This is a genomic window from Paenibacillus piscarius, assembly GCF_022234545.1.
GTDB lineage: Bacteria > Bacillota > Bacilli > Paenibacillales > Paenibacillaceae > Paenibacillus_AQ > Paenibacillus_AQ piscarius.
This window is the reverse complement of sequence record NZ_JAIEUI010000010.1, coordinates 1-115,343: the sequence shown is the minus strand read 5'-3', so window position 1 is coordinate 115,343 and position 115,343 is coordinate 1. Positions and strand designations below refer to the sequence as shown.

Below are 115,343 nucleotides of genomic sequence, written 5' to 3'. Positions count from 1 at the left end.
GTGTACAGCAGGCCCCAGAGCAGATACGATACGGTAGCGATCACCAGCGTCACGGCAGGCGTGCCGCTAAAGTCCCAGAAGCAGACTACTGTCGCCAGCGCAATCAGGAAAGGGGCGAACAGCAGATAAGGCCGGAACTTGCCCCACCTGGAGCGGGTCTTGTCGGCAATCATGCCCATCACCGGATCAAGACAGGCATCGAAGATGCTGGCGACCACCAGTATGACACTGGCTGCAGCAGCCGGAATCCCCAGCAGATCCGTATAGAAGAACAGAATGTACATTGAGATGAAGCTATACAGCATGTTCTGGCCCAGGAGACCGCCGGAGAAAATCACTTTTTCGGCCACGGGTACTTTGGTTGTCATGGAAGGCCTCTTTTCGCGCAGGATGGGGGAGGGGGGGGGGGGCCCCCTTTGCTCCAAATATAAGAATTTATATGTTGCACATGATAACTTATCCTTATATTTCTCGCTGAAACGGGTGCCGTCCTTATAAGGACGGCAAAGCCGTTTCTACTTGCTATGTTTAGTGATAAGCGGCTATTCTGTCAAGCGGATTTTTTACAAATTTTTCATTGCGAAATTCATTAATAGTTATAAAGGATTAAAGCGTGAACGTAAAAGTGAAAATAAAGTGAAAATTATTAAAAAGATATATAAATTATTTAACGAATTATGTCGAAATATAGCTGAAGATGTCCCGACGGCTGATAGGGGAGTGCATGATTACCGCCGCATACAGGACGCTAAGTTGTAACCACAGGGGGAAGCCACATGAAATGGTTCGGTAACATGAAAACAGCAACAAAGATTATCACCACTTTTTTGATTGTCTCTTTAATTATGGCGGGTCTCGGAATCTATTCGGTCTTATCCCTGCGCAGCAGCAACCAGAACATGAAAGAGATGTACAGCAATAACCTGATCTCCGTCAGAGACCTGTCGGCAGCCCAAATCAGTTACCAGATTAACCGGGTGTATATACGGGATATGAGCACTTCAACCGATGATACACAGATGGCTTCCTTTCGCGACAGCATTAACGCAGGCCGCCAGGAGATCAAGGAGAAGGTGGATAACTACCGTCCGCTGGCGACTACTCCGAAGGAGCAGGAATTGCTGGCAGGCTTAGACAGGGATTATGAGACGTATGGCAAGTTATTTGATGAAGCACTGGTGCTGGCCGGGGAGGATAATCCTGCTGCCTTCAACGCTTTTCTTGCTACCAAGCTGAATCCGCAGGGCCAGATCGTGCTTAGCAACCTGAATGGTCTGATCAAGGTCAATGTGGAGCTGGCGGAGGAAGCGAACAATCACTCGCAGTCTGCCTATTCTTCGGCCTTCACGCTTACACTTTCCGTTGTCATCGTTGGGGTGATTCTAAGCATTATGATCGGTTATCTGATCGCCAGATCTATCTCCAGACCGCTGATGCAGATGGTGCATGTGGCCTCGGAGGTTGCGAACGGCAATCTGACGCAGCAGGCGGATATTTCCACTAAGGATGAAGTGGGGCAGCTCGCCACCGCATTGAACCAGATGGTTCTTAATCTCAAGGAATTGATCAACGGCATTGTGATGAACTCGCAGAGCGTTGCTGCCTCCTCCGAACAGATCTCAGCCAGCACTCAGGAGATTGCCGGAACCAGCACCAACCAGTCGGCAGCGGCTAATAATATTACCGAGCTGTTCAAAGAGCTGTCGCTGGCCATTGATTCGGTCGCCTCAAGCGCGGAGGAAGCGGCGGAGCTGTCTAATGAGACGGTGCGCACGGCCCGGGAAGGCGGATACGTGGTTGAAACCTCGCTGCAGGGAATGCAGACAGTCAATCATCAGATGAAGCAACTGGAAGACGACTCCAGCAAAATCGGGGATATCATCGAAGTGATCGACGACATTGCCGAGCAGACCAATCTTCTGGCGCTGAATGCGGCTATTGAAGCAGCACGTGCCGGAGAGCAGGGCCGCGGATTCGCGGTGGTGGCCGACGAGGTCCGCAAGCTGGCGGAGCGCAGCAGTGATGCCACAAAGGAGATTACGAAGATCATCAAGGCGATGCAGGAGAATACGAAGCAGAGCGTGCGGGCTGTAGCCGAGAGCGTAGAGCAGTCCTCGATGACCAGCCATGCTTTTGAACAGATTATACAGATGGTAAATACATCTTCACTGAAGGTCAATGAGATTGCAGCCGCGTGCGAAGAGGAAGCCGCCCAAGCCGCAGAGGTGATGAGCTCGGTTCAGTCGATCGCTGCCTCCAGTGAGGAATCGGCCGCGGCTTCTGAGGAGACGGCAGCCACCTGCCAGGCCTTGGCCCTGTTATCCGAGGATCTGGCTAAGTCCGCCTCCGCGTTCAAGACTCATTAAATTCTGCAGACTGAAGGTGAAGCTATGTCATCCTTACAGAAGGAACAATATATCGAGCTGGCTGTAGGTGCCGAGACCTGTGCCATCCGTATTGAAGAGATTCATGAAATTATCAAAATGCTCAGCATCACAGATATTCCCTTCAGCCGGACTGAAGTCAAGGGTGTCATCAATCTGCGCGGCAAGGTTGTGTGCGTCATGAGCCTGCGTAATCTGCTCGGTATGGCGGATGAGCCATATACCCGGAGCACCCGGATCATTGTGGTCAATTACCGCGAGGAGTTCATCGGCCTCATTGTGGACAAGGTGAACAAGGTGACTACGTACACCGAGATTCATCCGCCGGCAGGCGGTCAGAACCGCAGCCGGGAAGCGGTGTTCCACGGAATGGGGCAACGCGAGGAACAACTGGTAGGCATTCTGAAGCTCGAAGAAATTCTGGGCGGCTGAGAAGGGGGCGATCATCATGATGGAGCTGTCTGCTTACCGCGGCATATTCATAGAAGAGCTGAATGAACAATTGGAGCGGATCGACCAGTCCCTGCTCGCTCTGGAACATGCGCCCGCCCCTGAGCTGATCCAGACCCTCTTCCGCGCTGCCCATACGATTAAGGGCTCTGCCTCGACCATGGGCTTCCGCGAGATGAGTGATCTTACGCATGAGGTGGAATATGCGCTGGAATGGGTGCGGGAGAAGAAGCCGGAGATTACCGGTACGCTGATCGATACACTCTTTCAGGCGCTGGATGCCATGAAGCTGTTGCGCAGTGAATATGTCAGCGGCGGGACCTTCACAGATGTCAGTGCTGTAGTCGCGGAGATCAAGGCACTGATCAGCAAACGGAATGAGCCGCAGCCGGTCAGGCTGCCGGTGCTGAATACGGCGGAGCGGCAGCAGGCCGAGGAGGCTGCTGCCGCCGGATACACGCTGCTGTCCGTTGCGATAACCTTGAAGGATGACTGCCTCATGAAGGGGGCGAGACATTACCTTCTGCTGCAGCGGATAGAAGAGGTGTGCGGCAAGGTCATTGCTGTTGTGCTGGCGGATGCGTCCGCTTCCGCAGCGGACGAGGATGAACGTTACGGCCAGTTTGCCGTAATAGCGGCATCCGCCGCTGACATCCAGGAGGTATCGGGGAAGCTGGCAGGCGAGACTGATGTCCAGCATGTAGCTGTTACGGAATTCCAGCCCGGACCGCCAGCCGGAAGCGGCACGGCAGCCCCGGCTGATCCGGGACAGGCCGAACCGGCGGCTGCGCCGGGCCGTGAACGGACCCAGGGGGCACAGTCAACGGTCAGGGTGAGCGTCGAGCGGCTGGATCATCTGATGAATCTGGTCGGAGAGCTGCTGATTGAGCAGACCTCTCTGGCTGATCTGAGCGCAGCGGGGCAGCGGGGAAATGCGGCAGGTGTGCTGCCGGAGATTCATTCTGCTTCGGATCATATGGGCAGCCTGATCAAAGAATTGCAGGAAGGGGTCATGAAGACCCGGATGCTGCCGATCGACCAGCTGTTCAGCCGGTTCCCGCGGCTGGTCAGAGATCTGTCCCAGAAGCTGGGCAAGGAGATTGAGCTGCGGATTCAAGGGGGCGAGACCGAGCTGGACCGGATGATTATCGAGGAGCTGAGCGACCCGCTAATCCATCTGATCCGCAACAGCGCCGACCACGGGATCGAGAGCCCTGAGGTCCGGGCCCGGGAAGGCAAGGCACCGAAGGGCGTCATTACCCTGAACTCCTATCACGAGGAGAATCAGGTCGTGATCCGGCTGCAGGATGACGGGCAGGGGATTGATGCTGAACGGATCAAGGCTTCGGCACTGGGCAAAGGAATCATCACAGAGGAACAGGCCGGATATCTGACGAAGCAGGAAGCGGTAGGCCTGATCTTCGAGCCGGGCTTCTCCACGGCTTCTGAGGTTAGTGAAGTGTCGGGCCGAGGGGTGGGAATGGATATTGTGCGCAGCCAGATCGGACGCCTGAACGGCATCATCGATATTGAGACCGAGCCTGGCCAGGGAACGCTGTTCACGATCCGCCTGCCGCTTACGCTGGCGATTATCAAGGGGCTGCTGGTCCAGGTGTCAGGGCGTGTGCTGATCTTCCCGATGTATAATGTAGCCGAGATTGTCCGCATCTCCCCCGAAGAGATTCAGATCGTCCAGGGAGAGCAGGTCATTATCAGCCACGGGCGGATTGTACCGCTCTTCTGGCTCAGGGATAAGCTGCATTATCCGCGTACCGAGCGCGGCTCCAAGACGATTCCGCTGGTGATTGTAAGATCGGTGGACAAGATTGCCGCCTATGCAGTCGATGAGATCATCGGCAATCAGGAGGTGGTAATCAAGTCATTGGGGAATTATCTCGGAACGCTGAACCATCTGTCCGGGGCTACCATTCTGGGCAACGGGCGGGTGGCGCTGATTCTGGATGCCGCATATCTGATCAGCCATTGATTCATAGCGGTTATCACGCCAAAAACCGGAAGAACGCGTCTATTCGCGGTTCTTCCGGTTTTTGATTTATAACATAAGGCAGCAGGTCTACTCCTGAGGCTCCATAGGCTTCAGCTGTTTGGCCTGCTGCTCGATGGCCCGCTGATTCAAATGCAGCGCATCCAGGTAGGTCCTGATCTTGAGCTGAAGCGAATCCAGCATTAGACTGTGCATGTCATCGATCCGGTCTTCGTGGCAGAACGCGGAGCAAGCCAGAAGCCCTCCCTGATAAGCCTTGGTATCATCGACCACGGTATTCAGCTTCTCCTTGTAGATCCGCTTGACAGGCCCGTTCTCGGGCTTGATCTCATAATAGCGGCTGGTCTCCACCAGCAGGCGCCAATGGCTGACCTCAATGCCATAATCATCCTTCTCCAGCTGGACGGTCACTTTATAGATTTTGATGGGGCACCTCTTATTCGTTGTAGGATTCAGAGATTATAGCATGGCCCGGGCGGCATTGCCCACTGGAAGATTCACTCAGACGAAAAAATGTAGAATCTTTCCTGGAGATCGTATACAATAAGCTCACTATTGCCCAGAAGCGGCAATACACAACCTCACTGAATAAAGGAGACAAGAGATTGATGAGAACTGTTGCCAAAGAACACCCGCTTATATTCTCACTGGTATGGGGGGTGGTCCTGACACTGGCGGTATCTGTAGCCTCTGCTATAGCTACCATCCAGGAATTCGGTGACATGGGGATACGCAATGCCCAGGCCTGTGCCTTCCTCGTGATGGCCGTTATTACAACGGTATATATGAAAAGAAAGGACCCGACGCTCTTAAGCTTCGGCTTCAGCAAGCTTCAGGCCGGACCGTCCAGAGCTGTGCTGTTCTACATCCCTTTGCTCATAATTGCAGCAGCCCAGCCGCTGATGAACGGTATCAATGTGGAGCTCGGTGCGCTTGAAGTAATCAGTATCGTCATTATGACCCTGATGGTGGGGTATGCCGAGGAAGTAATTTTTAGAGGCATCATCTGGAATTATCTGAGGTCCAAGGGACCGCTCTTCTATGTTGTGTTCTCTTCTCTATTGTTCGGTATCCTACATATGGCCAATGCACTTGGCGGGAATGATCTTATACATACGCTTCTCCAGGTTGCCAATGCCCTGCTGCTGGGCTGTGTGCTCGCGCTGCTGATGGTGGCCGGCCGAAATCTGATTCCGCTGATTGCGTTCCACTTTCTCTACGATGCACTTGCTATGGTCAGTAATGAGAATCTGGAGCATGAAGTGCTGATCGTATCCATCCTTAATATCCTGTATCTGATCTATGGGATTTACCTGGTGATGGCATTGAAACGGAAGGCGGGAAGCTAACGGGAGGAAATCGTTTATATCGTGAGTAATTTTTAGAGATAGGCGCTGTATCCGCTTCCATAGAGGATTATTAAGGATAATGCGGAAATAAGGACGTTTTTAAAAGTTTAAATTTAATGAAGTCCAGGGTATAATGTAGACATCACCACAGGAACCGCAGCAATTCTTCACAAGTGGAACCCAAGGTGATGTCTCATTCCTAAATTTAGCAATGAATGAAGGAAAGGAGAGAATCCCGATGTACTAGCGTTAGCGAAGCATGCCGGAATCGGCTGCTGGTAAGGAAGGTGAGTGACAGCATCTTCCGGCAGATCGTGGGTATGCGGGACCCCGGAGCAAATCTAGCAAATCTTGTGTAAGCTGAACCAAATGCTATTCATTAAGCAGGGGCACGAAAGTCCTCTTGCGGAAGAAAGAGCGTGATTCCGTTGAAAAAGGTTAGCGAAGCGTACAATTACGATTCTTCACAGCAGGGAGAACGTCCGTGAAAACGTTTTTCGTGAGATCGTGTACGCGGGAATCCACCCCATATGCTGGACATGGAGAGCAACACTCCGGACAGGAGAGAACGGGCAACACGGTACCATGAAGAATATGAATTGATTATGAGAACAACTACCATGTCAGGGATATGGCTTTTGTTACTTGGAGGAAATGATTGAATTGAATACAGGAATCAACACCTGAATCCCCGGGCCTTTAAGCAATAGGCAGCGGGGATTTTGGCGTGTATACATACTCAGCTCCTTCTCTCCTTAACAGGAACGAAAAGGGGCTTGTTCGGGTTTAGAAATGCGCTGAATTAGGCAACACTGAGGATTACAATAATTCAGCGACAGACAGCAGGGAGTCCTCATTCATGAAATTCCATGACCAAGACGTTAACCGGCATGAACCCCAGCCCCAGTGCCTATTTCTTGATTCCCGGCAAAATGTAGAGATGATCTGCAGAAGGCTGGGCGACAGCTCCGATATCAGTGTCCGTACCCTCCATCTGAACTGGAGCCATTCCGGGAAGACGATGGTTGTTCAGATTGTCTTCCTGGATGGCATGGTGAACAATCAGGTGCTGGAGGAGTCTATTATTCCTGCAATCCAGGCTGCTTCTCCTCCTGAAGAGGATTGCAGCCTGCCGGAGTATTTCTGCAATCAGGTGCTTAGCGCAGGACAGGTCAAGACGGCCGGGGAGCTGTCAGGCGCGGTAAAAGATATTCTCTCCGGCTGTGCGCTGCTGCTCCTTGACGGCTGCGACCAGGCGCTCTCCCTGGCCATACAAGGCTATGAGAAGAAGGGCATCGGTGAGACGAAGACAGAGACGGTCATCCGGGGGCCGCAGGAGGGCTTCACGGATGACCTTGGGACGAATATTACAATGATCCGCAGAAGAATTAAGGATGAACGTCTGCGGATTGTGACCCGGTCTGTGGGAAGCGTTACCCAGACGGATGTGTCTATCCTCTACCTGGAGGGAATGGCGGAACCTCAGGTTCTGAAGAAGATTGGGCTTATGTTCGACGAGATCGGACTGAAGACTGTGCTGGAAGGCGAATTCGTAGAGGAGTACCTTCAGCGCAATAAATATACCGTATTCCCTACGGTGCTTAATACGGAGAGACCAGACAGTATAGCAGCCGGGCTGTCGGAAGGAAGAGTTGCCATCATGGTGGACGGGACCCCATTCGTGATGGTTGTCCCTTCCTTGTTCATGGATTTCATCCAGTCCGCAGAGGATAGCTATCAGCCTTATCTTTTCTCCAGCCTGATCCGGGTTCTGCGGCTGGTCTCGGTAATAATCAGCATCTTCGCACCCGGGCTGTACATTGCAATCACTACCTTCCATCAGGATCTGCTGCCCACCCGGCTGCTGCTGAGCATCATGTTTCAGCGGGAGGGCGTGCCGTTTCCGGCGTTCGTTGAGGCTACGCTGATGGAGATTACCTTTGAGATTATCCGTGAAGCGGGTATCCGGATGCCCCGCAATATCGGCCAGGCGGTCTCCATTGTCGGAACGCTGATTGTGGGGCAAGCCGCGGTAGATGCCGGTATTGTCTCGGCAGGGATGGTCATCGTGGTCGCGATTACCGGGATTTCAAGCTTTGTCATTCCCGCCTATAATATGTCGATTCCGGTGCGGCTGATCCGTTTTCTGTTCATGGGAGCAGCTGCATCCTTCGGCATCTACGGCATCACCGTAGGCTTCGTTATTCTAATTGTACATTTATGCAGCCTGGACTCCGCAGGAGTTCCTTACATGAGACCCTATGCGCCATATCTGAAAAAAGAGCAGGCGGACGCGGTCTTCCGCAGTCCATATTGGTCAAGCTCGCGGAATAAGCGTAACCGCAGAGGAGCTTAACCATGAGAAGAACGGTATTGCTGACCGTTGTGCTGGTTCTGCTCATTACCCCATTGGCGGGCTGCTGGAGCCGCAAGGAGCTTAGCGATCTGGCTGTCGCCATCGGCCTTGGCATTGATAAGACCGGCAAGGGCTACCGCGTGACTGTGCAGATCGTGGCACCCAGCCTGGCAGCCGCCAGCAGCGGAGGGGGTTCGGGAGGGCCGCCGGCGCTTGTAGTTGCAACGGAGTCGGTCACGATTATGGAGGCCATGCGCAAGCTAACCACCATGCTGCCGCGCAAGATTTATTTATCTCACCTGAGCATGCTGCTGCTGGATGAGGCTACCGCGAAGGAAGGTATCCGCAAGCCGCTGGATTTCCTGTTCAGGGACCATGAAGTCCGGCCTGACTTCGATTTGGCCATCGTCCGCGAAGGTACCGCTCATGATGCCTTATCGATTATGACCCCGCTCGAACGGCTGCCGGCCAGAGATCTCTATGATTCCTTGAACGGGTCGCAGAAGAATTGGGCCCCCACCTCAGCGGTCCGCCTGCTGGATCTTATGAAATGGTTTGATCTGGAGGGCAAGGAGGCGGTCTTGACCGGACTCTTCATGGTGGGCAATCTGGAGAAGGGCAAGACCAAAGATAATGTGGATTCGATCAATAGCCCGCTGAAATTCGAGTATAGAGGCATCGGTGTGATGAAGAATGACGTCCTGCTCGGCTGGCTGGATGAGAACGATAGCAAGGCCTATAACTATGTAACCGGCAAAGTGAAATCTACTGTAGGCAAGGTGGATTGTCCGGACGGGAAGGGGAACTTCGTCATGGAGGTGCTGGATGCGAAATCCTCCATTCGTCCGGGTGTGCGTAATGGTGAACCATACGCCACAGTGAAGGTGAGAATTGAAGCGAATGTCGGCGAGGTGGGCTGTAATCTAGATTTGAACAACCGGGAGACACTGCAGCAGATGAAGCTGCAGGCCATCAAGCGGACGAAGGAGCTGATTGCTAACGGAATCAAGGATGTACAGGAGCAATTCGGTGTAGATATCTTCGGCTTTGGCACATTTTTTCACCAGCGGCACCCCCGGTATTGGAGTCAATGGAAAGATCGGTGGAATGAGAAATTCAGCAGGATGGATGTGGACGTAGTTGTGGAATACATTATCAAGGGCAGAGGAAGAATTGTGAATCCGCCGCTTAAGGAAACGGATACATGAATGTTTTTCTGATCTCTGTCAATGTGCTGCTGTGGATGTGGCAATTCGGCCGGTATCGCAGGAAACGGGGAAGCCTCCGGGAGAAAATACTGGTGCATATGCTATACGCGCTTGCGCTGGCCCTTATGATCATACTGGCCAAGGACGGATTCACTCCGGATCTGCTGCGGCCCTTCATTCATACGCTTCAGCAATTGAAGCCATGAGGAGCAAGGGGTAGAAGGGGGCAGACTGTACAGAGGAGGTGGTGGGCAGATGAGCTCGCGCCAGTTAACAATGCTGCTGACGCTGCATTATTGGGGCAGTGCCCTGCTGGGGCTGCCTTCGATGCTGATCGGACTATCGGGCAAAGATGCCTGGATTCCAATTCTGCTGGGTATGTTGATTCAACTGCTGGTCATCCGGTTATTTGTGGCGCTCTTCACTCAGATGAAGGGGAGCTCGCTGGGGCAATTTCTGGTGCAGACGCTGGGCAAGGCAGCCGGTAAAATCATGCTGGCCCTATACTTGTTCTTCGTGCCCTTCCTGATCTTCGTCCTAACCCTGCGCAGCCTGGGGGATTTCACCAGCAATGACCTGTTCATTGAGACTCCGCCCTCAGCTATTTATATCGTGATGCTGGTCGGCTTGGTCTATTGTCTGTACAAGGGGATTATAGCGGTCGGCAGATCTGCCGAAATTACCTTCCCCGCTGCGCTGTTCCTGCTGTTTCTGCTCTTGCTGTCCCTGGTGCACAGTACAGAATGGACCAGCTTCCTGCCTGTGCTTGAACACGGGGGACAGCCAGTATTTCAAGGCATTATGATGTTCGTCGGATACCCTAACAGTGAGGTGGCCTTAAGTCTGTTCCTGATCCCGCTGCTTCAGGATCAATCCGCCTACCGCAGAGCACTGCGCCACAGCACCTGGATCACGAGTGTCGCCTTGCTTCTGCTGACCGTGTTCATTATTGCGGTGCTCGGCGACAAGCTTCCGGTAAATATCCCCTATGTCAGCCAGTTTGCCGCCAAGACCGTGACCATCGGCGGATTCTACGAGCGGATTGAAACAGTCGTGACGGTGCTGTGGTTCATCGTAATCTTTTACCGGCTTATTCTGACCTTCTACATCTCCGCCAGCGGCTGTGCGGAATTATTCGGAGTGAAGCAATATAAGGGTCTGCTGATTCCTCTGGCGCTGGCCAGTGTTCCCTTAGCCCTTAATGTCTGGGACAATCCATCGGTGGTTGGCGAGCTGAATGAGGTCTGGTATCTGAATGTGTTCTTCTTCAACCTCTTGTGTCCGCTGCTATGGTATGTGATTCATAGGTTCAGATTCAGGAAGAGCTAGCACCAAGCAAGGGTAAGAGGTATTCGCGGAAAACATCCGGCGGCGGGTTGTTCCTCCCGCGCTTATTGTCCTGGGTCAGCACCACCACGAGTTGAAGCGGCGGCAGGACATAGACAAATTGCCCGGCGTATCCGCGCGCATAATAGTAGTCTATGTTCTCGGACTCCCCGCTCTCTGGGCGGCAGATCAACGATCCGGTCCACCAGTGCCAGGCGTAGCCCCCGTGGCGGGGCGGCTCCGTCTCCATTGCCGGCTGTACCGACTGTGTAACCCATGAACCGGACAGAAGCTGCACTCCCCGCCAAATCCCCTCCTGCAGATAGAGCTGCCCGAAATTCAGCAGATCTGCCGGACGCAGCTTGAGTCCGTAGCCTCCGGTATGAATCCCCTGTGGATCAGTCTCCCACTCATACTCCCGGATGCCGAGCGGTCCAAAGAGGAACTCCTCGGCGAAGTCGGCTGTACTGCGGCCCGAAGCCTGAACCAGAATCGCCGACAGCAGCTGTGAGATGCCGGAGTTATATTCCATGCGGACGCCCGGCTCTTCTCCGAGCGGCTGTTCCAAGACATAGTTCACCCAGTGTGGCGAGCGGGTCATCTTGGGGAAGGAGTTGGCGCCGCCGAACTCATTCCAGCGGAAGCCGGCCGACATGTTCAGCAGCTGTTCAAGCGTAATCTGTTGTTTGCGTGTATCTGCATCACGCTTAAGCTGCGGGAAGAATTCGCCGAGCGGAACCGACAGGCCGGGGAGCAGGCCCTGGTCCATGGCGATGCCGATCAGCGCGGAGAGAATGCTTTTGGTGCAGGAGTTGATCTTGGCAACCTCCGCCGGAATATGTTGATCTCTGTAATATTCAAATATCAGCTCACCCCGCTGCTGAATCAGACAGCTCCGCACATTCAGTGTGGCAAGGGCGGACGGTAATGTGGACAGGCTCATAGTAGGTTTCCTTTCCGGTTTCTGTGCCGTTGTTTGGCGGCTTGGCTTCATCATTTCCTGTATTATCTCAGCCTGCTGCCGGGCTGTCCAATTTGCTTATACACATTCATTACCAGCCGGGGATCGTATTAATCAGTTATTATAAGCGTTAGCGGTATATAATTCACGGCAACGGGGGGAAGCGATGTATCAGGATCAGGAATTAATTATCCGGCCTATAGCAGAAACAGATATACGCAGATTGTGGGAGCTCGTATATAAAGAAGAAGCGCCTGAATGGAAGAAATGGGATGCGCCTTACTTTGAGCACAAACGGATCTCATGGGAAGAGTATTTAAGCAGGCAGAATGAAATAATCGGATGTGCAAATAACTGGGTGATAGAAGTAGAAGGTACTGTTATAGGTGACGTCAGTTACTATTGGGAGCATCAACCGTCACTCTGGCTGGAGATGGGCATCATCATCTATGATCCTGCTTACTGGGGCAAGGGTTATGGCTCAAGAGCCCTTAAGCTGTGGATAAGTCATTTATTCACCACAATTCCATTAGTGCGTGTCGGCTACACCACCTGGTCTGGTAACGAACGAATGATTAGAACAGGAACAAGTTTAGGTATGACAATGGAGGCCAGGTTAAGGAAGTGCCGATATTATGAAGGAATCTACTATGATTCCATCCGGATGGGGCTGTTAAGAGAGGAATGGGAAAAAGAAATGTAGCTGTAAAAAGAGATCTAAATCAGCAATGGTGAAAACAGACACAAATTTGTGAAAATTATCACGTTGTATTCATTAAATTTTAATATATAATAAAGTTAATTATAAGAAACAGGGGGAGTTAAAATGAAATTATTCAAAGTTTTAGCAGTTGCAGGGGTAACAGCAGCATTGTTGGCAGGTTGCGGATCAGATAAGGATGCAGCGAAAAATGCGGCAGCAACGGCGGCTCCGGCCACTGAGCAGGCAGATGCAACGACATCCGCTTCAATCGTAAATCAGGCAGATGCCTTCACTGCCGCAGTCAGCGATAAAGGAACTTGGATTGTGGCTGTACTGAACGATCTGACCGTTGACAAGGATGTTGTTGTAGCCGGCGAATTCCACGACAAAAACGATGCCTCTAAGCCAATCTACCGCAAGCTTGCGCTGTACGCACAGGATGCAGACCATAAGGTAACCGCTTCTTACACCCTTACCGCACCGAAAGTAACTGTACAGAGTGAGAACTTCCGCGTGCAGGGCGGTACGATCAAAGGCGATGTTTATGTAGAAGCTAACGGCTTCAACCTCTACAAGGATGCAACCATTGACGGCAACCTGTACTTCTCCAGCGAAGATGTGAAGGCAACAGCAGTCCTGGAAGGTAAAGTAACCGGAGCTACTGAAGTGAAATAATTATAGATGTTTATACAAAGCCGGCAGACGAAGGCCCTTAGGGACCGGGTCTGCTGGTTTTTTTGCGGTTAGAGTGGAATTTTGAAATCCGGCCGTAAATATTTTATAGTTATATGGAAGGGACTGTAAGCGCAATCACTGGGGATAGGGGATGCTTAGACTTATGACAACTACTCGAAGATGGGGGCTCGCCGCCGGGGTGATTCTGGCTTCTGTAGCGGTGCTCTATCTATTATTATATATGTATGAAAGACCCGGCGGCTGGTCCGACCGGAGCATGTCGAAATCGCTTGGACTGGGGCAGACACTGGAGATACCGCTTGGCGGCAGCCCGGAGGAGGCCGTGCGGCTGTTCCGCAAATCGGATTCCATGACAGTCATGCATCAGGAGGCTGTCGGCAGAGGTAAGCTTATATTCCTTACTAGGTCTGGCAGCCAGACGGGGGGCGATCTTCAGGTCGAATATGTCCGCAAAACCTGGCTCGGCTGGAAATGGGTCTGGGGAGCAGGCTATGGGACGGACACGGAATCTGATGCTGCTGCCATGAATTATATGAGGCTGCCGGAGATTGAGCAGGTCTCTACGCCCTTTCCGCTGGTGTTCGGAGAAGTACTGAGCCCGTCCATCCGGCATATTACCCTTAGGCAGAAAGAGGCAGGTACGGATAAGTCGGAAGCAAAGCTGGTTACAGCGTCGTCCGGCCGGACGATCTGGTTTGCTTTTCAGGCGGCAACGGCAGGGGTCCCGTTTGAGATACAGGGAACGGATGAGGACGGTGGAGTCATAGCATCCAAGATGATAACAGAAGTCCGGGGCAGCGGGACTATGGAATCAAGCAGGTTCTAAGCTTACATAATAAGGGCTGTCCAAGTCAGCAATTTGACCAGGCCAGCCTTTATTTGTCTTTTAATTAGAGCAGGTTCAATATTCCCATGACGATTACAAAAGATCCAAGCCATAAGGCAACAGCACCGGAGAAGCGCATGTGGCTGATATAGGCATCGCTCGGATCTGAATCGCCCTGCACCTTCCAGCCTACATTCATCCGCCAGCCAAAGGTGGGGTTTCTGCGTACATACAGTCCGAATGCATTAATGGCAATACCGATGATCAATATAATGATTGCGCCAAAAGTATCCATGATGACCAACTCCTCTGTATAATTAAGTCTCAGATATACTATTAATACGTTCATTATAATATAGATGGTTCCACTACATGGGTAATCCGCTTGCCTTGATGCTGGACTGGAGAAGCTTTATACAGGTTTTGCAGAACTGCCGGGGCATTGTACAATGCAGGAGACGGAAGCGATTCTTAACATGACCACTAATTAACGCATTACTGCTTAAGGAGAGTCTGACTTGTTCAAAATTATGCTGATCGAAGACGATATTACGCTGTTCGGGGAGATCCGGGAGCGTCTGGCCCAATGGTCGTATGAGGTGTACGGGGTTACGGATTTCGGTAAGGTCCTGCAGGAATTCACCGAGGTGAAGCCGGATCTGGTGGTGATTGATATCCAGCTGCCGCGCTTCGACGGGTTCCACTGGTGCCGGATTCTGCGCAATCATTCTAACGTACCCATCATCTTCCTCTCATCCCGGGACCATCCCAGTGATATGGTGATGTCCATGCAGCTCGGAGCGGATGATTTCATTCAGAAGCCGTTCCATTTCGAGGTGCTGATTGCCAAGATTCAGGCCACGCTCCGCCGGGTCTATAACTACAGTACAGAACGTACTGAGCTGAAGACCTGGCGCGGGACGGCCATCGAATTCGTGAAGAATACCGTGACGGGCAGCGGGGGAGCCGTTCTGCTGACGAAGAATGAGATGCTGATTCTCAAAATCCTGCTGGAGCACAAGAACAGCATTGTGGACCGCGGGGAGATCATCAAGAGTCTGTGGGACAACGAGCATTTCGTCAGCGATAATACGCTGACGGTGAATGTGAACCGGCTGCGCAAGAAGCTGGAGCCGCTCGGACTGGATACGTTCATCGAGACCAAGGTCGGGCAGGGGTATATGGCGACAGAAGAGGCTGCAGAATGATCTGGAAATACATTGTGGAGAAGCGCAGCTGGCTGCTGCTGCTGGCCTCTCTCCAGCTCATTACGATCGTCGTAGCTTATCTGGACTCGGCCATTTCGCTGCTGCCGATCCTGTATATTGTGCTGCTGAATACGCTGATCTGCCTGGTCTTCTTCTTCCTGCGCTACCTCCGGGAGACCCGGTTCTACCGGAGTCTTGCGGCCTGGGACCAGACCTATGAGCTGCAGGCAGTGCTTACGCCCCGCAGTCCGCTGGAACAGCTGGTCCATGAAGCGGTGAGCGCCCAGACCGACCGCTACAAGCGTGAGTCCTCCATGAATGTCCAGCTGCTGGAGTCGGAGAAGGACGAGCTGCTGGCCTGGATCCATGAGGTCAAGACCCCGCTGACCGCCATGCAGCTCATGATCGAGCGCCTGCCTGACGAGACGCTGCAGAGACAGCTGATGTACGAGTGGCTGCGGATTCACCATTTGCTGGACCAGCAGCTCCACCATAAGCGGATTCCCTTCATCCAAAACGATTTGTTCATCACGGAGGTGAACCTTGCGCCTATTCTGAGTCAGGAGATCCGTGCACTGAAATCCTGGTGCTTCTCCAAGGGCATCGGCTTCGATGTAGAGCTTGAGGCCGGGGCGGTGCTGACGGACGGCAAATGGCTGGCCTTCATGCTCCGGCAGCTTCTGACCAATGCCGTGAAGTATAGTGAAGCCTCCGATATTCTGATCCGCAGCCGGGAGCAGGACGGTCATGTCATCCTTACCATCGAAGACAGCGGCCAAGGCATTGACCCCCGGGACCTGCCCCGGATTTACGACAGAGGGTTCACTTCATCGCGCATGCGGCAGGAGGGGGCTGCCACCGGCATGGGACTGTATCTGACCCGCCAGGTGGCAGAGCCGCTGCAGATCAGGATTGATGCGGCTTCGGTCCCCGGGGAGGGGAGTGTGTTTTCGCTGACTTTTCCGAGGGAGAACGACTTTCAGCGCTTATCCGGCATGTGACAATAGTGTCACATGCTTCTTCATATTGTTCGGCGATACGCAGGAAATCGGGGCTTCACCCGCTTATGATAGAGATACAGAAAAGGAGTGGGGAACAGATGGTTATATTGCAGGCCAACAAAATCTATAAAACCTATGGCAACAAGTTCAATAAGCAGGAAGTGCTGAAGGGCATCGATCTCCAGGTGAATAAAGGTGAATTCGTCGGCATTATGGGTCCGTCCGGGTCCGGTAAAACGACGCTCCTGAACGTATTGTCCTCCATTGACCGGGTTAGCAAGGGTACAATCGAAATTGAAGGCAAGGAATTCACGGGGATGAAGGAGAAGCAGCTCGCCGAGTTCCGCAAGCATCATCTCGGGTTTATTTTTCAGGACTATAATCTGCTCGACACACTGACGGTCAAAGAGAATATCATGCTGCCGCTGTCCATTACAGGCATCTCCAAGAAGGAGGCCCATCAGCGGTTCGACCAGGTAGCCGGTGAGCTGGGCATCCATGAGCTGAAGGACAAGTATCCGGCGGAAATCTCCGGCGGCCAGAAGCAGCGGACGTCTGCGGCGCGGGCGTTCGTGCATCAGCCGAGCATTATTTTTGCCGATGAGCCTACAGGGGCCCTGGATTCCAAGTCTGCCTCCGACCTGCTGAACAAGCTGGCCGCCATGAACAGCAAGCGGGAAGCGACCATCGTTATGGTGACGCACGATGCCGTGGCCGCAAGCTATTGCAGCCGGGTGGTGTTCATCCGGGACGGGCAAATCTACACCCAACTGAACAAGGGCGAGGAGTCGCGGCAGTCCTTCTTGGGTGATATTATCAGCACTCAGGGCGTGCTTGGCGGTGTAGCGCAATGAGTCTGAATTATATTATCCTGCGGAATCTCAAAAAGAACATCAGGAACTATTATCTGTATGTCTTCGCACTTATTTTCAGTGTGGCGCTGTACTTCTCCTTCGTTACGCTCCAGTATGACCCGGCAATGGATGAGGTCAGCGGTTCCGTTAAGGGCGGTGCGGCCATCGGGGCATCCTCGGTGCTGCTGGTGGCAATTGTCGCCATCTTCCTGCTGTACGCGAACACGATCTTCATCAAGCGCCGCAGCAAGGAGATCGGGCTGTTCCAGCTAATCGGGCTGACCAAGAGCAGAATCTTCGCGCTGCTGAGCGCCGAGAATCTGATTCTGTACTTCGGCTCGATGTTCGCCGGAATCGGTGCAGGGTTCGTGATGTCACGGCTGATCCTGATGGTGTTGTTCAGAATTCTGGAGGTCGATCAGCTCGCTGCGCTGCGTTTCTCCCCTGAGGCACTTATGCAGACGGTGCTGGTGTTCGTTGGAGTATACATCCTGATTATGATCATGAACTACACCTTCATCCGGGCCCAGAGCATTCTCTCACTGTTCAAGGTTACAGCTACTTCGCAGACGCGTATCCAGCGAATGTCGCTGTGGGAGGTGGTGATCGGTCTGCTCGGAATCGGCAGCATCTGCGGAGGCTACTATATTTCCGGGAAGCTGTTCAACGGCACCTTCTATGGAATGAGCGCATTGATGTTTGCGATGATCGCGATACTCGCTCTGGTGATTATCGGGACGTATCTTTTTTACAAAGGCTCAGTCAGCTTCCTATTCAATCTGATCCGCCGCAGCAAAAAAGGGTACCTGTCCATCCAGGAGGTATTATCGCTGTCGTCGATTATGTTCCGGATGAAAACAAATGCGCTGTTGCTGACCGTCATCACCACCGTATCTGCATTGGCGATTGGTCTGCTCTCGCTGAGCTATATCTCCTATTATTCAGTGGAGTCCTCCGCGCGGGAGAGCTCGCCGCATGATTACGGCTTTCTGCAGAAGGCAGATGAGACTCCATTCCGGAAGGCGCTGGATCAGGCCGGCATCGGGTATACCGCCTTGGAGATTCCAACGGTGCAGATGGAGATCGATCTTAAGCAGGTCTTGGACACCAAAAATACCCCGGGAGATGAAACCAGCCTCTTAGCAACCGTTATCAGCGACAGCAGTCTGAAGGACGTGGATGTGCAGCCGGGTGAGGCCCAAATTATGGGATATACGGCTACGAAGCAAACGATGCTGAAGCTCAAAGATAAAGGGGAGCTGGACTTTCACACCAAGGATGGAGTTGTGAAGCAGCAGCTGGCAGGTTTGTCGAAGGAGAGCGTGCTGCCGTTTTATTTTGGCGGAGGGATCCTGGGCGTGTTCGTAGTGGATGATTCGGTCTACCAGGAGCTGGTCCAGCATAAAGATCCGAAGGAGCAGGAACGGGTGAGCGGCGATGGGATCTATTACGGGCTTAATTTGACCCAGTCTTCACAGGTGAAGCAGGCGTATGAGATTTATTCGCTGCAAAAGCCAGAGCTGCAAAGCTTCTCGCAATATGAATATGAGTTCAACCAGCGGACCAGTATGGGTCTGATCATGTTCATTGTCGGCTTCCTGGGCTTAACCTTCTTGATTACCTCGGGCTGTATTCTCTACTTCAAGCAGATGGATGAGAGTGAAGAGGAACGGGGCGGGTACACGATCCTGCGCAAGCTGGGCTTCACCCAGGGTGATCTTCTGCGCGGCATCCGGTTCAAGCAGCTGTTCAATTTCGGCATCCCGCTGATCGTCGGGCTGTGCCACAGTTATTATGCGGTGAAATCCGGCTGGTTCCTCTTCGGAACAGAGATGCTGACCCCGATGTTCGCAGTAATGGGGCTGTACACCGTGCTCTATTCGATCTTCGGCCTCCTGTCGGTCCTGTATTACAAGCGGGTGATCGGGGAATCACTGTAAATAGATGAGGTAAAGTGGATGGCCTTCGGGCTGTCCTTTTCTATTTTGATGTATGGCTCTTGCCTTACGCAAAACAGGCAGCGATAATGGTATTATATAGAGCGGTCTGTTATCGCCGAGGCAACGGGTCTTTCCGAAGAAGAGATTCAGAAGCTAAAGCCGCTGCAGTAGAAGCAGCAGAGAGATCAGATTATAGACAGAAGAGGTGGGGGCGTGCCAGTTACAGTTGGTGAGATTAAGTCGATTAACCGTTATCCGGTTAAATCCTTCGCGGGGGAGGCACTGGAGTCCTGTAAGGTTGTATCTTATGGAGTGGAGGGGGACCGGTATTGTTCCTTTTATGATATGACCAAGAAAGACTGGTCGCAGTACATCACTGCCCGGAAGGTTCCACGGATGATGTCCTACCAGGCTGAATATAACGGGGGGGCGATTCGGGTTACGGCGGAGGACGGCCGGGTGTTCGGCTGGAACCAGGAGCTGCTGGCGGAAATTCAAAGCCTGACGAAGACGGAAATTACGATGTCTGCATTCAAGGCACCACACCCGGAGGCGCAGTATCCGCAGCTACTCTCTGTTGACGGAGCCAGTATTCTGCTTGTAACGGACAAGAGCCTGAAGAAGCTGGAGGCGATGTGGGGCAAGCCTGTAGACCAGCGCCGCTTCCGGGGCAATTTCCTAGTGGAAGTAAGTGAGGACTCGCTCGGAGAGGAAGAGTGGCTCGGCCGCCGTCTGTCGATAGGGAGTACAGTGCTGCAAGTGGATAGCTATTGTGAGCGCTGTGTGATGATTACGACCGACCCGGATACGCTGGAGCGGGACAGCTCGCTGCTGAAGACGGTCTATAAGGAGCTTAAGCAGCAGTTCGGCGTCTACGCTTCCGTTATCACTCCGGGAGAAGTCCGGCTGGGCGATCAGGTGGTTATGCTGGAGGGCTAAGCAGATAGAAGTCCATTGATCCTGCCCAGGCGGCTGGAATTACATACTGTGTCAAGACGGGGTGATTGGTATGCTGGAACTATCCATGGAACATGCGGATGAGCTGGTGAAGGTGACACATGCGTTATCTACGGAGCTTAGGCTGAGAATGCTGGCGCTGCTCAACAGCCGGAGAATGAATGTGGCGGAGCTGGCGGAGGCGCTGGAGATCCCGGTATCGACAGCGGCCTCCAATGTGAAGGTGCTGGAGCAGGCAGGACTAATCGTGACCGAACTGCTGCCTGCTTCACGCGGCGCAATGAAGGTCTGCAGCCGGATCTATGATGATATCAAGATCATCATCAATGTCCCGCAGCCCCTGGCCCAGGCAGGCCAGGGCGAGCAATGCTACGAGATCGCTATGCCGATCGGCAATTTCACAGCCTGCGAGGTAGCGCCGACCTGCGGCATGGTTAGTGAGACCGGCCCGATTATTACGGAGGACTCGCCGGCGGGCTTCTTTCACCCGGATCGGGTACAGGCCCAGCTACTCTGGCTGCGCAAGGGCTACCTGGAATACCGGTACCCGCTGGAGATTCCGGCGGGGGCAGAAGTCCGAGAGATCCAGTTCTCGATGGAGATCTGTTCGGAAGCTCCCAATTACGCCAATGACTGGCCGTCGGATATTACGCTCTGGATCAACGGAGTGGAGGTGGGCACCTGGACCTCACCGGGTGACTTCGGCGGACGGCGCGGGAAGCTGAATCCGGCCTGGTGGATCGATTCCGGCACCCAGTTCGGCATGCTGAAGACCTGGAGCGTGGACTCTACCCGCAGCACCATCGACCATCAGGAGCTATCCGCTGTGACGCTGGAGGAGCTGAACCTCACCCGGAAGAACCATGTGGATCTGCGGCTGGGCGTCAAGGAGGATGCCAGACACAAGGGCGGCATGAACCTGTTCGGCAAGAAATTCGGCGATTATGAGCAGGATCTGGTGATGAAGATTTATTTTAGCGTGAAGCAATAAAAGAACATAGATAGAGCTTATTAAGAAGAACCTGCTGCTTATGGCGACGGTTCTTTTTTGCATTGACATTTGAGCAGTTTCTGCAATAATTAATACATATTTATTGTATTAAAACAAAATTATTGTTTATAAGGAGTGTGCATAGTTAATGACTACCCGGCACTATATCAAGGATTACCCGCGGCCGCAGTTCGTCCGTGATGCCTGGCAGAGCCTGAACGGGGAATGGGATTTCCGCTATGATGATGACAACATGGGGGAGAAGAACCGGTGGTACGAGGCGCTGCAAGGCGATCTGAAAATTCAGGTTCCGTTCACGTATGAGACAGAGGCCAGCGGGATCGGTGAGACTGCATTCCATCCTTATGTCTGGTATGAGCGTGAACTGCAGCTTCCTGACAGCTTGGGCAACAAGCGGTTGCTGCTCAATTTCCAAGCAGTAGACTATGTGGCGAAGGTATGGGTCAACGGCAGCTACGCAGGGGGACACCAAGGCGGGTACGCGGCTTTTACTCTGGATATTACCGATTATCTGAACACGGGTACCGGAGCGGTCAACCGGCTGACGGTCAAGGCAGAGGACAGCCAGAGCTGCACACAGCCGCGGGGCAAGCAGCGCTGGGTGAACGAGAACTTCGAGTGCTTCTACGTGCAGACGACGGGAATCTGGCAGAGTGTGTGGCTGGAGTGTGTATCCCCTTCGTATCTCAAGTCTGTCAAAATCACCCCGGATCTCGATAACCGCTCGGTCCACTTTGAATACAACACCCATGGGGCGAACCCGGATCTCCGGCTGGAGACGCGGATCAGCACCGGGGAGAAGACCTTCAAGCAGGTCTCGCTGCAGGCGGACCGCCATTCGCTCCAGCTTGACGTTGAACTGACGCATGAAGCGAATGGCCCGTGGAAGCTCCAGTCCTGGTCCCCCGCATCCCCGGTGCTGTATGAGGTGGAGTTCATTCTGTACGATAAGGAACAGGTGATTGACCGGGTCTTCTCTTATTTCGGACTCCGCAAAATCTCCATCGAACAGGGCAAGGTCCTGCTCAACAATACGCCGGTGTACCAAAGGCTGATTCTGGACCAGGGTTATTGGCCGGACAGCCATCTGACCCCGCCTTCGGAGGAGGCGCTGATTGCCGATATCGACGCGATTCTGGCGATGGGCTACAACGGAGTCCGTAAGCATATGAAGATTGAGGATGCCCGCTTCCTGTACTGGTGTGATGTGAAGGGATTGCTGGTCTGGTCGGAGATGGCAGCGACCTTCGAGTTCAATGATGAGGCGATAGAGCAGTTTACGAACGAATGGACAGAGATTGTCCGGCAGCAATATAATCATCCCTCGGTGATTACCTGGGTGCCTTTTAACGAATCCTGGGGGATTCCGCAGGTCTACACGAACAAGCGGCAGCAGCAATTCACAGAGGCGATCTATCATCTGACGAAGGCGATGGACCCGAACCGTCCAGTAATTGTGAATGACGGCTGGGAGCACACCATCAGCGACATTATTACTCTGCATGATTATGAAGAGAGCGGTGCAGCCCTGCTTGAGCGTTATGCCGACTCCGGCAGTGTGCTTGGCGGCAGTTCATCGTTCAACAATTGGAAATACGCAATGGCCCAAGGGTATGAATACCGGGGACAGCCGGTCATGGTCAGCGAATTCGGCGGCATTGCCTTCGACACCGGCACGGGCTGGGGGTACGGGGAGCAGGTGGGCAGCACAGAGGCATTCATCGAGCGGTTCCGCAGCATCACGCAGGCGATCAAGGATACCCCTTATATCTGCGGCTATTGCTACACCCAGATTACCGATGTCCAGCAGGAAGTGAACGGGCTGCTTATGGAGGATCGCACACCGAAGCTTCCGCTGGAAGAGATTCGTAAGATCAACCTGCAGCCGGGACGGTCATCGTAACATTGTAACCCAAATAGCGGTAATTTATCGGTTCTATGACCAGGGGAAGCCGTTTAGAATCTTTGGTGAAAGCACTTACATTACAAGTGCGGTCAACAGACTACATCACTTAAGATTAAGAGGAGGGCTACTGTGTTCAAAAAATGGTTCGTCTCGCTGTCCGCTTCCCTGAGTCTGCTGCTGATCTTTGCCGCCATCCCGGTGTATGCCGCGAATGGCCCGGTGGTCTGGGGGACCACCTCCACCATCACGAACATTAACACCTTCACCGATGCGGGTCCCGATGCCCGGGGCTTAAGACCCGGAACCTTCGGCTCCGAATATGCCCGGATGATCAAGCTGGCGAACGGGGACTGGCTGGCGGTGGCCGCTATCTACGACAACAACGGCTATACCAAGGTGTCCTGGGGCGGCACCCGGCTGCAGGTGTTCCGCAGCACCGACAACTGCCGCACCTGGTCCCTGATGTCCACCCTGTGGGAGGATGGGCGCGACCTGGACAACGGGCAGCTTTTGCAGCTCCCGAACGGCGACCTGCTGCTGGCGATGCGCTCTGTCCGCTGGCAGGAATCGTACAAGCTCAGAGTGTATAAGAGCGTGAACGGAGGCGCGAACTGGAGTTATCTCAGCACCATCGACGAGAATAACGGCGCTCCCGGCGCGCTGGGGAATCCCGACAAAGGCGTGTACGAGCCGCATATGCAGCTCCTGAATGACGGTTCAGTCGGTGTGATGTACGCAAGCGAGAAGCATGTGACGGAGAATCCGTCCTACAGCCAGATTATCTCCCAGAAGATCTCCACCAACGGGGGAGCGAGCTGGGGCAATGAGATTTACGTAGCCTGGGATCCGTCTAATTCTGGTGCACGCCCGGGGATGCCGGTCTGGACCAAGATGGCGAACGGGCAGTATATTGTAGCTTTTGAGGTGTGCGGGACACAGAGCTGCAGAATTTTCACCAAAAAAAGTGCGGACGGCAAAACCTGGACCAGCGGCATCGGCACTCAGGTACAGTCTAACCAGCAGGGCGGGCCTTATATCCTGTCGCTGGCGGACGGACGGCTGCTGCTCAGCTCCAATTCCAATGTGCTCTCCCTGAGCAACGATTACGGAAACACTTGGGTGGACAATGATATTCCAGCCTTCGGCAATTCATGGTGGACCGCAATGTATCAGACGGGCGCGAATGAGATCGCCTTCGTGGATTCGGTAGACCGGAGTGTCGGCGGGCATAATGTCCAGGTGCGGTTCGGAACACTTAGCGGCGCGTACAGCAATGATTTCTCGGCGAATGACAACGGGTGGGCCCGTTATGGCGGGTCGTGGGCTGTGAACGGCGGCACCTATAACCTGAATTCTGTGAATGCTGACAAATCGCTGCTCACCCCGTATCCTTCCAAAATGAATTATACGCTGGAGGGAGACATCCGGCTAAATAATGCTGGCCAGGGCAGTCTCCTCTTCAATGTGACTGGTCCGGGAACCGGGGCTGATACGCAAAAGGGTTACGCAGCAGGGATTGACTCTGCCGGTGAGGTGTGGCTTGGACGGTTCAATAATAACTGGACCTCTCTCCAGACCGTAAATACCCCTATTGCCGTGAACACCTGGTACCACATGAAGGTTGTGGTTAATAACGGCAACATCAAGGTCTATGTCGGAGATATGACGGTGCCCAAGATTGATAAGAATGATGCCGTCTTTACTTCAGGCACAGTTGGGGTGCGCGGCGGCTTCGGCAACAGCGTCAGCTTTGACAATTTCACAGTGAATTAAGCGCTATTTCACGGGGGCCTCTTTAAGGGGTCCCTTTTGATGTTCAAAGGCCCTGATTCATCATCTGTCGATTCTCCACCCTGCGTAAGATCGTCTACCTGTCAGCGCTTCCGGCCGGATTAACTTCTGTCGTTTGTTCACCAAGGAGCGGCGGTTTGTCGGTTCATGCCTGGCGGTGTTCACTGTAGAGTTAGAGATAAGAAAGCCCTTACATCAAGTCGTTACGGCTTTCATTGCACAAACTTTACGGAGAAGAGGGTTGTACAGATGAGGATGAAACAAAGCTTAACAGGTGTGGTAACGGCCGGGCTGACACTGGCGCTGGTCCTGCAGGGATGCTCTTCCGGAAATACAGAGAACGGAGGGGCCAAGGCATCGGACGGGCCGGCAGCAACGGAGAGCGCAAGTGGCAGTCCGGTGGAGATCTCCTTCTGGAATATGTTCGGCGGCGGGGAAGGGGAGTTCGTGGACCAGATTATCAAGGGGTTCAACGACTCGCAGCAGGAGGTCAAGGTGAAGCAGCTGCGCCTGGAATCCAATGAGTATTATGCAAAGCTTGGCACGGCGCTGTCTTCCTCCAAAGGCCCGGATGTCGCAGTCGCCCACGTGGAGCGGATCTCGCCGTTCGTGAAGGCCCAGCAGATTGTGCCGGTGGATGAGCTGGCCTCCAAGGTTGGATTCGACCTGACGCAGATCTCGGACTCCAATATCAAAAGCGTATCCTATGACGGCAAGCCTTACGCAGTTCCGCTGGATACCCACTTCCACATGTTTTATTACAACAAGAGCATTCTGGAGAAAGCTAACCTGCTGAACGAGGACGGTACGCCCAAGCTGGACGATATGAGCCCGGCAGGCTTCGAGAAGACGCTCTCCGAGATTCAGGCCAAGGTGCCGGATGTCCAGGCGATGGCGGTGAACACCCCGTATTTCCAGGAGCCGTTCCTCAATCTGTATTATGAAGCGGGCGGTGATCTGCTGAACCCGGAGATGACCAAGGCGAGCATCAACAACCCGCAGGCGCTGGAAGTGCTGAACTTCTATATGGATGTCTTCAATAAAAAATATGCCGATCTCAATGACAAGACGCCGTGGGATACGTTCCATAACGGCAAAGCCGCCTTCTGGTTCGGCGGTGTCTGGGAAGCGGGGCTGCTGCTGGGAGATGAATCGCTGAACATCGGCGCTATGCCGCTGCCTCCGATCTTCGGAAGCCAGACGCACTGGGGCAGCTCCCATACGCTGGTTATCCCGTCTTACGTGACGCCAGAGAAGCAGGAAGCTGCAGCCAAGTTCATGAAGTATTTCTCCGAAGTTGGCGGGGAGATCTGGGGCCAGGCGGGCCATGTGCCGGCGAACAGCAAGATCACTGAGAGCGATGCCTACAAGAGCCTGCCTTACCGCAGCGAATTCATCGAGGCGCAGAAGACCGTGAAGTTCGCGCCGCCGACCGATAAATATACGACGATTATCACCACCGTGTCCGAAGGGCTGCAGAACATTATTTTCGGCAGCGAGACGCCGGAGGATGGCCTGGCCAAGCTGGAGAAACAGATTAACGAGGTGTTGGAGAACTAGAATTGCCGGCCGGAGCGGAGAGCATATTCCCGTATGAGGAGGAGATCCCGCTCCGGCCTGTATATGATTTCAACTGAAGGAGAGAGACAATAATGGAGCGGAGCTTGAGTGAGAACAAGGCGGCTGCGACCCTTCGCAGATCAGAGCCTATACACCTGCTGACTGAACTGAAGGCTATTCTGTACCTGATCCCGTTCCTGATCCCGTTCACGGTGTTCTATCTGTGGCCGGTGATCCGCGGAGCCTGGATGAGCCTGCATGTGTGGGGCATTCAAGGGATGCAGAAATATGTGGCTCTGGCGAATTATACGAAAATTCTGACGAATTCAGATTTCTATGCCTATCTGTGGAACTCATTCTATTTCGTACTGCTCTGCGCACCTACGGTAATTATTCTAGGGCTGCTGCTGGCACTGATCATCAATCAGCGAATCTGGCTGCGGACCGTGATCCGCTCGGTATTCTTCCTGCCGTATGTCCTGTCCGTCTCGGTAGTCAGCTTCATCTGGCTGCGGCTGCTGGATGCGAAGAACGGTCCGGTGAATGCAGCCTTACATATGCTTGGCATCAACGCGGACATTAACTGGCTTACGGATCACCGGTTCGTGTGGTGGGCGATTACGCTGGCGACGGACTGGTGGAGTGTCGGGTTCGTCATGGTCCTGTTCCTGGCCGGTCTGCAGGAGATTCCCACAGACCATTATGAAGCGGCAAAGATTGACGGTGCGAACGCATGGCAGCGGTTCTGGAGCATTACCCTGCCGGGATTATCGAGTGTGATGAAGATCCAGATCTTTTATCAGATTATCAACTGTCTCAAGCTGTTCGGCCAGGTGCAGATTATGACCGGCGGCGGGCCGGGCGATTCTACGAATACGATGATCCGCTATATCTATGTCACCGGGTTCAAGAAGGACATGTTCGGCATGGCCGCAGCGCAATCCATGATCTTCTGTATCATCATGCTGCTGATCGCCGTGATACAATTCAAAGTCACAGACCGCAAAGACGGATAGGGGAGGAGAAGGTTCATGAAAAAGCTTGCATTGAATGCTGTCGCCATACTGCTGGCGCTGCTGTTTATTTTTCCGCTGATCTGGATGTTTCTCACCTCCTTGAAGCCTGATGGCGTGAACGTCTATACGCTGGCGGATTGGGTGGACTGGTCCGATCTCAATACCGATAACTATATCAAAGTCATTAGAGACTCGCAGATCCTGCTCTGGACCTGGAACAGTCTGGTGATCGGCGTGCTCACAACCATAATCTCCATTCTGATCAGCTCGCTGGCGGCGTTCTCGTTCTCCAAGCTGCCGTTCCGCACGCGGGGCATTTTCTATGTGCTGATGGTCTCGGGCCTGCTGATTCCGACGGAAGCGATTCTGATCCCTCTCTATGAGACGGCGCTGCATCTGGAGCTGATTGATACCCTGTGGGCCATCGTGCTGCCCGGGTTAACCAACCCGATTGGCATCCTGCTGCTGAAGCAGTTCATGGACGGCGTGCCGAAGGATTATATTGAAGCCGCACAGATTGACGGCAGCCGCAGCCTGCGGCTCTGGTGGAGCATCTGCCTGCCGCTGACGCGTTCGGCGATGGTGTCGGTGGGAATCTTCTTTTTCATCCTCTCGTGGAACAATTTCCTGTGGCCTTACCTGGCGATTACCTCGGAGGAGAATATGATTCTGTCGGCAGGGCTGCCTACCTTTTTGTCGAATAATAATATGTCGCTCAATCTGATCATGACGGCCAGTGCGCTGGCGGCGATTCCGACGATCGTTGTGTTCATCCTGCTCCAGCGCCATATTGTTCAGGGGGTAGCGATGTCCGGCGTCAAGGGCTGATTCTTAAGACAGACAGGAAAGGACTACTGATGCGAATCTCTCGTGAGCAATCTGCGGGGCCCCTGCGGCTGCGCCTGAGATCCCGGATAAGTCAAATGAAGAGCAGTATGCGCTATAAGTGGATGCTGCTCCTCATTCTGTTCTCCTTGACACCGCTGGTGGTCATGGGGATTATTTCATTTTCTATCTCGAAATCAACACTTAACCACAAGGCTACTGAATATTCCGAGCATCTGCTGTACCAGACTGCCGATAATCTGGATACGCGCCTGGGCGTATATAAGGATATGATGATGCAGGTGCTGAACAACAACGAGATCGTGGGCATGCTGCGGAATCTGGACCGGTCCGGTCCGGGCAGCTATGATGTGGACAGTCTGTCGCTGACGACGAAGCTGTCCACGATTGTGGCGATTAACCAGGACGTGCAGTCCATCTCTTTCGTCTCAGAGCGGCATTATATCAAGGGCATCTACCGCTGGAGCACGCGCACGCCTGCCGAGGTGGAGCCGTTCCTTAAGACGCTTGAGGGCGGCAGCAGCTTCCGCTGGTATCCGACACGTTACGGGACTTATGTCGATAGCCTGAATTCGCAGAGCACCCATGTGTTCTCCGTCGCCAAGCAGCTCTACAAAATATCCGACGACAGCCCCCTGAAGATTGTAGCGGTGCTGGACATCCGGGAGGATGTGATTAAAGAGCTGGTCTCGAAGGCGGTCAGCAACAACCGTGATTTGCAGAGCTTCGTCATTGACGGCGGGGGGCGGATCGTCTCCTACCCGGACAGCGGGCTGATCGGCCGCAGCGTGAGTGAGGTGCTGGGGCAGGCCGGGTATGAGCAGCTCCTGCATACGGGCACGGAGGAGACGCGGTTTCCCCTGGCGTATAAGGGCGACAGCCTGATCGTCAACGCCAAGAAGCTGCACACCAATGACTGGATCGTGGTCAATGTGATCTCCAAAGCTGCGCTGTATCAGGATTCCAACCGGCTGCTGCAGATTTTTATGTTCGTCGGGCTGCTCTGCATTGTGTTCTCGGTCATTGCCGCGCTGGTGCTGGCGAATTCGATTACGAACCCGATTCTGAAAATGATCCGGCTGATGCGCCAGGTCATGTCCGGTGAGCTCAGCGTGCGCTACAAAGCCAAAAGCCGGCATGATGAGATTGATATTCTCGGCGACAACTTCAACGCCATGGTCGTGCAGCTTGACGGACTGCTGAAAGCGGTCTATCTGGAGCAGGACCAGAAGCGGATGGCTGAGCTGAAGGCCTTGCAGGCACAGATTAACCCGCATTTTCTGTACAATACGCTCGATATTATTAAATGGACGGCACTCATTCAGAAGGCCAACAATGCGGCAGAGATGGTCAGTCTGCTGTCGCGTCTGCTGCGGATCAGCCTGGGCCGGGGGGAAGAGACGGTTACGGTGGAGGAAGAGATCGAGCATGTGCAGTGTTATCTGGGGATTCAGAAGTTCCGTTTCAACTTTAATATTGATACGGTTATTGAGATGGACGAAGACGTCCGCCGCCTGCGCACACCGAAGCTGATCCTGCAGCCGATTGTGGAGAACGCGATCATCCATGCCTTTGGGGAGATGGAGTCCGGCGGTACGATCCGCATTACATGTACCAAGGCGCCGGGCAATCTGCTGTGGTTCGAGGTCACGGACAACGGCAAGGGCATGGACCCGGCGCTGGCCGGCAGTCTGCTGAACGGGGAAGCGCGGGAGGAAGAGAAGCCGGGCGGCATCGGGCTGGCGAATGTGGACGAGCGGATCAAGTTGATCTGCGGCAAAATGTACGGGCTGGACCTGCGCAGTGAACCGGGAATAGGGACGTCGATCCGGATCAAGCTGCCGCTCATCACAGACGATACAAGGGGGAACCGCTGATATGTACCGGGTCATTATCGTAGAAGATGAATTTATCGTGAGATATGGCATCCGGTCAATGATTGAATGGGAAGCCATCGGGATGGAGGTCACCGGGGAGGCCGGGAACGGCCGGGAAGCGCTGGAGCTGATGGCCGCAGCCGGATTGCCCGACATCCTGATTACCGATATCAAGATGCCCGTAATGGACGGCATTGAACTGATTGCCGAGGTGCGCAAGCTGTCCCCGGACCTGAAGATTCTTATCCTGAGCAACCTGGAGGATTTCCAGTATGCCAAGGAAGCGATCAGGCACAGCGTGTCCGATTATATCATCAAGTCGGATATGATGCCGCGCGACTTCGAGCAGGTGCTGCTGAAGCTGAAGCAGAGTCTGGATGAGGCGCTGAAGCCTGCACTGGTTCATGCTGCACCTGTGCAGGCGGAGACTGTGGCTGTGCACAAGGAGAGTCTGCTGCTGGAGCTGCTGGAACGCGGGACTGCCCACGGGCTGGATGCCAGCCGTGAGGCGCTTGTGCAGGCGGGACTGGACGGGGTGCAGCCGCTCTACCTGCTGCATGTGGTGCCGGGCAGCAGTGCAGAGCCTGGGTATGCCCAGGGTGCGGCCGCCATCCGCAGCGTTCTGGCTGAGCTCTGGCAGGATGCCGGACTCGGGTACGAGCTGGTGCCTGACAGGCAGGGGATCGTTCAACTGATCGTGACCGCCGGGGCGTGTGAGCCTCTGGGCGGCCCGGCTGTGCTTGAGCGCTTGCGTAGCTTGGGGGAACGGCTCATTCAGCGCTTGCGCGAACAATACGGCTGGACAGTGACCATTGGCGTCAGCGGGCCTATCGGGCAGTGGGAAGCGCTCAAGGAAGCTTATGAAGAGGCCGCCGGAGCTGCCGGGATGAAGCTGTTCCTGGGCACCGGGCGTGTGCTGGTTCACGGGAGCGGGGAGCTGCTGGCGCAAGGGGGGCCGGGGGCACAGGTTCCTGGAGAGCAGTCTGACGCAGCGCAGCTTCCGCCGCAGGCTCAAGCACCGCAGGCTCAGTCGCTTCAGATCAGCAGCCTGCAGATTCAGTCGATGGTCTATGCGTTTCAGTCCAGAGAGCTGGAAACGTATCTGGAGCAGTTATTCGGGCAGCTTGCTATGCGCCGGGATGCGGAGCTGGTGCAGATCATTACGTTAGAGCTGCTGATGATCCTAACCACTCTGTGGCCGGATGTTTCGAAGGATGCCGAGCAGGTGCTGGAGCTGAAGAAGCAGTATTTCGACGAGCTGTCGAAGCTGGAGACGCTGGAAGAGAACCGTCTGTGGTTCCTGCAGGCTTTTCAGGCCCTTATTGCCCATATGAAAGAGATGTATACTAGCGACCGTAACAGCATTATTAAGGCGACCCAGTATATTCAGCAGTATTACCATCAGGAGATCACGCTCCAGTCGATCAGCCGTCTGGTCCATCTCAGTAAGAACTATTTCGCCAATCTGTTCCGCAAAGAGGTCGGGGAGAGCTTCCTCGAATATCTCACCCGCATCCGCATCGAGAAGGCCAAGACGCTGCTGACAGGAGAACTGAAGGCTGGCGATGTAGGCAGCCTGGTCGGTATCCAGGACCCGAAGTACTTCTCTAAGGTTTTCAAAAAAATTACCGGCCTGTCTCCCTCGGAATATCGCGCAATGGCCCGGAAGGAGCATTGACAAAATAGAACTCCTTAGTGATAATGATAATTGTTATCAAAACAAATACATAGAAACTGGGGAGACAAGAGATATGAGAAAAGGGTTACACGTACTATTGATTATGATGGCATTTATCCTGGTGCTGGCAGGCTGCGGTAAGTCGGCAGTTACACCAGAACCAAGTAAAGACGCTGCTTCCGGCGCTGCGCCTGCGGAAGAGTCTGCTGGTCCGATTACGGTACAGCATAAGCGTGGAGACTTTACACTGGACAAGCCCGCTGTACGTGTTGTCACGCTGGAATGGACATATACAGAGGATGTTGTTGCCTTGGGGGTTCAGCCGGTCGGCAATGCCGATAATGCAAATTATAAAGTGTATGTAACCAATGAAGCTGCTCTTGATGACAGCGTAACCGATATCGGAACACGCAGCGAACCGAATATGGAGGCGATTGCTGCACTCAAGCCGGATCTGATTATTGCGAATGCGGACAACAATAAGAATGTGTATGATCAGCTGAACGCGATTGCGCCAACGCTCGAATTTGATCCATACGATGGTGAAGGTTATACCTATGAGAAGATGACAACCATTTTTAATACCATTGCAGCCGCTCTGGGCAAAGAAGATAAAGCGAAGGAAGTGTTGAGCGGTCTGGATCAGCACTATGCCGATGCCAAAGAGAAGCTGGCTGCCGCCGGTAAAGAAAATTTCCACTATGCTCTGACACAGGCATTCACCTATCAAAATGCGGCTTCCTTGCGAATGTTCTCGGATAACTCGGTCGTGGCAGGTACCTTGAACAAGATCGGCATGGTCAATGACTGGCAGCCGGAGAAGCTTGAGAATTACGGTTTCTCTACTGTAGGGATCGAATCCTTATCCGCTGTACAGGACAGTAATTTCATCTATATTACACAACCGGATGATGACGTGTTTGGCACGGCGATGAAGAATAATTCGGTATGGAACGGTTTGAACTTTGTGAAGGAAAACCGTACGTACCAGCTGGGCAGTACAACATGGACCTTTGGCGGACCGGTCTCTTCCAAAGTGCTGGTTGACGGTGTAGTTGAGGCGATTACCAAATGAGCTCGCTTCAAGCAGCCAAGCCAGCCGTGAACTGGCGTATGTTAAGCATCTATGGGGGCGGCCTGACCGCCCTCATCGTGCTTTTTTTTGTAAGCTTATGTTATGGGGAGGCCGCCATTTCTTTGCATGACGTCTGGGGCGCACTTACGGACAGACAAGGGACGCTTGAACATAATATGGTCTGGGATTTGCGTATGCCGCGTACCGTTATTGGCATCCTGGCCGGTGGGGCACTTGCTGTTGCAGGAGCCTTGCTGCAGACGATTACACGAAATCCGCTGTCTGCTTCAGACACGCTTGGGATCAATGCCGGGGCTTATTTTGTTGTTGTGCTCGGTGCTATTCTTTTTCCGGGTGTACTCAGCCAGTCGCCATTTCTTTTTGCTGCCCTGGGTGGCCTGCTTGCTGCGTTTGCCGCTTATTTTATGGGGGGTGGACGGACATCCACTCCGGTACGGCTGGCGTTGTCCGGTATGATTGTGTCGATGATCCTTGGCTCATTTACGAGCGCATTACATATTTTTTACTCTATGGAGACACAGGGGTTATTCCTGTGGGGTTCAGGGACACTTGTTCAAAATGATTGGACGGGTGTAGAATACGCCTGGCCGTGGGTGATGGGAGTAACGCTGCTTGCGCTGCTTCTGTCCAAGCAATGGGATATGCTGGAGCTGGATGAAGCTACTGCTTCCTCTCTCGGCCAGAGAGTGGGACTTGCCCGGGCGGGCGGACTCATTATTGCGGTTATTCTGGCTGCTGTGATTGTCAGTGTCATTGGTCCCATCGGCTTTGTCGGTCTGGTTGCTCCGCATTTGGTCCGTCTGAGCGGTGTGCGCTCCAACCGGTTGTTGATCCCCGGTGTATTCATCTGGGGGGCAGCGCTGCTGGTTGGGGCGGATGTGCTTGCCAAAATGGTACACAACTCCAGCATGGAGCTGCCAACAGGTGCGGTTATGGCCATCATTGGTGCGCCTTGGCTCATTTGGCTGGTGCTTACCCGTATGAAAGCCGGGAATGGCGGGGGCATGACCACCTCTATGAGCACTGGCGGACGTGTGCGCCGCTTCGCTTTCATGCCGCTTGCTATTCTTTTCTCCGCGATTACGGTTCTGTTGCTGTTGCTTAGCACCATGTTTGGCGGAATGCGCATTCCGCTGGCTGAGCTGCTGCCGAGCCTGTTCCAGTCTGATGGCATGTTCTCTACACTGGTGCAGCTTCGCATCCCGCGTACGCTGGTGGCTGCCGGTGCGGGGGCTGCTCTCGCCGTCAGCGGTGTACTGATTCAGATGGCCGTGCGAAATCCGCTGGCGGATGCTTCTATTGTCGGAGTATCTTCAGGTGCAGGGCTGGGAGCCATGATGGTGTTCATCCTCTGGCCTGGTCTGCCTATGTATATGCTGCCTGCTGCAGCTATTGCGGGCGCAGCCATTGCGGCAGCCGTTGTATTTTCGCTTTCATGGAAAAAAGGCTTGAATCCCTCCGCTGTGGTCCTGCTGGGGATTGCCATGTCAGCTATAGCCGGTGCGGGCATTCAAATTCTGATTGTGCGCGGAGCCGTCTACGGCAGCAGCGGTTACATCTGGCTCACAGGCAGTACGTATGCCCGTACATGGGAACAGGTCAAGGTCATTGGCCTATTCCTGCTGATTCTGATTCCGGTCGCCTGGTGGCTTGCCCGCAGATTCGAGCTGCTGGTGTTTGATGACAACAGCGCTTCCGGGCTTGGCATGAATGTACGGCGCACTCGTCTGCTAGCGATGGCAACAGGTGTTTTACTTGCGGCTGGTGCCGTCGCTTGTGTAGGTACGGTCGGATTTATCGGTCTGATTGCACCGCATATGGTCCGGCTGTTAACAGGCCACAAGCTGAGACAGTCCATGTTCCTGTCGGCACTGGCCGGGGCCGTTCTGCTGGTGCTCGCCGATACGATCGGCAGAACAGTAATGGCTCCAACCGAAATACCGTCAGGGATTCTGATTGCTATCATCGGCACACCCTACTTCCTGTATCTGATGTATCGTTCGAATTGGCGCAAAGCGGTCAAATAAACAAGCACATAGGGGGTAAAGGAGGAGAGGATGATCAAAATAAAATCAATGCTGCCCGTTCAGCCGCGTGCAGAGTGGCCCGCCCTCCGGCCTGCTTTCCTGTCTGCTACTCTGCTGCTAGGACTATTCCTGATTACAGGCTGCGCGGACCTCTCTTCCAGTGACCCGGAGCCCCCGGAGCACAGAGCACCGGTCACGGTATCCTTCTGGAATCCGTTCGGCGGAGGAGAAGGCGAGTTCGTGGAGCGGATCATCCGGGATTACAACGCTTCGCAGCCAGAAGTATTCGTTAAGCAGCTCAGGCTGGAATCTAACGAATATTATGCACGGCTCCGCACCGCTCTGTCCTTCGGCAAGGGGCCGGATGTGGCGGTCATTCATGCCGACCGGCTGTCACCGTTCATCAAGGCCAAGCAGATCACTCCGCTGGATGATCTTGCAACACAAGCCGGCTTCCAGTTCAGCGGCATCAGGGAACAGAATCTTCGCGCTGTCAGCTACGAAGGGCAATATTATGCGCTGCCGCTGGATACCCATTTCCATATGCTCTATTACAACAAAACCATCCTGGCGAAAGCCGGCGTCTTGTCTCCTGACGGGCAGCCGCTGCTGGAAGGGAATACACCGGAGGGATTCATCCGCCTGCTGCGGCAGATCGCGGAGCGGGTGCCGGGCGTGCAGCCCATGGCGGTCAATACGCCTTACTTCCAGGAATCCTTCCTTGATCTGTATTATCAGGCGGGCGGGGAGCTGCTTAGCCGGGACGGGAAGCGGGCGGCAATTAATAATAAGCAGTCACTAGCGGTTTTGACCTTTTATCAGCGGCTGTTTGACGAGGGATTAAGTGATCTGGGCGATAATACGCCCTGGGATTCTTTTGACAAAGGGCAGGCGGGCTTGTGGTTCGGCGGGGTATGGGAAGCGGGACATCATCTGGACAATAAGGCACAGGATATCGGCATGCTGCCGCTTCCGCCTGTCTTCGGCAGCAACGGCCAGTGGGGAAGCTCCCACACGCTTGTGATCCCAGCCTACGTGAACGGAGCACAGCGCGAGGCTGCCATGGACTTCATGAAATACTTCTCAGAGGTGGGCGGAATGATCTGGGGCGAAGCAGGACATGTCCCGGCGAATCTTATGATTGAACAGAGCCGGACATACCGCGCACTGCCCTACCGGGAGCAGTTCATTCAGGCCAGAGACCAGGTGAAACCGGCTCCGCAGACGGATAAATATGCAGCTCTGTTCACAGCGATGTCAGAGGAATTGCAGCATATCGTGCGTAACCGGATACAGCCCGAAGCAGGGCTTCAGCAATTGGAGGAGCGTCTGAACGAGATTCTGACCAATTAGGGAATCAGCTCCGGGACCGGGCAGAAGCGGGGATTCGCGGCGCACATCGCTTTGGTGAACTCTGGCCGGGTCTGCCTCAGCACAGCGAAATAACTCCGGATCACATGATTCAGCTCAGGGCTGCCATTCTGGAAGGATAAGGACTTCAGGGTCTGGACATGGGTGTAATAGTATTTGATGTCCGACTTGGGGATTTTGAAGACGGTTGGCGGGACATAGGTGGTAACGTCAAACAGATTAGCATAACGGTAGCTGCTGCGGACATACCTGCGGAAGGCTCTGGCAAAAGCCGGGTCGCCGACACGCGGAGAGCCGTAAGTATACAGCCGCGGGGCGGTGAAGGCAGAATTCGCTGCGATATCCAGTGCACACAGGGTTGCGAGCGCCCCGCCCAGGCTGTGGCCCGTTACATACAGCGTCTTCTCCGGGGACAAAGTGCCAAGCACGGAGAGAATGTCATCCCTGGCTGAAGCATAGATGTCGGTGAACCCTCTGTGAGTCAGGCAGGGTTCTTTGATGTATTTGAATTTCTTTTGTGCGGCATTGATGTTGGAGAGCCAGTCATTCGTGGAGATGCTGCCGCGCCAGGCCACAACGATCTCCTGCGCAGATTCGAGAATGAAGCCGAACAGCTCCCACACATTCCCCATCGATTTTGCCTGGAAGCTGTGCACGGCTGAGAAGCCCTCCGGCACCACGAAGGCACCCTCTGCATTGTCGAATTGGACATAAGTCTGGCCGCAGACCGCTGCCAGAAAGATCGCCCACTCCGCCTCACCTGTCATGGTACTCATTGTCGCATCCCGCCTTTCTTTTCTATTTGTGTATGATCAGAAGGCGGGATTGGTGCCTAGCGGGCAGTGTTCCCCGGGCTCAAAAGATGTCAGCCATTAGCCAGAGCATCGAAATCCACCTGTGTCAGCTGCCGGGAGACCTCCCACAGTCTGGATGCGGCAGCCTGGTCCAAGGCTTGCAGAGCCATCTTGCCGGGCTTCGGCAAGCCCCTGGTCTCTGAAAGTCTGCCGGGACCGTAATAGACCCCGGCCTTGGCATCCGGTGATGTGGCGGCGAACAGTGCCGGAAGTGCGCCTTGGGCTGCCGGCTGGAACAAGATGTGCCCAAACAGTCTGCGGAGAATGCCGGGAACGCTGCTTCGTCCCGCCCCGTTCAGCAGCAGGTCCGTACGTGATATACCCGGGTGAACCGGCAGGCTCAGCAGGTTCCATCCAGCCAGGTCACTGCGGCGCTGCAGCTCCAGAGCGAACATAATCATCGCTATTTTGGATTGGGCGTAAGACTGCCCTGCATGATAACGGCGTTCAAATTGCAGGTCGTCAAAATGAATGGAGCCATTCCGGTGGGCAATGCTGCTCAGACTGACCACCCGCGGCTGCTTTGCTCTGCGCAGCAAGGGCATCAGGTACGCAGTAAGCGCGAAGTGTCCAAGGTAATTCGTACCGAATTGCAGCTCGAACCCGTCTGCGGTCACTTGGCGTACAGGCGGAGTCATGACCCCAGCATTGTTAATCAGAAGATCAAGACTGTGCCGCTGAGCTTGCATTCTTGTGCCGAATGCCTGTACGGAAGCCAGACTGGCAAGATCCAGCAGCTCGAAACGGATGTTGGCTGAAGGGACGCTGCCGGAGATCCTTTTAACCGCCTCTGCTCCCTTCGCAGCATTCCGGCCCGCCAGGATCACTTCTGCCCCGTGCCGTGCCAGTTCAAGCGCAGTCTCGTAGCCGAGTCCCCCTGTACCGGTAACAACGGCCGAACGCCCTTGCTGGGAAGGGATTTGTGCAGCCGTCCATGTAGGGAATTTGTCCATTTGATGTTCTCTCCTTTGGTTTACCGCCAGGTGCTTCAATACATAGTTGACCCGCCGTTTGTTATACTCCATGCTAATACTTAGAGATTTATCGAAGTCAAGCCGTCTTTAACAACCCAGGGTGAGGTGAAAGCTGATGTACAGTATCAATGAGGTAGCGGCGATTTGTGAGGTAACGGCGCATACGCTCCGCTTTTATGATAAGGAAGGTCTTATGCCCTTTGTCGGACGTAATGAGGCAGGGAACCGCATCTTCTCGGAGGGGGACCTGCTGCTGGTTAAAGTCATCTGCTGCCTGAAGAACAGCGGGATGCCTATTAAAGAGATCCGAACGTATATTGAACTGGTGATGCAGGGCGACAGCACCAGGGAAACGCGGCGCGGAATGATGGTTGCGCACCGGAAGGAAGTGCTGCGGCAGATGGATGAACTCAAGAAAAGCCTGAACATTATTGATCTCAAGGTGGCCATGTACGAGACCCATAATATGGACTTGCTGCGGGAGATTTAGGGCTGGATAGTTAGAGTTATCTCTAACTGATTGACAAAGGAATGTAACTCAGAATAAGACGCAACGAAGGTGTGTGTTGGAATCAAAGGAGCAATCGAAATGGCCGAGGAACGTTTCCTACTTGGGGAGATAAGCATCAACGCTAAGTATTTTTTAAAAGACAAGCCAGTCCTCCTGTTGCTTCATTTCAGCGGCGGGAACCTGCATATGTGGGATGGAGTTCTCCCGCAGCTGGAGCAGAACTACAGCATTATTGCACCCGATATCCGGGGGCATGGCCGGTCGGACAAGCCGGAGACTGGCTATCATATTGATGAGATGGCAGAGGATATATACCAGCTGCTGGAGTCTATGCAGGTAGACAAATGCCATATTATTGGCAGCTCCATGGGCGCACAGGTAGCCGTCAGTCTGGCAGCAGCCCATCCGGAGCTTGTGTTATCGCTGGTCTGTGAAGGCGCACTGCATAATGAGTTTGGCGAATATGGTATATTTGACGGTACGGCGAAAGAGGTGGAGCAGAGGAAAGCACAGCTTAAGGCAGAACTGGAGGAATGGACGGAACCGTTCTATGACAGCATTGAATCGTATGTAGCCGAGCAGAGGGATGAGCTGACTGCGGAGGGCCTGTGGAATGAATATTTCTGTGCGTTCTATACGCATAGCCTGGAGCATCATCCAGACGGTAAGTATACCTACTGCTATCCAAACCGTATCAGAAGCGAATACATCGAGAAGTATTGGGAGCTGTCCTTTGAACACTATTATCAGACAATACAATGCCCGGTCCTATTCCTGCCCAGTGAAGCCGAATGGAACAATGAACGGGTCCGCAGCAGTCTGAATGCCTTCGCAGAGCTGCTGAACAGCTATGAAATTGCGCTGATTCCGGATTCGCTCCATGCGTATGTCTGGATGCAGCTTCCGCTTCAGGCGGGGCAGGCTGTGCGGAATTTCCTCGATAAGCACTAGACATAAAATAAGCCCGGTTCAGGATATCCCCGAACCGGGCTTATTGCCGTTACTCACTCAAATGCCGATCCTCCACCACGCGGTCCGGGAGCTGGGAGACATAGCTGTCTGACATGCGCAGCAGCTCCAGTGCCCGGTTGAACTCATCCTCCGTAGATTGAAGGAGGTCGGTTCCGTCACCGGATAGTGTATAATGCTGGCCGTCCTCGAATCCGCTGCCGGACAGGAACAGCTCCTCGTTATTGACGAATGAGCCGGTCGGCAGATAGTAGCGCTGCGGCAGCAGGTTGTACGCGGTCTGATTGAGCAGATCCTGGCCGAAATGGATATGATAGTCCAGCGGGACACCGAGCAGATTGGCCACGGTCGGCAGAATGTCCACCTGGCCGCCTAACTGCTCCTTCAGGGCCGGTGTCGTTACACCAGTGGCTGAGATCATCAGCGGAATATTGATCAGGTCGCGTTCATTGTATTCATGCTCCAGAATCTCCTGCAGCAGAACCTTATCCGCCTCCTTCAGCGAGAAGATCGGCAGTCCCCGGTGGTCGCCGTAGAGCACGATGACACTGTTGTCCCACACACCGTTGCTCTTAAGCTCTTCTATGAACTGCCCCAGCGCATAATCCGCATAGTTCTCAGCCCGGATATAGTCGCCGACCAGCGTTCCCTCGTAACGCTCCGGCAGGGTCATCTTGTATTTGTCCTCCGGGATGGAGAACGGATTATGCGAAGACATTGAGATGACATGGGCATAGAACGGCTGGCTGCTCTGATCCATCCGGGTCAGCTCAGCAGCGGTTTTGCGGTACAGCACTTCATCCGAGGCCCCATAGAAGACGGTATCCTCTTCACCGAAATAAGTCTTGTCATAATAGCGGTTGAAGCCGAGTGCCTTATACAGCTCCCCGCGGTTCCAGAACTCCACATTGTTCGTATGGAAGGTGGCCGTATCATACCCTTGAGCCTCCAGCAGCTTCGGCAGACTCGGCAGCTCCTTCGGAGCATAGATCTGCGTGGCTGCGCCATCCGGCGGAACATAATACGAGGTATTGACAATGAATTCGGCATCTGAGGTATTCCCCTGGCCCACCTGCTGCACGAAGCGGGGGAAGTAGTAGCTTGCAGAGGCCAGCTTGTTGAGATTCGGCGTGATTTCGGTTCCGTCCACCGACAGATTGATCAGGAAGTTCTGGAGTGATTCCATCTGCAGGATGATCAGATTCTTGCCCTTGGCGGCTCCGAACATCACCGGCTTGGCGGCAGGCTGAATGCCCTTGGTCTTGTCGATGCCGGGCTGGGAGATTTCCGCACGGTCCATCGGCTCCTCCTCCGGCTTGCCCAGCAGGGCATAGGCTTCATAATTGAGAATCCCCATCTGCTCGGCTTTGACATTCTCATTCATGCTGGCCTTGTTCGGGAAAATATTCAGCATACACATCACCAGCGAAACACAGAACAGCACAGCGACAGCCTTACGGTTGCTGCGGCGGGACATGGAGTGCTTCCAGGCCAGCGCTTTTTTGCGCCGGAGCATAATGATGCTGATGATAATGATGTCCACAAAAATCAGCATATATTGCGGATGGATCACCGCGAAGATACTCTTTTTGACCGCGCCTACCTGTTTGACCTGCCCGAAGACCTGAGAGGTGGCGATCATACCAAAATGATTATGATAGACAATAAGAGAGAAGAAGAGCACGGTAATCAGCAGATTGACGAGCAGGTAGATGGCGACCTTGTGCTTCGTGGCGAACCATTCGATCAGACAGAACAGCAGCAGCACGAAGGGGATCTCCTTCAGCCAGGTGGTCCAGGTCGGACCGTCCTCGAACAGGTAATACCAGGCGAAATAGCTCTTCAGCAGCATGATCAGCGAGAAGAATAATATCGATCGTTTGCTAAGCGGGCGTGATTCCTTGTAAGGCATTGCTTATGCGCATCCTTTTCTATATAATCCATTAATTCTATTACATGGCCGAGTTCAAAATCAACCAGATTTAAGGGCGTTCCGGTGAAAAATAAAGGTGTAAAATTGAAGCTTTTGCGTTATCCTCAATAGAGCAATCCAGATACAAGAATCCATGATATTACGCGCAGGAGGATATTGAAATGAGCAAGTACGATCATTTGCAGGTGCAGCCGCTGGCTGAGGTGCAGTATCTGAAGATTCATGGCCGAACGACGGGGAAGCTTACCCCTCTGACTCTCTTCTGGACAGGCAGTGCCATCGAAGTGAATATCCGCGCAGCGGAGCTGTGGCTGGAAGTGGAGTCAGGTTACGATCATCACGAATCCTGGATCAGTATATTAATTAACTCCGTTCCGGTCAGCAGACAGATGCTGAACGCCGGACGGCACTGGATCTGTGTATTCCGGGGGATGAATCCCGAACGTGTGAAGAATATCCGCATCGTCAAAGAAGTTCAGGCGATGAACGGCGATCCCGGTGCGTATCTCCAGTTCCATGCCGTACGGACCGACGGCGTGTTCCTTCCGGTGGAAGCGAAGCCATACCGCCTGGAGTTCATCGGCGACAGTATCACCTCCGGCGAGGGCGTCATCGGAGCCAGAGAAGAAGAGGACTGGATTCCCGCCTGGTTCAGCGGAGTTCATAATTATACCGCGTTGACGGCTGCGGCAGTGGATGCGGAATACCGTGTAGTTTCCCAGAGCGGCTGGGGCGTGCTCTCCAGCTGGGATAATAATCCCAAGGGCAATATTCCCGACATCTACGAGCAGGTCTGCGGCCTGCTGACCGGGCATGGTAATGAAAGGCTTGGTGCGCATGAGCCGAATGATTTTGCCGCCTGGCAGCCAGATGTGGTCGTAGTCAACTTAGGCACCAATGACGACGGCGCGTTCCATTCCCCGGAATGGAAGGATGAGGCTACCGGCCGGATCTACAAGCAGCGGCTGAATGAGGATGGAAGCTATGATGAAGCGGATCTGGCTGCTTTTGAGGCGGCTGTAACCCGGTTCCTGGCAAAGCTGAGAGCCTGTAACCCGGATGCCCATATCGTCTGGGTGTATGGAATGCTGGGCCTCTCGCTGATGCCGGCGATTTATCGTGCTGTGGATGCCCATACCCGGGCCACAAGCGATAAGAATGTCTCCGTCTTCCAGCTGCCGAATGTGACAGAGGAGACGGTGGGCGCACGCACCCATCCGGGCCTGCTGGCGCACCGGCAGACCGCACAGGAATTGAGCGGTTATCTCAAGGGGCTGCTGTAGGGAGGCAAGCACAGTGAATTCTTTTGTCTTATTGATGATAGCCATTGTAAGTGAGGTGTTCGGCAGCTCAATGCTGAAGGCTTCCAACGGGTTCAAGAAGCTGCTTCCTTCGCTTGCGGTTATCGCCGGCATGGGGCTGGCGTTCTTCTGCCTGTCGCTGGCGCTGAAAGAGATCCCCCTCGGGACAGCTTATGCCATCTGGTCAGGGGTGGGAACGGCATTAACCGCCATGGTTGGCGTGCTGGTCTACAAGGAACACTTGAACGTCAAAAAAATAGCAGGATTAATCCTCGTCATCGGCGGTGTGGTTCTTCTGAAGCTGTCTACGGGGGTGTAACTGGTGAGAGGTTATCTGGCGCTAAGTGTCGCCATTATTTCGGAAATCTTCGGTACGACCATGCTGAAGCTCTCCGACGGATTCACTAATGTGCTGCCGTCCATCGGTGTGGTGATTGGGATGGGCCTTGCTTTTTACAGCTTGTCGGTCAGTCTCCGAACGATTCCGCTAAGCTTGGCTTATGCGATCTGGTCTGGCGTGGGAACGGCGCTGACGGCGCTGATCGGCATCCTGATCTGGAATGATCCGTTCAATCTGCTTACCGGCATCAGTCTGCTGATCATCATCGGGGGGCTGGTGCTGCTGAATTCCCCAGACCCGGCACAGCAGCATAATGGGAGCCAAGGTCAAATAGCGGATTAGGAAGGCCGCCTCTTCAAGAGCTTCGTCTCTGGCGGATATACAGCCCCTTGCGGTCCAATTGCAGCTCCTTTGAAATGAGTAACAGAATGAGTTCCTCCATAGCGGATAAAGTGGCTAATGTGCATACGACTATTGTCCATACCTTCAGATCGACATAAGGAAGCAGCAATGGTGTCAGGAATAAAAGGAGTCCGGCCAGCTTGTTGCCATAGGTATGAATGCTGCCGTAGGTTCTGAATTTGCACAGCGCAGTCACCATGGAGGCAATACGGAGCAGGGCAATCACCAGCACCCATAGGCCGAGGGCAAGGGTTAGCCCAAGGAACGGATATAGGGTATATAGGGCTGTGGCTGCCAGCGTCATGTCGGCTGCGGAATCAAGCTTGGCACCGAGGCTGCTTGCTGTTCCTGTCCTGCGGGCAAGAGGACCGTCCAGCATATCGGTGATGCCGCACAGGATGTATACGAGAGTGAAGGCCGGGCCCAGCGGCTCGAAGATGAGCAGCAGCAAGGCCAGCCCGATCCGGCTAAGTGTGATGCAGTTCGGTACAAGCTTCATTTCGGCCTCCTTGTTCTCCAAACTGGACCGATGGATTTTAACGATTACTTATACCTTATTATCCCCCAACAGCTGCGGAATGTCAGTTAGCACCCGTTAATTTGGTGCACCAACTGTCGGCCCCGGCCCCGGTATCCCTGTTACTCTGGTTATGAGGAAAGGAGGAAGGATATGAATCCCATCGAAAATATGAACGCAGCGCTCGCTTATATTGAAGAGCATCTGGAGGATGAGGTGGATGTCAATGAGGCTGCCCGGCGCGCGTTATGCTCAGAGTATCACTTCACGCGGATGTTCTCCTTCCTGGCGGGAATCCCCCTGTCAGAATATATCCGCCGCAGACGTCTAACCCTGGCCGCCTTCAAGCTCCAGAGCAGCAGCCGGCGGATCATTGATATCGCTCTGGAGTATGGCTACAGCTCACCGGATGCCTTCACCAAGGCTTTCCAGCAGCTTCACGGGGTAACGCCTTCCGAAGCCAGAAGCACGGGGACGCCGCTGAAATCCTTTCCTCGGATGACATTCCAGTTAACCATCAGAGGAGGCAGTGAAATGAATTACCGTATGGAAGAGAAAGAAGCATTCCGCATTGTTGGTCTGAAGAAAAGAGTACCGGTCCAGTTCAACGGAGTGAACCCGGAAATCGCTGCGATGTGGCAAAGCCTGAATATGGAGATGATTACGGAGCTGAAGCAGCTCTCAAATATCTCTCCGGCCGGCATGATCAGCGCATCGGTGAATTTCTCCGCAGGGCGGATGGAGGAGCAGGGGGAGCTGGACCATTACATTGGAGTGGCGACCACGCAGGAAAGTCCGTTGTCCTATGCTGTGCTTGAGGTCCCGGCGTTGACCTGGGCTGTTTTTGAAGCGGTGGGCCCCTTCCCGGACACGCTCCAGAACATCTGGGGCCGTATCTATTCGGAGTGGTTCCCGTCTTCAAGCTACGAGTTGGTGGAGGGCCCGGAAATCCTGTGGAATGAGAGCAAAGACATTACTTCACCTGCTTACCGGAGTGAAATCTGGATTCCGGTGCGGGAATAAACTGCATACGCCTGCGAGCGTACATCTCCAGTCCGATCCCAAGGGATCGGATTTCTGTTTGAATAAGGGGTGGGAGCGACAACCGGACGGATCAGCAGCAGGTTTATATTCAGTTTAAACAAGTCGGTTACCATCCTGATATTCAAACCATAATTCTAGGAGGAATGCAGTGTGAAACACACACGAACTGCGCAGCCGGGTGTAAGCTATGCCATTGAAGCACAAGGTCTGGTCAAAATCTTCGGCAGCCAACGCGCCGTCGATGGAGTCGATCTGAAGGTAGGTACAGGAATGATCTACGGTGTCCTGGGCCCGAACGGGGCGGGGAAGACGACCGTCATCCGGATGCTGGCTACACTGCTGCGGCCGGATGCAGGCTCAGCGGAGATCTTCGGACATGATGTGGTTAAGGAGCCGCACATCGTACGCCAGCTTATCGGGGTCACCGGCCAATATGCCTCAGTGGATGAGTCGCTTAGTGCGACAGAGAATCTGGTGATCTTCTCCCGGCTGAACGGCTTGGGACGGGCGGAGGCAAGAAGCAAGGCTGCTGAGCTGCTGGAGGAATTCGGCTTGTCGGATGCGGCCAAGCGGCCGCTGAAGAATTTCTCAGGCGGGATGCGCCGGCGGCTCGATCTGGCGGCCAGTCTGATCGCGCAGCCGCCGCTGATTTTTCTGGATGAGCCGACTACTGGGCTTGACCCGCGCACGCGTAACCAGATGTGGGAGACGATCCGCCGGCTGGTGAAGACCGGATCAACCGTCCTGTTGACGACACAATATCTTGAAGAGGCAGACCAGCTGGCCGACCGGATTGCCGTAATTGATACCGGCAAGGTGGTTGCGGAGGGGACGGTAGATGAGCTGAAGGGGTCTGTCGGCCATTCCACACTCCATCTGAAGGTGGCGAACCCGCAGGACATGGCGGAGGCCCGCCGGATAATCGAGCAGGTGCTCCAGGTACAGTCTAACCTGTCAGCTGAAGCGGCCAAGATCATCGCGCCGATGGGCGATGTAGACCGGGTAACCGACCTGTTGCTCGCGCTTCGCGGTGTCGGGATTCCGCTGCTGGAGATGAGTGTGCAGAAGCCCACACTCGATGAAGTCTTCCTGACCTTGACGGGTCACGGCGTGAAGACCGAGGAGGATACGGAGCTGATGACAGATCAGGCGAAGAAGAAGGAAGGGGTGCTGGCATGAGTACAATATTGAAGTCCGGCGCAGAACGTCATTTGAATAATCGGGCCAGCTTCAGCCAGGCGGTACGCAATTCATTAACGATGGCCTACAGAGGCTTGCTCCGCATCCGGCGGACCCCGGAGCAATTGTTCGACGTGACCTTCCAGCCGATCCTGTTCACACTAATGTTCACTTATATCTTCGGCGGAGCGATTGCCGGGGATGTGGCCAGCTATCTCCCGGTGATTATCCCCGGAATTCTGGTACAGACGGTCATTACCACTTCCATCGTCACCGGCGTTCAATTGCGGGAGGATATGGAGAAGGGGGTGTTCGACCGCTTCAAGTCGCTGCCGATTGCAAAGGATCGCGCCGCTGGCAGGCGCACTGCTTGCCGACACCATCCGTTATACCATCGCAACGGTGCTGACCTTCGTGATGGGTTACCTCATGGGGCTGCGGCCTGAAGGCGGCCTGGGGGGTGTTGCTCTTGCGGCACTGCTGGTCATTGCCTGCTCCTGGGCGATCAGCTGGATCTTCGCTTTCTTCGGCGTTATCGCCCGCACGGCATCCAGTGTCCAGGGCATCTCAATGATCGTATTATTCCCGCTCACCTTCCTCTCGAATGCCTTCGTGCCGGTCGATACGATGCCGAAGTGGCTGCAATGGTTCGTGAACGCCAATCCGGTCTCCCATCTCGTCTCCGCTGTGCGCGAGCTGGTCAATCAGGGGACGGCAGGCAGCGATCTGATCTACTCGCTCATCGGAGCCGCTGTGATCGTGGCGGTCTTCGCACCCATCACCGTGCGCGCTTATATGCGCCGGACGTAATTCGTTACATTGAGACGCTGACGGATGCGGGATGCATCTGTTGGCGTCTTTTTGTATTGTTGAGTGAATAATGAATTATGTTAGTTGCCAGAATGTATGCGGTAAACCGAACACAATGAGTAGCCACGAAGCCCATGGGCCGAATGTATTCGGAACGGAATACAGTCGAGTAAAAGGTATTGATGCTCCCCCTAACTGACAAGTGGGCGAAGAAAAGTGTTTTGTTAATCTTTTTCACTTTTTTTAATTATTGCAACCTCGTTATTAACAATTTTCACTTGATATGCAATAATTTTGTCAGCTTCAAACTTTTCACTTACTTCTTTACTGACAGAGTAGTTCTTTTTCGGATTGAGTGTAATTTTAAAATTATGATTTCCATTCTCCATTTTGAACTTCGCAATTTCTCCTACACTAATATTACTGTCGATAAATGAATTAATATGAGTTTCATCTTTTTCTTCAACTGTCACAACTACACTTTTCAAGAATAAAGGGCTGTTATTAGTGATTATTAAGTTATACTCTTCATCTATTTTGGCAGTATTCGGAGACTCAGAGTTTCCATCGCATCCTGATAAGAAGGCTAAAGAAACTAAAAGTGCAGCCAACCTTTTATTCAAAGACATGTGCATCTTCTCCAATTTTTATTTTATTGTGATTCCTCGAAATTAAAAAAACAGATTGGTTCAGGAGGCGCTAAACTTTGTTCTTTTTGATCAAAGAATAGTTTGATTTCTGGCTGAAAAACAATTTTTCCTTGTTTCTTAATAATGTATGTACAACGCAATTCATAAACTGCAATGTTTTTTAATTTATTTTCATCCACCTTACCTTTAAATTCCTCTTTTATTTGATCTTCTGTATTTTCATCACGATAAATATTAACATTAATGATCTCAATGAACTTTTTTGCTTCGTCAGGATAGATAATTTCTGAACGTATATCGCGAGTCATAATATGATTAGAATCTAAAATTTTATACCCGTAAGAATATTCCTTTCCTATTTCTATCTTATTCTTAGGGGCAAATGGTGATTCCATCACGGATAGACCGTTTTGCTTGCCTGAATAAAATTGAATGTATATTGGGCTTATATTCCTCTTATCATCCTTTTTATCTTTATTCTCAATATTAACTTTATTGAATGTAGGCTCTTTTAAGTCTGATAGCTTATTAGAAGTTAGTCTTACAGAAAATCCATCTTCTAATAAAATTGGATCATAAATTTGCCAGTCAACATTTTCTGCACTAAATTTGATTGCTTCATTTTTGTCATTTAATAAGGTTACTGAAGTATTTTGACTGCTTAATTCGTTAAATATGTTTTTTTTGAGATCATATGTATTCCCAACCAGTTGAATCGAAGGAACCTTGTCCTTAGAGTGATCTAAATCTATAGAGTACACACCAATAGCTTGGTTAAAATCTATCTTCTTAATTAGACTGTTGGAATTTTTTTTCTCACATCCTGATATGACTGTTATAAAGAATATGAGTATAACAATTGTATGTTTATTCATAATAATTCGGCAACCCCTCTAATAATAATACAAATGAGAGTGAACACTATGTATTCACTCTCATATTATCAAATCTCTTAATTCCATTTATCTTAACAAAATATCAAAATAAATTGATTATAGTGACATTGTTTGTAAAGCGTAATACTCATCGTACGCTTGAGTGAAAGCAGTACCTGGGTATTTCACACCCAGCTTAGTAATAGTATAAGAATATTGATCTTGCGAATATCTTAATACGATTCTGCCTTTTGTGCCTGGAGTGGAATTGGGATAACTGATGGTTTGTGTTGTTGTGAACGCTACACTTACCCCAATCGTCGCTGCAATGTTAGCCTTTAAAAATTTTATATCCACACCTCCGCCGCCTGTAACAGAAGCATTAACGGTTGTTGTAATTCCCTGTGCGGCTGAGACAGCGAGAGGATAGGCGACAAAACTTGAGACAGGTGTGAAGAAATTCCATCTGCTTGGCTGGCTAATATTTGAGATGGTGTATGTAGCTTGAGGATAAATCTTATCTAAATTTAATTCATTTGTAGTAGTATTATCGTGCTCGGACGTAAGAATACTCTTGGTTGCATAATTTCCAATGTATGTTTCTACGGCGCCCTCTTCGTTAATTGTAATAGTGTCACTATATTCTGATGAAGCCAAGGCCGTTGAACTTACTCCAAAACATAAAGAGCATGTCATGAATACCGATAGGAATTTTTTGCTAAGTAGAGCATTTTTTCTTTTTACTGAATTATTCATTAATAGGTACATCCTTTCTTTCTTTTTGTGAAGTGCTTTTGTCGTTCTCACTAACATTAAATTACATTCAATAAAACCACCTTCTTTCAATGAAATGGAAATATAAACAAAAAATAGTAAATATAAACATGTTACATAATTAAAAATACCATTATTATACTTTGTATGTCAATCTATGAAACAATAATCAATAATAAAGTAATTAAGTTTATCGATACCATTTAAATGATTGCAAGTCAGATCATTAAGATCATTACGATAAGCTCAAATACTATTAGGTAATACTGAGTCTTTTCGTAGCTTTCATTACAATCAATTCAAGGGAACTTATTTGTTACTGTTTGCGAGCTATAGGGAAGGTTCTGTAGCTGAAGGAAGGTAATTCGTCATTATTATGAAGTTAGTACATGTTAAGATAATATTGTATTTATCGGAACCATGGTGAATGCGGAGGTGTACAAATTGTATCTGGTAAATGGGAACCTAGTCATCCGGGATGCAACTAATGACGATGCTCAACAGCTATGCAAATGGTGGAACGATGGCAGGGTTATGGCACATGCCGGATTTCCAAATGGGTTAGGAATCACGGAACAAGAGGTGCTAACAAGACTACAGACCGGGAAGGATTCTGAGCGGAAAGGACGCCTGATTCTGGAAATCGATGCTGCTCCTGCAGGAGAAATGAGTTACAGTGCAGTTTCGGAGCATGTGGTGGAGATTGGTATCAAAATCTGTGAGTTCAGTCAACAAAATAAAGGCGCAGGCACACAGTTTCTGGAGATGCTGATCCGTTATTTATTTGAAGTAGAGGGATATAGCAAGATCATACTTGATACCAATATTAAGAATACTAGGGCACAGTATGTTTACGAGAAGCTAGGTTTTCGGAAAACAGCAGTGCGAAAGAATGCCTGGACAGATCAACTTGGCGAGTTGCAGACTTTTATTGACTATGAGTTGTCTGTAACGGAATGGGCTCTACGTTAGTGATTTTCAGCTTTTTTCACAATCCTTCTGGAGTTGTGGCGCGTTAGCCTTTATAATATGACGAGAATATAGAATAAAGGAAAAGGTGTACACTTCATGAGTATATTAAATGTAGAAAAGCTAAGTCACGGCTTCGGCGACCGCGCCATCTTCACAGATGTCTCCTTCCGTCTGCTGAAGGGTGAGCATATTGGCCTGATCGGTGCGAACGGTGAAGGGAAATCCACCTTCATGAATATTATTACAGGCAAGCTGCAGCCCGACGAAGGCAAGGTGGAATGGGCGAAGCGGATGCGCGCCGGATATCTGGACCAGCATGCGGTGCTTCAGCAGGGGCAATCCATCCGGGATGTGCTGCGCGGAGCCTTCCAATATCTGTTCGATATGGAACAAGAGATGAACGATATGTACGGCAAGATGGGGGATGTGACCCCTGAGGAGCTGGAGCAGCTGCTGGAGGATGTCGGCACGATTCAGGACATGCTCACCAGCCAGGACTTCTATATGATCGACGCCAAAATCGACGAAACTGCACGCGGACTCGGCCTGACCGATATCGGTCTGGACAAGGATGTCAACGACCTCAGCGGCGGACAGCGGACCAAGGTGCTGCTGGCCAAGCTGCTGCTGGAGAAGCCCGACATTCTGCTGCTTGATGAGCCTACGAACTATCTGGATGAGCAGCACATCAACTGGCTGAAGCGTTATCTGCAGGAATACGAGAATGCCTTCATCCTGATCTCGCATGACATCCCGTTCCTGAACAGCGTCATCAACCTGATCTACCATATGGAGAACCAGTCGCTGTCGCGTTATGTGGGCGACTACGAATATTTCCAGCAGGTCTATGAAGCGAAGAAGGCTCAGCTCGAATCCGCGTTCAAACGCCAGCAGCAGGAGATTGCCGACCTGAAGGACTTCGTGGCCCGCAACAAGGCGAGCGTGGCAACCCGCAATATGGCGATGTCCCGCCAGAAGAAACTCGATAAGATGGAAGTTATTGAGATTGCCAAGGAGAAGCCGAAGCCGCAGTTTAACTTCAAGCAGGGCCGGACCTCCGGCAAAATGGTGTTCGAGACCAAGGATCTGGTCATCGGCTATGACTCCCCACTGTCCAGACCCCTGGACCTGAGCATGGAGCGCGGACAGAAGATCGCCCTCGTCGGTGCGAACGGTATCGGTAAAACCACGCTGCTGCGCAGTATTCTCGGCCAGATTCAGCCAATTTCAGGCACAGCCAGACTCGGGGATCTGCTGGAGATCGGGTATTTCGAGCAGGAGATGAAGGATGCCAACTATAACACCTGCATTGAAGAGATCTGGAACGAATTCCCATCCTTCACCCAATTCGAGATCCGTGCGGCCCTCGCCAAATGCGGCCTGACGACCAAGCACATCGAGAGCAAGATTGCCGTGTTAAGCGGCGGCGAGAAGGCCAAGGTACGTCTGTGCAAGCTGATTAACCGCGAGAGCAATCTGCTTGTACTCGATGAGCCGACCAACCATCTGGACGTAGATGCCAAGGAAGAGCTCCAGCGCGCGCTCAAAGCGTATAAAGGCAGCATTCTGCTGATCTCGCATGAACCTGAATTCTACCGTGATATCGTGACCGATACCTGGAACTGCGAATCATGGACAACCAAAGTATTCTAGAGAACCGGCATAAGCCGGATTAGAGCTTGGCCCGTAAGAGGGGAACTTAGACCAAAGTGACTCTTGCGGGTCATTTAGTTTAGAGTGGGAGCAGGAAGGGACGCTATGAATGTAATTCAAGAGGAATCAGCTGTAAAGCCATCCAAAGGCAATATCATTAATGTGATTATTGACGGGATCTCCGGTATTTTTCTGCCAATCGTCAATATTCTGAGTGCAGCAGGCATTATGAAGGGGCTTCTGGCTGGCGCAGTAGCACTGGAGCTTCTGAGCAAGACGGGAGGCACGTATACAGTACTGAATGCGATGGCGGACAGCCTGTTCCATTACCTTCCGCTGCTGCTGGCCTTCACGGCAGCCCGCAAATTCGGGGCTAATCCGTTTACAGCAGTTGTGATCGGCGGGGTTATGCTGTATCCGAGTCTGACCACACTGTTTGCGAACAACGAAATCATTGAGTTTATGGGCATGAGCATCAAGCCGGTGAATTATCCGGCAAGCGCTATTCCCATCATTCTTGCGGTAGGGTTCCTGGTCTTTGTCGAACGGGCCTGCGTCAAAATTCTGCCGGAGGTCATCCGCGGCTTCTTCACCCCGCTGATCTCCGTGGTCGTGGTATCTTCGGTGACGCTGCTGGTGTTCGGGCCGATGGGGGCGCTGGCCGGGGATGTGCTGGCAGATGGATACCGCGCAGTGTATGACCTCAGTTCAGTCGGAGCCGGGATGGTGCTTGGAGCAATCATTCAGCCGATGGTAATCTTCGGTCTGCACTGGAGTCTGGTGCCGCTGGCGATCAACAATATCAGCACAGGGGGTTCTGACACGATTCTGGCCCTGATGGGTCCTGCCGCCTTCGCCCAGGCCGGAGCCGCACTCGCCGTATTCATCAAGTCCAGAGACAAGCAGTTCCGTACCCTGTCCCTGTCGGCATCCATCTCAGCCTTATTTGGTGTCACCGAGCCCGCAATGTTCGGAGTGAACCTGCCCTTGCGTAAGCCGATGGTCATTGTCTGCATCGCAGGCTCTATTGGCGGGGGGATGGTTGGGGCGTTTGGCTCCTCTGCGATCTCGTTTGCTTTTCCGGGGCTGGCTACACTGCCTGCTTATCTCGGGGACGGGTTCGGCGGATTCCTGATCGCGTGTGCCAGCGGGTTCCTGATTGCGCTTGTTGCTACGCTGTTGGTGAAGCTGGGACCGGAGCCGGTGGTAGGGCAAACTGCCAAGTTATAGGATAGGAGGGTATTTCGCATGAGAGCCATTAGAAGAACCAAGACGGTAGAAGGGACTTCCATTCCCGGCATTATCCATAACGGAGGTTCTTATTTCTACATTAATGTAGATGTCTATGAGGACGGCATGGTGAACTGCTGGGAGCTGACCGACCTGAAGGGCCTATATGGCAAAATACAATCGGGCTGGCTGACGCCATCCGTTCCGGCAGGAGAAGAGCTGTCCATTCACGGTCTGGGCGCGTATACCGTTGAGTCGGTAAAGTGGACTTATGAAGAAGCAAGCTACTATAAGCATGTGAAGGACACGGTCTCGCGCCTGAATCCTGAGCTTACGAATATTTATGAGATTTCGCTCCGCGAGCAGCAGCGGAATGAGGCGCGCCGGATCGCCCTTTCACCAACAGCTACGGAATTCTATGTCAACAGCGAGCTGTTCTACCAGACGACGGAGGGCAAAAGTGTCCATTTGTTCATGAAGAATAGCGGTGCTGTCTACCTGGTTGATGTTGTGGTGTACAAGGACGGAAGGGTTGCGGTCTATAACCTGCCTGCTGAAGCAGAATATACGCTGGAGGAGCTGGACGGGCTTTTTGCGGAGGGGACATTCTTTACGACCCTGGATACTTCCACTTCAGTACATATTCTGCAACTGGGCGAGGTGACGCTTGGCGCTTCGCTATATTCGGCCGATGCACAGGAGAAGCTCAAAGAGCTCCATAACCTCTATAAGAAGCTGAACGGTGAACAGACGGCCCATGAAGCGTGCCGGGCAGCCTATTACGCCTATCTGGAGAATCCGAGTGAATACTACCGGGAGCAGCTTAGAATCAAATATGAGCTTGTGCCGGAGCACGAACGCATGTATCTGGGCGATATGGATTCGAAGGATTGGGATTACCAGCGAATTCTGTATCATCCTGAAGAGACACGGGAAGTGTGAACGCGGCTGTTATGCTCTGCGCTATAAGTTTCAAGGATTCAATGCTATACTACTAGAGGTTGTTAGTTGAACAGTAAGAGGTGGCAGGATGGAGACAATTAGCTTTCATTACGGACGGCATATTCCCAAGGTGGCAAGGGCCTTGTATTTCCACTCATGGAAGTCGATCCTTACGATTGCGGTTCAGGTGGTATTTATAGCCGTGTGTATGGTTCTGTACATAAGGAATGATTCATTAATCCTGCTCGGCATCGCGATTACGCTTGTCCTTACCACGCTGATGTCGCTGGTTATGCGGACCTTGCTGCTGCCGAGAATTCTGGGGTCGGACACCAGGTATAACAAGGAGTATGAATACCGGTTCGATGCAGAGGGGATTCGATTTGATAGTGAACAGGTTCAGCCGGTAGGCTGGGGCAGCTTCACCCGGGTATGGGAGAACAAAAACTACTACTTACTGTTCCAGGGCCAGCAGAATTACTGGTTCATTGCCAAGCAATCGTTTCAGGATGCCGCCCAGGAGGACAGGTTCAGAGCATTCGTATCGGATCACCAGAAGATTGGCAGCGGTGTGATCTGGTAGCACAAACAAAGGACATGCCAGGGGGCATGTCCTTTTGAATATCTGCTTATGATCAGCCGAGTTACGCCCGCCAGAAGGTAGTGCAGTCCGCTTTGTCAGTAATATTGTATCCGATCAGCTGCCTCAGCAGGCCGTAGTCCACCGGGCTCGTCCACTTCATGCGGATTAGCAGCTTGGTGTGGTCCACACCGGATTGCTTCAGCACCTCTGCGAAATGATCCATGCCCGCTTTTTCCGGGGCCACGGCCATATGCCCTTTGGCAACACTGAAGCCGATGATATACGTTCCATGATCGGTGAACATCGGCTGGTTCCAGGCAATCTTCGGCTCAAGCTGCGGGAACTCCTGCATCACCCAGGCTAATACCTCTTCGACTGTTGTACGGTGAACCGGATTATCAATCTTCGCTAAATACTCTGCAAACACATCCATCGTTATCCCTCCAATCTGTAGCCGCGTTTATGCACCTTATCATATCTTCTACCCTGCGGATAGTCAAAATTTGAGATATGTAAATTGTTGAGATAGATGAGATAGTACAACCCTTAGAGGACTGAATTTCTGCCTTCCCTTCCTCATTCCATCATTTCCCTGTATGATAGAAGGACCTAACATTCTTGATGTATGATCGTAGTGGAGGGGGCGGATGGACATAAGCACCGGATTCACAGGCAAACGGCCTGCCGAACGATGGACTGCAATCAGCACCATTCTTCTGATGATTTTCTGGATCAATTACATGGTGTCTTTCAACCTGACAACAACTGTCGAAGTAATCATGGCGTGTCTTGTGACTGGAATTGCAGTATTTAATATAGGAATTATGACGATTCGGCTGCTGACCGCAGGCAGGGTGTTCGCGGTGGAGATTAGGCCGGAGGTTCTGCAGATCAAGAATACTGAAATAGAAGCCTCCAGGGTGAAGAGAATTTACATCAAAGGCTATTTTAAGCCTGTCATTGCCATTAAGCTCAAGAGCAGTCTTTTGGTGCAGCATAAACATTGCTTCTGCTTCACCGGTCAGGAGGATGAAGGGATTGAGGCACTTCAGCAATGGGCGGACCAGCATCAGATTGCAGTAGTCCATAGAGGTTTTGCCAGATGATGTAGTACAAAGTAAACAAGCAGACCAAAGGAGGAGCTTCGGATATGAAAGTCACCGGATTCAGTCACATTACACTCTTAGTGCGGGATCTTCAGGCATCACTGGAGTTCTATCAGGGCATTCTGGGCATGAAGCTCAGACACCGGGGCAGAACAGATGCTTATTTGGAGTGGGGCAGCGCCTGGGTCTGTCTGGTGGAGCGCACAGAGGCCGGAGAACAGCCGGGCGGACCCGCCGGGATGGATCATGTCGCTTTCTATATAGCTGCGGATGATTTCAAGGAAGCGGCAGATATATTACACCATCATCATGTTGAGATCGTTAGAGGTCCCGTTCAGCGGGGCACCGGCTGGTCAGTGAACTTCCAGGACCCGGATGGCATCCAGCTGGAGCTGCATACGTCAACACTGGATGAACGAATGGAGGTATGGCGTTAGCATGAATCAACCCTTTCAAGATATTCTTACGTCGGAAAATGAGCTTAGAGCCCTTCTCGGGTATCCAAGCGAAGTAGTGAAGCGCAAATCGATCCGGCATCTGGATCATCATTGCCGCGCCTACATAGCGATGTCGCCGCTGTTGTTCCTGTCTACAGCCGATGAACACGGCTCCTGCGATGTCTCGCCGCGCGGGGATGCTCCCGGCTCGGTGCTGGTGCTGGATGACGGGCATCTGGTGATCCCGGAGCGGCCGGGCAACCGCAGACTGGACTCCTTGCGCAATATATTGGTTAACCCGAATATCGGACTGATTTTCATCATTCCGGGGCTTGAGGAGACGCTGCGGATTAACGGGCAAGCCTATGTCATTAAGGACGATTCTATTCTGGATCAGATGATAGCGAGAGATAAGCGGCCTGTGCTGGGCATTGGGGTGAAGGTGGAGGAATGTTATATGCACTGTGCCAAGGCCTTCAAGCGGTCGCAGGTATGGGACCCCGGAACCTGGCCTGAAGAAGCTGAGCTCCCGTCTGCTCCGGCCATCATCGCGGCTCATGTGAATGCGGAGGAATTCACGGAGGAAGTGGTGCGGCGGGGAATAGAGGAGAGCTACGCGAAGCGGCTGTATTAAGAATAGGAGTGATCTGCAGGGATGGATAGAGAGAGGCTGATACGGATTTTTGACCGGCAGGCAGCAGACTATGACCGAAAAAGAGAAGATCCGAAGCAGCGGCGCTGGCGCCAGAAGCTGATCGGTTCTGCGCAGGGTGAGGTGCTGGAGCTCGCTGTCGGGGCCGGAGCCAACTTTCCGTTCTATCCAACGGACGTCCGGATTACTGCGGCGGATTTCAGCAGCGCGATGCTGGAGCGGGCAGAGAAGGCAGCGCACGACCACCGCCTGAATGCAGATTTTATCTGTAAGGATCTCGAAGACATGAGTTTTCCCGCACATTCATTTGATACCATCGTCTCCACATTATCCTTATGCAGCTACAGGAACCCGTCGGGCATGCTGGCAAAAATGAACCGCTGGTGCAAACCGGGCGGCACCATCCTGCTCATGGAGCATGGGCTCGGTTCCCGCGTCCTTGTGACTACACTGCAACGGGCGCTGAACCCGCTGCTCTACCGCATCTACGGATGCCATCATACCCGGGATATCATCGGACTGGTGCGGGAGTCCGGGATACAGATTCGCCGCGCTGAACGCTATTCGCTGAACATGGTTCACCTTATCTGGGCGCAGCCGCAGGAACAACAACTATGATCTGAATGTGAGGAGAATGGGAATGGACAGTATTATTTTTGATCTGGATGGCACGTTATGGGACCCGACGGAGACCGTAGTGGGCGGATGGAATCAAGTGATTAACAGCTATAATGGAGCAGCCAAAGAGATCACAATCCAAGATTTACAGGGCATTATGGGACTGCCGGTGCCGGAGGTCGGCCGGAGGCTGTTCCCTGATACGGATGAGGATACCCGGCAGAGGATCATGGATGATTGCTGTGAGATGGAATGTCAGGTTCTGGCGAAGCAAGGCGGAAGGTTATATGATCGGGTGGAAGAGGTACTCCGGACATTATCGGCTAAATATAAGCTGTTCATCGTAAGCAACTGCCAATCGGGGTATATTGAAGCGTTCTATGAATATCATCAGCTGCAGAAGTATTTCACGGATTATGAGCATCCGGGAAGCACCGGACTGTCCAAGGGAGAGAATATCCGGCTGGTGATGGACCGTAATAGTCTGGCTGCTCCCGTCTACGTGGGCGATACGCAAGGGGACAGGAAGGCTGCAGAGTTCGCGGGGATTCCCTTTGTGTATGCCAAATACGGATTCGGTGAGGTCAGCCGTTATGACTATGTAATTGACCGGCTGGATGGGCTGGCGGAGTTATTCTGAAGCATGGCGGCCATTCCGGCAAAAGCGGGAGCTGTCTTACCGTCATTCTATGGCCGGGTAAGACAGCTCCTTAGTCAAACGGTTCAGACTGCTGTCCAGCCCCCGTCCACATACAGCGTCTGGCCTGTCGTGTAGCTGGAAGCGTCGGAGGCGAAATAGAGGACGGCGCCGTTTAATTCATCGGGGTTGCCGGGGCGGCCCATGGGACATAGGGTATTGAATTTCTTCAGGAATTGATCCTGATAGAGTGCATGTGTCATTCCGCTGGGGAAGAGGCTGGGCCCAACCGCATTCACCGTAATTCCGTAGGGAGCCAGGGTGGCGCACATCCCGCGGGTCAGATTCACGACAGCGCCTTTAGAGGCATTATAAGCGTGAACGGGAGCCATCTTCATACCATTCACCCCGCAAATCGAAGCTAGGTTAATGATTCGGCCTCGGCGCTGTTCCTTCATCGCAGGGATTACAGCCTTGGACATGAGATAAATGCTTTTCACGTTGGTATCCATCACCCGGTCCCATTCGGCTTCATCCACTTCCTCAACAGAGCCTGCGGAGGCGACTCCGGCATTGTTCACCAGGATATCCAGCCGTCCGAAATGCTCCAGAATGCGGACTACCACAGCTTCAATTTCCGTGCCGCTGGTGACATCACAATGGAGTGGAAGCACTTGACGGCCCTGGGCCTCTATCTGTTGCCGGACCAGCTCCAGCTTGTCCAATTGCAGATCCAGCAAGGCAACATCGGCCCCTGCTCCAGCCAGCGCCAGGGAGATTTCCACACCGATTCCCCCGGCAGCCCCCGTGACTACTGCCACTTTTCCGCTTAAATCAAACAGATTGCTCATCATTAACTCCTCCTCTAGATCCACCAGTCCCAGCGCAAGTTCGAAAACGGAAGAAACTGCACCGGATCGGCTTCCGCCAGAACCTCGCCGCGCTCCAGGACGGTGTTGCTGATGGTGTAAATACCGCCAAGCATACGAACAACCTCCAGCTCAGCCCAAGGGTCGTGCGGAGAATCATTCAGCTGAATCTCCACTTCTGCCGCCCTGCGCACACTAATATCCATTGAAGCTGTCTGCCGGATCAGCAGCGGTCCCAGGTCGAATCCGCGGCCATCCGGGGACTTGGAGTACTTCATATTGAAGACAGGCAGACCAGTGCCGTAATGTGCAGAGATGATGCTCTCCGCATCTTCGGCATTCATTGTACCGCTAAGCGCAGCTTCCACGCGGAAGAATTCGGCGCCCCGCCGGGAGACACGGCCTGCCACATGCTGATCCTCCTTCTGCAGGCTGATGTCTGCCATTTTCTTCGGGAAGCCGTAGATCTCACGCCCCAGGCCCATAGCGATATCATCGCTAATCGGCATGGACAGGCAGTAGGTTCCTGGTTGTCCGCGGTACGATGCCAGGACGAAGACCGCCGCTTCCCGGTACGGCTCACAGAAGCTGGTACGCGGATAATCGGCCACAAATGCGTGGACAAGCGGTCTTGGACCCGGCGTCAGCGGGGCGGGCAGAATCCTGCGGATCACTTCGGGAGAGGTCTCCCAATAGACGGTTAAGGTCTCGGCATTATAGAAGGTCGTGGGTGTATTGATTCTCTTGGCAATCTCATTCACATCTTTCACAAAGCTGCTCATCTGAATCGCCTCCTGCGGTTTAGGTTCAGGACTAATGTAACACTACCATTCCAGAGATTATATATATGGAAAATATAAAAATAAATGGGAATCTTGTGCGCGGCGCACTATAATAGGCAATAGGTGAGAGCGATGAGTGTTACCTTTGAACAGATTAGCAGGCATTTTGCCAATCGAGCCGTACATATCCAGTCAAACCATGCGTTAACCGCAGCATATGCGGATACCATGCTGATTACGAAGAGCCTGACGCGCCTGGCGCCTGAATTTATCTATGTGGGCTGCCGGTCCATATTGCCGGATCACGCAGAAGGGGTGGAGCAAGCTAGCCTGATGCTGATCAATGACGCTCAGGAGCCAGGCTCCGGGCCGCTTCAGCGGAGGTACAGCGGACAGAACCGGCTGGAATTCAGGGCGGATGAGGATGTCTTCGAGCTCTATAATGAGACCCGGGCACTGTTCCTCGAAGAGGCGGGACGGGAGCAGGCCAAGGGCAGAATGCTTCAGGCCTGTGTCGCCGGCAAAGGTCTGGAGGCAATCGTTACGGCTGCGGCGGAGCTGCTGGGTAATCCGGTGATTATTATCGATGGAAGCTATAGAATTCTGGCTTCTTCTGACTGGAGCGGAGTTACTGATCCTATCTGGAGCGACAATCTGCACAGAGGCTACTGCTCCTATGATTTCATAGCCGCCGTCCACCAAATGAAGAGTGTGCAGACCGGCAGAGCATCGCAGGAGGCCTACGAGGTGGAGTGCAGCGGCAGCGAGGTGACCAAGCTGGTTGCTAAGGTCAGGATTGGCAGCAAGCCTGTCGGCAATGTAATTGTGCTGGGCAACATCCGCCCGATCCGGCAGAGAGATCATGAGCTGGCGGGGTTTACGGCGGAACTGGCGGCGGCGGAGCTGGCGAAGAACAGCTTTTACCGGAATTCCTGCCAGGCTGGATATGAAGAGTTAATCTATGGATTGCTGGAGGAGGAGGCGAACGGACCGGCGTTAGTTCAGGAGAGCCTGCGGAGCGGTATGCATCTGCCCGGCGGCAGACTGTCTGTAATGGTGCTGGATCTGGCGGGGTATCAGGCTGCAAGCAATTACAACGGGTATCTGAGGAATCAGCTGCACCTGTATTTCGGGAAGGAGCGGCTGATCTTTTACCGTGAGCATCTGGTGGGGGTCTGCGAAGGGGAGGCTGAGGCGTCCAGGTCAAGAGGGGATGATCCTGACTTGAGGGAATTCCTGGTGACCCATCAGATCCGCCTGGGGATCAGCCGGGAATTCACACTGCTCACGGAATGCCGCAAATATTATCTGCAGGCGCTCAAGGCTCTGGAGATTGGGCGGATTGTCTGGCCTGATGAGCCGCGTGTGCTGTATGCTGACGTGCAGCTCTATGATCTGCTGTCCCCATATGTGCGGCAGGATTCCCGGGAGATCAGCCATCCGGCGCTTACCGTTCTGCAAGAATTCGATGAGCAGCATCATGCCGATCTGTACCATACCCTCTATAGTTACTTGAAGAACAACCAGCAGCTGCAAAAAACGGCCGATGAACTATTTGTTCACCGCAACACTCTGCGTTACCGTTTACGCCAGATCGACGACCTGATTCGGGTGGATTTGGGCCAGATTGATCAGGTGCTGCGTCTGTATATGTCCTATCAAATGACGGATTATCTGGATAAGCTGAGTGGCGGCGGGAGCCACGGGTGCACCTGATTCAGCTTTTGCCTGGAGACCAGTGTTCGCGCATTAGCTTCATACATGCCTGAGGCTCGCCCTCAACAGCTCTGCACGGCGCACACTCTTCAAAGCCGAACTTGCGCACGGTTGCCATGGACGCAGCGTTCTGCGGATGGGTCAGGATATAGATACATTCTGCATCAAGATGGGTGAAGCATGTATCAAGAAGTACTGGCAGCGCCTCTGACATATACCCTTGTCCCCAGTAGTCCTTCCAGATGTCATAACCGATCTCTACCTGCTTAAGCTCCGGGTCCCAGTAATGATAGCCGCAGGTGCCGATGAAGGCACCGGTCTGCCGGTCAAACATCCCGTAGCGGTGGTGGCCTTGGCCCTCAGGCTGGGCATAGTGCTTAATAATCTCGATAGCTTCGGTATCATCGCAGGGCGGCTCACTGAAGTATCTGCACATGTCCGGGTCCGAGAATTGTCTGTAGACGTCACCGGTGTCGGTCAGATTTAGTAGGCGGAAGTGCAGACGTGTGGTGTTAAAGGGTTCAGATAGATTCATTATGTACTCCTGTTCATGAACATTATTTTATATGCTCATTATGCAGCGGTTGCAGCCAGACTGTCTATGACCGCGAACCGCTTGTTAATCTATGGTAAAATACAATGAATGCTATAAACATAGAAGGGGTGTGCCTATGAGACCAACCGGATGGACCAGAAGCCTGGCAGCAGCGCTTGCCTCCACACTCGTATTGACAAGTACCGGGATCACCGTTCTTAGCGCCTTCCCGCAGAAGAGCGAAGCGGCCGCAGCGAAGCCTACACCGGCCTTCAGCTTATTTGAACAGAGATTGCAGAAGCCGTCTTCCCTCGGCCTGGCTCAAGCTACGCTGGTCAACCGGATTAGTCAAATTCGCTGAAGGCTTACCTGCCTACGGCAACCAAACGTCTAAGTGCGCCTGTCGTTCAACTGAATATCAAGAGTATATATACTCCGGGGATGCCTATGGTGCTGGCGCGCTCCAAGGTGAGACAGGCTGAGGTGCGTATCGTATTGCAGGATCTGGAAGGGATGGGGTACAAGCTGGTGCAGGACGAAGACTTTGTACCCGCTATTCCCTATAAGAGCTTCAAAGTCTTCAAGCCATATGTCAGCAAGGATTTGCAGTCCTATATCGATCTGATGGCGGCAGAGTCGGAGCAGCCGATGGTGGCTGGCGGAAGATTGCAGGTGGACTGGTATGAAGTCATAGAGCGGGCTGTGCAATATGAGGATTTTGTGCAGACGTATAAGACCTCTAACCGTGCTGCGGCGATGACAGAAGCGCTGGAACGGGCAAGGCGGATTGTGTTCAACGGCACACCCAAGAGCCCGCTGTTCGACCAAAAGACAGAGGCTATGCTGGAACAGGCGGCGATTGCTTACGAGAATACTTTGTCTGAGGCCGGCCTGGAGAGGATTGAGGGCAGCAGGCTGCTTACTCAATTGGATGAATTCCTGGTGCTGCAGCTGAAGAACGGAGACAAGAAAACTCAGGCAGTGAAGGATTATCTGAAAGCGATATAAGAGGGACGAACTTTATATACTGTAGTAGAGGAACCGGGCTGCTTACACATACAGCTCCGGTTTTTTGGTTATTTAGGAAATTGTGATTTACGTCTGCCAATGGATAATCGCTCTTTACAAAGGAGGGGACAGGTATGTAATCGAAAAACCGATTACAATCGGCACCCGCAAGCTGTGCGAACCAAATGTAATCGGAAAACCGATTACAATTTAATGCTCCTCATGGCTACTTCGCCCTCCAGCCAGCAAATATGTGGCCTGGCTGATTAGACCCTGAGTACATATTATTGTATAGCCTGAAGCGTCATATATCACAGAACATGTAAGGAATACCCTTTATAATGTAAGCGTTATCTATTGATATCGTTTACTACGGTGTAAAGGGAGGAAGACGGCTTGAGTGTCCCGAAGGTTTCCTTTAACATGCTGGTGTTTATCGGTTTCAGTCTTCAGTATGCAATGATGCATCTGTTGTCTGCAGGCGAGGTGATCGTGATCTCATCTGCTGAGCTTATCATTTACATGGTGCTTACCTTTGCTGGTCTGGGCAGGTACTTTCGGAGGCGGAGGCAGGTGCTGACGGAGCGGGGCTGCGGAGCGACGGGACTTTTTTTCAGCGTGTTATGGACGGTCTCGCTGTGCTCCCAATTCCGCAAGGAGAACTACCCGGATGCCCTGACCGTCATTAATTCATTAGGCGTGTCAGCTGCCGGGCTGATTCTGCTGACTGAGATTGTGATTCTGTTCAAGGCTTGAACTACGAATAAGAAGTGTAAGGGAATGCAACCGGCGGGTCCGGGCATTCCCTTTTAGCAAATATAGAATTTATATGTTGCACACGATAACTTATCCTTATATTTGTCGCTGAAACGGGTGCCGTCCTTAAAAAGGACGGCAAAGCCGTTTCTGCTTGGTGTAGTGAATCTATGAAATATGTACGGTGCGCGATAGAACTGCTGTTTTGATTTTACAATTCCTGATAGACAATATTGATCAGTTCGGTCTTCAGAGTCTGGATCGCTTCCTCCCGCGGCATCATAATGAACTTGGATAAATATTCGATATCTACCGAGAACAGGCTTAGAATATCCTCCATGGATGCTTTATCTCCTTTTTGTGCTTTTTTCACAGTCTCGACGAATGGGCAAGAACTTGCTTCAGAACTTCCAGTCCCTTGCGCTTCCATTTGCTAACCCCCTGTTGAGTCATCTGCAGCTCGTGTGCCACCTCATGCTCTGCCAGCCCGTCAATCACTGTCCGCTTGATGATATACCTGCACTTGTCCCAAGGAATCATCTCCAGAAGTTCGTCGACGAACAGATCCGAGACTACCATGCTCTCAAAGCTGTTGTCATAGACTTGATTGTCGTAGAGCGGCTTGCTCTCGCGTATCAGCTGAATGCGAGTCTTGTACTGGATTCTCCATGCGGAGCGCTTCAACAATGTTCTGCAGGTCTCGACGAGCTCATCGTCACAGGTAACCATAACTATATTCCTCCCCATGATCAGTTGTACTGGATTAGACAGGTTCAGCGGCGCCTGTTCCCCCAGGCCGGACATACCTCCCGCTTCCCCTTGTATAACAAGTAAAATATTCCATAGATTCCACAACTGACAAAAACATAAATTTACATGATTACTATTTTTCTAGCGAAAGTTGTAAGATTAATCTCCTGATTACCATTTACTACGAGAAAGTGTAGCAATAGATTGTCGAATTCTCATTCTTGGAGGCGATGGTGATGAAGGATGTTGGGACTGCGGAGATGATCAATACGATTCTAACCGCACTGGTGATTCCGCTCCTGGGGCTGCTGGCGAAGTCATTAATTACGTATCTGAAACGGGAAATTGCCGGTCTGGAGCAGCGGATCGGGAACGAAGCGGTGAACCAGCTGTTGACGCGGGCGGCGGATGCGGTGGAGTCGGCTGTCATTGCTGTGAATCAGACCTTCGTAGAGGCGCTTAAGCAGCAGGGCAGTTTTGACTCAGCCGCGATGGAGAAGTCTCTGGCGATGGCCAAAGAGAAGGCGCTGATCCTCCTGGGGGAGGCACTGAGGAAGGAGCTGAGCCTGGTCACTGATGATCTGGAGGCATGGATAGAAGCCAAAATCGAAGTTTATGTGAACCGCAACAAGCAGTTGTAAAAACCGGCCTCAAGTTCCCTTTGATTAGTAAAGGAGGACCCAGGTCGTCAGGACAGGTAAAGCTCACTATTACAAAAGTTAGGGGATGTATGATGAAACATTCAAAACGCAAATGGAAGCATGTACAGAAAGGGCGGGCAGGTCTGACCGCCAGATGGCTGTGCCTCGTACTTCTCATTCTGGTACTGGCACCCGGCGCTGTGTTCGGATCGGAGCTGTGGCCTTCGGAGGGAACGCCGGATCAGGAAGCGGGAACGGCGTATGCGGCGGTATATAGTACGGAGCCTCCCGTACCGGATCGTCTAACCGTACCTACTGTCAAAGATTCAGTCTACCAGTCAGTCTATCAATCGGTGTATGAGCTGGACCCGACGCTTGGGGTGATTATCCACCGCGGAGCGTACCAGCTGAATCTGCTGTCTGCCGTGAATGTAGAGGGCACGATGGACGCGGTATCTCCGCTGCTTCAGCAGATGCGGTTAACGCAGGCCTCGGGCGTCATTCCGGGCGGGCGCGGCTTCATGCTTCCGCAGGTTGTTGCAGTCAAGGACCCGGCGGGGAATCCGCTGGCGGGCATTCCGGTTACGTTCACCGTCTCGGAGGACAGCACCATTACAGCGGTTATGCGCGGGCTGAACAGCACCGCCATTACAGTGTTCACGGATGCGAACGGATATGCAACTGCAGCTAACAACTATACCGGTTATATTGGGGAGGGCTATCAGGTCTATTCCAAAAGCACCGGGGTTATCAAGACGATGGAGGTGCGGGCAACCGTGCCGGGACTGACACCGGTTAGCTTCAAGGTGGAGGTCGGGGCGGTTGGGTCGAATCTGATCGATACCACGCCGCCTTCCATCCGCGCTACAGCGATGACTGACGCCGGTGTTCCTTACATAGCCGGGACCTGGACCAGCCATTCCGTGACTGTCCATTACACGGCTGAGGATACTTTGTCAGCGATCAAATCTCTCACCCCGGACCAGAAGTTCACGGCTGAAGGTGCGGGGCAGACGGCAACCGGCAAGGCCGTAGACAGCGCGGCTACCAGTGATGAAGACAAGAATCATTACTCCATAGCGACCTTTGGCCCGATTAACATTGATAAAAGCGCTCCGGTTACCGGCGTCACAGTAACAGGCGCTGAACCCGGGAGCTGGGGCCAGGGAAAAGCGGCCCTGCAATTCACGTCGGAGGATTCATATTCCGGAGTGGAAGCAATCTACTACAAGCTGGGTGATAAAGAGGCCGTGCGGACTCCCGGTTCCAGCGCAGCACTGGAGCTGGAGGAGGAAGGGATAACGACCGTCAGCTATTGGGCGGTGGACCATACCGGGAATGCGGAAGCCCCCCGGACGGCAGTGGTGCAGATCGATAAGAGCGGCCCGCTCATTTCCAGTATTCTCAGCCCTGAGGCCAATGACAAGGGCTGGAACAGTACCGATGTCACCGTCTCGCTCACAGCCTCAGATGCCCATTCCGGGGTGAAGGACATTCACTACAGGCTGGGTGCAGACGGAGAGGAACAGATAGCAGCAGGCAGCTCGGCATCGTTCACAGTAACGTCCGAGGGAATTACCCCCATTGAATTCTGGGCGGTTGACCAGGCGGGCAATCTGACGCCGGCGCAGAAGACCGAAGTGAAGATTGACAAGACGGTTCCTCTCATTACTGTTCCGGCTGATATAACGATGGAAGCCAAGGCGGTACGCACACCTGCTGATATTGGCCAGGCCACGGTCCAGGATATTTCCATCCCGGATGTGACCCTGACGAATGACGCCCCGGCAGATTATCCAATCGGTACAACAACTGTGAAGTGGACAGCGATCGACCCCGTAGGGCTTACTTCGTCCAAGGTGCAGCGGATCACCGTGAAGGATACCACGAAGCCAGTGCTCACGGTCCAGGGAGATATTGTAGTGGAGGCTACAGCGGTGAAGACGCCTCTGGTAGTCACGGGAGCATCGGCGACCGACATCTTCCCGGTCATTGTAGTGAATGATGCGCCGAAGGAATTCCCCATTGGCCCGACTACCGTCACCTGGACGGCAACGGATGCCAACAGTAATGTGGTTACTGCTACACAGAAGGTTACTGTAGTAGACAGAACCAAGCCGGTGCTGACGGTTCCGGCCAACATTACCAAAGAAGCGGTGGGCCGGAGAACGGCTGTGGATACGGGGAAGGCGACGGCCACAGATATTTTCAAGGTGAATATTACCAATAATGCGCCGGAGAATTATCCGGTAGGCGTGACCAAGGTGAGCTGGACAGCGAAGGATGAGAACGGCAATGTCTCGACAGCCGATCAGATCATCACCATTACCGATACCACCAAGCCCGTCCTGACGATTCCGGAGGATATTACCGTGGAAGCCACAGCAAGACGGACGAAGGTGGACATTGGGCAAGCTGAAGCAACCGATCTGTTCGATGTACTCTTAACTAAGGATGCGCCGGCGGATTATCCGGTAGGCACAACCAAGGTGACCTGGACAGCTACAGACGAGAATGGCAATGTCTCGGAAGCTGTTCAGCGGATCACGGTTACAGACAAGACCGCTCCGGTGTTAACCGTTCCGGCGGATATCACGGCCGAAGCGACTGGCATGAAGACGCCGGTGGAGCTGGGGACGGCTGCGGCGACAGACATATTCAAGGTGACGATTACAAATAATGCGCCGGACAGCTATAGCTTCGGGTCTACAATAGTGACCTGGACGGCTACGGATGAGAACGGCAACAGCACGAAGAAGACGCAGACGGTCAAGATTGTAGATACCACGAAGCCGCTCGTTACACTGCCGGGAGACAAGACGGTTGAAGCTGCCGGAGAGCGGACCAAGGTGGACATCGGCGAGCCGGTGGTCACGGAAATCTTCCCGGTAACGGTTAAGAATGATGCCCCGGCGGATTATCCGCTTGGCATGACCAAGGTGACCTGGACGGTCACGGATGAACACGGCAATGCCACCACCGGAACGCAGCAGATTAAGGTTGTGGACACCACTAAGCCGGTGCTGACGGTGCCGGAGGATGTTACCGTAGAGGCGACAGCGGTCAGATCGAAGGTTAATCTGGGCAAGCCTGTGGTATTCGACCTGTTCAAGACTACTCTGGTAAATGACGCACCGGAGGATTTCCCGGTGGGTACAACGAAAGTGACCTGGATGGCGACAGACCTGAGCGGGAATGTGGCGATCGGGACGCAGCGGGTAACAATTGTGGATACGACGGCACCATTACTTCAGCTCCCGGCAGATGTCAAGGTTGAGGCGGCGGCTATCCGAACTCCGGTTGTGATTGGAGAGGCTGCAGCTACGGATATTTTCCCGGTTACTGTAACCAGTAATGCGCCGAAGGATTACCCGGTCGGTGTCACTGAGGTGACCTGGACGGCGAAGGATGCGAACGGTCTGGTCACCACAGCCAAGCAAAAGGTGACGGTAGTGGATACCACGCTGCCCATCCTGACGGTTCCGAAGGATATCAGCGTTGAGGCTACCGGGGTGAATACTCCGGTTCAAATCGGTCAGGCTACCGCTACCGATCTGTTCCCGGTCACGGTGACCAGCAATGCTCCGGCCAGCTATCCGCTCGGCAAGACAATTGTCACCTGGAAGGCAACCGATGCGAACGGGAACATCAGCACAGGAACGCAGACGGTTACTGTGACCGATACGACTGCACCGGCCATTGCGGATCTGCCCGAGGTTGTGGCTGAAGCAACCGGAGTGGATACACAGGTAGAGCTGCCGGTTCCGGCGGTTACGGATATTTTTGATCTTATCGCAGTGACCAGTGATGCTCCGGCCACCTTCCCTTTAGGAGTCACAGAGGTGACCTGGACAGCGAAGGATGTGAACGGCAATGTGTCCACGAAGGTGCAGAAGGTTAAGGTCGTGGATACCACCAAGCCGGTGCTGAAGCTGCCAGCGGACAAGACGGTGGAAGCAACAGCGGTGAAGACGCCGGTGGAGATTGGCCTAGCGACAGCAACGGATATTTTCAAGGTTACCGTGAAGAATAATGCGCTGGAAGCTTATCCGCTGGGCGTCACGGAAGTGACTTGGACGGCCACTGACGAGAATGGGAATGTGACGACAGGTGTGCAAAAAATTACGGTGGTGGATACCACCAAGCCGGTGCTGAAGCTGCCAGCGGATAAGACAGTGGAAGCGACGGCAGTGAAGACTCCGGTGGAGATTGGCGATGCGACAGCCACGGATATTTTCAAGGTCACAGTGAAGAGCAACGCCCTGGAAGCCTATCCGCTGGGTGTCACGGAAGTGACTTGGACCGCCACTGACGAGAACGGCAATGTGAGTACTGGTGTGCAAAAGATTACGGTGGTGGATACCACCAAGCCGATGTTGAAGCTGCCAACGGACAAGACGGTGGAAGCAACAGCGGTGAAGACGCCGGTGGAGATCGGCTTGGCGACAGCAACGGATATTTTCAAGGTCACAGTGAAGAGCAACGCCCTGGAAGCCTATCCGCTGGGTGTCACGGAAGTGACTTGGACCGCCACTGACGAGAACGGCAATGTGAGTACTGGTGTGCAAAAGATTACGGTGGTGGATACCACCAAGCCAACGCTTACGGTGCCGAAAGATCTGACGGTGGAAGCGACAGCGGTGCGGACCCCGATTGAAATTGGGCAGGCTGTGGCAGAGGACATTTTCCCGGTGAGCCTTACCTCGGATGCTCCGGCAGATTATCCGCTAGGAACAACGACAGTCACCTGGAAGGCCAAGGATGCGAACGGAAATGAAATTGCGGGAATTCAGCGGATTACCGTGAAGGATACCACACAGCCAGTGCTCAAGTTCAAAGGGTCTCTGCAGGTAACCCGGGAAGCAACGGCTCTGGCAACGCCTGTAGAACTGGAAGTGCCAGGAGTGCTGGACCTCTTCCCGGTTACACTGACAACGGATGCTCCGGGCTGGGAGGAAGAGCAGAATCTATTCGCTTCAGAGGACAGTATTACTGCATTTTTCCCGCTGGGTGTAACTAAAGTGACCTGGACTGCCACAGACAGCAGCGGTAATGCCGTGGTTGGCGTGGTGACAGTGACCATTGTGGATACGACGAAGCCGGTGCTGAAGCTGCCCGCCGACAAGCTGGTGGAAGCGACGGCTTTGAAGACGCCGGTTGAGATCGGAGAAGCGACAGCAACGGATATTTTCAAGGTGACAGTGAAGAGCAATGCTCCAGAAGCTTACGAGCTGGGCGTAACTGAAGTGACCTGGACTGCCACTGACGAGAACGGCAATGTGATCACAGGTGTGCAGAAGATCACAGTGGTAGATACCACCAAGCCGGTGCTGAAGCTGCCTGCCGACAAGACGGTGGAAGCGACAGCGCTGAAAACTCCAGTGGAGATCGGCGAAGCAACAGCGACGGATATTTTCAAGGTGACAGTGAAGAGTAACGCTCCAGAAGCCTATGGGTTAGGCGTAACTGAAGTGACCTGGACCGCCACTGACGAGAACGGAAATGTGATCGCAGGTGTGCAGAAGATTACGGTGGTAGATACCACCAAGCCGGTGCTTAAGGTACCCGCCGACAAAACGGTGGAAGCGACAGCGCTGAAAACTCCGGTCGAGATCGGCTTGGCGACAGCGACGGATATTTTCAAGGTGACCGTGAAGAGTAATGCTCCTGAATCCTACGCGTTAGGTCTAACTGAAGTGGTATGGACCGCCACAGATGAGAACGGCAATGTGATCACAGGTGTGCAGAAGATTACGGTGGTAGATACCACCAAGCCGGTGCTGAAGCTGCCTGCCGACAAGACGGTGGAAGCGACGGCGCTGAAAACTCCAGTGGAGATCGGCGAAGCAACAGCGACGGATATTTTCAAGGTGACAGTGAAGAGTAACGCTCCAGAAGCCTATGGGTTAGGCGTAACTGAAGTGACCTGGACCGCCACTGACGAGAACGGCAATGTGATCACAGGTGTGCAGAAGATCACGGTGGTAGATACCACCAAGCCGGTGCTGAAGCTGCCTGCCGACAAGACGGTGGAAGCGACGGCGCTGAAAACTCCAGTGGAGATCGGCGAAGCAACAGCGACGGATATTTTCAAGGTGACAGTGAAGAGTAACGCTCCAGAAGCCTATGGGTTAGGCGTAACTGAAGTGACCTGGACCGCCACTGACGAGAACGGCAATGTGATCACAGGTGTGCAGAAGATTACGGTGGTAGATACCACCAAGCCGGTGTTGAAGGTGCCCGCCGACAAGACGGTGGAAGCGACAGCGCTGAAAACTCCGGTCGAGACTGGTTTGGCGACAGCGACGGATATTTTCAAGGTGACGGTGAAGAGTAACGCTCCAGAAGCTTACGAGCTGGGTGTGACTGAAGTAGTCTGGACGGCCACCGACGAGAACGGAAATGTGATCACAGGTGTGCAGAAGATTACGGTGGTAGATACCACCAAGCCGGTGCTGAAGCTGCCTGCCGACAAGACGGTGGAAGCGACGGCGCTGAAAACTCCAGTGGAGATCGGCGAAGCAACAGCGACGGATATTTTCAAGGTGACAGTGAAGAGTAACGCTCCAGAAGCCTATGGGTTAGGCGTAACTGAAGTGACCTGGACCGCCACTGACGAGAACGGCAATGTAATCACAGGGGTGCAAAAGATTACGGTGGTAGATACGACGAAGCCGGTGCTGAAGGTTCCTGCCGACGTTTCTGTTCCCGCAACAGGAGCGAAAACGAATGTGAATCTGGGCCAAGCGCAGGCCAGCGATATTTTCGGAGTTACAGTGAAGAACGATGCTCCTGCTGACGGCTTCCCGTTAGGCAAAACGGCAGTCACCTGGACCGCAACCGACAGCAACGGCAATGTCACCACAGGAGTGCAGTATGTGACCGTTAATCAGACGTTTAAGGTTCAGTCTTTTAACGCCAGCAGAAGCAGTAGCACGAATACGATTTTCCCGAGAATTACCTTTGAGAATACAAGCAAAACAACCATTCAGCTCTCCAGTATCAAGCTCAGATATTACTACACCATTGACGGGGAGAAATACCAGAGTTTCTACACGGATTATGCCAAAGTAGCCGGCTCCGGCATGAGGGTTATACAGCCTTATGTCACCGGAAGCTTCCAGAAAACAGCCGCCAAGACCGGCAGTGATTATTATCTGGAAATCGGCTTCACCAGTGGAGCAGGCAGTCTGAAGCCGGGTGAAACGGTAGAAATCCAGTGCCGGTTCTGGAAGTCAGACTTCTCTAATTATTATCAGCTGAATGACTATTCCTTCAATGCTTCAGCAACAGGTTACACTGATACGAGCAAAATTACGGTCTACTCGTCAGGCAATCTGATTGCCGGGCAGGAGCCGTAAACCAGACAAGTTCTAGCTATATGCCCGCTTCCAGGCTGCTTATGGACGAACCGCTGCAGCCTGGAGCCGGCAAATGCAAGCCAGAGTTCAACCAGCTTCATTCCGGGGGTACAATATGCCAGACGACATGAATGAAATCCTTCAACGGTTGACCCGTGTAGAGACCAAGCTTGACATCATGAACAGTGCAAGGGATATTGCGCTGGAGGCGATGCAGAGCAGCAAATCCGCCCATCTGCGGATGGATGAGATGCGCGATGAGCTGTCCAGATTGAAGCTTAGGCAAGGGGAGAATCAGCGCTGGCTGGTAGGAACTATCATTAGCAGCGCGGGGATGTGTATTGCCGCAGCAGGTCTGCTGATGAAGATATTAATGGGGTAGTTGCAAGAGTTAGAGCAGGGATACAAGGGGAAAGGAGAGGGTGGAATGGCAAAAGGCTTCGATTGTGCAACACCGCTGACACGGGCAGTGGCCAGGAAATTTCGTGAGGATGGCTACGAATTCGTATGCCGTTACCTGGTACCGTCTGGCTGGAAAAGGTTAACCCAGGCTGAAGCGGAAGCGATTAGCTCCGCCGGGCTGCAGATTGTCTCAGTGTATGAAACAACCGCCAGCCGGGCGCTGGGAGGACGGACCGCCGGGCTGACGGATGGGGCGATCGCTGCACAGACAGCATTAGCGGTTGGACAGCCCGCAGGAAGCCGGATCTACTTCGCGGTAGATTTCGATGCATCCGCGAAGCAGATGGATACCGTAATTCAATATATCAGCGCAGCGGGTGAAGCAGCCCGGAATTACCAGTCGGGAGTCTACGGCGGCATAGCTGTCATTGAGGCCGCGATGGCTGCAAGGGCCTGTACCGGCTTCTGGCAGACCTATGCCTGGAGTAAGGGCCGAAAAGCAGAGGGGATTCATATTTATCAATATGACAACGGCCCGAAGGGATTGGGACAGCCCATCCACGGCGTGAATGTGGATCTCAACCTGTCAAGCGGAGAGGCGGGCTGGTGGAATACGTTGTCGGCGGCTGCGCCTGAGCCAGGTAATGCTAATGGAGAGGGGAAGGACTATATGCTGAAGAAAGAGGATGCGGACAAGATGATCGCTTTTCTTCAAGCTGCTTATATGGCTGCGGGCAATGCCGAGTCGGGCAAGGAATTCCACCGGCTGGCGAATGAACTGCGTCTGGCATCCGGGCAAAAAGTGACGCTGAACCGTTAAGCCGTTCAGTTCATACGCAGATCAGAGGAGCTGTCCCAGAAGCCATGAAACGGCTGCTGGGGATAGCTCTTTCTGCTGGATCAGATTCAGCGTGAGCACTTGGGGAGGGGGACGCTTCGCAACAGAACGTTGTTCCCGCCGATGATATTACCTGCGCGTAAGCAAATGTATGCTGTTTTTCACATATATTCAGGCTACATGCTTGCGCATCAGCAAATGTATGCTGTTTTTCACATACATAATTTTCACAAAGAAGGGGCTGTCACTTTTGGGACAGCCCCTTCTTTGCCGTACCGGAATGCTGTGACCGGTCGTACAATTATTTAACAAAAATTCTAAAATAGAATTATTTGCACCTTCGGCTGTAAAAATCGCTATGGATTTTACTTTATCTATAGGATCGATTTTGTACAGAGGGGGACTCCATTTGCAGACTCAAGCAACTGTAAGCAAGGAAAAGGACAAAACCTCCGGAGGCCGTAAGCCGCACAGCAATCCGCCGGTATTCGTGCGTCCGGCCGCAATGAAGCAGCCGGACCCGGTTGAAATTATCCGGCGCGTCCGGCAGAATCCGGCTTCCTTAAGCCGGGAAGACAAGCTGGCGCTCCAGCGCACATTGGGCAACCGGGCTGTTGTTCAACTCTTAGCCAGTCTGAAAAAGGATGGCAAGGAGAAAGAGGAGGCTGATGCCGGGACCCAAGCGGCCGTACCAGGCCAGGAAGGGCCGGTTGATGCTAAGACTGAAGCCAAAGCGGATTCACCGGAGCCGGTGCAGGCCGAAGACCAGCAAGCCGGCGTTCCGGCTAAGATGCAGCATAAGGAAGAGCCAGAGGTCCCGGCAGAGCCTGCCTCTGCGGCTGTTACACCGGCTAAGTCTTCGGCGGATGAAGGCACCTCTTCCGGTCCGGGAGCCGCTGTTAAGAGGAGCGTGGCGACTGTCCAGCCGAAGGCGGCAGCGAAGCCTGCTGTTGCCCTGCAAGCAGCGGCGAGACCGGCAGCCCAAAGAGCTGGAGAGACTGTAAAGGCCGCTTCAACTGAAGAAGAAGCGAAGGACGAAGCCAGGGAAGAGCAGGTCGCTGAAGCTACACCTGCCCGAGAGGCCAAGAAGTCAGAGGCATCCGGGACGGGAGACGACGCACCGGGGCAAGGGAAGGCACCCGCTGAGGCCCAAGGAGCCGGGACTCCGAAGAAGGCGGCCAAGGAGCCCTCGCTGGGAGCTGCGCTTGGCGCCTTGGCCGGCGGCGGGAAGGAGAAGCCGGCGAAGGGTAAGGCAGTGAAGATCAGCGGTGAAGACCCGGGGCAGATTCTGGATCAGCTGACCCAGGTGCAGCCCACGGAGCTGGGCGACGCCTATGCCCAGGCGGTGAATGTTTCGGCCGGAGCGTTCGCGAAGCAGAACCAGAAGGCTAAGCAAGGGCTGCCTGCGGTTCCCGTTCCCACCGGGCTGAAGGGAAAGGTACTGCAAGCCCGGAGGAAGCCGGCAGGACTAAAGCACACGGTGAAGGAAGGCTTCAAGAGTGAGCGCACCGGCGGGGCAGCCGATCCGGGGCACCTGAATCGGATGAACATTAGCTCTGCCGGTTCGGGCGGCAATCCCGAGGCAATCATGAGCGAGATCCGCTCCGCCGCCGCCCAGCCGCCCGGCATCAGCATGACCGGTGAGGCCGATCCTGCGCAGATGGACGGCATGGGCCAGGAGGCCTCCCGGGAGGTGGGCGCAGCCAAGCAGGCGGAGCTGGGCCAGATCCAGCAGCCTTGGGGCGAGAATGACATCTATCCCGAACCGGACGGTACGGTGGTGAAAGCTTCGGCCGGACTGAAGGGCGGTCAAGCGCCCGGGGCGAAGAAGCTGCCGGCTCTGGCGCTGCCGGCGGAGATGACCGCCGGGCTGAACCGCAGCCTGGCCCCGGAGATGAAGAAGCAGCTGGGCACCAAGCAGGCGGAATACAAGAAGGAGCAAGCGAAGTTCGACAGCAAAGTACTAAGCTCCAAAGCGGACAGCCAGGCGCAGATCCGGCAGGCGGAGACAGACGCCAGGAACAAGCAGCTCAGCCAGCAGGCCGGGGCCAAAGCAGAGGTCACCCAGCTGCGGGGCGAATGGAAGAAGGAGCTGGACACCGCCGAAGCGGATTATGCGCAGCAGGCCGGAGCCGCCTCCCAGCAGAAGAAGAAGGAGATTAACACCGTCCGCACCGACAAAGAGCGGGAAGCGCAGAAGAAGCAATCCGAAGCGGAACGGGAGGCGACCCAGGCCTACAGCAAGGCCAAGAAGGAAGCGGACAGCAAGCATGAGGAGGAGAAGGCCAAGGAAGAGAAGAAGGGGGGCTTCCTCGGCTGGGTGAAGGATAAGCTCGAAGCCGTGGTGAATCTGGTCAAGAAAGCGGTCAATTTCATCTTCGAGGGGCTGCGGAAAGCGGTCAAATTTATTTTTGAGAAAGCCAAGCAGGTGATACTCGGCATTATCGAGCTGGGCCGCCGGCTGATCACCACCCTGATCAAGGGCTTAGGCGCACTGCTGAAGAAGCTGGTGTCCGTGGTCTTTGCCAAATTCCCCGGCATTGCCGCCAAAATCTGCAGCAAGATCGACAGTGTGGTCAACAAGGCCGTCCAGGCCGTGAACCAGATGGCCCAGAAGCTGAAGACCAAAGTCACACAGGTCATGGATTTCCTGGCCGCCAAGGTAGATCAGGCGCTAGCCGCGGTACAGAACTTCTATTCCAAGCTGATCTCCACCCTAGGTAGTCTGCTGATTGCCACCTTCCTGGATGTGATGTCCCGGATCGGGGCACTCGGCCAGGCGGCGAAGCGTTCCTTCAGCCATCTGGAAGGCAAGATGTGGGAGTATCTGCTGGGTGTAGATATTTCGAAGCCGATGGGCGGCGGAGCTGCGGAAGGCGGAGAAGTAGAGCAGGCGGAGGGAACTGGTGCTGGTGCAGCTGCGAACGAAAAGCTGAGCGCCGAGGACATTGAGATGGAGTCGGTGGAGCAGGGCGAAATGGACCCGGCACTGGTGCAGGAAGCCAATCTCAAGGACGGAGAAACGAAGGAAATGTCCGGCAGCCATGACCCGGCCACGATGGACAGCATTATGGCCGAATTCGACACCGGAGCAGCGAAGCAGAGCCTTGGCGGCAAAATAGCAGACGGTGCCAAGCTGCGCGCGAACAATGCGAAAATGCTGTTTGACCAAATTAAATCATATGTAATAAAATGGATGAAGGCCCATGGTTTACAGATTATTGCAGGCATCGCGGGAGTATTGGTTGTGGCTGGCGTTGCTTTTGTCGCCACGGGCGGGGCCGTTACGGTTCTCATTCCCCCGATCCTTAATATCATCACGGTTGTGATGCAGGCCCAGGCGATTGTGTCTGTCGCACAGAGCCTGGCACAAGCCGCCGGCTACATCGGGACCTACCTGAGCCAGGGCTGGCAGAAGATGATTGAGCCTGCCGCGATAGCGCTCGCCGCTGCACTGGCGATGGGACTGGTTGAGCTGGCGATGGCAGTTGGCTTCAAGGCCATCGGGGCCGGCGTGAAGAAAGCCGGACAAGCTGTCAAGAAAGGCGTCGGCGCGGCAGCCGGCGGTGTGAAAAAGGCTGTAGGCGCGGGAGCCAAAGGCATCAAGAGCCTGCTGAAATCCGGAGCCAAGCTGGCCTCCAAGAGCGGCAGCATGATCATACGCAACGGTAAAATCGTGATTAAGAGCCTGCAAAAGGGGCTCATGAAGGGGGCCAAAAAGCTCCGGGGCCTGCTGGACCGGATTCTGCAGAAATTCAAGTTCAAGAAATTCAAGCTGGAGCGCAAGGGCAAGCATATCCGTCTGTATGGCGAGGTTAATCCTTGGGTGCTGTTGGCTGATGGAACGATTCAAGAAGTTGATAGTCTGGATGGAAGAAAAGCAGGGATCAGTACTCAGGCTGAACTGGATAAGATTAAGAGTCTGAAACCATCTGAGAGAATTGATATTTATAATAGAGCAGTCGCCAAACCAGATGGTAAGATTGATTTTGATAGTATTAAGTTGCCTGTTACTGATGTTCCTCCGGCATTCAAACAGACAGAGTTTGCTAGTTCTTATCAAGATAGATTACATCAAACACCTGGTAACAAGAATGTAAAAGTTAGCTTTGAGGCAACTAGAGGTGAATCATTGGCTACTCTTAAGCAACCCGCAGATCCAAAATTAAAACAAATACTAGGTGATGCTGGAGTTAAGGGAATCGATTACAAAAACTCGGTTCCTGACTTCTCCCCTGTTGCTAAAGCTCAGGTGGAAGTAGAGCATATGTTAGGGGGAGTAGGGGATATGGGTAAAAAAGCTCGACGAATTAATTTTGCCCAAGCGGATTTGAAATTAGTTGATCAGCTTAATGCCTCCCCTGAATTGGCACGTCAATTTGGAATGAAAGCTGGGTCGATTAAGAGAGCGGATGTATCAAAATATCGAACTAGAAACGGTTTGACTTGGCATGAGCTAAATGATGTAAAAACTCTACAGCTCGTTCCTACTGAGATCAATGATACATTTGGACACCTAGGAGGAGTAGGAGAAATAAATGCGGGAGCGTTTGAGTTTGGTGGATTTGCTCATAAATAAAGAGGAGGCTGTGTAATGATAATAGACGATGAGGTTTTTGGTGAACTGAACTATGAATTTGGTTGGACCAAGGATACGACTATTGATTTTTTTGGTAAGGAATATGAGATATCAATAATGATTGATGGAGAAGAAGATGAAGAAATTGATGAAGCGCAATACGAATCATATAGTTCATTAATGCAACATTGGGGGGAGTTGCAGCCTAGTTTCATAGATGTTATTTTAAAATATTATGTTCAGAAGAGACATGAGCTTGGTTATGATGTGGAAGTTAATGAACGCTATCCGTTAATTTCAACGTCTGATCAATTATTAAACCATATATCTTTGACAGGAATAACTATTCCGTTCCCGGATATTAATGAAGGCAGAGATATAGGGATTACGTTCGATTGCACTTGGGATAACGAGAATGGTTTAGGTATTCGACTAGTTAATGAACAAGTTTTAAAAGTCGGTTATCAGGATGTGGCAATTTAATCTCCAACATTTTAAAAAAATGGTTTATTTTGAGAATTCATAAAGGGTACCAATATCTATGATGAAAAAGGGTGTATTGTGGGAAATTCCCATAATGCGCCCTTTTTCTGTTAATATGATTTATTTCAAAGTTTGACCTCTCCCCCAGTTGTATTCCCCCGCCCAAAACTTACTTTATAGATGAGCAAGAAAATATAGAGTGAGGAACGAAACTGCCGATGAAATTCAAAAGATTGGCCAAAACCTTTCGTCAGGGGGCTGCGGAAGCTGATACTGCTGTTGAGCGGGACGAAGCACCTGCTCTACAAGCAATCACTCCTGCTTCAGTCCCCGAAGCAGGCCTTGCACTGCCGTATAGCTCGAACCAAGAGCATCTGGCCGAGGAGCTGCAGAAGTTGCAGCTTCGGCTGCAGCTCAGACTGCTGGAGGCTCCGCCGGGTTCTCCCGAGCTGGCCCTGCTGGACAGTGAGATCCACGAATTGCTGGATGACGGTTCCGGGAATGAGCATACAATAAATCAGCTAACATCGGAAATAAGTCATCTGGAGCAACGGATCGCCGGCCGGCTGAAGGCCAGCCAAGAAGCAACCTCGGGGCAGTCCGGTGACACCGCTCCCCGCCTGATGCTCCCGCATGTGGCTGCCAGACTCAGTCTGTCAGGGCTTGAGCTAAGCATCCTGGTGGCCTGCCTGGCGCCGGAGCTGGACTCCAAGTACGGGCGCATCTATGCGTACCTGCAGAACGACATGTCGGACAGGCGTCCTTCGGTGGAGCTGGTGCTGGATTTGTTCGCCGGGACAGCGGAGGAACAGCTGGCGGCCCGCCTGCTGTTCGAGGGAGATGCGCCGCTGATGAAGCTGCTGGAGCGGCGGGGGGAATACGGCGACAGCCTGAGCCCCCTGCTGGCCCGGCCGCTGAAGCTGGAGGACTGGGCGGTAAGCCTGCTGCTCGGCTACGAGGTGCTGGACGAGCGTCTGCGGGAGACGGCAGAGCTCTGCCTGGTGCCGCTTCCGGCGCAGGCCGGCTTCCCGCTGGAGCTGGAACAGAAGCTGCTCCGGTTCGTGCAGCATTACAGCAGCGGCGGAGCGCGCTGCCCCGGCAGCCTGCTCTATTGCAGCGGCCCGGACGAGGCTGTGAAGCGCAGCGGCATCCGCAGGGTCTGCGGCCAGCTGGGCTATTCTCTGCTGACCGTGGATGCCGCGAAGCTGCTGCACCCGGAGACAGAGTTCAGCGGGCGGCTGAGGCTGCTTGGGCGGCACGCGAGGCTTGCGCAGACAGCGCTGCTCTTCACCGGCTTCGACAGCCTCTTCACCGGAGATGACCGCTACAGCCTGCAGCTCCGGCTGCTGATGGAGATGCTGGCGGCCTGTGCGCCGCTGACGTTCATCCTTGGAGAGGCGCCGTGGGGGATCAGCTTAACCGGGCTGCCGCTGCAATTCATGCAGCTCGATCTGCCCTTCCCGGATGCGGCCGCCCGTAAGACGATCTGGTCAGATTTCAGCCAGGAATATTGGCTGTCACCGGAGGTCAATCTGGAGGAGCTCAGCGGCAGCTTCCGCTTCACCGCCAGCCAGATCCGGGGAGCGCTGAATGGAGGGGAGAACCTCGCAATGTGGCGGGGTTCTCCGGAGGGAGAGATTAGCGCAAGCGATCTCTACGAGGCCTGTTACTTCCAGTCCAGCCGCAGAATCCAGACGCTGGCCGCGAAGATCCACGCCATGTATACCTGGGACCTGCTGGTGCTCCCCGATGAGCAGCTGAACCAGCTTAAGGAAATCTGCCGCCAGGTGAAGTACCGGGCGCTGGTCTATGGCGAGTGGGGCTTTGCAGGACGGCTCTCCCTCGGCAGAGGGCTCAACATCCTGTTCTCCGGCCCGCCGGGCTCGGGGAAGACGATGGCGGCCGAAGTCATTGCGACAGAGCTGAGCCTGGAGCTCTACAAGATCGATGTCTCGCAGATTGTGAGCAAATACGTCGGGGAGACGGAGAAGAATCTGTCGCGGATATTTGACGAGGCGGAGACCTCGAACGCCATTCTCTTCTTCGATGAAGCAGATGCCTTGTTCGGCAAGCGCTCCGAGGTCAAGGATGCCCATGACCGGTATGCCAACGTCGAGATCAGCTATCTGCTGCAGAAGATGGAGGAGTACACGGGGATTGTCATTCTGGCAACCAATCTGAATCAGAATCTGGATGATGCCTTTGCGCGCCGGCTGCACTTCAAGCTGGAGTTCCCGTTCCCGGAGAAGCCGCAGCGCGAGCTGATCTGGCGGGGGATGTTCCCGGCGGGCGCGCCGCTTGATCCGGGAATCGATTATGACTTCATGGCGGAGAAGTTCATGCTGGCCGGGGGGAACATCAAGAACATTGCCTTGAATGCGGCTTTTTATGCGGCGCATGAGGGCTGTCCGATCGGGATGAAGCAGATTATGCTGGCCGCCAAAAGAGAATATCTCAAGTTGGGCCGGACCTTCCTGCAGTCGGATTACGCGCCCTATCACACACTGATTGAGGTGAAATAAGCATGGCCGTGGATACTGGTACGGTAATAAGAGATGTCAGCACCAGCCTGAAGGCGCTGCTTAAGGCGCATGTGCCTGAGCTGAACGATGACAGCTTCATCAGCTTTGGTTCACCGAGCGACATTGACAGCTCCACGATGAAGCTCTCGATGTGCTTGTATTATCTGAGCCATAGTCCGAGTATGCGTAACAGCGAGAAGGAGGAGACCGCCGGTACGAACCAGTTCGCGTATCCGCCGGCTTATCTGGATTTGTATTATCTGCTCACGCCGTATGCCAAGGACAGGGAGACCGAGCAGCTGATCCTGGGCCGGATCTTCCAGCTGTTCCATGAGCATCCGGTGCTCAGCGGCACCGATCTGAAGGGCAATCTCACCGAATGCGGCAATGAGAAAATCCGGATCTCCTACAACAACCTGACGATTCAGGATATCAAGCAGCTGTGGGAGGTCTTCCCGGGGAAGCCGGCTAAGGTCAGCCTGTCCTATCTGGTATCGCCGGTGCGGCTGCCTGCGGATAAGACGATGACGATTCCGCGGGTTCAGACGAAGGAACTGGGCATCCATCCGATATAGACTGACAGGCCCGGGCTCCTGTGGCGAAGGGAGTGATTCATGGAGGGAACTTATTGCACAGCCCGATCAGAAGCAAGCTCAGATGCAGCACAGGAAGCCAAGTGAACACGAACACGGATTAACCAAAATTTAGGAGGGTAAGAGATGGCAAATTATCTGTCGCCAGGCGTGTATGTAGAGGAAGTCTCAAGCGGGGTCAAGCCGATTGCCGGCGTGGGCACCTCAGTAGGGGCGTTCGTCGGGATCGCTGAGAAAGGCGTGATCGGCAAAGCGGTGCTGGTCACCAACTGGAGCCAATTCGTCAACGAATTCGGCCAATTTATCCCCAATGGCTATCTGGCTTATGCCGTGTATAACTTTTTTGCGGAAGGCGGCACTTCGTGCTACGTGGTCAGAGCAGCGCCTAAGGACATTCAGCCTGCGGCCCTGACGGTCAGAGACACGGATAACCTGGACCTGTTCAAGGTGGTGGCACGCTCCGAAGGGGAGTGGGGCAACCGGATTTCGGTCAAAATCAGCCAGTCCTCCAACAAGCAGCAGTTCGGCTTCAAGATGATTGTGCAGTATCTGCTGGACAGCGAATTTGACGATGAATACTCCGGCGAGGATGAGGACGGCAAAATCGTCGAAATTTTCGACAACATGCTGCTGATCAATTTCGAGGAGAAAATCAATCAGGTGTCCGCTTTTGTCAAGGTGAAGCCGCTGGTCGATCTGACCATTCTGGAGAACATGGAGAAGACACCGGCCTTCAATGAGGCAGCACTGTCGCTGAGCGGCGGGGTGAACGGGATGTCACCGATTGACTTCCTGGGGGATTCGGCCAGCCGTACGGGGATCCATGCCTTCGATACCCTGGACAACATCAACATTGTGGCGGCACCGGACCTTGCGGATATGGCATACAGCCGGGGCACGATCCTGGATATGCTGAACTACTGCAAGCTGAGAAAAGACTGCATCTTCATCGTAGATCCGCCGCACGGCTTAAGCCCGATGGACGTGAAGGATTTCAAGGAAGGCGCAGGCGATTACTCGGGCAATTCCTTCAATACCTCCTACGGCGCGCTGTACTATCCATGGGTCTACATTAACGATCCGCTCACCGGGAAGCAAAAGCTGGTGCCGCCTTCAGGCGCAATTGCCGGAACGTATGCCTATGTCGACTCTGTGCGTGGTGTCCACAAGGCACCTGCCGGTACAACGGACGGTTATCTGGATTCCGTCGTCGGGATTGAGAAGGTCATCACCAAGGCGGAGCAGGAGCTGCTCAATCCGGGCGGCATCAACGTAATCCGCTCCCTGCCGGAAGGCATCTGCGTCTGGGGAGCAAGAACGCTGTCCTCCGACTCCGAATGGAGCTATGTCAACGTGCGGCGCCTGATGATGTACATTGAGGAATCGCTGGACGAGGGCAGCCAGTGGGTAGTGTTTGAGCCGAATGACCCGAGCCTGTGGGGCAAGGTGAAGCGGAACCTGACGGCCTTCCTGACCCGTGTGTGGAGAGACGGTGCGCTGTATGGAACCACGCAGGAAGAAGCCTTTTTCGTCAAAGTGGACGAAGAGAACAACCCGCCGGCCGTGCGGGATGCAGGACAGCTGATTATCGAGGTGGGCGTGGCCCCGGTCAAGCCTGCTGAATTCGTAGTGATCCGGGTCAGCCAGAAGACCCTGTCCAAATAAGAGATTGAGAGGAGACTAATCCCATGGCAACCGGCAAAAGATTGGACCCATACCGCAATTACCGCTTCCGGGTGGTGATTGACGGGATTCAGACCGCAGCCTTCGCAGATGCAACGATTCCTGATACGTCCACAGAGGCTGTAGATTACCGCGAGGGCATCGACGCCCCTCATTCGCGCAAGCTGTCCGGCTTAACCAAATTCGGCAACATCACCTTGAAAAAAGGGCTGACCGATTCCCTGGAGCTCTACAACTGGCGCAAGTCGATTGAAGACAAGGGTGCACTCAAGAACCGCAAGAGCTTGTCGATCATCCTGGTGGATGAGGAAGGCAATGACAAGGCACAGTGGGATATTCTTGAAGCCTGGCCGATCAAATATGATGTCAGCGCCCTCAGTGCCAAAGGCAACGAGGTCTCCGTCGAGTCGATGGAGCTGGTGCATGAAGGCGTCCGCAGAGTGAGATAATCTTCCTGCTCCCCGCCAGCTGCGGATTTGATGTCATACGCCAACATAGACGATGGGACGGTATGGACATCAAATTCACTGCCGGGGGAAAGGGAAGGCCGCGGAAGCGTCCTGGGGAAACGCCAATGTGCTGAAGAAGAAACGGGGGAGATTATGGAACTTTTGCAAACCGAATTCAGCTTCACCCTGCCCAAGGGTTATGTGGATGAGACAGGCACCCTGCATAAGCAGGGCACCATGCGCCTGGCAACTGCAGCCGATGAGATTACGCCGCTCCGGGATTCCCGGGTCCAGCAGAACCCTGCTTACCTGACAGTGATCCTGCTGTCTCGGGTCGTCACTACACTGGGCGGGCTGGGCATGATTACACCGCGGGTGATTGAAGAGTTGTATACGGCGGATTTTGCCTATCTGCAGGAGATGTATAACCGGATCAACCAGAGCGGGAGTAATGCAGTTCAGGCGGTCTGCCCGAAATGCGAGCAGCGCTTCGAGCTTGAGCTGGAACCGCCGGGGGAATAATCGGCTACCCCCTTGACCGCCTCTATGAGGAGGTAGCCTTTCTGACCTACTATCTGCATTGGGATTATACAGCGGTGCTGAACCTGGAGCATGCCGAGCGGGAGCGCTGGTGCAGCGAGGTCAGCAAAATCAACCAGAAGCTGAGCGGCGGGGAAGAGAAGAAGAACTTCTTTGAGGTGTAGGAGAGGATAACAATGAAGGCAAATATGCTTAATATCGGCGCGAAACGCAGCTGGGTGCCCGGCTACCGGGAGGATCCCTATCCGGCCTTCAACTTCATGGTGGAGATTGACGGCATCTCCGTTGCCGGGTTCTCCGAGGTCTCGGGCCTCAGCGTGGAGACACAGGTGGAGCGCAAAAGCTTCGGCGGCGAGAACCACAGGGAATTCGTATTCCTGGGGCCGACCAAATACTCGGACCTGACGCTGAAGAACGGGGTGACGAGCGATGAATATCTCTGGAACTGGTATCAGAATGTAGTGAACGGGGTGATCAAGCGGCGCAGCGGGTCGATATGTCTGCTCGATCATTCCGGCACGCCCAAGGTCTGGTGGAACTTTATCGAAGCCTGCCCGATCAAGTGGGAGGGCCCGGCGTTCAGCGCCGGGAGCAGCGCGGTGGCGGTGGAGAGCCTGGTGCTGACCCACAACGGGCTGTACAGGTACCGGTAATGAAGCGGCGTCTTCAGACCATGGCTACACCCGGTGTGCAGGAGCCTTCCCCATTCATTCAAGCGATTCTGGGAAAATACGGCATCCGCCGCTGGAGGCGCAAGCTTCCCGGCCTGATTCTGCGGCCGGTGCTCCAGCCGTTCGAGGAGCCCGAATCCGGGGGAACGGCGGCGGGTACGGTGATTCAGCACATCCATTCGGCCTTCTACTATCCGGTGACCCGGATCAGAGAGGCAGCCGGACCGGTTAGCCGGATCCAACTGGTCACTCAGGGCGGGGGCGCGCCGGGGAGCAGCGCCCGAAATGCAAGAACAGACAGTGAAGGGCGTCTGCACCGCGTGCTGCTTCCGGCAACGGAGCGGCATCGCTCCTTGCAGGCATTTCAAGCGGAAGTCCGCAAGCGGCAAGGCAGAGAAGATCTTATAACAACCGTATATAGTACTCTTAGTGCGGCGGGCGATAAGGGTCAGCCTCCAGGCGCTTCGGCTGTTGAAGCGAACGAGGCCCGGGCCTTGGCCGTGCACCGGCCTGCCGGGCCGCCGCTGCCTTCACGGGCAACAGCAGCAGGGGAGCACGCAGAGCGGCCGGGCAGCGGCGGTACTTCTGCTCCCGTCGATCTACGGGAGCAGGCTTACGCCGCCCGCCGCCAGCGGCAGGTGCTGCGGACCTATAGCCTGCCCGTGGAAACTGCCGGGCAGGACCGTCCTGCGGCGCGGCAACCGGCAGCTCCGGCGGCTTCAGCGGCTCCGGCAGCTCCGGCAGCGAAGCAGGGGCCGCCCAGCGGGGCAGCCCCGGATGCAGCCCGCACAGCAGCGGAGCTGCCTCCACCGGCCCAAGGTCTCCGGGCCGGACCTATGGTGCAGCAAGCGGCCGCTGGAAGCGGTCCCGCGCTGCGCCTTGTATTAGCGCAGCAGCTGGCAGCTGCGCTGGAGCAGCCTCCGGCGGCAGGGATACCGGAGCCGCCGCAGGCCAGGCAGGGGATCAGCCATCCCCTGCAGCCTGTGGCAGCAGCCTCCCCGCTGAGGCTGCTGCCGGCGCAGCGCATGCAGGCGCTCCCGGCGCCGCTGCTGCGGATGCGCCTGCCGCTGGGGCTACCGCCATCAGCGGCAGCTTCTCCCGCGCTGGCCCGGACCGGGGCCAGCGCTCGCCCGGCCGGGGCCGCGCCGACGGCAGCCCCGGAGGAGCGCCCGGCCGCTGCGCCGGAGGCCGGGCGGGTGTACACGGCCGCAAGGCGGCCGTCTCCGGCGGCGCAGCCGGCCGGAAGGCACCCGGGCTTGCGCCATAGCGCGGGCCTTGTGCCGGAAGCAGAGCTGCCGCCCGCCGGCAGCGCCAGCCGCCTGGTGCTGCGGAAGCCTGAAGCGCCCCCGGCGGCTCTGCCGGAGCCGGTGCAGCAGCAGCTTCAGCGCATGCTCCAGGAACCGGCACCGCCGCCGCAGATTCTGGCGGCAGCCAAGGGGCTGCCTGCCGCAGCTCCTATGGATGCTGCGGAGCTGAACCGGCTCGCTGAGCAGGTCTACCAGGTGCTGGAGAAGAGAATAGCCATTCGCAAGGATCGGAGGGGACTTAGATAATGGCGGAGAAAGCGAAGATTATTCCTCTGGATATGCCCGTCGGTGCCATTGAGGTGATGTTCAACCCCAATGAGTACACCGTATCCTACGAAGGCAAATATACGGGGGAGAAGAATAACAAGCAATTTCAGATTACGGAGACACCGGAGTTCAAGGTCTCCTTATTCTACGATACTTATGAGCAGCGCAAGGATGTGCGCAAGAAGACGAGGCAGCTGACGTCGCTGCTGGACCCCAAGGTCAGCGGCAAAAGCACGAAGCGGCCGCCGGTCTGCTTGTTCGTCTGGGGCGGGTTCACGTACCGGGGACTGCTCAGCAAGATCGAGCAGAAGTTCACGATGTTCATGGACAACGGCACGCCGGTCCGTTCCCTGCTCGATGTCACCTTCATCACGGATGAGCCGGACAAGACGGTGGAGGACAGCCAGGGGCTGAATGCCTGCCGCAAGCTGTGGGTGGTGAAGAGCGGGGACCGGCTGGACCTTATTGCCAGTGAGGCGCTGAAGGAGCCGCTGGCCTGGCGCAGGATCGCCGAGCTGAACCGGATCGTTAATCCGGTCGGCTTTCCTGGAAGGAATGATATCGGGAGAACCCTGGTGATCCCGGATTAAGAGGAAGGCGGGGATTGCATGGGCACCAGTGTAGCGAATTACAAAATTGAGCTGAACGGCAGCAAGCTGTCCCCTGAGCTGACGGCTGCGGTGGAAGCGGTCACGGTAGAGGATGAGCTTAATCTGCCGGCCCTGTTCTCGATTCAGCTGAACATGGTGAATTCCGCAAGCGGCATGTGGCGGGGCACCGATCTTGGCAGCCTGAAGCCAGGCGACCCGCTGAAGCTCTCGCTCGGGCTCGACCAGCCGCAGCCGATGATCAGCGGTGAGATTACCTCGCTGGACCTGAACTTCGGGGAGCATTCCGTGCTCGATATCCGCGGGTATGATCTGCTGCACCGGCTGCGCTCGGGAACGCGGAGCAAGGTGTTCCTGAAGAAGAAGGACAGTGACATTGCGGCGGAGATCGCCAAGGAGCATGGGCTGACTCCGGTGGTGGAGGACACGGGCACGGTACATCCGTATCTTTTCCAGAACAACCAGAGCAATTATGAATTTCTGCTGGAGCGGGCGGCGCTGCTCGATTATGAGCTGTATGCGGACGACAAGAAGCTGAATTTCGTCAAGTCCCGATCGGTGAAGGCGCCAGCGCTGCCGGAGATGAGCTTCAAGAAGGATTTTGAACGGCTGAACCTGGAGCTGCGGGCGCTGACCCGGGGGAGCCAGGTGAAGGTCAAGGGCTGGGATGTGAAGGAGAAGAAGGAGCTTGTGGCCGAAGCCAAAACCGGGGACGAAACGACGAAGATGGGCGGCAAGGAGAGCGGATTCAGCTTAAGCGCCAAGGCGGTCGGGGAATCGCCGATTGCGATTATGGCCGAGAATCTGCTGGACATGAACGAGGCGAAGGTGCGGGCCGCCGCCGCTTATAACAGCCGCCTGCGCGATTTCATCGCCGGAGAGGGCATGTGCTGGGGCAATCCGCAGCTGCGGGCCGGACAGACCGTGAAGCTGCTTGGCATGGGCGAGCGCTTCAGCGGGATTTATTACATTGTATCCACAGTGCACAAATTTGACAGCAAAGGGTATACAACGACTTTTAAGGTGAAGAGGACTGGCCTATGAGTGAGGGACCCGGAATTAACAATTTTATGGACAGTATCATGAACGAGGGGCGGATTTTCGGCGTGATGGTGGGCATTGTGATCCACAATGACTCGGCGAACCATGCGGACCAGCCCGGCCCCGGACGGGTGAAGGTGAAGATCCCCTTGATGGGAATGCAGGAATCCAACTGGGCGCGCATGGCCTCCTGGATGGCCGGGAAGGGACGCGGAGCCTTTTGTCTGCCGGAGGTGGAGGACGAGGTACTGGTCGCCTTCGAGAACGGGGATGTCAATCGTCCTTATGTGATCGGATCGTTGTGGAACGGTAAGGATGTTCCGCCGGAGACGAATAAGGACGGCAAGAACAATATCCGGCTGTTCAAATCCCGCAGCGGGCATGTGCTGCAGTTTGCCGACACCCAGGGGGAAGAGAGCATCACGCTGACCTCGGCCAAGGGCCATGTCATCCGGCTGGACGACAAGGGCGGGGCAGAGCAGATCCGCATCACCGACAAATCGGGCAAGAACCGGATTATTCTGGATACCAAGGCGAATAAGGTGACCGTATCCTCCGGTGCAGAGCTTGAAATTACGGCGGGCGGCAAGCTGTCCCTGTCCGCGAAATCGATTGAAATGAAGTCTGCGTCGGGGACCCTTATCGAGTCCAAGGCCGGTATGGACATCAAAGCAGCCGCCAGCATGAAGCTTAAAGGCGCTGCAATTGATCTCAACTAGAGAGGAGGAGCCTCAGATGGGACAACCGGCAGCTAAGCAAGGCGACCGGGTGCTGGCCACCGATACTCATATCGTTATGCTTCCGGCCGGAGGCGGCCTCGTGCCGACTCCCCTGCCTCATCCCTTCACGGGGATTCTGGACGGCGCGCTGAGCGTTAATGTCCGGATCATGGGGCAGCCGGCAGCGACGGTGGACTCCACAGCGACTAATACCCCGGCACATGTTCCGCAGGGAGGCCCGTTTCAGAAGCCCCCGGCGAATAAGGGGACCATTACCGCCGGGAGTGCAACGGTGAGCATTAACGGTAAAAGAGCGGCCAGAAACGGTGACCCGGCGCTGACCTGCAATGATCCGGCCGACCTCCCGGCAGGCAAGGTGTCTGCAGCGGGAACGGTCAGTATAGGAGGCTGAGCTATGGAAGTTGTAGATTTCTTGGGACGGGGCTGGAAGCATCCGCTGGCGGTGCAGCGGGGCAGCCTCCGTTCCTCAGACGGAGAGGACTCTATCCGGGAATCGGTGATGCTGATTCTGTCCACCGCCCGGGGCGAACGGGTCATGCGGCCGGACTTCGGCTGCAGGCTGAATGAGCTGGTGTTCGCACCGAACACCATGAGCACAGCCACCCTGCTTCGAAGCTTCATTGAAGAGGCGCTGCAGAGCTGGGAGCCGCGGATTGAAGTGGATGATATTACGGTCACGCCCCGCTCGGACCGCTCTGAGCTTGAAGTGTCCATTGACTATACCATCAGGGCCAGCAACAGCAAGTATAACCTGGTCTATCCATTCTTCCTTGAAAGTGTGGGGAAATAATGCCAAATCATATGCCTTTTATTGATAAGCGGGATCAGGAGCAGCTGGTCCCGGAGCTAAGACGCTTAATCTACCGGTATTGCGGCCGGGAATGGAGTGATCTGACGGAGCTTGAGCAGGACCGGAAGGCGGATGCACTGGTGCATATCTTCACCGGGATGATGGGCAAGGTCATCGGCCGGCTGAACCAGGCACCTGCGAAGAATTTCACCGCGTTCCTGAACCTGATCGGCATTCATCCGTCGCCGCCCAGAGCCGCCAAGGTCCCGCTGCTCTTCAAGCTGAAGCCGGAGGGTGACAGCTACAACACGATTCCGGCAGGGACCCGGGTCTCCGCCCAGCCGGAGAACGGGCCGGAGATCATTTTTGAGACGGAGAAGGACTTGACCGTGATCCGTCCGCAGCCGGTCAGAGCCGTAAGCCTTGACCCCGGGGAGGACCAGTGGAGCAATCACGATCACCTGTTCACCGGGGAGGCCGGCGGCCGCACCGCCAAGCTGTTCAAGGGCGATGACACGGTGATCCACCGGTTATATCTGGGACACCCGGAGCTGTTCGGGTTCCGGGAGGCGGGCAGCCGCCTGAGGGTCTATTTCAACAAGCCGGATGCGGCGCTCACCAGAGAAGCGGGCGGGCAGGCCGGTCCCCGGGAGCTGCTGACGCAGATGGACTGGTTCTGCTTCGATGAAGAAGGGAACCCCGTCCAGCTATTCCCCTCCATGGCCGAAGCCACTGAGGATTCGGCCTGGAGGGCGGCCCTGCAGTTCGATCCGCTGCCCGGGATCCGCGCGAAGACGCTTAGCGGGTATGAAGCCTCCGGGGCGCTGCGGGAGTGGCATAGCAGCTGGATCTATGCCGAGCTGAACACACCGATTGCCCCGGGGGCACAGATGCCGGACATTGAAGCGGTCCGCCTGGAGCTGACCGTCGACAGTCAGGTGCCGCTGCCGCCCGATGTGGCGGCATTCAATGGCGCTTCTCTGGATATGGGCAAGGATTATTACCCGTTCGGGGACAAGCCGAAGGTGAACGATACCTTCTATATCGCCTGCAGCGAGGCCTTCTCGAAGCCGGGAGCCAGGATCACGCTGAGACTTGAGCTGTCGGACCCGAAGATCAGCAAACTGCCGGATACACCCTATGTGCAGATTGGCTGGGAATACTGGAACGGCCGGGAGTGGCAGGCCATTACCGGTCTTGAGGAGCAGCCGGACGCAGAGCCTGCTGCTTCGCCGGACGCTGCTCAGCGCAGAGTCAGCAGCCTCACGGCAAGCGGAACCTTAAGCTTCGATTGTCCGGGAATTCAGCTGCTTACAATGGGCGGGGAAGAGCAGTATTGGGTCCGGGCCCGGATCACCGGCGGCAACTATGGCGAGGAAGCCAAATATGAGTATGAGGATGAAGAGGTTCAGCTGGGGGAGGGAAGTATCCATGTCGCCAAGCTGAAGGCCACACCGGCCTCTTATGCGCCGCCCTCCGTCCGCAGGCTCAGTATTGCCTACAGCTACATGCTGGAAGCTCACCCGCAGACGGTCCTCACCGAGAATAACTTCAGCTTCGCCGATAAGTCGGCGGCATGCCTGGCCGAAGGAGAGCTGTTCAAGCCTTTCTATCCGTGTACCGAGCCTGCGCCAACCTTCTATCTGGGGTTTGACCAAGACCCAGGAGATCTGCCGGTATCGCTCTTCTTCCCGCTGACCGGCGGGCAGCTGGGGCGCCCGGTCGTCGCCTGGGAGTACTGGGACGGCCGCAGATGGCTGACGCTCAGCGTGAATGACGAGATCAGAGGCTTCACCCGCAGAGAGATTCTGCAGTTTACCATTCCGGCCGATATCGCCTTGCGTCCGTTATTCGGAACTGAGCACTACTGGATTCGCGCCCGGCTGGATGAAGGGCGCTTCGAGATCAGCCCGGAGGTTCCTTCCATTCTTCCTAATGTGGTATGGGCCAGGAATTCCAATACCGTCAGCGGTGAAATCCCCGGCTCCAGCAACGGTGAAGAGAACCAGCGCTTCCAGCTGTCCAGGACGCCTGTGCTTCCCGGTCAGCGCCTTAGCGTCCGCGAAACGGCGGGACAAGCAGAATGGGTGCCCTGGGAGGAGGTCGATACCTTCTCGGTATCCGGTCCGGACAGCAGACATTATGTGCTCGACCGCAGCAGCGGAACGGTCCTGTTCGGGGACGGGCGCAGCGGGATGGTCCCTAAGGCCGGGACCGACAATATTCTGTGCGACTATAAGCACGGCGGAGGCTCCTCCGGCAATGTGGCTGCAGGCACGGTCACCAAGATCTGGGACAGCTTCAGCTGGCTGGATTCCGTATCCAACCCGGTGGCGGCGGCCGGCGGCTTCGACCAGGAGGAGGCGGATCAGGCGGAGCTCCGGGGGCCGCATACGCTGAAGAGCTGGAACCGGGGCGTAACCGCTGAGGATATGGAGTGGCTCGTACGGGAGGCGATGCCGCAGATTGCCAAGGTGAAATGTCTTGGCGCCATGAACCGTGATCTGGCGTTCGTTCCGGGAACGGCTACGATTATCGTGGTGCCGGAGACCGATGATCCGAAGCCTTCTCCCAGCCCGGAATTGTGCAGCGAGATTGAAGCTTATCTGTGTGAACGGATCTCGGCGGTGCTGGACACCCCTGAGCCGGGTATCGGGGTGAGCGGGCCCGACTATGTACGCATCGCAGTAGAGGCGGATGTAGTGTTCACTTCTCCAGAGCAGCGGAAGGTGGCGGAAGGCCGGATTATCGATAATCTGAAGCAGTTCTTCCATCCGCTCCATGGTGGCGACAGCCAGACGGGCTGGGAGCTGGGACAGAACCTGTATGTATCCGAGGTCTATGCGGTCATCAAGAATACGCCAGGGGTGGACTATGTATCTGACGTAGCCGTGAAGGCCTCGGTGCAGTGCTTCACGCTGAAGCTGGCACCGCTGGAGAACGGGCCTTACAAGCCCCTGGCCGGCTATCCGAAGTACAGTATGGTCCGCTCGGAGGACAACGCAATTCAGTATGCGCTTGCGGAGCCGGTGGAGGCGGGAGAAGAAGTGAAATCGCTGGTGCTTAGAGGCTTCAAGGAGAAGGCGATTCTCAGGCTTCGTTACCGGTCGTTCGAGCCGGTAGAGCTGATGATCCTGTCTATCGACGGCGACCTGCTGGAATGCCGGACCCTGGACGAGGAGCCGCTTGCCCGCAGCTATCCCGAGGGCAGCGATCTGGAGTATGATCTGACCGGTGATCTGACCGTCCGCACCTACATCCTGAACGGGTTGGATTCCGGTACATCCACCTTCTATGTGAAGACTGCCGTGTTCCGGGAGAAGGATATCGTCTTCCTGAGCCGGACGGATGAATATATCAACACTACGCCGCTGAAGATCCGCAGTATCGGCACAGACAATATCTTCCTTGAAGAAGATGAGCTGATCTGCGGGGGAGTGCATCTGGTGAACAAGCCGGAGGAGCATCTCTTTCCCTACCTGCTGGATAAGCATTCGGGGCTGGTGCATGATTTGACCGGTACGGCCGCAGGGTGCGGGCTGGATGCCATCCCAATGGAGGAACGGCGGTATCTTAGAGCATTATCCGAATTACCGCCGGGAGCTGCGGCACCGTGTACGTATTGTATGCCTGCGCAGCAGTAAGGATCTACCGGCTTATACAGAAAGGAGGATGAACTTATGCCGCTTCCAGAACGAAAGCTGGATGATCTTGACTTCGGCCAGCTTGTTGCGGATGCCCTCACACTGATTCCGCTCTATGACCCGGATTGGACGAATTACAATCCGTCCGACCCCGGCATTACTCTGGTGGAGCTGTTTGCTTATTTCACAGAAATGGTGCTCTACCGGCTGGATCAGGTAACGGATGAGAGCAGGCAGCAGTTCCTGAAGCTGCTGGGGGTTACCCTGGAGGAGGGAGAACCGCTTGCGGACGGAATCTGCCGTGCCGCGAAGCAGTTCTCGGAGTCTTACCGGGCAGTAACCGCAGCGGATTACGAGCTGCTGGCCCGGAAGAGCCTGCTAGCGGTTCCCGGGATTCAGAGCACCTATCCCGATCTCACGGTCCGCACGCTCTGCCTGGTTAATACGGATATGGAGAACGGCAGCGGAGAAGACAGGGAAGCCTTCGGGCATGTCTCGGTGATTCTGGTGCTGCAGACTGCGAACCAGAAGGATCTGCTGCGGGAGATGACTGCAATCAGGCAATATGTCAAAGCCCGCCTGGATGAGCGCAAGCTGCTGACAACCCGGGTTCATGTGGTGGAGCCGGATTACCGGGAGGTAGCCGTCGAGATGACGGTTTCAGCCAGGAACCCCGGCATCGGCAGCACCGTGAAGGGCAGGATTGTTCAATTCCTGGACCCGGTCAGCGGCGGGGAGAACGGCACAGGCTGGCCGCCGGGAAGAAAGCTGTATGCCTCGGACCTCTATCATCTGGTAGAGGGGATTGCCGGGATCGACCATGTGACGAGCGTGAACCTGGACTCGCCCGACCTGCTGCCGTTCCAGCTATTCAAGCTGAAGGACCTGAAGGTTGAGGTGGAAGCATGAGCAGTGAGCAGAAGTACAGTTATGTAGAGTATCTCCCCCGGGTGTTCCAGCAGAAGGCGGAGGAGACGGATGAGCAATTTTTCCTCGGGCGGTTCCTGAAGGCGTTCGAAGCCATGCTCTCCGGCAATACAGGGGCGCAGAGTACAGAATCTGCCGGTATAGAGGCCTTGCTTGATCAACTGCACCATTATTTCGACCCTGCATTGACGCCCGCGCCTTTCCTGTCCTGGCTGGCAGGCTGGGTAGGCCTTGAGCTGGCAGAAGGCGCGGCCTATGACGGAGAGCAGGATACCCGCGAGCGCACGCTGGCCCGGGACCAGCTGCTGCCTCTGGCAGAAGCCCGCAGCACCGTCAACCGCAAGCTGATCGGCAGAAGTGTGCAGCTCTACCAGAAACGCGGCACCCTGGAGGGGCTTAAGGAGTATATTCAGGTCTATGCCGGGGAGGAAGCGTCCATTCAGATCCGCAATTATGAGGAGCCCGTGCGGTGCGGACAGTCCCGGCGTGTCGGAATCAGTACCATGGTTGGAGCGGCGGAGCCAAGCTATTTCTCCATCCATATCATTCTTCCGGCGTACAGCCGGAGCCTGCTGCAGCAGAAGGTGCGGAATTTGCAGGAGGTCATCCGGAAGGAGCGGCCCTTTTATACCAATTCCAGCCTGAACATTGAAGTGCCGGCGATGCGCCTCGGAGTCTATGGACGGGTGGGCATGGAGACGCTGGTCGGGGGCATGACTGAGCAATAGAGATTATAGATCGGGAGGCAAGCAACTGATGGGACAAGAATTGAAAAGAATGCGTTACTTTGACGGCCTCTTCCTGAATGCTGAGGATTATACGCTCGATCAGGACTTTTACCTGCGCCTGCAGCGGCTGCATAACCGTTATCTGCATACCTGGGGCATAGTCTGCGGGCTGAAGATCATGCCCTCCGGGGGTCAATCCGACCCGATGAAGGTTAGCATAGCGGACGGGCTTGCTCTGAACCAGGTATCGGTTCTGGACAAGAGCACAGGCAAGACCGAGAGCATCAGCCAGGAGATTCTGATCTATGACGGTCACCCGGATAACCCGGTGAATCTCTCGGAATACAACGCCAATGAGAATATCTATATCTGGGTCAGCTATGAAGAGACGGAAGCCGGACGCAATATCGAGCGGGGGCAGGGGCAGGAGATCCATATCTGGGAGCGGGGCCGGATCAGTCACGGCTTACAGAAGCCTGAGGGTACGGATACCATCATCCTGGGTCGTGTGGTTCCCCGCAAGGAGGGAAGCGGAATTGTCATCGACAGTGCATGCATCTTCGATTATGACAGCGATGCTGCCCGCACGCCGCTGAGAACCTATGCCGGTGCAGCCGGCAAGAAGCTGGTCACCGAGAAGCTGGTCATTCCGGCCCGGAGCGAGGACAGTATGGACGGACCCGGACGGAGCGAAGCGGTGCTGGCTGCCATGCCTTCGCTGTATACGCTGCAGGAGGGCAAGGTACTGGAGATTAAGGCGCCGGAGACCCGCTTCACCGGGGCCATGAGCGTTACCGGAGCATTGACGCTCGAAGGCGAGCTTATTCTGAAGAGCAAGGACAAGTCCCAGAGCGAAATGCGGATCATGAACAGCTTCGTGGAGGTCAACAGTCCCAATACGGATGACCCTGACTATGTATTCCCCGGCCCTCGGGACGGAGGGCTGGAGGTTTACCGGGGCGACGGCGGCATACATGACGCGCGGATCGTCTGGGTCGAGGCGGAGCAATGCTTCAAAGCGGGGCTCGGCAGCGATCTGAAAAAAATAGCCTACGGCAACGAATGGGACAGCCTGACGCAGCACAGCTTCGCCGATTCCCTGCACCTTCACAGCAGATTGTCATCGCCCGGCGGCGCTTCCTTCAGCTTCACCGGAGCAGGCAGACTCTACAGTGACGCCGATCTCGCCCTTAAGGAGGACAGTACCCTGTGGCTGAAGGGTACGAACCCGGACACCATTGACAGCTCCCAGGGGCTGGGCTGGTTCGGAGCCGGCAAGCCGTTTGCGGCGGCGGAGGTCGATGGTCCGGTCTTGTTCGGCGGCAGCGGCGGGGTGCTGGGCACCAGAACAGTCAATGGCGACGGCTCCCGCACAGATAAGCAGGTGCTCTCCTGGAATAAGAACGGCTATGTCGGTGTCGGACCGCAGCGGAATCTGGAGGATTCGCTGGATGTCGACGGCAGTGTGCGGATGCTCAGCGGCCGCAATCCCATCCGCTTCACCTCTGCCTGGACGGGCTTCCCCGACAACCGGATGAACGGTGCGGAGATCAGCAACGATATTACGGACCACAAGGCGCTGATGATTGTCGGCAACAGCTCCGCCGGGCAGGGCCGGAAGGTGGCCGTCTGGGACCGGCTGGATGTGAACGGATTTCTGTACGTCAACGGCAGAATGCAAGCCTCCCAGGAGATTATTCCGAGCACGGGGAACGGGGAGCATAACGGGATTATTTTCCCGGCCAATCCGGGCGGCGGCAGCGGCGATCTGGCCTGGATCAAATATTACCCCCGCACAGGGGAGGATTGCACCCTGGAGATCGGCACCTCCAATGACCGGGCCGACCACATCTCCCTCAATGCTTCAGGCAACGTGGGGATCGGCACACTGAATCCGGCGGATAAGCTGGATGTCGCGGGAGAGCTGCGTATCCTGAGCGGGCAGAATCCGGTCCGCTTCACCTCCAGATGGTCCGGCTTCACCGGCCAATCGGCGAATTATGCCGAGATCAGCAATGACACCGCCAGCTATAATTCCCTGATGATTGCCGGGAACGGGAAGTCAGGATCACGCCGGGTCTCTATCTGGGATAACCTGGATGTCAACGGTTCGCTGCAGGTAAATGGCGGAGCAGTAATTAAGGGTGACCTGGAGATTAAGGGCAACATCAAGACCGAGGTGTTCAACTTCGGCGGCAGATTCAAAAAGCTGGATGTGGCCGAGGAATTCGCGGCGGTGGTCCGCTGCGCAGACTTCTACATCGGCTACCCCGGCCGCCGGGGCGCTCCCGGCAGAGCGCTGGTCGATAACGGCAGCCATCTGGTGCTGAACTACGGCAATGACTGGCAGTATGCATCCGTGCACAGCAGCCTGGAAGTGAGAAATGCCCTGATTCCGAGCGCGGGCAGCGGCAACAACGGGATTATTTTCCCGTCTGACCCGGGCGGCGGCAGCGGCGATTCGGCCTGGATCAAGTACTACCCGACCAGCGGGGAGAACTGTGTACTGGATATCGGCGTCTCTAATGATGCCGGTGACCGTATCTATCTCCATGCCAGCGGCGGGGTCTATGCCAACGGCAGCATGTACTGGTGGTCCTCACGCGAGCTGAAGGACAATATTGCCGATATTCCGGTCCGTGAGGCGAAGCAGCTGCTGGAAGGGCTGAATCCGGTGTCTTTTCAATATAAAGGCGGTACCAAGCAGCGCACACTCGGATTCATTGCCGAAGAAGTTCCGGCCGTTCTGGCCGATCCCGAGCAGCGGGCGATCAGCGGAATGGACATTATTGCCGTGCTGACCAGCGTGCTGAAGGACCAGCAGAAGGCAATGGCCAGAATGCAGCATCAAATCGACACCCTGCAGGGTGCCTAAACCATAGGAGGATGAACCATGAAAGAACAATTGGAAGCACGGATGAACGAACTGAAGGCAGAGCTTGAAGCGGGACGGCAGATGATTCAGGAGCTGGATGAGAAGCGTACCCAGCTGGGATATACCCTGACCCGGATCAGCGGGGCTATTCAGGTGCTGGAAGAGCTGGCTGCCGCAGAAGAAGCGCCTGTCCAGGCCTAGAGCAGGCAGGTACCAAGATAAGCCGGGAGGAGTGGGATTGTGCCAAAGGATATGAAACGGATGAATTATTTCAACGGGCTGCTGCTGAAGGAAGAGGATCTGACACTGGATCAGGACTACCATAAGCGGGTGCGGCAGCTGCACAACCGTTATTTTCATGACTGGGGGATCGTAGATGGCCTTCAGGTAACCAAGAGGGACCTGATCACGGTTGAGATTGCTCCGGGCTTCGCACTCAACCGTGTCACCGACCCGGAGAACAATGAGGAGATCAGCCAGGAGATTCTGGTCAGCGACACGCATCCGGGCCGGGTGATTGACCTCTCGGGATTCAGCACCTCGGACCAGATCTACATCTCCATCTGCTATAACGAAGAGACGGCGGATCCCGATTTAATCAAAGGGGGCGGCCAGCCGATTCATCTGCTGGAGCAGGCGGACATTCAGGTCAGCTCCCGGAAGCCGGAGGATGTGCGCAGGAATATCCTGCTGGCCCGGGTGAATCTGAATCACACCCCGGAGGGGATCCTGAGCGTGGCTCAGATCTCCGAGACCGATGTGGACGGGACGAAGCTGGTCACCCGGGCGGTAGGCGGTACGAAGCTGAAGGCGGATCAGGTTCTGATCGGCTCGAAGGAAGAAGCGGATACTCCGTATCTTAGCAATTCTAAGGAGATTGACGGCGAAGAAGGGAACCGGCTGAATGTGCACGCTGCCCTGACGGAGTTCACCGGAAATATCAAAGCGGGCGCCATTAGTACCTTCGGTGCTGTGGAGGTTAACGGGGGTCTGGCGGTTACCTCGGGCAGTGAGAAGGTGTTCAAGGTTAACGAAGACGGAAATCTGGAGCTGGCCGGAGCGGCCACCGTTGAAGGCACGCTCTCCGCTAAGAATGGAATGGAAGTCAGCGGAGGCATGGCGGTGCTGGATGTTCCTCAGGTGATTGTCGGCGGAAGCAAGGTCACCCTGAATCAGAATGCCCGGGAGGAGGACCGGATAGGTCTTGAGCTGATGCGTAAGGATAAGCCTGCAGCCAAGCTGGAGTGGGACGAGAATACAAAGGGCTGGATGATCGGAACCGATGTTCAGCAGGATGACGTGTCCAGCGGGATGTTCAAGGTGGCTTACGGGGCGGATTGGGAGCAGCTGCATCACGGGGCGAATGCGGACAGCCTTCATAGCCACAGCCAGCTGAAGGCGGCGGACGGCACGCCGGTCCTGCGTACCGACGAGAACGGTACGGTCCTGGCGGACCGGGGAATGAGCGTCACCGGCACGCTGTTATCCAGGAGTGACGGGCTTGAGGTCTTCCGGGGGGCCACCCTGCATAATGCCAAAATCGCCTGGAACGAAGCGACTAAATCCTGGCAGACCGGCACAGCAAACGGGGATATGACTGATATCCCGGACGGGAAGCAGTGGGAGGAGCTGACCGGCGGGAGCAGCAATGCCGATGCCCTGCATACCCACAGGCAGTTCCACAATGAGGACAAGAGCCTGCTGGCCCTGGAGATCGGGGCGGACGGCAATGTGAATGTTCCCCATGATCTGCTGGTTGGCGAGACCCTGACGGTGAACAAGCTGATTGTCAGGGAGGAAGAGGTGGTCATCCGCAAGGTCGAGCAGGAGGTGGAAGGCAGCTTCCTGACGGTGAACAAGGCGGAGAACCAGACCCCGCTGGGCAGTAAGGGGGGACTTGCGGTCTACCGGGGCAGCCCGCAGCCGAAGGCGCAGATCGAATGGAATGAGACGGACCGCAAATGGAGAATCGGGCTGGAAGGCAGCATGTCCGACATTCCATACGGCACCAAGTGGGATTCGCTGACGAACGGTGCGGTCTCCGACACCTCGCATAAGCACAGCAGACTGACAACACCATCAGGCGGAACGATTCTCTCGGCGGATAGTCAAGGACAGCTGACCGCCACCGGAAATATGGAGGTCGGCGGAACACTGACGGCCAAGGGGACTTCTTCGCTTAAGAGCGATCTGAATGTTGGCGGCTCGGCGACCGTCGAAGGCAACCTGACCGTAAAAGGCACCACCACCTTCGTGAAGAAGGAGGATCTGGTGGTGGTCAGCAACCGGATCGAGCTGAACAAATTCGAAGGCAACAGCTCCACCCTGAAGCAGAGCAGCATCGAGGTCTACCGGGGCAAGCAGAATCCGAGCGCCAAGCTGGTCTGGGATGAGACGGACGGGCGCTGGAAGCTGGGGCTGGGGAACGAGCTGTCCAGCATTGCATACGGCAGCAATTGGGATGCCTTAACCGGCGGGGTCAGCTCGGATGCGGATGGCCTGCACCGGCACAACTCGCTGAGTGACAGCGGAGGCAGCACTGCGATCCGGGTGAATGCTGACAGTGATATCGAGATTATCAATGATGCCGAGGTGCAGGGTACGCTGTCTGTCAACAACGGGGCGGACATCAGCGGCGGCCTGGCGGTTCAGGGCCTGGTGCGGGTGGACGGCAACCTGATCGTCAAGGGCACGACCACCACAGTGAAGCGGGAAGACCTCGTAGTCACCAATAACGTGATTGAGATCAACAAGTATGAAGGCGACACGCCGCCTGCCGCAGAGAGCGGCCTTGAGGTGTACCGGGGAGATTCCCAGCCTCCCGCCCGGATGGTCTGGAATGAGAGCGAGCGGAAATGGAAGATCGGTATCGGCAGTGCGCTGGAGAATGTGGCCAGCGGCAGCTCGTGGGACAAGCTGACCCAGATGGCAAGCGCGGATTCTCTGCACATCCATAGCCGGCTGTACAATCCGCAGAGCGATGTTCTGGCGCTTAGCGCCAGTGCGGAGGGCGACGTGGATGTCCATCACGACTTGACCGTAGGCCACCGTCTAACGGTAGCCGGCGACCTTGAAGTCCGGGGCGCTTCTGCCAGCATCGCCACCGATGAGCTTGAGCTCGGCAGCCCGTGGGTGACCGTCAACAAGGAAGCGGGGGCAGTCAAGTCGCTGTCCGGCGGCGGGCTGGAGATCTTCCGCGGTACGGACCAGCCTTCGGCCAAGCTTGCCTGGGATGAGGCCAAGGGCCAGTGGCAGCTGGGCACACCTGCCGACAGCGTTGCGCTGGTGGTGGATTCCGCCGGTAATGTTGAGGCCGCTGGCAGCGTGAGGGCGGCGGGCGCAGCGCTCAAGGGCGCTCTGACTGCAGCCAGTGCGGTCCTTACGGGAACGCTGACCGTCGGTGACGGCCTGGAGGTGCCGCAAGGCACGGAGACCAGCGCTCAGATCAAGTGGGCGAAGGACCGCTGGAAGCTGGGCACCGCCGGACGGACGGTACTCAGCCTGACCCGCAGCGGCCGGATGGGGGTGGGTACGGATAACCCCACCGAGGTTCTGGATGTGGCCGGCAAGGCGCTTTTCCGCACCGAGACAGAGGTATCCGGGGCCGCTACCTTCTCAGGCAAGCTGACCGCCCGTACGGATGCTCTGTTTGAAGGCACTGCTTCGTTTGCCAAGGGCATCAATGCGGACAATGCGGTCATCAGCAAGGATGCCATGGTAGCCGGCAGCGTGGTGGCCGGGGGCTTCGAAGCTCCGCGCGGTCTGGACAGCAGCGGGAAGGTACAGCCGAATGCGCGGATCTACTGGAACCAGGAGCAGAACGCCTGGTTCTACGGGGACGGGAAGACCTTCTCCGAATTCGGCACGGGCAAGGGCGGGCAGAACAAGCTGTTCAATTCGCTTGGCAATACCGTGGCTGTCTATTCGGATGACCAGGGCAATGTCGGGATCGGCACTACGGCTCCGCTTGCACTGCTGGATGTCAAGGTGGCCGGCGGAGACACGGCCTTCGGTGTAGCCCGCACCGGGAATGTCGGGATCGGTATGTTCAATCCGGAAGCCAAGCTGGATGTTCAGGGGGATACGACGGTCCGGGGTCGGCTTAAAGCCGAAAATGCCGAGATATCCAAAGATCTGAAAGTAGCCGGTAAGCTTAGCGCCGGGAACGCTGTTATAACCAAGGATCTGACGGTGGAAGGCAATCTGACCGTGAACGGGGATACCGTGACCATCAACGCGGCTACCCTTGAGGTTGAGGACAATATTATCAGAGTCAACAAATACACACCTCAGACTACCCCCATTGTCAAAAACGCCGGGCTGGAGGTCTTCCGCGGCGGAACCGCTCTTCCTTCCCAGCTGCTGTGGGATGAAGCCGCCGGTGAATGGCTGGCTGGCGTTGCGGATAAACTGAAGACCATTGAATTCAAAGGCCATACCCATCCTGAATTTGCGGCCCTCTCAGGCGCCTTGACGGCTGTGGACGGCAACATCGGAATCGGTACGGATACGCCGTCTGCCAAGCTGGATGTGCATGGGGATGCCGCAGTATCCGGAAGTCTCGCTGCGGAGGACATTGTGGCCGCCGCATCATTAGCTGCCGCAGAAGCCAGAATCAGCGGTACGTTAACCGCCGGAGCTGTCGAGCTGAGCGGTACAGCCAAGCTTAAGGACGCTGCCATCAGCGGCGCACTGACAGCCATGAATGCAGCGGTAAACGGCGAATTGACCGCCATTAACACCACTGTCAGCGGTGTATTGACGGCAGCGGACATAGCTGTCAGCGGAGCATTAACGGCAACAGATGCCGCTGTCAGCAGCACGCTTACCGCCAAGGATGCCGAAATCACCGGCACACTCACGCTTAGCCGGGGTATAGACGTGGACCGGGCGGCAGATCCGCAGGCCCGGCTGATCTGGGACGAATCCCTGAATGCCTGGACCGCCGGTGTTGCCGGCAGCCTGAAGCAGCTTGCCTACAGCGATCATACGCATCAAGAGCTGTCGGAGCTTAGCGGCGCACTGAAGATTGCTTCCGGGAATGTGGGAATTGGCACCGCAGCGCCAGCTGCGAAGCTGGATGTGAAGGGCAATGCCGCAGTATCCGGTACATTGACCGTTACGGAGGCTGCTGTCAGTGCTTCGCTGACCGCCAAGGATGCCACCATTAGCGGTACAATAAGCGCTAAGGATGCTGAGATCAGCGGCAGCCTGACCGTCAGCCAAGGGCTTGGTGTGGCCAGAGCCGCAGGCGCGAAGGCACAGATTGTCTGGAATGAGACGCTGGCCGAATGGCAGCTGGGGCTGGCCGGCAGCCTGAAGCAGCTTGCCTACAGCGATCACACGCACCAGGAGCTTACCGACCTGAGCGGAGTGCTGAAGGTTGCCTCCGGGAACGTGGGGATTGGCACTGCTGCACCAGCTGCCAAGCTGGATGTGAAGGGCAACGCCGCAGTATCCGGTACATTGACCGTTACGGAGGCCGCTGTCAGTGCTTCGCTGACCGCCAAGGATGCCACGGTTAGCGGTACATTTACCGCTAAGGACGCCGAGATCAGCGGCAGCCTGACCGTCAGCGAGGGAATCGAGGTTACCCGGGGCAAGGAGAAGAAGGCCCGGATGGCTTGGGATGCCGCCACAGGTGTATGGCAGGCGGGAACAGAGGACCAGATGCTGAACCTGGTCCTCCAGGATACCGTCTATGACGGGCTGGTACAGACAGCCGGTGCACTGACGGTGGATTCCGGCGGCAATGTGGGGATCGGCAGAGCCCCGGCAGATGATTACAAGCTGGATGTCGGCGGCAATCTGCGGGCGGCCAACTTCGCACAGACCTCCTCCAGAAGCTTCAAGGAGAATGTCGCCAGCCTGCCGGTCAAGAAGGCGGTGGAGCTGCTGAACAAGCTGAAGCCCGTTACCTTCAGCTACAAGGCGGAGAATGCCAAGAAGCACAACATCGGCTTCATTGCCGAGGACGTGCCGGAGATCTTCTCGACAGGCGACCACAAGTCGGTAATGCTGATGGATATTATCGCTGTGCTGACAACAGTGGTCCAGAAGCAGCAGAAGGAAGCCCGGGAGCTGCGCAAGCAGATGAACGAGCTGCAGGTTCAAGTGGCCGCACTGGCGGGAGCTTAATTGCAAGCAACAGTCAGAATCTAAGGGTAAGACAGGGGCTGTCCCCAAAGTGACAGCCCCTTTTTAATGCGGGAATAGCAACAGAACGTTGTTTCCATCGATGATATTACTCTTCGCGTTCGCAAATGTATGCTGTTTTTCGCATACATAATCTGGGACAGCAGCTTCGTATGCCAGGGGATGACCAAGGCTGAGTTCCCGCTCTCTTAGAATAAAAACACACCAGTGAGCTTAAACTTCAAGATGCCTGATCCAGAACTGGCTCAGGTCGTTGATGAAGGTGCGGGTAGCCTTACTGATGTAACGGTCTGCACGGTAGATTAGGCTGAGCTTGCGGACTGGCGGAGAATTCAGAATAGGAATGGAGCGGAGTCCGCTGTACTTCATTCCGTTCAGGAGGCTTGCGGGCTGCACGGTGCCGCCAATCCCTGCCTTGACCAGCTGAATCAGCGAGGTGGCTGATCCGGTCTCCATGATCGGTTCCAGCCCGAAGCCGGCTTCCCGGCAAGTACTCTCCACCAGCTCTCTGCCGATAAAGGTTCTGGGGTACATCACAAGCTGGATGTGCTGAAGCTCGGACAGCTCGATGTGGCCCCGGGAAGCGTAAGGATGATCCTCGCGGACAATGAGCTGATACGGCTCCCAGCCCAGATCGGTCTGCGTCAGCAGACCGTCACGCGGGCCCTTAAGGCAGATTCCGATGTCCAGCTTGTTATCCAGCACTTCCTGCTGGATAACTGTCGAGGCGAATACCTGAAGCCGGATGTTCGGATAATCCTCGTGGAACTTCACCAAAAGAGGGGTTAACTGGTAATCAAGGTCGGATGGCAGCAGCCCAAGCCGGATCGTCCCGCGGTGATCATAACGCAGCTCTTCCATGGCGGCCTTGGCACTGTGTTCATTCTGAATCATCCGGTCTGCATAATCCTTCAGGAGAGTACCAGCCTCGGTCAGTGCAATTCTCTTGCCGATCCGGTCGAAGAGGGGCAGACCCAGCTCGCCTTCCAGTACCTTGATTTGCTGGCTTAATGTGGGCTGGCTGATGCCCAGCTTCTCGGCGGCCCGTGTGAAATGCAGCTCCTGACAGACAGCCAGAAAATAATGAAGCTGACGGGTTTCCAATGGAATCACTCCGTTCGATTATTTATCATAGTCTATAGCTATTATGATAATAGAAACAATAGTATTGATCAATGTAAGATATGGATTTATACTCGCCTTACATCAAGAGAGAGAGTGGAGTGATAGAGATGCCTTTTCTATTATTATTTATGGCCTTACTGACGGCCTCACTGAATATGCGTCCGGTTATAACCTCGGTCTCCCCGCTGCTAAGCAATATTCAGGGAGACCTGGACATGAGCAGCCTGCAAGCCAGTCTGCTGACTACGCTGCCGGTTCTGTGTATGGGTCTATTCGCACCGGTTGCTGTAAGCATCAGCCGCCGCTTCGGGATGGAGCGTACAATCTTTGCATCGATGGTGCTCATCGGTGCGGCTACTGCCGCACGGGGAGTGTTATCCTCGGCTTATGGACTTATTCTCACGGCGCTTGCCGCAGGTGTAGGAATTGGAATCGCGGGTCCGCTGCTGTCAGGCTTCATCAAACGTTATTTTCCCGGCCGCTCGGCGATGGTTAGTGTATATTCTGCCGCACTGGTGGTGGGAGCATCCCTGGCCGCAGGGCTGTCAGTCCCCTTGTTCACTTGGCTGGACAGCTCCTGGCAGCTATCGTTGGCCGTATGGGCGGTACTCTCCCTGGCAGCTCTCCCTGCCTGGTGGAGAATTGCAGCGAAGTCTGTACAGCCGGAGGCTCAGCTTGTGCACGCCAAACTGCCTTTGACGAACAAGCGGGCCTGGCTGCTGACCGTGTTCTTTGGCCTGATGGCGAGTATCTTTTATTCGCTGACAGCATGGCTGGCGCCGATAGCCATGTCCATGGGCTACAGCCGCCATGATGCGGGCAACCTGCTCACACTCTTCACCCTGATTCAGGTTCCGGTAAGTATTCTTGTGCCTGTCCTGGTAGCCCGATTCCAGCGGCGTACCTTATGGCTGGTGTTATGCAGCCTGTTTGAGCTTAGCGGACTACTGCTGCTTCTCGGCTCAGCTTCGCCGTTCCTGAGTGCTGTCCTGCTTGGGATCGGTGCCGGAGGCTTGTTCCCGCTGGCGCTCATGCTGCCGCTGCTTCTGACACAGCGGCCTGAAGAGGTCAGCGCCTGGTCCTCTCTTAGCCAGGGAGGGGGCTACATTCTCGGTGCCCTGGGTCCGCTCGCCGTGGGCCGCATCCTGGATGCCACGGGTTCATTCCGGCTGGCCCTGACCGGTATGGCTGTAGTCACTGTGCTGATGATCGCGGTGCAGCTCATGATTGGCAGAAGCTCCCGCCGCCCCGCAGTTTCCGGAGAATAAGGCGCTTATTCTGACAGCTTGTTCTATCCTCATGGTATGGCTCTAATCTAGCTTAGAATAGTGCGCTTTTGCTATAATTAGAGCGGATTACAGAAGAACAAGTGAAGGGGAGAGGAAAGGCATGACCACGAATGAACCCTCCGATCAACTGGTGAATATGCTGGGCCAGACGTATGATCCCAAGCTTATCCAGGACTTGCTGAAGCCTTACGGTGCCAGGAGAGTGCCCGCGCCCAAAAGCTATTTTAACGACGATATCATATGGACCTTGAAATCATCCATCCGCATCGATGTGTACCGTGCAACGAAGCTGAACGAGCTGACCGGACTCCAGTATACGAATCCCGATTGGATCATCGGTTCTGTTCAATTCCTTGCGCCGGGAGCAGATGACCGGACCAAGACTCCATATCCCGGGCTGCTTCCCGGGGGCCTTGCCATGAGCAACTCTCCGGTGCAGGCGATAGCGGCCTACGGCCAGCCCGCGATGGATGAGGAATGCGAATGGCCCGGCTTCTCCGGCCGGATTCTTGCTTGGCGGGAGCAGGGCATCAATATCGTTTTAGAGTATGAGGACAGCCCGAACGGGCGGGTGCTTAAAAGCTGCACAGCCTGCCTGATCGGCTGCATCGGCGCCTGGACCAGCGATAACCCGGAGGTTTTTGCCCCGTGAGAGGTTAGCGACACGCCTGAGATGGACAAGCCCCTGCGATGACCGCAGGGGCTTATTTCAGCCGAATCATAGCCCACCGATTATGATTTCCACCTAAGCTGCTTAGCCCCCGCCTTAATTACCTGAACCTTTCTCTTTATCTCATCCCTTACGAAATCCCATACCAAACTATATATTTACAAAATATGCCATTCATGCTATCTTTGCTATGAAAGCGCATCCATGATCTGATAGGTTAACCAAGGTTTTACCATTTTGTTCATGGGGAGGAAGGAAGAAAATGAAGAAATGGCTCAAAAGAACAGGAACCATGCTGCTTGCGTGTACGCTGCTGTTTGGGGGCTTGGCAGCACCACCGCCTGCCGCCCACGCTGACCCGGCACTGTTCACCATCGAAGGCGAGGATGCCCAGCTAACCCCCGATCTTCAAGTCGTCACCCAGATTTACGGAACGCCGAAGCCGGGGTATTCGGGAAGCGGTTTTGTCTGGATGCAGAATTCCGGCACGATTACCTTTAACGTAACCGTCCCGGAAACCGGCATGTACACGATCTCCACCCGTTATATGCAGGAGCTTAGCACAGAAGGCAGACAGCAGAGCTTAAGCGTAAATGGGGTGAACAAAGGCAATTTCATGTTGCCTTATACGACCTCTTGGTCGGATTACAGCTTCGGCTATCACAAGCTGACTCAGGGCAGCAACACGATCCAGTTGAAGGCGGGCTGGGGCTTCGCATACTTCGACGCCTTCACGGTAGATCATGCCCAGCTTGATCCGCTCATTGTGCAGCCTGTTCTCTCTGATGCCCAGGCTACGCCGGAAACCCAGCAACTGATGACTTATCTGACCCAGGTGTACGGCAAGCATATCCTCTCGGGGCAGCAGGAGATCTACGGCGGGGGCAATGACGGTAATTCCGAGCTGGAGTTCGACTGGATTCATAACCTGACCGGCAAATATCCGGCAGTCCGCGGGTTCGACCTCATGAACTACAACCCGCTCTATGGCTGGGAGGATGGCACTACGGCCCGCATGATCGACTGGGTTAACAATAAGGGCGGCATTGCAACCAATAGCTGGCATCTTACGGTTCCGCGCGATTTCACGAGCTATCAGCTCGGGGAATTTGTGGACTGGAAGGAAGCCACCTACAAGCCGACTGAAACCAACTTCAATACTGCAAATGCGGTCATTCCGGGAACCAAAGAGTACCAGTATCTGCAACTGGCGACCCAGGATCTGGCAGAGCAATTGCAAATTTTGCAGGACAACAACGTGCCCGTAATCTTCCGGCCTTACCATGAGGCCGAGGGCAACGGGGGATTAAATGGGGAAGGCGCGTGGTTCTGGTGGGCCTCGGCAGGTGCAGAGGTGTACAAGCAGCTCTGGAATCAGCTCTATACGGAGCTTACGGAGACCTATGGCCTGCATAACCTGATCTGGACCTACAACAGCTACGTGTACAGCACTTCTCCCGCCTGGTATCCGGGTGACGATCAGGTGGATATTGTCGGCTACGACAAATACAATACCATCTACAACCGCTATGACGGCTTGTCAGGAGTGCCGAATGAGGATGCTATCACCTCGACATTCTATCAGCTGGTAGATTTAACCGGGGGCAAGAAGATGGTCGCCATGACCGAGAACGACACCGTGCCAAGCGTGCAGAATCTGACCGAGGAGCGGGCGGGCTGGCTCTACTTCCTGCCGTGGTACGGTGAACATCTGATGAGTACGGCCTTCAATTATCCGGCTACGCTGACCGCCTTGTACCAGAGCGATTACGTCATTACGCTGGACGAGCTGCCGGATCTGAACGGGAACCAGCCGAATCCAAGTGCGGTGATATCACCTGTGAACGCTGATTTTGACTTAGGGGAGACTCCTGCCCAGGATATTGCCGTAGCCCTAACCCTGAACGGGCATCAGCTGACAGGCCTGAAGAATGGAGCGTACACACTTCAGTCCGGCCAGGATTACACAGTAACCGGCAGTACTGTGGTCTTGTCACAAGCTTATCTTGCTACGCTGACGCCGGGTCAGCAGAAGATCACTTTTCAATTCAGCGGAGGGAGTAATGCGGTTCTCACTATTAATGTTACCGACAGCAGTATTCCCGCACCGTCAGGAGAGCTGACCATCCAGGCGTACAACGGCAGCTCCAGCGCCTCGACCAACGGCATCGCTCCAAAATTTAAAGTAATCAACACAGGTAATTCACCGGTCCAGCTCAGCGATGTAAAGCTCCGGTATTACTACACTATCGATGGCGAGCAGCAGCAGAGCTTCTGGACCGACTGGGCCAGCATCGGAGGCGCAAATGTAACCGGAACCTTCGTGAAGCTGGACACCCCGGCTGCCGGTGCCGATTATGTGCTGGAGATTGGCTTTAGCAGTGCGGCAGGAACTCTGAACCCCGGCCAGAGCGCTGAGCTGCAGATCCGCTTCTCCAAGCAAAACTGGTCTAACTACAATCAGGCCAACGACTACTCCTATAGCGCCACCAATACCCAGTTCGCCGATCACGAGCAGGTTACAGCATATGTGAACGGGCAGCTGGTGTGGGGGATTGAGCCTTAAACGCCCTCCAACGCAGTTGTTGACCCATTCTCCGCCAGGTAATAAAATTATGTATTTAGCGGGGAATACATTATACCGGAGGTGCTCTTATGATTAGAAGGTATAGGTCAACAATAATACTGCTGGCGTTAAATGTACTCTGTATTTTTGCAGTCGATATTACCACTATTAAGTATAGAGTTGGAAAAGGGACATCCGGTAACGGGAATCCCGGAATATTAATTTTAATCCTTAGCCTGGTATTGCTTGCCGTATTCCTCATACACTTGGTTTTAAAATCTGTTGAATATCTAAGAAAGCTGCCACAGGCACTCACGGCGATAGTCATTCCAGCTCTTGCAACGCTCATTTTAGTGCTTACGATAATTGGCGAACTAAATACAATCCGTGCATTAGAACAAAACTTAAACGGCTTCACAAATGATCAGGATTCCGTAGTATTTCGTTTCGGCTGGATTAACCAATATACCAATACTCTGTTTTATAATGGATACATTTTGATGTTCGGGATTTCTGTAGCGGTGCTTGTGTCTTGTCTGATCGTTAGCATTCAATTTAAGGGACGGAGGTTCTAACATGTTATCCAAAATCAAAAAGTACGCAGCCTACAGCGTAGCTCTAGTATTACTGGCTTCCACCCTGCTCGGCAGCTTAGGTTCACGCGTGTCTGCGGAAGAGGCGTCAGCTGCGCTGACTTCGGACTTCAGAGCGTTGCAGGCTGGGCAGATTGTCAGCGAGATGGGAGCCGGATGGAATCTGGGCAACTCGCTCGAAGCTTCAGTGAACGGAATACCCAGCGAGACCGCGTGGAACAACCCAACCATTACGCCGCAGTTGATCCAAAAGGTCAAAGCCGCAGGCTTCAAAACCATCCGTATCCCGGTCTCCTACCTGAATTATATCGGCAGCGCCCCCAATTATACGATCAACCCGGCTTGGCTGGACCGTGTGAAGGCAGTCGCGGATTACGCCTACAATGAAGGCTTGTATGTGGTCATTAATATTCACGGGGACGGCTTCAATTCCGTTCAGGGCAGCTGGCTCCTGGTCAACAGCGGCAACCAGACGGCCATTAAGCAGAAGTACCAGAAGGTATGGCAGCAGATTGCGAATAAGTTCGCTAATTATGGGGAGCGGCTGATTCTGGAGTCGATGAACGAGGTGTTTGACGGCAACTATAACAATCCGAATCCGGCGTATTACGCCAACCTGAATGCTTACAATCAGATCTTCGTGGACACGGTCAGACAGACAGGCGGCAACAATAGCGCCAGATGGCTGCTGATTCCGGGCTGGAATACGAATATCGACTATACGGCCGGCAATTACGGGTTCGTACTCCCAACCGACAATTACAGATCATCCACCATACCCGGCTCAGAGAAAAGAATCATGATCTCCGCCCACTACTATTCCCCTTGGGATTTTGCCGGTGAGGAATCGGGGAATATCACGCAGTGGGGAGCGTCAGCGACGAACCCTGCCAAGAAATCCACCTGGGGACAGGAGGATTACCTGAACTCGCAGCTCCAATCCATGTACAATAAATTCACGGCCCAAGGCTACCCGGTGGTGATCGGTGAGTTCGGTTCGATTGACAAAACGTCCTACGATTCCAGCAATAATAACTACCGCGCCGCCTATGCCAAGGCCGTAACCGCAACTGCTAAGAAGTACAAGGCTGTGCCCGTCTATTGGGACAATGGCTATAACGGCCAGCATGGCTTCGCCCTGTTCAACCGTTACAACAACACCGTCACCCAGCAAGGCATTATCAATGCCATTATGCAAGGGATGCAATAAGCTATTCGGAGTGAAGCTGCGGATTACAATGTGTCTGTAAAATGAAGCAAGCTCCTGTGGCGTTCACGGGAGCTTGTTTTTTGCGCGTCAGATGCGTTTGTGCGGAAGGCTTAGCTCTCCCGCAGTACATTTCGGATCAGCCAAGGCTTCAGCACCGGCAGAACGGTTTCGGGCTGCATTGCTTTTGTATGGTCCATCCCGTTGCCCTTCAGAATCGCTACATCCCATCCCAGCTGTTCCAGAAGAGGCAGATGCTCGACAAGCTTACCGGCAATATCTACCGTTACACCTCCGAAGTTGTCCCCGTATACAATCTTGTCCTGCTCCCCGGCAAAAGCCAGCCTCGGCATCACCAGCAGCTCCTGAATGTCACGGTCCTTGAAACCGGCCAGACTTTCGTACAGTGTGACGAACTGCCTGGTTTGCTCCGGGACCATTTGAATCCGGATATTGTCCCAATCGGTCGCCTCGGGAGCAGCGGACTCCTGCTCTGACTCTGCGGGATCGGAGGAAGCAGGTTGAATTAGAGCCATCTGGTACGTATTATTGGTGACGGTCAGCATCTCGGCATAAGGACCGTCCAGAGGCGGGAAACCGCCCATCACCAGGCTCTCCAGCCGGTCCGTGCGGATCGCCAGTTGCAGTCCGGCCAGGGCCAGCCAGGAATAGCCGTAGTAGCTGAACTTGCTGACATTCATTTCATCCGCAATGGTCAGCAGGTGTGGAATATGAATCGCAGCTATGATATGTTATCGTAGCACTTGAAGGTTACACTTGAAGGAGGGGCTGATCAGGTGGAGAGATACACCCCTAACCAGGTTGCGGGTATGCTGCAAGTCAGCACTACCACCCTGAGAAGATATGAAGATCAGGATCTGATTCCCGCTGTACCCAGAACGCCAAGCAACCATCGTTATTATGAAGAGGTGCATGTTCAGGCTTTTACGACGATCCGGGTGCTATTACAAGGCTATGATATTCCTGTCGCTTATGAAGTGATGAGAAGCATGAAGCAGGGGCAGACGGAGCAGGCGTTGTGGTTGATTAACGGGCAGCAATATGAGATTCATCTGGAGATGAAGCGGGTGGAAGACATCCTTGCCATGATAAGACATACGGATATCCCAAATCCCCGTAATACGGAATGGACAACGCCCATGAACATAGGAGAAGCCGCTGCCATCGCAGGCGTGAGAACTTCAGCAATCCGCCACTGGGAGGCCGAAGGACTGATCCGTTCAGAGCGCAACCCGGAGAATGGCTTCCGGATGTTCACTCTCGCTGAGCTACGCAAAATCCTCTTGATCAGCAGCTTGCGGAAGACCGTCTATTACATAGATAATATGAGGAGTCTGTTAAGTACTTTGGACACACAGGATCATCAGGAGATTGAACGAACCTTCCAGGTTGCGCTGGAGAAGCTGAACACCCGGCTAATGCTTCAATGCGAGGGAATTGCAGAAGTGATGAGCTATATGAAGCTGTTGTCCGTGCAGAAATAGAACCTGGAAGACAAGGAGAGAAATCATGCTATGAATCGTGCTACAGAGACCCCGCCACCAGCTAAAAAACAATTTAATCCCAAAGACGCTGTACTGGTCTTTTTCGCCTTCGCCCTGATCAGTGCAGCCGTTCTCTTTGCCCTTGTGATCTACGATGTCCTGACGCTGCAGGACCTGTTATCTTTTGATGATCCGCTGCAACTGGTGATGTACTCTATTCTTCCAACAATCAGCCTGCTGCTGTTCGGGATCATCCTAACCTTGCTCACGCCTGCCAGCTATATTGACGAGACGAACAAGAGCTATCAGAACTATTCTCCCGCAGTGATTCTATCCTTCACGTTCGCCGGAGCGTTATTTGAGGAGCTGCTGTTCAGGGGAATTATACAAAATGTACTCACCCTCTACCTTCCCGTCCCCTGGTTCGCTATCGCAATTACCACGGTGCTGTTTGTGGGAATACATGTCCAGTACTACAGCAAGCCGTTGATGCTGCTGAACATTACCATCCCGAGTCTGGCCTTCGGGTGGGTGTATATGCAGTCGCATAATTTGCTGGTCCCGATCCTTGTCCATTTTCTGATGAATCTGGGGATTACGCTGTTGTTCAAATATAAGGTGATTCAGATGAGAGGGGAGAAGGGATAATGGATAATAAACTGATAGGGATTTGGTCGGTGGACTGTATGTATGGGCCTGGTGCGCAGGGGGATGAACAAATTATTTTTCAGGACAATGGGTTTGGTTGGATTGAGATTATGAACTGGGATTCGATGTCGATTGAGACCTTTCATTGGACGGCGGAGGGCAACAAGTTACACTTTCGGGGGGAGCAGGTCTTGAGTAATTATGAGGCACCCCAATCTTCTGATTTTAATCTACAGGGAGTGGAATTTGTGATTGAAGATGGGGATACGCCCTCAGGTCGAATTATGCCGCTCTTACGCTTTTCCATACCTCTATTTGTGGGTCATACGACGTTGGGGTTACTGGAGAACAAGGTTGCAGAGGACTACTATTCACAGCGGTTGAAATTCGTAGAAAACAAGGTAGGGGAGTAGAATGGATTCCCTATCTGTCCGTGCGGAAATTGAAGAGCTAATCAAGACGCTGAAGCTGGACCGTAGTGCGCTACATGAAGTCGGCAAAGATCAATGGAAGCCTATTTTGAGAGAAATCGAAGAACGTTTTCTGGTGAAGACCCATTATACGCAGGGATTACACTGGGGCTGGAACCGGCTGCAGGAACCCCGGCATAGCGCCAGCTTCGCAGACAAAGACTATGGCAAACTACGAGACATCATCCAGGATGAATCCATCTGGTTCATTGCCGAGGACTGTTATGATAAGCTGTGGCTGTATGAAGGCAAGACAACGACAATTCTCCAGGTGATCCCGGAGTTATGCCACCTTAATGTATACTACCTGATCTCCAAAAATCTTCAATGGCTCCTCTGCGAGGATCACCACGACATGCTCCACCTGAGCGGCCAGCTGATCATTGAACGGTGGAAGAGGTAGGAAGGGGCTGTCCCAAAAGTGATAGCCCTTTTTATTGCGGGAATTATGTATGCCAAAAACAACATACAATGGGCTCACTGAAGGTGCACGGGCCAAATGTATGTGGAAAACAACATACAATGGACTCACTGAAGGCGCATGGTGCCAAATGTATGTGGAAAACAGCATACAATCGGTGCGACCCCCTTATCCCGGAGTCCTCCGTATACAATCGGTACTTGCCGTAACCTTGCTCTTTA

General features: G+C 54.4%; 101 protein-coding genes and 1 pseudogene (1 of these 102 running past the window's edge). 83 read left to right on the top strand and 19 right to left on the bottom strand.

Annotated elements, in window-relative coordinates; translation table 11 throughout:
* On the bottom strand, positions 1-368 hold the 5' portion of the coding sequence (locus K1558_RS17310) for an MFS transporter (RefSeq protein ID WP_238652897.1). Its footprint begins 988 nt before the window's first position; only the first 368 of its 1,356 coding nucleotides appear in the window; the start codon lies at positions 366-368; its stop codon lies off the left edge, out of view.
* 408 nt (positions 369-776) lie between these two features.
* Between K1558_RS17310 and K1558_RS17305 the strand changes: the two genes are divergently transcribed.
* The 3 genes from K1558_RS17305 to K1558_RS17295 are packed head-to-tail and all read left to right on the top strand — an operon-like array spanning position 777 to position 4,821.
* Positions 777-2,366 carry a methyl-accepting chemotaxis protein gene (locus K1558_RS17305; RefSeq protein ID WP_238652896.1) on the top strand — a complete coding sequence of 530 codons (1,590 nt, stop codon included), beginning with the start codon at positions 777-779 and terminating at the stop codon, positions 2,364-2,366.
* A gap of 24 nt (positions 2,367-2,390) precedes the next feature.
* On the top strand, positions 2,391-2,816 hold the full coding sequence (locus K1558_RS17300) for a chemotaxis protein CheW (protein WP_238652895.1): 426 nt from the start codon (positions 2,391-2,393) through the stop codon (positions 2,814-2,816).
* A gap of 16 nt (positions 2,817-2,832) precedes the next feature.
* On the top strand, positions 2,833-4,821 hold the full coding sequence (locus K1558_RS17295) for a chemotaxis protein CheA (protein ID WP_238652894.1): 1,989 nt from the start codon (positions 2,833-2,835) through the stop codon (positions 4,819-4,821).
* An 87-nt stretch (positions 4,822-4,908) separates the two neighbouring features.
* Here K1558_RS17295 and K1558_RS17290 read toward each other — a convergent pair whose 3' ends face one another.
* Entirely contained in the window at positions 4,909-5,250 is a 342-nt protein-coding gene (locus tag K1558_RS17290; protein WP_238652893.1) for a hypothetical protein, read from the bottom strand.
* A 197-nt stretch (positions 5,251-5,447) separates the two neighbouring features.
* Between K1558_RS17290 and K1558_RS17285 the strand changes: the two genes are divergently transcribed.
* From K1558_RS17285 to K1558_RS17265, 5 genes are all read left to right on the top strand, one after another.
* A complete protein-coding gene (locus K1558_RS17285; protein ID WP_238652996.1) occupies positions 5,448-6,188 on the top strand; it encodes a CPBP family intramembrane glutamic endopeptidase in 741 nt (246 codons plus the stop codon).
* An 859-nt stretch (positions 6,189-7,047) separates the two neighbouring features.
* Positions 7,048-8,544 carry a spore germination protein gene (locus K1558_RS17280; protein ID WP_238652892.1) on the top strand — a complete coding sequence of 499 codons (1,497 nt, stop codon included), beginning with the start codon at positions 7,048-7,050 and terminating at the stop codon, positions 8,542-8,544.
* Between the two features lie 2 nt (positions 8,545-8,546).
* Complete coding sequence (locus K1558_RS17275) at positions 8,547-9,752, top strand: Ger(x)C family spore germination protein (protein WP_238652891.1); 1,206 nt, start codon at positions 8,547-8,549, stop codon at positions 9,750-9,752.
* On the top strand, positions 9,749-9,958 hold the full coding sequence (locus K1558_RS17270) for a hypothetical protein (RefSeq protein WP_238652890.1): 210 nt from the start codon (positions 9,749-9,751) through the stop codon (positions 9,956-9,958). The genes K1558_RS17275 and K1558_RS17270 overlap by 4 nt, the downstream gene beginning before the upstream one ends.
* Positions 9,959-10,007: 49 nt before the next feature.
* The gene (locus K1558_RS17265; protein WP_238652889.1) at positions 10,008-11,081 is read left to right on the top strand and encodes a GerAB/ArcD/ProY family transporter; all 1,074 of its coding nucleotides are present in this window, start codon (positions 10,008-10,010) and stop codon (positions 11,079-11,081) included.
* Here the strand turns inward: K1558_RS17265 and K1558_RS17260 are convergent.
* On the bottom strand, positions 11,068-12,021 hold the full coding sequence (locus K1558_RS17260) for a serine hydrolase domain-containing protein (protein ID WP_238652888.1): 954 nt from the start codon (positions 12,019-12,021) through the stop codon (positions 11,068-11,070). The genes K1558_RS17265 and K1558_RS17260 overlap by 14 nt on opposite strands.
* Before the next feature lie 184 nt (positions 12,022-12,205).
* On the opposite strand from K1558_RS17260, the gene K1558_RS17255 reads away from it, so the two are divergent.
* The 3 genes from K1558_RS17255 to K1558_RS17245 all read left to right on the top strand — a co-directional run bounded on the left by K1558_RS17255 (position 12,206) and on the right by K1558_RS17245 (position 14,264).
* Entirely contained in the window at positions 12,206-12,742 is a 537-nt protein-coding gene (locus K1558_RS17255; protein WP_238652887.1) for a GNAT family N-acetyltransferase, read from the top strand.
* A 123-nt stretch (positions 12,743-12,865) separates the two neighbouring features.
* The gene (locus K1558_RS17250; RefSeq protein ID WP_238652886.1) at positions 12,866-13,417 is read left to right on the top strand and encodes a hypothetical protein; all 552 of its coding nucleotides are present in this window, start codon (positions 12,866-12,868) and stop codon (positions 13,415-13,417) included.
* Between the two features lie 163 nt (positions 13,418-13,580).
* Positions 13,581-14,264 carry a hypothetical protein gene (locus K1558_RS17245; protein WP_238652885.1) on the top strand — a complete coding sequence of 228 codons (684 nt, stop codon included), beginning with the start codon at positions 13,581-13,583 and terminating at the stop codon, positions 14,262-14,264.
* Between the two features lie 64 nt (positions 14,265-14,328).
* Here K1558_RS17245 and K1558_RS17240 read toward each other — a convergent pair whose 3' ends face one another.
* A complete protein-coding gene (locus K1558_RS17240) occupies positions 14,329-14,559 on the bottom strand; it encodes a DUF6199 family natural product biosynthesis protein (protein WP_238652884.1) in 231 nt (76 codons plus the stop codon).
* A gap of 223 nt (positions 14,560-14,782) precedes the next feature.
* Here K1558_RS17240 and K1558_RS17235 point away from each other — a divergent pair, with 223 nt between their 5' ends.
* The 16 genes from K1558_RS17235 to K1558_RS17160 all read left to right on the top strand — a co-directional run bounded on the left by K1558_RS17235 (position 14,783) and on the right by K1558_RS17160 (position 36,386).
* Positions 14,783-15,472: a response regulator transcription factor gene (locus K1558_RS17235; protein WP_238652883.1), complete on the top strand. Its 690-nt coding sequence runs from the start codon at positions 14,783-14,785 to the stop codon at positions 15,470-15,472.
* On the top strand, positions 15,469-16,473 hold the full coding sequence (locus K1558_RS17230) for a sensor histidine kinase (RefSeq protein WP_238652882.1): 1,005 nt from the start codon (positions 15,469-15,471) through the stop codon (positions 16,471-16,473). Before K1558_RS17235 ends, K1558_RS17230 begins: the two co-directional genes overlap by 4 nt.
* 98 nt (positions 16,474-16,571) lie before the next feature.
* A complete protein-coding gene (locus tag K1558_RS17225; RefSeq protein WP_238652881.1) occupies positions 16,572-17,327 on the top strand; it encodes an ABC transporter ATP-binding protein in 756 nt (251 codons plus the stop codon).
* The gene (locus tag K1558_RS17220) at positions 17,324-19,267 is read left to right on the top strand and encodes an ABC transporter permease (protein WP_238652880.1); all 1,944 of its coding nucleotides are present in this window, start codon (positions 17,324-17,326) and stop codon (positions 19,265-19,267) included. The genes K1558_RS17225 and K1558_RS17220 overlap by 4 nt, the downstream gene beginning before the upstream one ends.
* A 213-nt stretch (positions 19,268-19,480) precedes the next feature.
* Entirely contained in the window at positions 19,481-20,206 is a 726-nt protein-coding gene (locus K1558_RS33075; protein WP_238652879.1) for an MOSC domain-containing protein, read from the top strand.
* Positions 20,207-20,276: 70 nt separating this feature from the next.
* The gene (locus K1558_RS17210) at positions 20,277-21,215 is read left to right on the top strand and encodes an ArsR/SmtB family transcription factor (protein ID WP_238652878.1); all 939 of its coding nucleotides are present in this window, start codon (positions 20,277-20,279) and stop codon (positions 21,213-21,215) included.
* A 148-nt stretch (positions 21,216-21,363) separates the two neighbouring features.
* Positions 21,364-23,139: a glycoside hydrolase family 2 protein gene (locus K1558_RS17205; protein ID WP_238652877.1), complete on the top strand. Its 1,776-nt coding sequence runs from the start codon at positions 21,364-21,366 to the stop codon at positions 23,137-23,139.
* 132 nt (positions 23,140-23,271) lie between these two features.
* Positions 23,272-24,915: a 3-keto-alpha-glucoside-1,2-lyase-like domain-containing protein gene (locus K1558_RS17200; RefSeq protein WP_238652876.1), complete on the top strand. Its 1,644-nt coding sequence runs from the start codon at positions 23,272-23,274 to the stop codon at positions 24,913-24,915.
* A 267-nt stretch (positions 24,916-25,182) separates the two neighbouring features.
* Positions 25,183-26,493, top strand: a complete 1,311-nt coding sequence (locus K1558_RS17195) for an ABC transporter substrate-binding protein (RefSeq protein ID WP_238652875.1) — start codon at positions 25,183-25,185, stop codon at positions 26,491-26,493.
* 92 nt (positions 26,494-26,585) lie between these two features.
* The gene (locus K1558_RS17190) at positions 26,586-27,509 is read left to right on the top strand and encodes a carbohydrate ABC transporter permease (RefSeq protein WP_238652874.1); all 924 of its coding nucleotides are present in this window, start codon (positions 26,586-26,588) and stop codon (positions 27,507-27,509) included.
* Between the two features lie 15 nt (positions 27,510-27,524).
* Positions 27,525-28,337, top strand: a complete 813-nt coding sequence (locus K1558_RS17185; protein WP_238652873.1) for a carbohydrate ABC transporter permease — start codon at positions 27,525-27,527, stop codon at positions 28,335-28,337.
* A 95-nt stretch (positions 28,338-28,432) separates the two neighbouring features.
* Complete coding sequence (locus tag K1558_RS17180; protein ID WP_238652872.1) at positions 28,433-30,232, top strand: sensor histidine kinase; 1,800 nt, start codon at positions 28,433-28,435, stop codon at positions 30,230-30,232.
* Between the two features lies 1 nt (position 30,233).
* Positions 30,234-31,910 (top strand): response regulator, encoded by a 1,677-nt coding sequence (locus K1558_RS17175; RefSeq protein WP_238652871.1) that lies wholly within the window; start codon positions 30,234-30,236, stop codon positions 31,908-31,910.
* A gap of 73 nt (positions 31,911-31,983) precedes the next feature.
* Positions 31,984-32,985 (top strand): ABC transporter substrate-binding protein, encoded by a 1,002-nt coding sequence (locus K1558_RS17170; RefSeq protein ID WP_238652870.1) that lies wholly within the window; start codon positions 31,984-31,986, stop codon positions 32,983-32,985.
* Positions 32,982-35,033, top strand: coding sequence for an iron ABC transporter permease (locus tag K1558_RS17165; RefSeq protein WP_238652869.1), 2,052 nt, complete (start codon positions 32,982-32,984; stop codon positions 35,031-35,033). Before K1558_RS17170 ends, K1558_RS17165 begins: the two co-directional genes overlap by 4 nt.
* Positions 35,034-35,063: 30 nt before the next feature.
* Entirely contained in the window at positions 35,064-36,386 is a 1,323-nt protein-coding gene (locus K1558_RS17160; RefSeq protein WP_238652868.1) for an ABC transporter substrate-binding protein, read from the top strand.
* Here K1558_RS17160 and K1558_RS17155 read toward each other — a convergent pair.
* Positions 36,383-37,180: an alpha/beta fold hydrolase gene (locus K1558_RS17155; protein WP_238652867.1), complete on the bottom strand. Its 798-nt coding sequence runs from the start codon at positions 37,178-37,180 to the stop codon at positions 36,383-36,385. The genes K1558_RS17160 and K1558_RS17155 overlap by 4 nt on opposite strands.
* Before the next feature lie 89 nt (positions 37,181-37,269).
* Positions 37,270-38,211, bottom strand: coding sequence for an SDR family oxidoreductase (locus K1558_RS17150; protein WP_238652866.1), 942 nt, complete (start codon positions 38,209-38,211; stop codon positions 37,270-37,272).
* Positions 38,212-38,347: 136 nt separating this feature from the next.
* Here K1558_RS17150 and K1558_RS17145 point away from each other — a divergent pair, with 136 nt between their 5' ends.
* On the top strand, positions 38,348-38,722 hold the full coding sequence (locus K1558_RS17145) for a MerR family transcriptional regulator (RefSeq protein WP_238652865.1): 375 nt from the start codon (positions 38,348-38,350) through the stop codon (positions 38,720-38,722).
* A 99-nt stretch (positions 38,723-38,821) separates the two neighbouring features.
* Positions 38,822-39,694 (top strand): alpha/beta fold hydrolase, encoded by an 873-nt coding sequence (locus tag K1558_RS17140; RefSeq protein ID WP_238652864.1) that lies wholly within the window; start codon positions 38,822-38,824, stop codon positions 39,692-39,694.
* Positions 39,695-39,743: 49 nt separating this feature from the next.
* Here K1558_RS17140 and K1558_RS17135 read toward each other — a convergent pair whose 3' ends face one another.
* Positions 39,744-41,624, bottom strand: a complete 1,881-nt coding sequence (locus tag K1558_RS17135; RefSeq protein ID WP_238652863.1) for an LTA synthase family protein — start codon at positions 41,622-41,624, stop codon at positions 39,744-39,746.
* 182 nt (positions 41,625-41,806) lie between these two features.
* Between K1558_RS17135 and K1558_RS17130 the strand changes: the two genes are divergently transcribed.
* The 3 genes from K1558_RS17130 to K1558_RS17120 are packed head-to-tail and all read left to right on the top strand — an operon-like array spanning position 41,807 to position 43,628.
* Positions 41,807-42,928, top strand: a complete 1,122-nt coding sequence (locus K1558_RS17130) for an SGNH/GDSL hydrolase family protein (protein WP_238652862.1) — start codon at positions 41,807-41,809, stop codon at positions 42,926-42,928.
* Between the two features lie 13 nt (positions 42,929-42,941).
* A complete protein-coding gene (locus K1558_RS17125) occupies positions 42,942-43,265 on the top strand; it encodes a DMT family transporter (RefSeq protein ID WP_338019709.1) in 324 nt (107 codons plus the stop codon).
* Between the two features lie 3 nt (positions 43,266-43,268).
* Positions 43,269-43,628: a DMT family transporter gene (locus tag K1558_RS17120; RefSeq protein WP_338019708.1), complete on the top strand. Its 360-nt coding sequence runs from the start codon at positions 43,269-43,271 to the stop codon at positions 43,626-43,628.
* Between the two features lie 13 nt (positions 43,629-43,641).
* Here K1558_RS17120 and K1558_RS17115 read toward each other — a convergent pair whose 3' ends face one another.
* A complete protein-coding gene (locus K1558_RS17115; protein ID WP_238652861.1) occupies positions 43,642-44,187 on the bottom strand; it encodes a CDP-alcohol phosphatidyltransferase family protein in 546 nt (181 codons plus the stop codon).
* 171 nt (positions 44,188-44,358) lie between these two features.
* On the opposite strand from K1558_RS17115, the gene K1558_RS17110 reads away from it, so the two are divergent.
* From K1558_RS17110 to K1558_RS17100, 3 genes and pseudogenes are all read left to right on the top strand, one after another.
* Positions 44,359-45,228 (top strand): AraC family transcriptional regulator, encoded by an 870-nt coding sequence (locus tag K1558_RS17110; RefSeq protein WP_238652860.1) that lies wholly within the window; start codon positions 44,359-44,361, stop codon positions 45,226-45,228.
* Positions 45,229-45,399: 171 nt separating this feature from the next.
* Positions 45,400-46,428, top strand: coding sequence for an ATP-binding cassette domain-containing protein (locus K1558_RS17105; protein WP_238652859.1), 1,029 nt, complete (start codon positions 45,400-45,402; stop codon positions 46,426-46,428).
* A pseudogene (locus K1558_RS17100) lies at positions 46,425-47,238 on the top strand (ABC transporter permease). Before K1558_RS17105 ends, K1558_RS17100 begins: the two are co-directional and overlap by 4 nt.
* Before the next feature lie 224 nt (positions 47,239-47,462).
* Here the strand turns inward: K1558_RS17100 and K1558_RS17095 are convergent.
* From K1558_RS17095 to K1558_RS17085, 3 genes are all read right to left on the bottom strand, one after another.
* On the bottom strand, positions 47,463-47,867 hold the full coding sequence (locus K1558_RS17095; protein WP_238652858.1) for a hypothetical protein: 405 nt from the start codon (positions 47,865-47,867) through the stop codon (positions 47,463-47,465).
* A 23-nt stretch (positions 47,868-47,890) separates the two neighbouring features.
* Positions 47,891-48,763, bottom strand: coding sequence for a hypothetical protein (locus K1558_RS17090; RefSeq protein ID WP_238652857.1), 873 nt, complete (start codon positions 48,761-48,763; stop codon positions 47,891-47,893).
* A gap of 117 nt (positions 48,764-48,880) precedes the next feature.
* Positions 48,881-49,519 carry a hypothetical protein gene (locus tag K1558_RS17085; protein ID WP_238652856.1) on the bottom strand — a complete coding sequence of 213 codons (639 nt, stop codon included), beginning with the start codon at positions 49,517-49,519 and terminating at the stop codon, positions 48,881-48,883.
* A gap of 462 nt (positions 49,520-49,981) precedes the next feature.
* Between K1558_RS17085 and K1558_RS17080 the strand changes: the two genes are divergently transcribed.
* The 5 genes from K1558_RS17080 to K1558_RS17060 all read left to right on the top strand — a co-directional run bounded on the left by K1558_RS17080 (position 49,982) and on the right by K1558_RS17060 (position 54,917).
* Entirely contained in the window at positions 49,982-50,509 is a 528-nt protein-coding gene (locus K1558_RS17080; RefSeq protein ID WP_238652855.1) for a GNAT family N-acetyltransferase, read from the top strand.
* A gap of 96 nt (positions 50,510-50,605) precedes the next feature.
* A complete protein-coding gene (locus K1558_RS17075) occupies positions 50,606-52,162 on the top strand; it encodes an ABC-F family ATP-binding cassette domain-containing protein (RefSeq protein WP_238652854.1) in 1,557 nt (518 codons plus the stop codon).
* A 105-nt stretch (positions 52,163-52,267) separates the two neighbouring features.
* The gene (locus K1558_RS17070; protein ID WP_238652853.1) at positions 52,268-53,392 is read left to right on the top strand and encodes a PTS transporter subunit EIIC; all 1,125 of its coding nucleotides are present in this window, start codon (positions 52,268-52,270) and stop codon (positions 53,390-53,392) included.
* Between the two features lie 18 nt (positions 53,393-53,410).
* Complete coding sequence (locus K1558_RS17065; RefSeq protein WP_238652852.1) at positions 53,411-54,334, top strand: DUF7638 domain-containing protein; 924 nt, start codon at positions 53,411-53,413, stop codon at positions 54,332-54,334.
* Between the two features lie 88 nt (positions 54,335-54,422).
* Positions 54,423-54,917 (top strand): YcxB family protein, encoded by a 495-nt coding sequence (locus K1558_RS17060; protein WP_238652851.1) that lies wholly within the window; start codon positions 54,423-54,425, stop codon positions 54,915-54,917.
* Positions 54,918-54,978: 61 nt separating this feature from the next.
* Here K1558_RS17060 and K1558_RS17055 read toward each other — a convergent pair whose 3' ends face one another.
* On the bottom strand, positions 54,979-55,350 hold the full coding sequence (locus K1558_RS17055; RefSeq protein ID WP_238652850.1) for an iron chaperone: 372 nt from the start codon (positions 55,348-55,350) through the stop codon (positions 54,979-54,981).
* A gap of 214 nt (positions 55,351-55,564) precedes the next feature.
* Between K1558_RS17055 and K1558_RS17050 the strand changes: the two genes are divergently transcribed.
* From K1558_RS17050 to K1558_RS17030, 5 genes are read left to right on the top strand one after another with little or no spacing between them, the layout of a single operon-like run.
* On the top strand, positions 55,565-56,023 hold the full coding sequence (locus tag K1558_RS17050; RefSeq protein ID WP_238652849.1) for a hypothetical protein: 459 nt from the start codon (positions 55,565-55,567) through the stop codon (positions 56,021-56,023).
* Between the two features lie 44 nt (positions 56,024-56,067).
* On the top strand, positions 56,068-56,460 hold the full coding sequence (locus K1558_RS17045) for a VOC family protein (RefSeq protein ID WP_238652848.1): 393 nt from the start codon (positions 56,068-56,070) through the stop codon (positions 56,458-56,460).
* 1 nt (position 56,461) lies between these two features.
* Complete coding sequence (locus tag K1558_RS17040; protein WP_238652847.1) at positions 56,462-57,094, top strand: pyridoxamine 5'-phosphate oxidase family protein; 633 nt, start codon at positions 56,462-56,464, stop codon at positions 57,092-57,094.
* A gap of 21 nt (positions 57,095-57,115) precedes the next feature.
* Positions 57,116-57,730, top strand: coding sequence for a class I SAM-dependent methyltransferase (locus tag K1558_RS17035; protein WP_238652846.1), 615 nt, complete (start codon positions 57,116-57,118; stop codon positions 57,728-57,730).
* Between the two features lie 22 nt (positions 57,731-57,752).
* Complete coding sequence (locus K1558_RS17030) at positions 57,753-58,370, top strand: HAD family hydrolase (RefSeq protein WP_238652845.1); 618 nt, start codon at positions 57,753-57,755, stop codon at positions 58,368-58,370.
* 83 nt (positions 58,371-58,453) lie between these two features.
* On the opposite strand, the gene K1558_RS17025 is transcribed toward K1558_RS17030, so the two are convergent.
* Together K1558_RS17025 and K1558_RS17020 are read right to left on the bottom strand one after the other, a co-directional pair.
* Complete coding sequence (locus tag K1558_RS17025; protein WP_238652844.1) at positions 58,454-59,221, bottom strand: SDR family NAD(P)-dependent oxidoreductase; 768 nt, start codon at positions 59,219-59,221, stop codon at positions 58,454-58,456.
* Between the two features lie 11 nt (positions 59,222-59,232).
* On the bottom strand, positions 59,233-60,018 hold the full coding sequence (locus K1558_RS17020; RefSeq protein ID WP_238652843.1) for an acetoacetate decarboxylase family protein: 786 nt from the start codon (positions 60,016-60,018) through the stop codon (positions 59,233-59,235).
* A 132-nt stretch (positions 60,019-60,150) separates the two neighbouring features.
* On the opposite strand from K1558_RS17020, the gene K1558_RS17015 reads away from it, so the two are divergent.
* Positions 60,151-61,734 (top strand): PucR family transcriptional regulator, encoded by a 1,584-nt coding sequence (locus K1558_RS17015; protein WP_238652842.1) that lies wholly within the window; start codon positions 60,151-60,153, stop codon positions 61,732-61,734.
* 1 nt (position 61,735) lies between these two features.
* Here K1558_RS17015 and K1558_RS17010 read toward each other — a convergent pair whose 3' ends face one another.
* Positions 61,736-62,269, bottom strand: coding sequence for a GNAT family N-acetyltransferase (locus tag K1558_RS17010; protein WP_238652841.1), 534 nt, complete (start codon positions 62,267-62,269; stop codon positions 61,736-61,738).
* A 136-nt stretch (positions 62,270-62,405) separates the two neighbouring features.
* Here K1558_RS17010 and K1558_RS17005 point away from each other — a divergent pair, with 136 nt between their 5' ends.
* The 3 genes from K1558_RS17005 to K1558_RS16995 all read left to right on the top strand — a co-directional run bounded on the left by K1558_RS17005 (position 62,406) and on the right by K1558_RS16995 (position 64,033).
* Positions 62,406-62,630, top strand: a complete 225-nt coding sequence (locus K1558_RS17005; RefSeq protein WP_238652840.1) for a hypothetical protein — start codon at positions 62,406-62,408, stop codon at positions 62,628-62,630.
* A gap of 86 nt (positions 62,631-62,716) precedes the next feature.
* Positions 62,717-63,277 carry a hypothetical protein gene (locus tag K1558_RS17000; RefSeq protein ID WP_238652839.1) on the top strand — a complete coding sequence of 187 codons (561 nt, stop codon included), beginning with the start codon at positions 62,717-62,719 and terminating at the stop codon, positions 63,275-63,277.
* 396 nt (positions 63,278-63,673) lie between these two features.
* On the top strand, positions 63,674-64,033 hold the full coding sequence (locus tag K1558_RS16995) for a hypothetical protein (protein WP_238652838.1): 360 nt from the start codon (positions 63,674-63,676) through the stop codon (positions 64,031-64,033).
* Positions 64,034-64,244: 211 nt separating this feature from the next.
* Here the strand turns inward: K1558_RS16995 and K1558_RS16990 are convergent, their stop codons facing one another.
* Entirely contained in the window at positions 64,245-64,373 is a 129-nt protein-coding gene (locus K1558_RS16990) for a hypothetical protein (protein WP_238652837.1), read from the bottom strand.
* A 29-nt stretch (positions 64,374-64,402) separates the two neighbouring features.
* Entirely contained in the window at positions 64,403-64,837 is a 435-nt protein-coding gene (locus K1558_RS16985; RefSeq protein ID WP_238652836.1) for a sigma-70 RNA polymerase sigma factor region 4 domain-containing protein, read from the bottom strand.
* Between the two features lie 182 nt (positions 64,838-65,019).
* On the opposite strand from K1558_RS16985, the gene K1558_RS16980 reads away from it, so the two are divergent.
* The 25 genes from K1558_RS16980 (at position 65,020) to K1558_RS16865 (ending at position 104,610) form a co-directional block, all read left to right on the top strand.
* Positions 65,020-65,424 carry a hypothetical protein gene (locus K1558_RS16980; RefSeq protein ID WP_238652835.1) on the top strand — a complete coding sequence of 135 codons (405 nt, stop codon included), beginning with the start codon at positions 65,020-65,022 and terminating at the stop codon, positions 65,422-65,424.
* 92 nt (positions 65,425-65,516) lie between these two features.
* The gene (locus K1558_RS16975; protein WP_238652834.1) at positions 65,517-72,785 is read left to right on the top strand and encodes an HYR domain-containing protein; all 7,269 of its coding nucleotides are present in this window, start codon (positions 65,517-65,519) and stop codon (positions 72,783-72,785) included.
* A gap of 115 nt (positions 72,786-72,900) precedes the next feature.
* On the top strand, positions 72,901-73,167 hold the full coding sequence (locus K1558_RS16970; RefSeq protein WP_238652833.1) for a hemolysin XhlA family protein: 267 nt from the start codon (positions 72,901-72,903) through the stop codon (positions 73,165-73,167).
* Positions 73,168-73,212: 45 nt separating this feature from the next.
* Positions 73,213-74,007 carry a DUF1906 domain-containing protein gene (locus K1558_RS16965; RefSeq protein ID WP_238652832.1) on the top strand — a complete coding sequence of 265 codons (795 nt, stop codon included), beginning with the start codon at positions 73,213-73,215 and terminating at the stop codon, positions 74,005-74,007.
* 427 nt (positions 74,008-74,434) lie between these two features.
* Positions 74,435-78,604, top strand: coding sequence for an HNH endonuclease (locus K1558_RS16960; protein ID WP_238652831.1), 4,170 nt, complete (start codon positions 74,435-74,437; stop codon positions 78,602-78,604).
* Positions 78,605-78,619: 15 nt separating this feature from the next.
* Positions 78,620-79,087, top strand: coding sequence for a DUF6985 domain-containing protein (locus K1558_RS16955; RefSeq protein ID WP_238652830.1), 468 nt, complete (start codon positions 78,620-78,622; stop codon positions 79,085-79,087).
* A gap of 218 nt (positions 79,088-79,305) precedes the next feature.
* Positions 79,306-81,609, top strand: coding sequence for an AAA family ATPase (locus tag K1558_RS16950; protein ID WP_238652829.1), 2,304 nt, complete (start codon positions 79,306-79,308; stop codon positions 81,607-81,609).
* A gap of 2 nt (positions 81,610-81,611) precedes the next feature.
* Positions 81,612-82,184, top strand: a complete 573-nt coding sequence (locus K1558_RS16945; protein WP_238652828.1) for a Pvc16 family protein — start codon at positions 81,612-81,614, stop codon at positions 82,182-82,184.
* A gap of 144 nt (positions 82,185-82,328) precedes the next feature.
* Complete coding sequence (locus K1558_RS16940; protein ID WP_238652827.1) at positions 82,329-83,867, top strand: phage tail sheath family protein; 1,539 nt, start codon at positions 82,329-82,331, stop codon at positions 83,865-83,867.
* A gap of 23 nt (positions 83,868-83,890) precedes the next feature.
* Entirely contained in the window at positions 83,891-84,334 is a 444-nt protein-coding gene (locus tag K1558_RS16935) for a phage tail protein (protein ID WP_238652826.1), read from the top strand.
* Positions 84,335-84,487: 153 nt separating this feature from the next.
* Positions 84,488-84,856 (top strand): hypothetical protein, encoded by a 369-nt coding sequence (locus K1558_RS16930; protein WP_238652825.1) that lies wholly within the window; start codon positions 84,488-84,490, stop codon positions 84,854-84,856.
* Entirely contained in the window at positions 84,853-85,038 is a 186-nt protein-coding gene (locus tag K1558_RS33070) for a DUF6760 family protein (RefSeq protein ID WP_338019711.1), read from the top strand. The genes K1558_RS16930 and K1558_RS33070 overlap by 4 nt, the downstream gene beginning before the upstream one ends.
* Positions 85,039-85,050: 12 nt before the next feature.
* Positions 85,051-85,527 (top strand): phage tail protein, encoded by a 477-nt coding sequence (locus K1558_RS16925; protein WP_238652824.1) that lies wholly within the window; start codon positions 85,051-85,053, stop codon positions 85,525-85,527.
* A complete protein-coding gene (locus tag K1558_RS16920; RefSeq protein WP_238652823.1) occupies positions 85,527-87,098 on the top strand; it encodes a hypothetical protein in 1,572 nt (523 codons plus the stop codon). Before K1558_RS16925 ends, K1558_RS16920 begins: the two co-directional genes overlap by 1 nt.
* Entirely contained in the window at positions 87,098-87,709 is a 612-nt protein-coding gene (locus tag K1558_RS16915) for a CIS tube protein (RefSeq protein WP_238652822.1), read from the top strand. Before K1558_RS16920 ends, K1558_RS16915 begins: the two co-directional genes overlap by 1 nt.
* A gap of 18 nt (positions 87,710-87,727) precedes the next feature.
* Positions 87,728-88,771 (top strand): phage late control D family protein, encoded by a 1,044-nt coding sequence (locus K1558_RS16910; protein WP_238652821.1) that lies wholly within the window; start codon positions 87,728-87,730, stop codon positions 88,769-88,771.
* Positions 88,768-89,487 carry a phage baseplate assembly protein V gene (locus K1558_RS16905; RefSeq protein ID WP_238652820.1) on the top strand — a complete coding sequence of 240 codons (720 nt, stop codon included), beginning with the start codon at positions 88,768-88,770 and terminating at the stop codon, positions 89,485-89,487. Before K1558_RS16910 ends, K1558_RS16905 begins: the two co-directional genes overlap by 4 nt.
* Before the next feature lie 16 nt (positions 89,488-89,503).
* Complete coding sequence (locus K1558_RS16900) at positions 89,504-89,899, top strand: PAAR domain-containing protein (RefSeq protein ID WP_238652819.1); 396 nt, start codon at positions 89,504-89,506, stop codon at positions 89,897-89,899.
* Positions 89,900-89,902: 3 nt separating this feature from the next.
* Positions 89,903-90,298 (top strand): GPW/gp25 family protein, encoded by a 396-nt coding sequence (locus tag K1558_RS16895; RefSeq protein ID WP_238652818.1) that lies wholly within the window; start codon positions 89,903-89,905, stop codon positions 90,296-90,298.
* Positions 90,298-93,942, top strand: coding sequence for a putative baseplate assembly protein (locus tag K1558_RS16890; RefSeq protein WP_238652817.1), 3,645 nt, complete (start codon positions 90,298-90,300; stop codon positions 93,940-93,942). Before K1558_RS16895 ends, K1558_RS16890 begins: the two co-directional genes overlap by 1 nt.
* A 36-nt stretch (positions 93,943-93,978) precedes the next feature.
* Positions 93,979-94,851 carry a baseplate J/gp47 family protein gene (locus K1558_RS16885; protein WP_238652816.1) on the top strand — a complete coding sequence of 291 codons (873 nt, stop codon included), beginning with the start codon at positions 93,979-93,981 and terminating at the stop codon, positions 94,849-94,851.
* A complete protein-coding gene (locus tag K1558_RS16880; RefSeq protein WP_238652815.1) occupies positions 94,848-95,597 on the top strand; it encodes a phage tail protein in 750 nt (249 codons plus the stop codon). Before K1558_RS16885 ends, K1558_RS16880 begins: the two co-directional genes overlap by 4 nt.
* 28 nt (positions 95,598-95,625) lie before the next feature.
* Positions 95,626-98,472 (top strand): tail fiber domain-containing protein, encoded by a 2,847-nt coding sequence (locus tag K1558_RS16875; protein WP_238652814.1) that lies wholly within the window; start codon positions 95,626-95,628, stop codon positions 98,470-98,472.
* An 18-nt stretch (positions 98,473-98,490) separates the two neighbouring features.
* Positions 98,491-98,673 (top strand): hypothetical protein, encoded by a 183-nt coding sequence (locus K1558_RS16870; protein ID WP_238652813.1) that lies wholly within the window; start codon positions 98,491-98,493, stop codon positions 98,671-98,673.
* A gap of 39 nt (positions 98,674-98,712) precedes the next feature.
* Positions 98,713-104,610 carry a tail fiber domain-containing protein gene (locus K1558_RS16865; RefSeq protein ID WP_238652812.1) on the top strand — a complete coding sequence of 1,966 codons (5,898 nt, stop codon included), beginning with the start codon at positions 98,713-98,715 and terminating at the stop codon, positions 104,608-104,610.
* Positions 104,611-104,841: 231 nt separating this feature from the next.
* Here the strand turns inward: K1558_RS16865 and K1558_RS16860 are convergent, their stop codons facing one another.
* Complete coding sequence (locus K1558_RS16860; RefSeq protein WP_238652811.1) at positions 104,842-105,732, bottom strand: LysR family transcriptional regulator; 891 nt, start codon at positions 105,730-105,732, stop codon at positions 104,842-104,844.
* Between the two features lie 128 nt (positions 105,733-105,860).
* Here K1558_RS16860 and K1558_RS16855 point away from each other — a divergent pair, with 128 nt between their 5' ends.
* From K1558_RS16855 to K1558_RS16835, 5 genes are all read left to right on the top strand, one after another.
* Positions 105,861-107,021, top strand: a complete 1,161-nt coding sequence (locus K1558_RS16855; RefSeq protein ID WP_238652810.1) for an MFS transporter — start codon at positions 105,861-105,863, stop codon at positions 107,019-107,021.
* A gap of 121 nt (positions 107,022-107,142) precedes the next feature.
* Complete coding sequence (locus K1558_RS16850; RefSeq protein ID WP_238652809.1) at positions 107,143-107,694, top strand: hypothetical protein; 552 nt, start codon at positions 107,143-107,145, stop codon at positions 107,692-107,694.
* A 280-nt stretch (positions 107,695-107,974) separates the two neighbouring features.
* Complete coding sequence (locus K1558_RS16845; protein ID WP_238652808.1) at positions 107,975-110,278, top strand: glycosyl hydrolase; 2,304 nt, start codon at positions 107,975-107,977, stop codon at positions 110,276-110,278.
* 89 nt (positions 110,279-110,367) lie between these two features.
* The gene (locus K1558_RS16840) at positions 110,368-110,853 is read left to right on the top strand and encodes a hypothetical protein (RefSeq protein WP_238652807.1); all 486 of its coding nucleotides are present in this window, start codon (positions 110,368-110,370) and stop codon (positions 110,851-110,853) included.
* 1 nt (position 110,854) lies between these two features.
* Positions 110,855-112,081, top strand: coding sequence for a glycoside hydrolase family 5 protein (locus K1558_RS16835; protein ID WP_238652806.1), 1,227 nt, complete (start codon positions 110,855-110,857; stop codon positions 112,079-112,081).
* Positions 112,082-112,191: 110 nt separating this feature from the next.
* Here the strand turns inward: K1558_RS16835 and K1558_RS16830 are convergent, their stop codons facing one another.
* On the bottom strand, positions 112,192-112,779 hold the full coding sequence (locus K1558_RS16830; protein ID WP_338019707.1) for a hypothetical protein: 588 nt from the start codon (positions 112,777-112,779) through the stop codon (positions 112,192-112,194).
* 96 nt (positions 112,780-112,875) lie between these two features.
* Between K1558_RS16830 and K1558_RS16825 the strand changes: the two genes are divergently transcribed.
* From K1558_RS16825 to K1558_RS16810, 4 genes are read left to right on the top strand one after another with little or no spacing between them, the layout of a single operon-like run.
* Entirely contained in the window at positions 112,876-113,583 is a 708-nt protein-coding gene (locus K1558_RS16825; RefSeq protein WP_238652805.1) for a MerR family DNA-binding transcriptional regulator, read from the top strand.
* Positions 113,584-113,613: 30 nt separating this feature from the next.
* Positions 113,614-114,231 (top strand): CPBP family intramembrane glutamic endopeptidase, encoded by a 618-nt coding sequence (locus K1558_RS16820; RefSeq protein WP_238652804.1) that lies wholly within the window; start codon positions 113,614-113,616, stop codon positions 114,229-114,231.
* Positions 114,231-114,644 (top strand): hypothetical protein, encoded by a 414-nt coding sequence (locus K1558_RS16815; RefSeq protein WP_238652803.1) that lies wholly within the window; start codon positions 114,231-114,233, stop codon positions 114,642-114,644. Before K1558_RS16820 ends, K1558_RS16815 begins: the two co-directional genes overlap by 1 nt.
* A 1-nt stretch (position 114,645) precedes the next feature.
* The gene (locus K1558_RS16810; RefSeq protein ID WP_238652802.1) at positions 114,646-115,104 is read left to right on the top strand and encodes a DUF6756 family protein; all 459 of its coding nucleotides are present in this window, start codon (positions 114,646-114,648) and stop codon (positions 115,102-115,104) included.
* The last annotated feature ends 239 nt before the right edge of the window (positions 115,105-115,343 follow it).

Excerpts from the sequence above, each read along its gene's own strand:
- K1558_RS17305 (WP_238652896.1), top strand. The coding sequence starts at position 777 with ATGAAATGGTTCGGTAACATGAAAACAGCAACAAAGATTATCACCACT.
- K1558_RS17300 (WP_238652895.1), top strand. The coding sequence starts at position 2,391 with ATGTCATCCTTACAGAAGGAACAATATATCGAGCTGGCTGTAGGTGCC.
- K1558_RS17295 (WP_238652894.1), top strand. The coding sequence starts at position 2,833 with ATGATGGAGCTGTCTGCTTACCGCGGCATATTCATAGAAGAGCTGAAT.
- K1558_RS17285 (WP_238652996.1), top strand. The coding sequence starts at position 5,448 with ATGAGAACTGTTGCCAAAGAACACCCGCTTATATTCTCACTGGTATGG.
- K1558_RS17280 (WP_238652892.1), top strand. The coding sequence starts at position 7,048 with ATGAAATTCCATGACCAAGACGTTAACCGGCATGAACCCCAGCCCCAG.
- K1558_RS17275 (WP_238652891.1), top strand. The coding sequence starts at position 8,547 with ATGAGAAGAACGGTATTGCTGACCGTTGTGCTGGTTCTGCTCATTACC.
- K1558_RS17270 (WP_238652890.1), top strand. The coding sequence starts at position 9,749 with ATGAATGTTTTTCTGATCTCTGTCAATGTGCTGCTGTGGATGTGGCAA.
- K1558_RS17265 (WP_238652889.1), top strand. The coding sequence starts at position 10,008 with ATGAGCTCGCGCCAGTTAACAATGCTGCTGACGCTGCATTATTGGGGC.
- K1558_RS17260 (WP_238652888.1), bottom strand. The coding sequence starts at position 12,021 with ATGAGCCTGTCCACATTACCGTCCGCCCTTGCCACACTGAATGTGCGG.
- K1558_RS17255 (WP_238652887.1), top strand. The coding sequence starts at position 12,206 with ATGTATCAGGATCAGGAATTAATTATCCGGCCTATAGCAGAAACAGAT.
- K1558_RS17250 (WP_238652886.1), top strand. The coding sequence starts at position 12,866 with ATGAAATTATTCAAAGTTTTAGCAGTTGCAGGGGTAACAGCAGCATTG.
- K1558_RS17245 (WP_238652885.1), top strand. The coding sequence starts at position 13,581 with ATGACAACTACTCGAAGATGGGGGCTCGCCGCCGGGGTGATTCTGGCT.
- K1558_RS17240 (WP_238652884.1), bottom strand. The coding sequence starts at position 14,559 with ATGGATACTTTTGGCGCAATCATTATATTGATCATCGGTATTGCCATT.
- K1558_RS17230 (WP_238652882.1), top strand. The coding sequence starts at position 15,469 with ATGATCTGGAAATACATTGTGGAGAAGCGCAGCTGGCTGCTGCTGCTG.
- K1558_RS17225 (WP_238652881.1), top strand. The coding sequence starts at position 16,572 with ATGGTTATATTGCAGGCCAACAAAATCTATAAAACCTATGGCAACAAG.
- K1558_RS17220 (WP_238652880.1), top strand. The coding sequence starts at position 17,324 with ATGAGTCTGAATTATATTATCCTGCGGAATCTCAAAAAGAACATCAGG.
- K1558_RS17210 (WP_238652878.1), top strand. The coding sequence starts at position 20,277 with ATGCTGGAACTATCCATGGAACATGCGGATGAGCTGGTGAAGGTGACA.
- K1558_RS17205 (WP_238652877.1), top strand. The coding sequence starts at position 21,364 with ATGACTACCCGGCACTATATCAAGGATTACCCGCGGCCGCAGTTCGTC.
- K1558_RS17195 (WP_238652875.1), top strand. The coding sequence starts at position 25,183 with ATGAGGATGAAACAAAGCTTAACAGGTGTGGTAACGGCCGGGCTGACA.
- K1558_RS17190 (WP_238652874.1), top strand. The coding sequence starts at position 26,586 with ATGGAGCGGAGCTTGAGTGAGAACAAGGCGGCTGCGACCCTTCGCAGA.
- K1558_RS17185 (WP_238652873.1), top strand. The coding sequence starts at position 27,525 with ATGAAAAAGCTTGCATTGAATGCTGTCGCCATACTGCTGGCGCTGCTG.
- K1558_RS17180 (WP_238652872.1), top strand. The coding sequence starts at position 28,433 with ATGAAGAGCAGTATGCGCTATAAGTGGATGCTGCTCCTCATTCTGTTC.
- K1558_RS17175 (WP_238652871.1), top strand. The coding sequence starts at position 30,234 with ATGTACCGGGTCATTATCGTAGAAGATGAATTTATCGTGAGATATGGC.
- K1558_RS17170 (WP_238652870.1), top strand. The coding sequence starts at position 31,984 with ATGAGAAAAGGGTTACACGTACTATTGATTATGATGGCATTTATCCTG.
- K1558_RS17165 (WP_238652869.1), top strand. The coding sequence starts at position 32,982 with ATGAGCTCGCTTCAAGCAGCCAAGCCAGCCGTGAACTGGCGTATGTTA.
- K1558_RS17160 (WP_238652868.1), top strand. The coding sequence starts at position 35,064 with ATGATCAAAATAAAATCAATGCTGCCCGTTCAGCCGCGTGCAGAGTGG.
- K1558_RS17155 (WP_238652867.1), bottom strand. The coding sequence starts at position 37,180 with ATGAGTACCATGACAGGTGAGGCGGAGTGGGCGATCTTTCTGGCAGCG.
- K1558_RS17150 (WP_238652866.1), bottom strand. The coding sequence starts at position 38,211 with ATGGACAAATTCCCTACATGGACGGCTGCACAAATCCCTTCCCAGCAA.
- K1558_RS17145 (WP_238652865.1), top strand. The coding sequence starts at position 38,348 with ATGTACAGTATCAATGAGGTAGCGGCGATTTGTGAGGTAACGGCGCAT.
- K1558_RS17140 (WP_238652864.1), top strand. The coding sequence starts at position 38,822 with ATGGCCGAGGAACGTTTCCTACTTGGGGAGATAAGCATCAACGCTAAG.
- K1558_RS17135 (WP_238652863.1), bottom strand. The coding sequence starts at position 41,624 with ATGCCTTACAAGGAATCACGCCCGCTTAGCAAACGATCGATATTATTC.
- K1558_RS17130 (WP_238652862.1), top strand. The coding sequence starts at position 41,807 with ATGAGCAAGTACGATCATTTGCAGGTGCAGCCGCTGGCTGAGGTGCAG.
- K1558_RS17115 (WP_238652861.1), bottom strand. The coding sequence starts at position 44,187 with ATGAAGCTTGTACCGAACTGCATCACACTTAGCCGGATCGGGCTGGCC.
- K1558_RS17110 (WP_238652860.1), top strand. The coding sequence starts at position 44,359 with ATGAATCCCATCGAAAATATGAACGCAGCGCTCGCTTATATTGAAGAG.
- K1558_RS17095 (WP_238652858.1), bottom strand. The coding sequence starts at position 47,867 with ATGTCTTTGAATAAAAGGTTGGCTGCACTTTTAGTTTCTTTAGCCTTC.
- K1558_RS17090 (WP_238652857.1), bottom strand. The coding sequence starts at position 48,763 with ATGAATAAACATACAATTGTTATACTCATATTCTTTATAACAGTCATA.
- K1558_RS17085 (WP_238652856.1), bottom strand. The coding sequence starts at position 49,519 with ATGAATAATTCAGTAAAAAGAAAAAATGCTCTACTTAGCAAAAAATTC.
- K1558_RS17075 (WP_238652854.1), top strand. The coding sequence starts at position 50,606 with ATGAGTATATTAAATGTAGAAAAGCTAAGTCACGGCTTCGGCGACCGC.
- K1558_RS17070 (WP_238652853.1), top strand. The coding sequence starts at position 52,268 with ATGAATGTAATTCAAGAGGAATCAGCTGTAAAGCCATCCAAAGGCAAT.
- K1558_RS17065 (WP_238652852.1), top strand. The coding sequence starts at position 53,411 with ATGAGAGCCATTAGAAGAACCAAGACGGTAGAAGGGACTTCCATTCCC.
- K1558_RS17060 (WP_238652851.1), top strand. The coding sequence starts at position 54,423 with ATGGAGACAATTAGCTTTCATTACGGACGGCATATTCCCAAGGTGGCA.
- K1558_RS17055 (WP_238652850.1), bottom strand. The coding sequence starts at position 55,350 with ATGGATGTGTTTGCAGAGTATTTAGCGAAGATTGATAATCCGGTTCAC.
- K1558_RS17050 (WP_238652849.1), top strand. The coding sequence starts at position 55,565 with ATGGACATAAGCACCGGATTCACAGGCAAACGGCCTGCCGAACGATGG.
- K1558_RS17045 (WP_238652848.1), top strand. The coding sequence starts at position 56,068 with ATGAAAGTCACCGGATTCAGTCACATTACACTCTTAGTGCGGGATCTT.
- K1558_RS17040 (WP_238652847.1), top strand. The coding sequence starts at position 56,462 with ATGAATCAACCCTTTCAAGATATTCTTACGTCGGAAAATGAGCTTAGA.
- K1558_RS17035 (WP_238652846.1), top strand. The coding sequence starts at position 57,116 with ATGGATAGAGAGAGGCTGATACGGATTTTTGACCGGCAGGCAGCAGAC.
- K1558_RS17030 (WP_238652845.1), top strand. The coding sequence starts at position 57,753 with ATGGACAGTATTATTTTTGATCTGGATGGCACGTTATGGGACCCGACG.
- K1558_RS17025 (WP_238652844.1), bottom strand. The coding sequence starts at position 59,221 with ATGATGAGCAATCTGTTTGATTTAAGCGGAAAAGTGGCAGTAGTCACG.
- K1558_RS17020 (WP_238652843.1), bottom strand. The coding sequence starts at position 60,018 with ATGAGCAGCTTTGTGAAAGATGTGAATGAGATTGCCAAGAGAATCAAT.
- K1558_RS17015 (WP_238652842.1), top strand. The coding sequence starts at position 60,151 with ATGAGTGTTACCTTTGAACAGATTAGCAGGCATTTTGCCAATCGAGCC.
- K1558_RS17010 (WP_238652841.1), bottom strand. The coding sequence starts at position 62,269 with ATGAATCTATCTGAACCCTTTAACACCACACGTCTGCACTTCCGCCTA.
- K1558_RS17005 (WP_238652840.1), top strand. The coding sequence starts at position 62,406 with ATGAGACCAACCGGATGGACCAGAAGCCTGGCAGCAGCGCTTGCCTCC.
- K1558_RS17000 (WP_238652839.1), top strand. The coding sequence starts at position 62,717 with ATGGTGCTGGCGCGCTCCAAGGTGAGACAGGCTGAGGTGCGTATCGTA.
- K1558_RS16990 (WP_238652837.1), bottom strand. The coding sequence starts at position 64,373 with ATGGAGGATATTCTAAGCCTGTTCTCGGTAGATATCGAATATTTATCC.
- K1558_RS16985 (WP_238652836.1), bottom strand. The coding sequence starts at position 64,837 with ATGTCCGGCCTGGGGGAACAGGCGCCGCTGAACCTGTCTAATCCAGTA.
- K1558_RS16980 (WP_238652835.1), top strand. The coding sequence starts at position 65,020 with ATGAAGGATGTTGGGACTGCGGAGATGATCAATACGATTCTAACCGCA.
- K1558_RS16975 (WP_238652834.1), top strand. The coding sequence starts at position 65,517 with ATGAAACATTCAAAACGCAAATGGAAGCATGTACAGAAAGGGCGGGCA.
- K1558_RS16970 (WP_238652833.1), top strand. The coding sequence starts at position 72,901 with ATGCCAGACGACATGAATGAAATCCTTCAACGGTTGACCCGTGTAGAG.
- K1558_RS16965 (WP_238652832.1), top strand. The coding sequence starts at position 73,213 with ATGGCAAAAGGCTTCGATTGTGCAACACCGCTGACACGGGCAGTGGCC.
- K1558_RS16955 (WP_238652830.1), top strand. The coding sequence starts at position 78,620 with ATGATAATAGACGATGAGGTTTTTGGTGAACTGAACTATGAATTTGGT.
- K1558_RS16950 (WP_238652829.1), top strand. The coding sequence starts at position 79,306 with ATGAAATTCAAAAGATTGGCCAAAACCTTTCGTCAGGGGGCTGCGGAA.
- K1558_RS16945 (WP_238652828.1), top strand. The coding sequence starts at position 81,612 with ATGGCCGTGGATACTGGTACGGTAATAAGAGATGTCAGCACCAGCCTG.
- K1558_RS16940 (WP_238652827.1), top strand. The coding sequence starts at position 82,329 with ATGGCAAATTATCTGTCGCCAGGCGTGTATGTAGAGGAAGTCTCAAGC.
- K1558_RS16935 (WP_238652826.1), top strand. The coding sequence starts at position 83,891 with ATGGCAACCGGCAAAAGATTGGACCCATACCGCAATTACCGCTTCCGG.
- K1558_RS16930 (WP_238652825.1), top strand. The coding sequence starts at position 84,488 with ATGGAACTTTTGCAAACCGAATTCAGCTTCACCCTGCCCAAGGGTTAT.
- K1558_RS16925 (WP_238652824.1), top strand. The coding sequence starts at position 85,051 with ATGAAGGCAAATATGCTTAATATCGGCGCGAAACGCAGCTGGGTGCCC.
- K1558_RS16920 (WP_238652823.1), top strand. The coding sequence starts at position 85,527 with ATGAAGCGGCGTCTTCAGACCATGGCTACACCCGGTGTGCAGGAGCCT.
- K1558_RS16915 (WP_238652822.1), top strand. The coding sequence starts at position 87,098 with ATGGCGGAGAAAGCGAAGATTATTCCTCTGGATATGCCCGTCGGTGCC.
- K1558_RS16910 (WP_238652821.1), top strand. The coding sequence starts at position 87,728 with ATGGGCACCAGTGTAGCGAATTACAAAATTGAGCTGAACGGCAGCAAG.
- K1558_RS16905 (WP_238652820.1), top strand. The coding sequence starts at position 88,768 with ATGAGTGAGGGACCCGGAATTAACAATTTTATGGACAGTATCATGAAC.
- K1558_RS16900 (WP_238652819.1), top strand. The coding sequence starts at position 89,504 with ATGGGACAACCGGCAGCTAAGCAAGGCGACCGGGTGCTGGCCACCGAT.
- K1558_RS16895 (WP_238652818.1), top strand. The coding sequence starts at position 89,903 with ATGGAAGTTGTAGATTTCTTGGGACGGGGCTGGAAGCATCCGCTGGCG.
- K1558_RS16890 (WP_238652817.1), top strand. The coding sequence starts at position 90,298 with ATGCCAAATCATATGCCTTTTATTGATAAGCGGGATCAGGAGCAGCTG.
- K1558_RS16885 (WP_238652816.1), top strand. The coding sequence starts at position 93,979 with ATGCCGCTTCCAGAACGAAAGCTGGATGATCTTGACTTCGGCCAGCTT.
- K1558_RS16880 (WP_238652815.1), top strand. The coding sequence starts at position 94,848 with ATGAGCAGTGAGCAGAAGTACAGTTATGTAGAGTATCTCCCCCGGGTG.
- K1558_RS16875 (WP_238652814.1), top strand. The coding sequence starts at position 95,626 with ATGGGACAAGAATTGAAAAGAATGCGTTACTTTGACGGCCTCTTCCTG.
- K1558_RS16870 (WP_238652813.1), top strand. The coding sequence starts at position 98,491 with ATGAAAGAACAATTGGAAGCACGGATGAACGAACTGAAGGCAGAGCTT.
- K1558_RS16855 (WP_238652810.1), top strand. The coding sequence starts at position 105,861 with ATGCCTTTTCTATTATTATTTATGGCCTTACTGACGGCCTCACTGAAT.
- K1558_RS16850 (WP_238652809.1), top strand. The coding sequence starts at position 107,143 with ATGACCACGAATGAACCCTCCGATCAACTGGTGAATATGCTGGGCCAG.
- K1558_RS16845 (WP_238652808.1), top strand. The coding sequence starts at position 107,975 with ATGAAGAAATGGCTCAAAAGAACAGGAACCATGCTGCTTGCGTGTACG.
- K1558_RS16840 (WP_238652807.1), top strand. The coding sequence starts at position 110,368 with ATGATTAGAAGGTATAGGTCAACAATAATACTGCTGGCGTTAAATGTA.
- K1558_RS16835 (WP_238652806.1), top strand. The coding sequence starts at position 110,855 with ATGTTATCCAAAATCAAAAAGTACGCAGCCTACAGCGTAGCTCTAGTA.
- K1558_RS16830 (WP_338019707.1), bottom strand. The coding sequence starts at position 112,779 with ATGAATGTCAGCAAGTTCAGCTACTACGGCTATTCCTGGCTGGCCCTG.
- K1558_RS16820 (WP_238652804.1), top strand. The coding sequence starts at position 113,614 with ATGAATCGTGCTACAGAGACCCCGCCACCAGCTAAAAAACAATTTAAT.
- K1558_RS16815 (WP_238652803.1), top strand. The coding sequence starts at position 114,231 with ATGGATAATAAACTGATAGGGATTTGGTCGGTGGACTGTATGTATGGG.
- K1558_RS16810 (WP_238652802.1), top strand. The coding sequence starts at position 114,646 with ATGGATTCCCTATCTGTCCGTGCGGAAATTGAAGAGCTAATCAAGACG.